Genomic DNA, 115343 nt, shown 5'->3' on the forward strand with positions numbered 1-115343 from the left:
CCAAGGACGGAGACCGCGACGGCATCCCCAACGTGGTGGCAGAGGCCATGGCCACCGGCGTGCCCGTGGCCGCCACCCATGTCTCGGGCCTGCCCGAGCTGGTCACCCACGGCCAGACCGGCCTGCTTTGCCAGCCCGACGATCCCGACGCCCTGGCTGACATCATCCACCGCCTGCTCACCGACCAGCCCACCCGCGACCACGTCATCCCCGCCGCCCGCGACACCGTGCGCCGGGTCTTTGACAACAAAAAGCTCATCCGCGACCTCGGAAATATCTACATCTCCCACAACGTCCCCTGTCCTGGCCGATAGGGGGAGGAGGGGGCATGCCTCCGGCGGCCAGGGGGGAAACCTCTTGGCAGAGGCTTCCCCCCTGGCTCTCCCTTCCAGAACTTTTTATGCCTCCGCCGCAAGGCGAGACTTTGGGAGCAAAAAAACAGAGAGCGGCGGGGAGGGCGTGGATTTCGCGTGTCGGCAGGCGATCCTCGCTGTGGCTTGACACCGTGTCATGTGTCCGGCTATAGTGCTCTGCTCGTAGACTACGGGCCAGTAGCTCAGTTGGCAGAGCCACCGGCTCATAACCGGTCGGTCCCAGGTTCGAATCCTGGCTGGCCCACCATCTTTTCCTGGCCGGGAGAACGTATTGCGATCATTGACCACGGCGCTCCGGGTACACGCACATATCCTGAAATCTCCCGCACAGGCCTTTGGCCGGGTTACAGAAGAGGAAATTCATGCTCCCGAGGGGGATACCCTACGGGAGCATCTTGTTTTCGCTTCCGAGGCGTAAGCTTATGAAACTCATGGACATTATTTCGATATTTCAGGATCTGGCCCCGGAGGGCAACCAGAGTTCGTGGGACAATTCCGGGGTGCAGGTGGCCGGTACCCTTGAGCAGACGGGCAAGGTGGCCGTGTGCTTGGAGCCCACGCCGACCATGATCGGGGCGTGCCTCGACTGGGGCGCGGGGGCGGTGGTCACCCATCATCCCTTATATATGAAACCCGTGTCGCTGGGCGCTCCGGGCCGGGTGCTCGATGTGGTCCGCAGGGTGATGGCGGGCGGCGCGTGGCTCTATGCGGCTCATACCTCGCTCGACACCAGGCCGGGCGGTCCGGCCTTCTGGCTGGGGCGCGAGCTGGGGCTTTGCGCGCCGAGGCTGCTTGATGCCGACAGGCGGGTCTGTCCGGTGGAGGCGTCCTTTTATCTCGACGAGCCCATTGCCAGGGCCACGGCGGATATCTGGGCCAATCGCAAGTCCATCCATTCCGTGTCCCAGAGCCGTAGCGGCGAGGTCCGGGTGGTCTGCGACGAGAACGACTGGCCCGCCGTGGCCGACGGGATCGTCTTTGCGCTGGGCCGCAGGCCGGTTTTCTATTTGCGCCAGCTCTGCTCGCCGTGCAGCGAGATCGGATTCGGCGAGGTGGGCCAGCTGCCGGAGTCCATGGATTTCGAGATTTTTGCGGGCGTGCTGGACAGCCTGCTCCCGGCCCATGCGCGGGGCTACTGGACCGTGTCCGGCCCGCAGCCGGAGCGGGTTGCCACCGTGGCCTATTGCGGCGGTTCTGGCGCGTCGCTTGTGGGCAGCGCGGCCAGGGCCGGGGCGGACGTGTTCGTCACTGGCGACATGAAGTATCATTCCGCCGTGGAGGCCGCCGTGGAGGCGGAGATATGTGTGGTGGATGTCGGGCATTTTGCGCTCGAAGAGGAAATGATGCGACGGTTCGCCCTGGAGTTGGGCGAGCGGCTGCATGGCGTCGAGGTCCGGTTCTTTGCTGGCGCGGACCCGTTCCGGGTGCGCGTCAGGCAGTAACGACGGAACCACGCATGCGCGTGATTTCAAATAGATAGCGAGGTCGAACAGATGTACGAGAAACAGATCGAACAGTTGATCATCCTGCAGCAGGTGGACGACGAGATCCTTGTCCTTGAGGATGATATCAAGAAGGCCCCCCTGGAGCTTTCCGGCCTTGAGGTCCAGATGACCGAATTTGCCGAGAGGCGCCTCCAGATCGATGAGCGCATTGATCTGCTCAAGAGCCAGCAGAAGAAACTGGCCGTGGAGATTGAGGACGACGCGAGCAGGATCAAGAAGAGCAAGAACAAGCTCATGCTCGTGAGCAACACCAGGGAGCATCAGGCCATGATGCGCGAGATGGACAGCCTTGAGAAGCTCAACCGCATGCGCGAGGAAGAGCAGGTTGCCGTCACCGAGGAACTGGCCCGCCAGAACGAGGCGACCGAGTCCCTGACCGAGGAGATGAGCGGCGTCAAGGGACAGTACGACACCCTCAAGACCACCCTGGATCAGCGCCTGGACGAGGCCCACAAGCGCCTTGAGGCCCTGGTGCGCAAGCGCAAGAAGGCGTGCAAGGTCGTGCCTCCGCCCATCCTTGGCCGCTACGAGTTCATCCGCGAGCGCATGGAGAATCCGGTCATCGTGCCGGTCACCGAGGGCGTGTGCCACGGGTGTCACATCATGATTCCCCCGCAGATCTTCAATGACCTGCAAAAGGGCCAGCAGATCCTGAGCTGCCCCAACTGCCAGCGGCTCATCCACTGGCAGCAGGGCGAGGTCGTCTACGGCGAGATAACGGATTAGCATATATCAAGTTTGGAGCCGGACAGGCTGTCGCTGCGATCATTGATCGGAGAGGAAAGTCCGGGCTCCGCAGGGCAGAACGCTGGGTAACTCCCAGGGGGAGCGATCCCCGTCAAGTGCAACAGAAAGCAGACCGCCTCCGGGGAAACCCGGCGGTAAGGGTGAAACGGTGGGGTAAGAGCCCACCGGCTGTCGTGGTGACACGGCAGGCCAGGTGAACTCCGTTCGGAGCAAGACCAAATAGGGTAGCGTTATGAGGCCGGCCCGGCCCAGGCTACCGGGTAGGTTGCTTGAGGCGGCTGGTAACAGCCGTCCTAGATGAATGACAGCCGCCCCTTCGGGGGCACAGAACCCGGCTTACAGGCCGACTCCAAACTTGATATGACCGCAGCGGGAGGGGCGACCCTCCCGCGTGCGGCAACGCGGGATGCACATGGACCGACCGCTGAAAAACATCTGGGGCATCATCCTGGCCGCCGGTTCGGGCTCGCGCCTGGGCCAGGCCGCCGGGGGCGTGCGCAAGCAGTATCTCGAATACAGGGGCGCACCGCTCTTCTGGCACTCGGCCCGGACATTCTCGCGCGTGGCCGGGTTGCGCGGGCTGGTCTTCGTGTTTCCGCCAGACGACGCGCAGGCCATGGAAAAGCGTGTCGACCAGTATTTCAGGAGCGAGGATCTTGGCCTGGCCCGGACCGTGTGCGCCGGGGGCGAGCGGCGGCAGGACTCGGTGGCCTGCGGCCTGCGCGCCCTGCCTTCGGGCTGCGACGCGGTCCTGGTCCACGACTCGGCCCGGCCCTTTGTCTCGGCCCGGACCATCGCCCTGCTCATCGACGCCCTGAACCAGGGCGAGCGCGCCGTGATCCCGGCCATCGAGGTGGCTGACACCATTAAACGTGTGGCTGGGCGCGTGGCCGGTAACGAGATTGGGTGCGGGCTGGAGAGCGTGGTCGTGGACACCCCGAACCGCAGCGGGCTGCGCGCGGTCCAGACTCCCCAGGCATTCGAGACCGGCCTGCTCCGCGAGGCCCACGCCCTGGCCGGGGAGCATGGCTGGGAAGTGACCGACGACGCCAGCATGGTCGAGCAGATGGCCGCCCACGCGCCCGAGGCGCAGATACGGGTCGGCATCATTCCCGGCGAGCCCGGCAACATCAAGATCACCACGCCCGACGACCTGAAGCGGCTGGGCGAGACCCGGACCACCATCCCCTGCGTGGGCTGGGGCTATGATGTCCACCGCTTCGGCGACGAGGGCGACAGGCCGCTGGTGCTCGGCGGGGTGCCCATCCCCGGCGGCCCCACCGTGGTCGCCCACTCGGACGGCGACGTGCTGCTGCACGCCCTGGCCGACGGTGTGCTCGGCACCTTTGGCGGGGGCGACATCGGCACCCATTTCCCGGACACGGACGCGCGCTATGCCGGGGCCGACAGCGGCGTGCTCCTGCGCGAGGTGGTGGCCATGGCCGAAGAGGCCGGGGCGCGCATCGTCCACGCCGACCTGACGATCATCACCCAGATCCCCCGGATCGCGCCCCACGCGGGCCGCATCGCCACCAACGTGGCCCGGTTGCTCGGCCTTGCGCCCGGTCAGGTCAACGTCAAGGCCACCACCGAGGAGAAGCTCGGATTCACCGGACAGAAAAAGGGCATCAAGGCCGTGGCCACGGTCACTGCCCTGAGGGAGGTCTAGCCGCTCGTGTCCAACATCTCGAAATTCTTCATTTCCCTGGCCGTGTTCATCGTCCTGTGCGTGAGCGGGCTGTACTGGTTCGTCAACCACGAGGTGGAGCGCGCTCTCAATCAGGCCGTGGAAGATGTGCCCGGCCTGTCCCTGACCTATGCGGACCTTTCCGTGGGGCTCTCGGATCACAGCGTGCTGCTTGAAAAGGTCGAGGCCACCCTGCCTGGCGGTCAGCAGGTGGCTGCCGACAGTCTGCGCATCACCGCCTTTGACCAGAGAAATCCGGTGCCCCATTTTGCGACTGTCCAGGCGCGCGGGGTGTCGGTGCAGGCCATCCAGGCCAATGTGGGCGACTGGGCCGGGCCGCTGGTCACCCTCGGCGTCAGCGAGATCAGGGGCGACCTCGATCTGGACTACCGCTATGAACCGCAAACTCAGACCCTGACCGTCAACACCCTGGTTTTGTCCGTCCCGGACCTGGGAGACGTCCGCCTCAAGGCGGCCATCGACCGGCTTGACCTGACGCAGTTGCGTGTGGAAAAACTGCTGGGGCTGCGCATGGTCTACGCGGACCTGGTCTACGCGGACCGCGCCCTTGTCGGCCTGCTGCTGGGCAACACGGCCCGGCTCCTGAACGTCTCCGAGGCCGAGGCCCGGACGCGTGTCCGCGCCGAGATCACGGCCATGGCCGACTACGCCGCGCGCGACAGCAACCCCGTGGCTGCCGCTGCCCTGGCCGGGCTGGCCGATTTCGTGGCCGATCCGGGACAGGTGGCCATCGCCTCACGGCCCGGCGAGCCGGTGCCTGTGCTCTACTTTTTCATGGGCCGCGATTTTTACGAGAATTTGCATCTGCTCAATGTCACCGTGATCACGGACGCCGAGCACGAAATTTAATCAATAGCATGAAAAATCAGACGATTAAGATCGGAGTATTTGAATGAGACTCTATAATACCCTGGCCCGGAAAAAGCAGGAGTTCGTCCCTGAGAACGGCAACGCGGTCAACATGTACGTGTGCGGAATCACTGCCTACGACCTCTGTCATATCGGTCACGCCCGCTCCAGCGTGGTCTTCGACGTGCTCTACCGCTACCTGCGCCACAAGGGGTATGATGTCACCTTCATCCGCAATTTTACCGACATAGACGACAAGATCATCAACCGGGCCAATGAGGTGGGCAAGGAGGCCGCGGCCATCGCCGAGCAGTTCATCGGCGAGTTCTATGTGGACATGGACCGGCTCGGCGTGCTCCGGGCCGATGTGGAGCCCAAGTGCACCGAGCACATCCCGGAGATGATCGCCCTGACCGCCCGGCTCATCGGGCAGGACCATGCCTATGCCACGCCGTCGGGCGATGTCTATTTCCGGGTCCGCTCCTTTGCGGGCTACGGCAAGCTCTCGGGCCGCAACATCGACGAGCTGGAGTCGGGCGCGCGCATCGATCCGGGCGAGGAGAAGCAGGACCCGCTTGATTTCGCCCTGTGGAAGGCGGCCAAGCCCGGCGAGCCGTCCTGGGAGTCGCCCTGGGGGCCGGGCCGCCCCGGCTGGCATCTGGAATGCTCGGCCATGAGCGAGAAATACGCCCCCCTGCCGCTGGACATCCACGGCGGCGGCCAGGACCTCTCCTTTCCCCACCACGAGAACGAGATCGCCCAGTCCGAGGCGGCCACGGGCAAGCCCTTTGCCAATTTCTGGGTCCACAACGGGTTTGTCCAGATCAATTCAGAAAAGATGTCGAAGTCGCTGGGCAATTTCTTTACCATCCGCGACATCCTGGACAAGTTCCTGCCCGAGACCCTGCGCTATTTTCTGCTGACCATGCACTATCGCAGCCCGCTTGATTTCTCCTTTGACGCCCTTGAGGAGGCGGAGAAGGGCATCCGGCGCATCTATGCCGCCCTGGCCCAGGCGGATGCCGAGCTGGCCAAGACCAGCTGGAAGAAGTCGCCCTTTCCCGAAGAGATGACCGCGGAGCTGGACGCCATCGAGCGCCACTGGGCCGAGGCCATGGAAGACGACATGAACACCGCCGGTGCGCTCGGCCATGTCTTTTCGGCCATCCGGCTGGCCGGGCGCGTGACCGAGGACAAGACCCTGCGCAAGGCCGAGGGGGGCCGCGATTTTCTGCTGCGGATCAAGGCCGACATGGCCGCCTGGAGCGAGGTGCTGGGCATCTTTGGCCGCGATCCCGCCGGGTTCCTGGCCGAGCTGCGCGACAACCGCGCCGCCCGCGCGGGCATTGACCCGACACGGGTCCAGGCCCTGCTCGACGCCCGCCAGCAGGCCCGCCAGGACAAGGATTTCGCCAAATCCGACGCCATCCGCGACGAGCTGGCCGCCATGCACGTGGAGGTCAAGGACACCCCCCAGGGAGCGACCTGGGACGTGGCCTAGTCGGCTGTTGAAAAAAGGCGATCTGCGTCGTTGCTTCAAAAAGTTCAAACCCTCGCGTACAGGAAGTACGCTTCGGCCTTGAACTTTTATCGCGCCTAGCAGCTCACCATTTTTGAACAGCCTGTTGGTTCTGACTTTATTTAACAGTCAGCTAGGCATTTCAAGTTCAATCCGTTAGTCAGCCACTTTCTGCACGGTCTGGCCCCATTGGCGCCGCGCGGCAACCACTCCAGAATTCTGCGGATTCGCATACGCAAGACCGGGACGCATCCTCTGCGACCCGGTCTTATTTTTCCGGGGAACAGCGTATACTCACTATCTTGTTTAATTGTATGCTTTACTATCGGGAAAGGGGGCTCTTGTGGGTGATATTCTCAATGGAATTGCAACGCTCGTCGTTGGTTTTTTCGCTCTGTATCTTGGCTACACTCAGAATAGGATCAGTAAGGACAAGCTCAAGCAGGATCTTTTTGAGAAACGTTTTGTCGTTTTCAAGGCCGCTCAGGAGCTGCTGTCTCAAGCCTGGAGGCAGGGGGACTTGCAAGAGTCCGATGTTTTTCTATTTCGAGCGGAAAGGACTCAAGGAATCTTTCTTTTTGACAAAGACATCACAGACTATCTGGATGAAATTGGCAACAAAGCTTTGACGGTTTGTCAATGTAATACGGAACTATGTGCTCTATCGAGCGGCGAAAAACGTGAAGTTCTGTTGGGTAAAAAAATGGCTGAACTGAAGTGGCTGTTCGATCAGCATCCTGTTCTGGCCGACCGCTTTTCGCGTTACCTGAAGATTTCTGAGAAATAGGTAAGGGAGAAAGCAGGGGGATGAGGATTTTGTTCATGGTGTGCGCTCACCGCCCGGCGTGGCGGGGTGTTCCGTATGCGTTTCACGTCGTTCCTCACTCAAGAATCGCACATAGGCCCAGCCCAGCACGACGAAGGTGAGAGCGATGATGGCGGACGAGGCGGTCATGATGATTCCGAAGAGTCCGTGTGTGGCTAAATCCGTTGTCGGGATGCCGTAGTGCGCGCCGATGTACAGGGTGAGGAGCAGTTGGAGCGGGGTGCCCCATTTTCGCACCCTGTCCATGCTCATGGTGCAGAGAAAGGCGAGGAAGGCGAGGGTGGCGAATTTGATGGAAATCGCGTTGTAGGCGGCCTCTGCCCAGGCAAATGCGGGAAAGGACATGGCAAAGAGCGCCAGCAGCCACATGGCGAGGCTCAGGCGAAGCAGGCCGCTGTCTGGGAACGGCTGTGAAGGCCTGCGGAACAGGGCGAAGAGTATGGCCGCAACCAGCGCGATCAGCCCCGCCAACGCCAGGACATACAACGCACCCTGCAGGATCATGCCCAGGGAGTGCGCCAGCATGTACGCGATGGAGGTATACAGAACCGCCAGCACGAGTTTTGCCCGCCCTGTCTCAAAGAATGAAGCCGCGTAGATGACGACGCTGGCCATGAAACCAAACGTCAGGAGCATTGACTGGGGACCGTCGATTCGGGTCGTCAACAGCGGGCTGGTCGCGATCAGGAAGTGAACGACAAGCAGCAGAGGGATGAGAATTTTGTTCATAGTGTGTGCGGGGGGGGGAGGGCAAGCCTCCCCCTTTGTTCGTTGGTTATGGAAGCCATGGGGATATGGTCTGTTTGATAGCCTTGTTAACATCCTTGGCTGTGGCATTGCTGTCGCCAGCCAATTTGATCCATTCGGCATACCAGGGCGTGGCTTGAAGCATGGTTCTTCCCATGGTTTCTGTCTTGTGTTTGATCACATCAACGGCCCACTCTCTTCCTGGATGCCCTTTGGGCTTAAGCAAAGAGGGAGTCAAAACTTCGCGTATTGGCGAGAGCTGTGTGCTGCGTTCCTTGTCGGAGCCCGACCCCTGCCCCTTTTCCCATTGTTTCAGGGTTTCAGCGTCCTGGGTCGAATTGCGCGGGGCGGTGGCCGGAGCGGGGGCCGTGGCCTCGAATGCCTTCAGGCCCTGGGAGCCCTGGGCGAGGAGGGAGCCGAGGGAGCGCGCCGGGGCCGCGGTGCTGCTCCGGGTTTCGCCCGTGGGGCCGATGCCGGATGCGGCGTTGTCGTCCTGTACCGGGACCGTGGTCATGGCGCCTTCAGGCATCTTGGGTTGGTTCGGGTTTTTGCCCATGAGGGAGGTTCCGTGGTTGAGGGTGGCTTCGAATCCATGGTCCCGGGGGTCCCAGTCGCGCGGCCTGTCTGTCACCCACCAGTCCTCTGCCGGGTCGCTGGTGCGGCGCTTTGCCGCCAGGTCGCCCTCTTTGCGCACCGGCTCGAACATGCCGTCAGGCTGTCCAAAAACGCCCGATTGCTGCGTTGCTTCAAAAAGGCCAAACCCTTGCGTACCTGGAGTACGCTTCGGCCTTGCCCTTTTTTCGCGCCTTGCACTCGAACGTTTTTGTACAACCTGCACGAAGGTGAATCTTCAGAAAGCGAACGAATCCATTGGCGATTTCGCTGTCCTTTGGAGTTGTCGTAGCGCAGTCGGGTGTATTTGTCAGCATTGAATGCGTCGGACATATAGATTTCCTTCTTTGGTCCGGGGGGTGTGGCTCCCCCCGGACCGTTTGTGGGGCGGCGCGGCTAGAGCTGGCCGCCGGGGATGTAGTTGCCGGGGTAGAGGGTTTCAAATCCCTTGCGGATCTTGGCCACGTAGGAGTCGTCCCGCTTGGCCGGGTCGTGGTAGCGCGGGTCCTGCATCATCTCGCGCAGTTTTTCGCGGGTCAGCTCCTCGCCCCAGCCAGCGGGAGCGCCGCGCAGGCCGCTTTCGAGCACCAGGGGGGCGATCTTGGCAAAGGCGCTGATGACCGCGGCCCGGTCGCCCGCGCCGGTGCGGGTCAGGGCGTCGAGCAGGTCGTCGCCGCCGATGGCCTCTGCGGCGCGCAGGGCGTTGTCGAGCAGGCGCGGGGTCTCGCCCCGGTGCACGGCGCGCAGGGTGTCCAGCTCGCTGTCGCGCAGCCGGGCGGCCTCGTGGTTCATGGCGTGGTGGGCGTCCATGACCAGGGGCAGGAACCACTGGTAGAGTCCGGCCACCTGGCCGGGGGTGAGGCCCAGCTCGTGGGCCTTGGCCTTGAGGCCCAGGGTCAGGTCCTCGCGGATCTCGAACCCTTCGGGCAGCTCCAGCTCGGGCAGGGCGTAGCCGTCCGGGCTTTCGGGTCGGCCCAGGGCGGCGTGGAAGGCGTTCAGCTGGTCAACCGGGGCGTCCTGGCCGGGCATGCGGATATAGCCCTCAGGCGTCTTGCCCAGCAGTTTCTGGGCGTGGACCAGGGCCTTGACCGCCTCGTCCTTGCTCTCGTAGCGGGCCAGGGCCGGGTGGTCGCGCAGGGGAATCTCCTGCTCGGCGCCGTCCGGGCCGGTCACGCGCACGGTCCATTCCTCGGGCAGGGTCGCCCGCCAGTCGTTGGTGTTCTTGGTCGTGGTCATTGGGTGATCTCCTTGTGGTTGATGAAGTTGGTTTCGTCGAGCATGTGCTTGACATGCAGCACCAGGGACCGGCGTCCTTCGTTCAACGCAGTCCGTCCGGGGTCGGTGGAGAAGGTGGAGCGCAGGAACGAGCCGCGTTGCTCCAGGTCCTCCATGACCGTCTGGCCGTCGGTAGACTCGAAGAGCCGCCGGTAGGCGCGATGCAGTTCCAGCGGGCTAGGCGACATGGCTGCCCTCCTGATCCGCCGGGGCCGGGTTTGCGGGCGCGGGTTGGCCGGGAGTCATGACCTGGGCAAGGCCCGATGCCATGCTCTCCGCCATGCCCGATCCCGTGTTGGCCGACGCGGCCCCGGCGCGGGACGCGGCCCGGCCTGCCAGCGCGGCCCACAGGTCGGTCAGCACGCTGGGCCGGTCGGTGTGCGCCTCGGCCAGGGTCCGGGCGATCTCAGCAGCCTGGGCCGCGGCCTGGACCGCTGTCTGCGTTGCCTGCGCCCCGCTCGTGGCGCGGCCCTTGGCGGCGCGGGTTTCGGCTACGTCCTTTTCGGGCCTGAGGTAGTCCGAGGGGGTGCCGAACAGCTCGGCCACGTGCCGGGCGGCCCGGTCGGTGTCGAAGTTGTCCATGATCCCGAAGGGGTCGGACGCGCCCACCAGCGGGGCCAGGTATTCCATGGTCCTGGACAGCCCCCTGGCCTCGAACTCCTTCTGGGCGCGGGCCACGGGCGAGGTGTAGCGCACCTCGATATCGTCCGGGCCGAACCCCTGGGGGAACGGGGGCAGCGCGCCCGCCCGCAGCATGATGCGGAACACGCGGCGGATGAGCGGGCTTAAGAACTCGGCCTGGAGCCTGCCCAGCACCGGGCCGAGGACGCGCATCTTCTCGCTCTGCCTGATGAGCGCCTCGGTGGCCGTGACTGCCGGGCCTTCGGGGGTCAGCTGGTCGCCCAGGAAGATGCGGCGGATGGACTCGCGCCGCTGCTGCATCATGGTCTCGGTGGCCGCCAGGTCCACGTTCACGGGCAAGGGCTCGATGCGGTCCGGGCTGCCCGCCCGGTAGTAGGACAGTCCCCCCGGCCCGGAGTGGACCGGCCCGAGAAACCCGTCGTCCGGGACCATGAGCGGCGGGTCGGACATCTTTTCGGCGGCCATGAGCGCGGTGCGGGCCATGGCGTTGAGCACGCGGGTGTCCGACAGGGCGGTCTGGCCCGGCCCGCGCCCGTAGGTTTCGCCCGCTGCCTTGGCCCAGCGGGGCACGAGGTAGGGCATCTCCAGGTAGCCGGACTCCTCCAGCACATGCTCGGCTCCGGTCTCCACATAGACGCTGGCAAAGGGGAAGTGGGCCGCGCCTACGCCATAGGGGTCGCGGTCCGTGCGCGGGAACACGGCGTGCAGGATCTCCACCGTGTCGTCGGGCCGCTCCTCGGCCTTGCGCCGGGTCTCGCCCGAGCAGGCCGCGCCCCATTCGCGGGCCGTCTGCCGGGCCGAGAGGGTGTAGCGGCGGTAGACCGAGTCCACCGCGCCGCGCGCCGACTCGGCGGCATAGACCTCGCCCAGGGGCCGGGTGCAGAAGCGGACCACGGTGTCCGGGTCCGCCTCCACGTACATGACTGCGGTGCCGAGCAGGGCCACATCCAGGTACAGCTCGTGGACATTGGTCTGGAAGCCGGTGTCCTCGGTGTTGAAGAGCGCGATCATGCGCTCGCGGGCCTGTTGCAGGAAGGTGCGCACCCCGGCCCCGTCGCCCTGGTCCGGGTCGCGGGCGCGGATGTCGAACCAGGGCATGGCCGGGTTGGTCAGCAGCCCGCCCAGGGACGAGGCGAGCAGCTCCAGGGCGTGGCTGGGCGTGGAGTCGAAGATGCGCTCGTCGCCGCTGCGGCCCCGCGTGGAGCCGGGGTCGATTCCAGTGAAGCTGTTCTTGCGCGGCAGCATGTAGTCGGACAGCTCGCGCCAGGCGGCAAGCCAGGGCTGGCGGGCCTCCTCAAGGCCCTTGAACCGGGTTTGCAGGGAGCGGGCGAGTTCCTTGGCGTCCATGTCATTCCCCCAGCCGGGTCTTGAGCGCACCCGCGGCCACGGTGGCCTCGTCCGATGTCAGTGCTGCGGCGGACGACTCGCCCGTTGCCCTGGCCAGCCGTTTCTGCTCCACGGTCCTGGCCTCGGTGAGCTTTTCGCGCTCGCGCTTGCGCTCCTGGGCCTCCTTTTGCCGCTGTTCCTCTTCCTGGCGCGCACGTTCGGCTGCCAGCTCGGCGGTCCGGTCCGTGCCGGACGCCTGCTTCTGGCTTGAGCCGATCACGCCCATTACGCCGCTGAAGACCGAGGTGATGAGTGCCGGGTTTCCTCCCATGATGGAATCCTCCTGTTAAAGGGTTTTCCGGAGGATAGCCCCACACTTGGGGCCAGGACGGGATCGGGCGCGCCAGGGATGCAATCGGGCGCGGCAGGGGCGACATTGCCTGTTGACAGGGTACGCGGCGGGGCGGCGCAGGGAGGATATCGTTCACTCGGGAGAGCGAACGATGCCACCAGGGCAACCGCATCTAATTTCCAGTCAGCACCTTGATAAGAAACGAGTTGTCCCAGCCAGCCATTTTGCGCTTTCTCTTCATGCTGGTTTTCGTAGACTCTTGTTTCACACAATTGAGCGCTATTTTCCTCAACATTGAGAGGTTTTCCGGCGAATTATCCTTTCGTATACGACTTTGGTCCTCGCCGAAACTGACATCAAGCACCCAATGGACTGTGTTTTCTATCCCCCAGTGCTCACGGACGGCATCGCCGAAACGTTGAGCGTGCCCGTTGATACTCATGATGAAATATCTTTTTTCATTCGATATGGTGTTGCCAACTTCGCGTTTTGATTCAACCATGCCGATGGCATTGAGATTGTCCCACCCTGTTATTCCTGCCAGAAGATCGTCACCCACAATGGTGCTGTATTCACGGGTTTCGATTCGGCCATGGCCGGAATCGATTGTCCGGCGCGTCTGATGTAGCAAAGATGTATTGACCTTGGACTCGTTAAACAAAAGATCAATATATTCATAAAGTTCTGGCTGGTTCTGTTTTACGGCAAGCACATAGTCGGCTTTTTTTGATCCGATCTGCTTGGCTATGGCTTTTTTGGCACCCCATGGCATCAATGGTGACAATTGCACCTTCAAGATGCAGCATTTCAAGCAGCTTGGGGATTGCAGTAATTTCATTCGACTTGTCATCCACTTTCACTTGGCCAAGGATAAGGTTGTCCTGTGAAAGCCATGCGTTGACCAAATGAAGAGAGTTTTTTTGCGTTGCCCTATCGAACGATCGCCGCACCGTCTTTCCATCAAACGCCACAACTTTGCCGCGCATTTCGATCTGTAGGGCCGAAAGCCAACTCGACAGCGCTTGTTGCAATTCGATGGGCTCCAGTCTGGCAAAGACGCGCGCAAACGTGTCGTGGGATGGAATGCCATTTGGAAGCTCAAGAAATGTTTTCAGCCATTTTTCCCTCGTTATTCCAAAGCATTCTATATCCTCCCACCCCTCAGCATTGGCAATAACTGCGCAAACGGCAATGACCAGTATGTCAATAAGGTTATGTTTTTTTGTCCTGTCAATTCGCGGGTCTTTGACAATGGACAGATGGGTGATCAACGACTTGTCGCAATTTGGCATCTGCACTCCCTTTTGGAGTGCACCATACACTATATCAGACTAAAATCATTATGAATGCTTTGACACATGGCATTTGAGTCAAACGAATAAATGAAGTCAGGAGGCACTTAACCGACAAAAACGCGTCAGACGCGATCCTGAGATGCGTCAGCCCTGACGATGCCACCCCTTGACGGGACGAATCCGGGGCGTATAGTGTATGTATGCCGAAAAGCCCGTTTCGGGCCTTTTCGCGGACCAGGGATGGTGCGCTTCGGCAGGGAGAGAGACAGTGTCCACCAGCGTAACCGACTTCATCGTGGCCGGGCCTCCCGGACAGGTGACAGCGGGCCCGGCTGGGTCCTTCATGGCCGGTGACCCTGGCCGCGTCGTGACCGGCGAGCCTGGACATGTGCCCATCGACACCACCCCGGCCCATGTCCCCATCGACACTAGCGCAGCCAGAATCCCCTATGCGGCCCCGTCGGGCGGCATGATGAGCTCCTTTGCCGGAGCCGGTCCCGGTGCGGGCGGCGGATTCTTTGGCGGCGGATTTTTTGGTGGCGGCGGTGGCGGTGATACCGGCGGCGGCTCAAGCGCGGCCCATATTGGCGGCGGCGGTGGCGGTGGTGGTGGCGGCGGTGGATCAGGCCTTGGCGGCGGCGCGAGCGCGGGCCACATCGGCGGCAGCAGCGGCGCGGACTCGCCCCGCGACAACACGGGCGGCCATGCCGTGGGTCAGTCTATGGGCGGCTGCAGCGTGAGCCAGGGCGGCGGCGCGGGTGCCATCGGCCCCGGCTCCTCTGGCGGCGGCAGCGTCTCCGGCGGTGCCAACGTGCCCATCTCCACCGAGTCGGGCAAGACGCCCATTGCCCCGTCCACGGGCGGGGGATCGACCGGCGGCGGCGGAGGCGGCGGCCCGAGCCAGGACCGGCCCGCGGCTCCAGGCTCGGCGACAGGACATGTGCCCATTGCCCCCGCTCTGGGCATCCAGCCCATATCGCCAGCCGGGTCCGTACCCATTGTGCCGCAGATCGGCTTTTCCATGCCGAGCATGGTCGGGGTGGTGCCCATTCCCCCTGCCGGACATGTCCAGGCGTTTCGGATGACCAACCCCCACGGAATGTATTTCGGCCACACCCAGCAGTGGCCGAGCGACGTGTTCCAGCACACGACCCATTCCTACGGCTTCCAGCCCAAGCAGACCCTCCAGGCCCCCTGGATACCCACGGCAGACGGCTACGCCGAGCCCCTGAACACGCCCAAGACCAATTTCGACGATCAGGCGGGCCGCCCCACAGCCGTGGACATGTCCTCGTCCTATGTCATGAACGTGGACCAGACCCAGGACATCGAGCGCTCCCATCTGGTGACCAACAACGAGACCGTGGACGCGGTGTTCGACATGTCCATGAACGCGGTCGTCAACCGCTCGGACACCACACTCAACCAGAATTCCTACGACACCAGCACGTCCAACAGCCAGGATTTCAGCTCGGACAGGAGTGTGGAGAATTCGACGAGCGTCGAGCAGGTGACCAACCAGTCCACGGTGATCCAGGAGAACCGGGCCGTGGACAACCGGCAGGAGAACGAGACCACCACCAATATGGCCGAGAACACGGAGGTGAACAACGACAACCGCACCACCGAGATCAGCAACGTGGACGCCGGGCAGACATTGGTGCGGGAGCAGTTCACGGACAACAGCGTCACCGAGCGCGATTCGGTCAGCTACAACACCAGCCAGGAGACGAGCGTTCACAACGACAACTCGGTCCGGATCGAGGCGGACAACTCCCAGACCACCCGGCAGGTGAACCAGACCACTGTCACCGAGGCGGACAACTCGGTACACAGCCAGGTGACCAACAACCGCACCAGCTTCACCGAGAACCGCGAGTCGGATCTTTCCTACGCCTTCACCTCGCAGACCGACATCGACCAGTCGCGGGCAGTGGACCAGAGTACGCAGTACAACTTTGTGGACCAGAGCCGGACCGAGGCCGTCCATGTGAACGACAACGACATAGAGTTCGTGGAGAACCGGAACACGACCCTGGCCTTTCCCGAAACCCGGCTGGTGGAGGTGGACAACTCCCACGACTATGTGAGCAACGTGGAGCACCGCTTCGTGGACCAGGACAACTCGGTGGTCAACCTGGTGGACGACCGCAGCTTGAGCCTGTCCACCACGCAGGAGCCGGTCTACAACTTCGACAACTCCACCACCATCCATCTGACCCAGGTCATCCAGGCCCCGGAGCGCAGCGGCGGGACCATTTTCATGGGCAACGCCTGATCCGGCCCGCGAGACAAAAAGAGGCGCGCCCGTCCATGATGGACGGGCGCGCTGTTTGGCTTGTCTGGGAGCAGCGGGATCACATGGTGACCTCGACAAAGGACTCGGCGGTCACGTTGTTGTCCTCCTCCGGGATCATGCCCATTTCGCTGACCATGGCCAGGCAGAATTCACCGCCCGTCGTTGCGGAGTCGGGATCGTAGTAGAGCATGCCGGTGGCGCTGTCCGCGACGCTGGCGTATACCAGTCCGGAGGTTTCGCCGTTGCCGAAGGTCACGCCCGTTCCTTCGTAGCTGGCCGCATTGAGGTAGGCGAAGTTGTCGGCGTTGAAGACGCCGCCCGAGAAGAAGTTGAAATACTCCACATACAGGCCGATCTTGTCCATGGTTGGATCGAAGTCCATGATTTCGGCCGGGCTGGCGCTGGATCCGTAGAAGGCGAAGGTGTCGTCGCCCCCGGCGCCGATCAGGGTGTCCATGCCGCCCATCCCGGCCAGGAGGTCGTTGCCTTCGCCGCCGAAGAGGACGTTCTGGCCGCTGTCGCCACGCAGGATGTCGTCATGGGCCGAGCCGAAGGCGTTCTGGATGTTGCTGAAGGTCTCGGCATTGCCCCATCCGTCCGTGGCTTGGCCCGTGTCGATGTCCACATGCACGCCAGAGGGGTCGTAGTTGAAGCTGATGGTGTTGTTGCCCGTGCCGCCGTCAAAGGTGTCCTGCCCCTTGCCGCCGATGAGGGTGTCGTCGCCCTGGCCGCCGTGGAGCGAGTCGTTGCCGTTGTCGCCGAAGATGCGCTCGTCGTACTCGGTGCCGAGCATGGTGTTGGCGGTCTCGTCCCCGGCCCAGTTGATCTGGCCGCCGGGGTTGGTGATGGTCTGGTTGCGGGCGAAGATGTCGTTGAAGCTGAACCCGCCGCCCATGCCGCTGAAGGTGGCGACCTTTCCCTGGTAGGCGTCATCGTCGATCTGCGGCTTGTCGTCGTACCAGAGGATGTTGTTCTGGGGGTCGAAGACGAGCACGGGCTGGTCGTCGGCCTCGCCGACGATGACGCCGTCGTAGTTGGTTGCCGGATGCCAGTTGAGCGGGGTGTCGGCCAGGTCGCCGGTGAGCAGGATCATGTCCTGGCTGGCCGTGAAATCCGTGATGCGGTCGCCGTCGATGGACTGGTTGATGGCCGCGCCAAAGGCATAGACAAAGCGGTCCGCGCCTTCGCCGCCGGTCAGGGTGTCGTCCCCGCCCAGCCCCTGGAGGGTGTCGTCGCCCGCGCCGCCGTCCACGGCGTCGTCGCCGGTGCTGCCGATGAAGAAGTCGTCGCCTCCCAACAGTGAGACGTTGATGTCACCGTCCATGGCGTCCACGTTCAGGCCGCTCAGGTCCATGGTGTCGTTGCCCCCGGAACCCTTGAACAGGATGGTGCTGTCCGCGGAGCCCAGGATGCTGTAGTCCGCCCCGTTCACCTGATGGTGGCCGAAGGTGAAGGTGACGTAGTCCGTGGCCTGGATGACCTCGATGTTGCTGATGGTCATTTGCGAGAAATCGATCCCGCCACTGTCGGTCAGGGTGTCCGTGCCCGCGCCGCCGTCGATGGTGTCGAAACCGGCGCCGGGGTTGGAGTCCACGCCGTAAGGCGTGATCAGGTCGTCGCCGTCGCCGCCGTACAGGGCGTCGTCGCCCAGGCCGCCCTGGAGGGTGTCGTTGCCGCCAAAGCCGTAGAGGGTGTCGTTGCCCTCGTCGCCATCGACCCGGTCCGCCTTGGAGGAGCCCTGGACAGACTCGTTGCCCTCGTCCCCTGTCACGGTGATGACGCTTTGCTCTCCCCATTGGTCAAAGGTCAGGCCGGTCAGGTTCAGCACGTCGCCAGGGGCCAGGAGCACTGCCAGGGTGGCCCAACCCTCCTCGGCCCGCATTTGCCATGTCCTGTTGTTGATGAGGCCGCTATGGACCGTGGCCGTGCTTTCCACGCCAAAGTCCATGACCTCGATGTCCACGATCTCGCTGATGCCCCTCAGGTCCACGGTGCCGTTGACGGCCAGGGTGTCCGTGCCGTCCTCGCCGTCCACCAGGGTGCCTTCGGACGGATCCGTGGTGAAGAAGAAGGTGTCGTCGCCGTCGCCGCCGATGAGGGTGTCGGTCCCGCCCATGCCGTTGATCTTGTCGTCGCCGTCGTTGCCTCCCAGCCAGTTGTCGCCCGAGCTGCCGAGGATTTCGTCGTCAAAGTCCGAGCCCTCGATGGCCTCGATGCTGATGAGGGACTCCGTGTTGCCCCAGCCGTCGGTGGCTGTGTTGTTCGAGAGGTCGACGTATACCCCGGTCACACCGTCCTCACCGGCAGGGTCCTCCTCGTAGGACACGGTGTCCATGCCGTTGCCGCCGTCAAAGGCGTCCGCACCGGCCCAGCCGCTGAAGTGGTCGTTGTTGTTGCTGCCCGTGAAGCTGTCGTCTCCGGCGGAGCCTTCGATGGCCTCGATGTTTGTAAGGGTGTCGGTCCAGTTCACGTCGGGGTCGGTCACTTGCCAATGGTCAGTGACCCAGGTCACGTTGACGCCGCTGTCGAGCGCCCAGTAGGTGACGCTGTCCCAATCCTCGGAGCCGCCGCCGTCCACCACGTCGTCGCCCTCGCCGGGCATGAATTCCTCATCGCCCTCGCCGCCGGTGAGGAGGTCGTCATAGGGCGTGGCCCAGATCATGTCGATGTCGGTCAGGGTATCCACGTTGCCGCCCAGGGTGACCGAGCCGCTGGTGCCGTTCATGATGGCGGTGATGCCTGCTGTGGCGTAGTGGTAGGAGACGATGTCGAATCCGGTATCCTCGTCCGGGTCATGCTCGGAGTTGCCGTCGTAGGAGTCCGAGCCGCCGCCGTCGAAGAACAGGTTGACCCAGCCCGAGTCGCCGACGAAGGTGTCGCCCAGGGTCGTGCCCCGGATGCCCTCGATGCCGGAGATGGTGTCGGTGTATCCGCCGCCAGTGACCCTGCCCGTGAAGAGGTTGGCATTGATGGCGTACTCTTCGTTCTCATAGGAGGCGATGTCCAGTTCGCGCTGGAGTTCGTCGTTGCCGCCGCCATCCAGGGAGTCGCAGCCCGCGCCGCCCTCGAGCCAGTCCTTGCCCGCGCCGCCGAGCAGGGTGTCATGGCTTGAACCGCCCACGATGGTGTCGCTCGCGGCGGAGCCGATGACGTGTTGCCTGAAGTTGGCGATGAAGGTGCCGTCCCAGTCGAGGTTGTTGCCCCCGCTCAGGGCCGTGGCGTCCAGGGTGAAGGTGGAGAGATAGTCGGCCAGGGTGTCGTGGCCGACAAGGGTGGTCGCCGCATCGCCGAGGGTGATGTGCTCGATGCCGGTGACGTTGGTCAGCACATCCCCGCCGTTGTAGGTGAAGGTCAGGGTGTCGGTGCCATCGCCGCCGCTGACGGTGTCTTCCGCTTCCAGGTAGGTGGACATGATGAAGCTGTCGTTGCCGCCGCCGCCATAGAGGGCGTTGGTCGAGTCGTCCGACCCGGCCAGGGTGTCGGCAAAGTCCGACCCGATGACCGCCGCGATGCCGGAGATGGAGTCGTTGTTTGCATAGCCGCCCGCAACCGAGGCGGTCTGGAGGTTGACGGACACGCCAGCCGTGGAGCCGCTGTAATCAAGCGTGTCAAATCCCTCGCCGCCCGCAATGTATTCCGCCGAGGCCGAGGCCCGGATCAGGTCGTCGCCCAGGCCTGCCTGGATGGCGATGACATTGCCCGACAGGCCCCAATTGGTGCCGAGGGTCAGGGTGGTCAGGTCGATCACGTCGTTTCCGGCGGTACCCGTGATGCCCAAGGTCGAGGCAGACCCCGGGTCAAAGGTGGACAGGGTCCATGCGCCCATCTGGGCCACGCCGAAGGTGGCCGTTTTTCCGGCCGAGGCGAAATAGATCACCTCGATGCCGGACACGGAGGCTGCGGTGAAAATAGCGGTGGTCTGGAGTTCAAGGGTGTCGGTTCCCGCTTCGCCGTTGTAGATGCTGCCCGCCCCCACCGGGGTGGAGATGACGATGGTGTCGTTGCCCGCGCCGCCCATGATGGTGTCGACCCCGATGCCCGCCCCGGTGTCTGCCCCGCCGCTGCCGTCGATGCGGTCGTTGCCCGCGCCGCCCTCGAAACGTTCGTTATGGCGTGTGCCGATGAGGGTGTCGTTGCCCGACCCGCCGATGACGCCGTGGAAGCTGCCCGATGTCAGGACATCGCCGTCGGCGTGGCCGCCGGAGGCCATGTTGGTGGACAGATTGACATTCACGCCCGCCGTGCTTGAGGCGTAGGAGAGCATGTTGACGCCGGAGCCGCCGTTCAGGGTGTCCGCGCCCGCGCCGCCCTCGAGGGTGTCGTTGCCGCTGCCGCCGGTGATGGAGTCGCTGCCCGCACCGCCGATGATGTGCTGGTACTGGGTTGCGTCCGCCCCGTTGTAGTTCAGGGTGTTGGCCGCGGTGATGGCCGAGCCGTTGATGGTGATGGTGCCTGTTTCCGACGGACTGTAGACGATGTGCGTGTTGGCGTTGCCAAGGATGATGTGTTCGATGCCGGTGACGTTGGTCAGTTCGTCCGAGCCGGTGCCGTTGTCCGTGAAATAGAGGGAGTCCGCGCCGTCGCCGCCGTTGATCTCGTCGCTGCCGGTCAGGTCGGTTCCCAGGGAGAAGCGGTCATTGCCGTCGCCGCCGAGCAGGGTGTCGTTGCCGCCGCCGGTGCCGAAGATGGTGTCGTCCCCGCCAAGGCCGCTCAGGCAGTCGTTGCCCGCGCCGCCGAACAGGGTGTCGGCCAGACCGGACCCCTTGAGATAGTCGTCGCCGCTGCCGCCGATGAGGTAGAAGTGGCTGTTGGTGTCGTTGTTGGCCCAGAAGGTGACCTGCGAGGACAGGGAGCCGTCCAGGGTCAGGGTCGCGCCCGCGTCCACCAGGGCGTCCGGCGTGGTCTGGATGTTCACGGCAGAGGAGCCGAGCTGGATGTATTCGATGGAGGTGACGTTATCCAGAGGCGTGGAGCCGCTGGCGCCGTCAAAGGCCAGGGTGTCGGTGCCGTTGCCGCCGGAAACGATGTCGTCGAGACTGATGGCCCCGAGATGGTAGGAGTTGGACTCGCTCTCGTAGTGGCCCACGGTCATGAAGTCGTTGCCGCACATGCCGTTTATGGCGTTGGCTCCGGCGCCGCCGTAGAGGCTGTCGCCCTGGGCCGAGCCGATGATGGCGTTGTCGTGGGAGGCATCGCCGTAGACCGTCCGGATGGCGTAGGTGGTGCTGGCGGTGCTGACCAGCTCCTCGCGCGAGGACTGGTCGCCGGTGGTTTCGTAGTAGGGTGGTGAGGCCTGCAAATCCACGGTCAGATTGTCGCCCCACTCGGAAAGATCAAGGGTGGTGACCACTGCCGCTTGCGCCGGCTCGTCTTCGATGGGCGGCGGCGGTGGCGGCGGAGGCGGCGGAGGCGGCGGCGGAGGTGGCGGAGGTGGCGGCGGTGGTGGCGGAGGTGCGGCTATCTTGGGCGGGGGCGGGGTGCCGAGGCCTTGTCCCTGTCCTTGTCCCTGGCCCTGGCCGACGCCAGTGCCGGTATCGAAAACGCCGCCCTGGTTCTGGCCGACGCCCTGTCCTTGCCCCTGTCCCTGGGTGATTGGATCACCCGGTCCTTCGCCGCCTTCCCCTTCGCCTTCGCCTGTCCCTTCGCCTTCCCCAGCCTCGTCGCCTGCGCCGTCACCGTCGCCTGCGCCGTCGCCTGCCTGATCCCCGTCCCCGTCCTGGGAATCGGGCTGGTCCTGATCGCCGTCATCGCCTTCATCATTGTCGTCGTTGGCGTTGCCCGGATCAGGGGCGGACTGCTGCAGGGACTGGGAGGAGAGCTGCTCGAACTGGGCCAGCTCGGCCTGGGAGGCCATGAAGACCGGGCTCAGGCCGCCGGGGGAGGCGGAGACCATGCCGCCGTCCTGGGTGATGATGGCTACCGGGCCGCCGGAGATGGGGCGGATGACCACGGGCTTGTCCACGAAATCGACGACCACATGGCTCTCGGGCTGTCCCGGAGTGATCCTGTGGCCGGTGGTGGTGCCGCGAATGCCTATGGTGGCCAGCGGGGTTTCGAGGCTGAACCCCTCGGGGTTCATGTCCACGATCTCGCCCGTGACCGAGCGGAAGGTGCCCTGGAGGAGCTTGACCGTCATCTCGCCCGCGCTCTGGTCGGGATTGAAGACATAGGTGTCGAGCACCACGGCGGAATTCGGCCCCTGGGACAGGATCGCGCCATCCGAGAACTTGATCTCAACAGCCGAGGCCCCGCCCTTGGTGGTGATCACGTCATCCGCGAACACCGGGCTGTTGGGCGTCAACTCCCTGATCCCGTCCGGACCTTCCGCGGTGGCGGTTCCATAGGCTATGGTCACCACGCCGATTTGAGTGGCTTCTGGCATGCGACATCCCCTTCGCTGGCTCAACCTATATTAATCTATATTAAGGACGTACCACCTTCGCAGGCGTGGCGCAAGGATTTTTGCATCGCGAGCCGCTTTGTTTGCCACAGGATAATAATCTGGTATTGTTTTATTATTTGTTTTTTTAAGAGCATAATGGCTGCTTTTCAGGCTCCACATCCATGGCCGCAGCCTGGATGACCCACGCCCCGCCGAACCCGTAGAGCCGGGCAAAGCGGAAGAGCTTGGGGTCGAACGCCTCTGCGGTGCAGGCGCGCAGGCCCAGAATGCGCGATTTGCCCAGCCGGGCTGCCTCGCCGCGCAGCCAGGCCGCATCACCGATCAGCCGCCGCCGGGTCTGCGGCCCCCAGCGGGTCAGGGTCAGGTGCAGCTCCAGGTCGCTCCCGCGCTCGGCCAGGGCGGCGTGTCCGTAGACCTCGCCCTGGTGGTGCAGCTCCAGCCAGCGGTAGGGGCCGTCCGGGAAATGGGCCATGGTCGGCGGTTTGCGGTCAAGGTCACGGACGCTCATGGCTCCTCCCGAAGGGGTCGTATTGGTTGACGGTCCTGGGCGGTCTGGGGCCTGTGCCGGGCTGGCGGAAGCCCACGGCAAAGTAGCGGAAGGCGTCCACCGCGTGGCTGGTCCAGTCGTGGACAGGCCGGGCGGCAAAATCGCCCATGCGCTCGTTGAAGGAGCGGCGGTAGTGGCGCAGCGCCTCCAGGCCCGGCGCGCACCGGGCGGCGTCGAACCAGCACAGGGGGAGCATGGCCCGGACCGCGTTGATGCCGTCCTGGATCGGGATGTTGGGCGCGATGTCGAAGCGGATGCCCAGTGCGCGTGCGATCTCAAGGCGCGACTTGCCCGTGCCCAGCTCGCGCACCCGGATGTCGTGGGGCGCGATGTGGCTGCCGTAGGCGTAGCGGCGCTCGTCGAGCACGCGGGCATAGTGGTCCAGCCCCTCGCCGCTGGCCTCGTAGTAGTCGACGATGGCAAAGGCGTTGCCCGGCCTGGCCTGGACAAACCAGATGGCCGTGGAGTCGCTCATGCCCAGATCCCAGGCCGTGTGCACGGGCAGGGACGGGTCATGGGGCACCTTGGTGATGCGCCCGCCCTTGTCCGCCTCGCCAATGAGCGCGCTGAAGTACGCGCCCCGGATGGCTGCGGTGAACGAGCACTCGAACTCCTGCTCGTACTCCTCGGGCGACATCTCGCGGGCAGCGGCGGCCAGCTCGCCCGGCTCGATGATGCCGGTCTGGGAGGCGCGGTACATGGCCGCGAACCAGTCCGGGTCGCGCCGGGCGTCCTGCCACAGCCGGTAGAGGGCGTTCTTGCCGCGCGGGGTGCCGATGAACATGGCCCAGCCCATGCGGTCGGACAGGGCCGGGCGGATGACCTCGGTCCAGACGCGGTGCGGCATCTGGGCCACCTCGTCAAAGACCGCGCCGTCCAGGTACATGCCGCGCAGGGAGTCCGGGTTCTCGGCCCCGAAGAGGCGGATGCGCGCGCCGTTGTCAAAGTCGGCCCGCAGCTCGGTCTCGTTGAATTTCACGGTGCAGCCGTCAAGCCCCAGGCCGCAGTAGCGCTTGAGCTCGTCCCAGACCACGGTCTTGGCCTGCTTGTACAGGGGCGCGATGTACGCCCCGCGCCAGTCGGTGCGGCTTGTGGTCCGGGCGGCCCGGATGAGCCGGTTGACCGAGAGCACGGTCTTGCCGAAACGGCGGTGGCAGACCAGGACCGAGAAGCGGGCCAACCCGGTCTCGATTTTGGCCTGATGGGCCCTTGGCACATAGAGTTCGCTTGTCACATCTGGTTCCTCATATTGACGGGCGGGGCGTGCGCGCGTATCGCATGATCATGCGCCAGACCCTCCCGGTTGTTCTATTTTTCTTCCGTCTGCTCGCCCTTTCGGGCGGGCTGCTCGTCTTTTCGGGGTGCCTGGCGTCGTCGGCCCAGCCCCGGTCCGCCCTGACCGATCAGCAGGCCGAGCTGCAGCGGCGCGAGGCCACGGCCGCCGATGCCCTGGACAAGGCCGTGCAGCTCTTTCACAATGGCGAGTACCTGGACGAGGACGCCGCGCTGGACTATCTCGACCAGGCCGTCGAGCTGGACCCGAACCAACTGACCGCCCGCTACCGCCGGGCGCTCATCCTCATGGAGCGGGGCCGGATGGAGGCAGCCGAGGCGGATGTCAGGAAAATCCTCGAACTGCGGCCCGACCATATCCAGGCGCGCTTCACCCTGGGCTACATCCTCTCCCAGCGGCAGGAGTATCTCCAGGCGGTGCGCGAGTTCTCCCAGGTGCTGGACCTGGACGACTCGGTGGCCGAGGCCTTTGCCCTGCGCGGCGCGGCCTATGCCAAATCCGGGCGCACCGAGGACGCCATCCACGACTTTGACCGGGCCATCGCCCTGAGTCCGGCCCACTTCGAGGCCTATTACAACCGGGGTCTGGCCCACATGACCCTGGGCGACGACGAGCGCGCTCTCTACGACCTGACCCAGGCCCTGTCCCTGGATTCCCTGGCCCTGCCCGTACTCATGGCCCGCGCCACCGTCTCCATGCGGCTGGCCGACTTTGACCGGGCCGAAGACGACTACCGGCGCGCCCTGCTCCTGACCCCCACGGACAGCGGCCTGTATGCGCTGCTGGCCGAGGCGTGCGCCGGGAGCGGGGACTATCCCGCCGCTGCGGACGCGGCCCGCAGGGCGCTCGGACTGGCCCGGGCCGAGGGCGATGCCCGCGCCGCAGCAGCCTACGAGGAGCAGGTCAGGGCCTATGCGGGCAAACCCAAGGTCGAGCCCAAGCCCAAGCCCGCGCCGTTGCCCGAACCCGAGCCCGACGCGGTGCCGCAAGCATCCACGGATGCCGAGAAGCCCCCGGCACAGCCCGAAGGCGGGAAACCCCCGGCGCCGCCTGCGCCGCCCGCGCCATAGCCCTCAGCGCAGGGTCTCCACCAGCATCCTCGCGCCCAGTCCGGCCAGCCCGGCCAGACAGCCCCAGACCATGCGCTCCAGGGTCCGTATCTTGACGTGGTGGCCCGCGCAGCGGCGGGACAGGTTGATCTCGCGGATGTCCTCCTGAATGGCCTTGACCCGCTCGTCGATGCGGGCCAGCAGGTCGCGCACCTCGGCGCGTTCCAGGGCGGTCATTGCGGCCTCTTGACCGCGTCGCGCAGCCCCTTGACCGCGCCGGGCAGGTAGTCGCCGATCTTCTTGACCCCGAGCACTGCGGCCACGATCCAGAAGGTGATCTGCAAAAACCACTCGGGCAGCCGCTCCCAGGCCTCAAGCACCTCGCCAGCGCGGTCCGGGTCGAACCCGCTCCAGACAAAGAAGCCGATCCAGGCGAAGAAGAGCACGTCGTCCTTCCAGCCTGCGTTTTCCAGCTGTTTCATCTCCCACTCGTGGTTGAACTCCCGGTCGCTCCCGGCCAGGCGCATGCGGTTCTCCATGACCGCTTTCTTCAGTTCCTGCCTGCTCTTCATGTGCGTTGATACGCCGTCCACCACTGTGGTCAGCAGTCCGGCCAGCGCGCCGATAATGGGTATGGGCATCGTCTTGTCTCCTCTGATTGTTCCGGTTCACCTCCAGGCATGGGGCCAGCCTAGCCCCGGTTTTCCGGGCTGGAGGCGAACGGGCGTCGCAGGGGCGCAAAAGGGTGAAAGGGGGGTGGGAAAGCCTCTTGACAGGGATCGGTCCCAAGGCGACTCTGCGCCCCATGCACACCGGCAACGAACCCGTGAAATCCGCCCTGGCCGAACGGCTCAACCGGCCCCTGGCCATCCGCTCGCGTCCCGTGGCCAACCGGCTCTGGCTCGCGCCCATGGCCGGGCTGGGGCATGTGGCCTTTCGTGAGGTGCTCGGTCATTACGGCGGCTGCGGCCTGGCCTTTACCGAGATGTGCTCGGCCAGGGCCGTGCCCACCGAGAACCGGCGCGTGTCCGCCGTGTTCCGCTGGCGCGACCCGGAGCTGGACCGGCTCGTCTGCCAGATCGCCGGGGCCGACCCGGCGGAGCTGGCCGTGGCCGCCAGACGCGTGGAGGACGAGGGATTTTTCGGCGTGGACATCAACATGGGCTGCTCAGTGTCGGGCATCGTCAAGAAGGGCGCGGGCGCGGCCCTGTTGCGCGATCACGACGCGGCCCTGGCCGCGCTCGATGCGGTGCGCTCCGCAGTCGCCATCCCGGTCTTCGTCAAGTTCCGCACCGGCTGGTCAGCGGACATCGCCCCGGCCATCTCCCTGGCCCGGCGGCTCGAATCGGCAGGGGCGGACTGTCTGGTCTTCCACCCGCGCGTGGCCCCGGACAAGCGCACCCGCCCCCCCATGCGCGACCACATCCGGGTGCTGGCCGAGGCGGTCTCAATCCCGGTCTTTGGCAACGGCGACGTGGTCACGCCCGAAGACTGCCTGGACATGCTCCAAGGCACGGGCTGTGCAGGCGTGTCCGTGGGCCGCATGGCCATAGCCCGGCCCTGGATATTTGCCGAGTGGACCGGCGGCGACCTGCCCGCCGAGGTCCTGGAAGGGGACGGGTTCAAGGACTATGCCCTGCGGCTGGCCGATGCCCTGGACCGCCACTTCGACCCCATCCGCGCGCTCAAGCGGTTCAAGCTCTTCACCATCTATTTTGCGGCCAACTTCACCTACGGCCATTCCCTGCAATCGCCCTTTCTGGCGGCCAAGACCATGGACGACGTGCGCGAGGCGGCCCGCAGGCTGCTGGTGCCGGAACTGCGCCTGACCCGGCGGCCCAACATGAACATGTACAACATCTGACCTGCCGTCCGGGGAGACAGCCATGCGCGCCATAGACCTCTCGCACATCGTGGACACGGCCATGCCCGTGTACCCCGGAGACGAATCCACGGTGATCCGCCGCACCGCCTTCATCCACCGCGACGGCTATGCCCAGACCTCCATCGCCATGACCAGCCACGCGGGCACCCATGTGGATGTGGCTGCCCACGGCTTTGCCGACGCGCCCGGCCTGGACAGGCTCGGCCCGGACAACTTCACGGGCTGGGGCGCGGTGGCGGACCTGACTATCCCCTGCGCCGCCACGCCCGGACTGCGCATCGACCAGACGCATCTGGCCCGGCTGGCCGACATGGACGGCCTTGATTTCGTGCTCATCCGCACCGGCTGGGACGCGCACTGGGGCACCGACGCCTATTTCCGCGACTTCCCGACCCTGACCGCCCCGGCCAGCCGATTCCTGGGCGGGCTCCAGCTCAAGGGCGTGGGGCTGGACACCCCCTCGCCCGACCCCGTGGGCTCGGCCATGGAGGCCCACACCATCCTCTTCGACCACGGGCTGGTCATCGTCGAAAACCTCTGCAACCTCGGCGAGCTGCCGCCCGAGGGGTTTCTTTTCTGCTGCCTGCCCCTGCGCATCCGCGACGGCGAAGGGTCGCCCGTGCGCGCCATCGCCCTGACAGGCTGTTGAAACGGGCACGATTGCTTCGTTGCTTCGGGCAGGCCCGACCCTCGCGTAGGAAGACTACGCTTCGGTCCGGTCCCACCCTCGCGCCTCGCACTCGCACCCGTTTGAACAGCCTGTCCAAGGTTGAAACGGGCATGATTGCATCAACGCTTCGGGCAGGCCCGACCCTCGCGTAGGAAGACTGCGCTTCGGTCCGGTCCCACTCTCGCGCCGCATACCGTTCGCGCGGGCAGAACCCAGCCTTCGGCAAAATCCATGTCATGGCGCTGGATTAATCGGCCCGGCAGGAATATATCAACTGCCGGAGAGCGATCATGAAGCAGCAGTCACTGACCTATGTCTACGCCGTGCTCATCATCAGCATGGCCCTGTGGGGCGGCACCTGGGTGGCCGGGCGCGTCCTGGCCCAGTCCATCCACCCCATGTCCGCAGCTTTTCTGCGCTTCGTGCTCGCCTCGGCCATGCTCGTGGCCATGTGCTGCCGGGCCGACGGCCATCTGCCGCGCCTGAGGCGCGACCAGATCCTGCCGGTCCTCTTCCTCGGCGCCACCGGGGTCTTCATCTACAGCTATTTCTTCTTCACCGGCCTCCAGACCATCCCGGCGGGCAGGGCCGCCCTCATCGTGGCCTGCATCCCGGTCTGCATCTCCATCATCTCCGCCCTGTTCTACAAGGAGCGGTTCGGGCCGGTGCGCATCGTCGGCGCGCTCCTGTCCCTGGTGGGCGTGTCCGTGGTCATCGCGGACGGCAATCCCCTGGCCCTGCTCTCGGGCGGGGTCAGCCGGGGCGACTTCATGATCCTCGGCTGCGTGGCCAGCTGGACCGCCTATTCACTGGGAGGCCGCGTGGCCATGAAGAGTCTCTCGCCGCTCACCGCCGTGACCTGGTCGTGCCTGTTCGGCACCCTGATGCTGCTGGTCCCCGCCGTGGCGGGCGGGCTGGTCGGGGACGTGATCAAGGCCAGGGCCGTGGATTGGGTCTGCCTCGGTTTCCTCGGTATCCTGGCCACCGGGCTGGCCTATTTCTGGTACTATCAGGCCATAGCGGTCATCGGCGCGTCGCGCGCGGGCATCTTCATCAACACCGTGCCCGTGTTCGCCGTGATCATGGGCGCGCTCATCCTGGGCGAGCCTATCCACCTCTCCCTGCTCGTGGGCGGCTGCATGGTGGTCTCCGGCGTCTACCTGACCAACAGGCGGTGATCCCGCTTTGGCGGCCAGCCCGCTTCGAGCTGTCGCTCTGTGGTGGCAACGTTCACTCTTGGGTTGAAGTTGTGGTCGCAGTCTGGCAGGCGCGGCCTTTTCTTGACCACTTCGACTGGTTGACGCACAATGGGCATGCTCGGCGGCCCAGCCATGACTTGGTGGGCGGCCCAAACGCAGGAACGGCCAGGAGGCAAGACATGGAGACACGCGTCGAACGGCTGGAAAGCCTGGTGGCGTTGCAGGACCAGACCATCGAGAAGCTGAGCGACATGGTCTACGAGCAGCAGCGGCAGTTGTCGGACCTCACCAAGCAGGTGGAGCGGCTGGCTGGCAAGCTGCGCGATATGGGCGATGTCCTGGACCAGTCCGGCGGCCATGACGCGCCGCCGCCCCATTACAAAGAGTAGCTTGTCGGTATCAACTCAACTTATCGAAATGAAATCACAAATAACTGCACGGCAAATTATCAATATCCTCGGCCTTGAGCCGCATCCAGAAGAGGGCGGCTTCTACTGCGAGACGCACAGGTCCATTGAGTTTCACGGCGCGCACGCCCTGCCCGGACGGTACGCGGGCGAGCGGTGCCACTCCACGGCCATCTATTATCTGCTCACCCCGCAGACCTTCTCGCACATGCACCGGCTGGTCACGGACGAGGTGTTCCACTTCTACATGGGCGATCCCTGCGAGATGCTCCAGCTCCACCCGGACGGGCGCGGCGAGGTGGTGGCGCTTGGCCACGACCTGCTGGCCGGGCAGCGGCCCCAGGTGGTGGTTCCCCAGGGCAGTTGGCAGGGCATGCGCCTTGTGCCCGGCGGCGCGTTCGGCCTCATGGGCTGCACTGTGGCTCCGGGGTTCGAGTTCGCGGACTATGCCCACGGGGTGCGTGACGAACTGGTGGCCGCGTATCCCGCCTTTGCGGATCGGATCATCCGGCTCACCTCCGGATAGCGCCGACAGGTTTTTGCGCGTGACCAAACGCAGCAGAGCGGCATCCGGAGATGCCGCCCTGGCAGGGAAGACTTGCCTGAGCGCTGAGCGGCGACCCCCAGCGGCCCAAGTCCCGGAAAAGACCGGGAACGACTCTCAGGTCAAGTCTTCTGAACAAAGACTATGTCAGGCTGGCGATGTGCGCAAGGTCTTGGCGCAGATCCAGGGAAAAGCTGCAAGCGTGCGACCCGCCCCCCTTGCCTGGGGAGCGGGCCGCGTGGTTTTCGGGTGGTCGTGTCAGGCCGTCGTGTCAGGCCGTAGTGTCCGGCTCCAGCGGCCACTCCGCAACCCCCGGAAAGCCAGCCTGCTGCGGCACGTCGCGCAGTTCCTGGCGGTAGCCCGTCCACGCCTCGCGCCCGTCCTCGTCAAGCGGCGCATCCGCCAGTTGCGTCCAGTCGCACTCGGCCAGCAGCCGGTCGCGCTCGGCGCGGATGGTGGTGGCCAGGGCCGCGTCCCGCGCCGCTTCGTCCACTACGGCAGTGACGACCGTCTCCAGGTAGACCAGCCCATCTTTGACCCACTGCGTTTCGTAGGTGGTGTACGGTTCCCGCACCACGGGGATGGCCTCGTTGTAGCCGAGGGTATCGAGTTGTTCGCGTGTCAGGTCTTTGGCTGCGTGAATCGCACCAGCCATTGCTACCTTGAGCGCCAGCCTCCGCTTGAACGTTCCGTCAGGATATCTCCACATGGCATACTCCTAATTTGTTTGAGCGTTTGAGGTGTTGAACGGGTACTTCAGCGTCCCGGTCCAGGTGTACGGGACCGCATTGGCGTTGTCGGTCCCGCTGACCAGCTTGAAGCCGTTGGCAAAGAACAGCAAAACCGCATTGTCAGTCCCGTCATTGTTGTAGGCATTGACCCCGATGGTCAGTGTTTCCAGGGCGCAATTGGTGTTGACAAATGGGCCGTCCGCAGACCCGTTGCCCGTGTATGAACCTGCCAGAACCACGGTGCCTCCGGGCACGGCAGATGCGGACAGCGGAAGAAACCCCTCCGGCGGGGTGTAGGCGAAGCCGGTTGCGCCGAAGTTCATTGTTGTCCCACCGGGGAAGGAGGCAGATGCAGAGTAGTTACTGACAATGGGTATCCAAGTATCTTCGGGAATCGCGGAAAATCCGCCAGACCCACCAGTGATCTTCACCCCATTCTTATAGAACACGAGCGTGGCGTCATCGGCGTCGTAGGCAACACCGAGAATATCCCCCTCTGCGAGGGTCACTCCACTGCTAGTGGTAAAGCCAGGGTGGTAAAATAGTCCATCCTGACCCGAATACCCATAACTATGGACCTCCGCCCCAACATAGTTGACTAAAGAGGCCCGCCCTGTGCCAATGCCCGCTATGAAGGTTTTACCGGGGAGCCGCGCGCACTCCCAATACCATTTTCCGGCTGTCGGGAGACTCCTCGTACCCCGGCAAGCGTGATGTGCCCCTGTCGGGTACTCTGCCATCAAGTTTCCACGCGTCAACAGAGTACCCGATGACTTGTCCAGCGCGTTGAGGGTGCAGTAGTTGTTCGTCGGCGTGTCCAGCGTCTGCACAGGAGCACCATTGACAGTCCAGTTGTTCCCGTTGCCAGATACATCATCACCAAGGGCCGCAGCGTTGGAGAAGTCCAGCTTGCAGCCGTTGGTCCCATATGTGCCGGTGTAGGCTTTGGGTGTCCACAGCCCCGTCACCTTGTCGGACCATTCACCGAAGGCATCCGGGGTCAGGGCTTGACCATCGATGAAGTGGAACTCTGACGCATACATCTGTGTAAAGAGGTACCTACCCCCTACTGCTGGAAGAAAGCCACACCCAAAGTAATGCCCAACGGTCGCATTTACAAATGTGTCGTGGTTCTGTGGGATGTTTTGATTCGTAGAGAATTGAATTCTGCGGGTGCCATTGATATACACTTTTACCCTGTCCTCTGCGACAGCGTTTGCTGTGTCCACTGACACCACAATATGGTAAAGACCGGTGTAATCAACGGCCCCATCCAGTACCTTTGACAACGGCGCGTTGTTATTTCCTTCTTCTTGCCCGACGGAGATAGCCCCATTAATGTGACGTACTTCAAAACGGTAGTAACCGACCGTACTGGCCGCAAATACTGTTTGGTTTGCCGTGCGGCACAGTTTGGGCCACAGAGAGAACGTCCACTTCCGCCTGTCCCCCGCGCTGACCGGGGTGCGCGAAAGGCAGTCGTCAACGCCGTCGAACAGGGCCGAGTGTTCAATGAGGTAGGGCCAGACCGGCGGTCTGCGGGTCGGCAGTATGAGGTCTTGCACCAGTCCCATACTATGCCTCCGTTTTGGCGAAGAGGAGCCACTGGTTTGTGCCGTCATTCACCGCTTGCACGGCGCAGCCCGCCTTGCTGGCATCGTACTCGCCGATCACCATGGTGTACCCGGCGTCGTAAGCCACGGCCCCGCCGCCGGTGGCGAGCAGGGTGACCCGGCCCACGCCGGTGATCATGCCGATGGTCACGCCGCCCGTGGTGTCCACGGTGCGCAGTGATCCGGCGGAAACGGCGATGTCGCCCCCTGCATAGGGTTTGGGCGTCTCGGCATAGCCCGCAGTGAGGGTGGCCGGGGTGTCGGATGTGAGGATGGCGGGATCAGCGGGCTGGGCGTCCAGGGCGGCCCTGGCCTGGGCCGGGTCTGCGCTGGCGGCCAGGGCCATGCCCAGGCTGCCGAAGCCGAGGTTGGCCAGGGCCTCGTGCGCGGACTGGCCGCCCGTGCCGCCCTGGGCCACGGCCAGGGGCAGGAGCACGCCGTTCAGGGCGACCACCTCCTTGTTGGTGAGGTTGCTCCCGGCCTCATTCCAGGCCAGGGAGCGGCCCGGTTCCGGCTCGGGCAGGGTCACCCCGGTCACGGCAGAGGAGACGCGGAAGGTGATGGTCCGGTCCAGCCGCTCGGCCAGGGCCTGGCAGATCATGGTCAGCTTGTCCAGAGCCGCCTCGTGGGTGGCTGCCGGGAAGGCGTCGTTCTCCACGTAGTCCACCTCCTGGACCATGGCCGGGTTGCGCCGGATGACCAGCACCTCGTCCTGGGCAGGGGGCGCGGCCAGGGTGCACAGGCCGCCGGTCTGCTCGCCCGCGCCGCTCAGGCTGTAGTCCGTGCTCCGGGCCAGGGGCCGCTCGCCCTGGCCGGTGGAGAGCACCAGCTCGATGTCCTCGTCGCGCAGGAACATGAAGGGGATGGCAAAGCTCGCGGTGGAGCCGTTGCCCGCGTACAGGGTCTTTGATTCGACGGATGAAAGGGTCATGGTCATCTCCCGTATTTGTAGATTTTCGAGCCCAGGGACAGGGTCGAGCCGATGGGGGTGGCCGAGCCGTTGATGCGGGTCATGTTGCCCGTTGCCCGGCCCTGGTCCAGGGCGTCCTGGGCCGTCCGTTCTCCCTTGGCGCGGATATCCTCCTCGTCCAGATCGTCGCTGATCCTGGCGGTCTCGCGCAGCAGTTCCTTGGAGCCGCTCATCTCCAGGCCGGACGCGCCCCAGGCCGCGTTCTTCGTAGCCCTGGCCGCCTCGCGCTCGGCGCGCAGGGTGTCGGCGGTGTCGTCGGCGTTGGCCAGGAGGTCGGCGGCCTGTTTCCCGGCCTCGAATTCCTGCATCCGGGCGGTCTCCTCGGCCACGGACGGGTTCTGGCCCCGCGTGGTCCCGGCCAGCAGGTCATAGACGTTGTCCGCCAGTTGGGTTCCCTGCCGGAGCATGCCGGCTGCCTCTTGATCCATTCCCATGTTCTTGTCTCCTTTGGTGGTTGGGGTTGATGAGTGGCCGCAGTCGGGCGCACCGGGTCATTCGTTGACGATGGCCGAGGGCACGATGAGCAGCACGGTCATGGGCAGGGGCTGCTCCTGGACCACGGTCAGAATCCCCTCGCGGGTCCAGCCGCCGGGGAAGTTGACGGACTTGTCGCCGCTCCATGCCTGCGCAGCCTGGCCCATAGGCACCGAGGGCGAGCGGAAATAGACCGGTTCGAGCCGCTCCGGGGTGGGGCCGATCCTGCCGCCCAGGGTGTCGTGAAAGCGCACGGCCACCTTGGTGATGCGTTTCCTCTTGGTCTGGGCCGTGCCCCGGCTGCTGCCCGCCTCAAGGCGCATGGGCTGGAGCCGTGAGACATAAGGCAGCCCCGCATGGACCCTGGCGGCTGGGCGGCTCAAGGTCAGGGAGCCGTCCGGGGCCACCATGCCGCCCGGCTGCACAGCGCCGTCGGCCAGGATGTCCACGGTCCGGCCCGCCAGATGGTCGAGGCCAGTGACCACGTCCGTGGGCGGGCCGTCGTAGGTCAGGCCGCTGTCCACGAAAAAGGCGTCCTCCATGGTCCCGTTGAACTCGGCTTCGAGAAACTCCACATAGCGCCGCTCCAAACCGTTGACCGTCCGGCGGATCACGGCCCAGAGCACGTCGCGTTTGCCCGCCTGGTTGTAGACGGCGGCCACGCACTCCACGGCCCCGTCGGTGAGCATGCGCGACCAGGCGGCCACCTCCTGGTCCGGCTCGTAGGTCAGGGCGATGAGCGCGCCGTCGCCACGCACGCAGTAGAGGATGGAGTCAGGCTCCTGGACATAGGCCATCTGGGTCAGGCCTGGCTTGGTGATGTGTTCGGACAGGATGGTCAGGTCGCGCGAGACATAGGCGTCGGACTCGTAGCGATAGGCCATCTCGCGGATCTTGCGGCCCGCGCGCTGGATGTAGAGGGTGGCGAAGCCCACGGCCTCGGGCCGGGTGGCCGATGCGCCGCAGCTTCCCTCCTGGCTGGCCTTGATGGATTCCGGGGTGACCGGGTCGCCCAGCGAACCGCCAAGGGTCCACTCGCCGCCCGCCGTGCCCACCCAGAGCTTGCCGCGCGCCACCAGGAACTCGATGGCGTTGGCCTGCCTGCCAGACAGGGTGACCTCAATGGCGTCGTCGTCCAGGGGCGCTTCGCCCGCCGGGGCCTCGGTCCGGTCGCCCGGCTCGAAGCATTCCCAGAACCCGTTGTTGAGTTCGCCCTCGGCGTCGCGGATCGGCTCGATCTGCGCGCCTTCGGGTTCATGGCGGAAGGTGACGGTCTTGTCCGCGCCCGAGGCCGTGAGGTTGGCCGCGCCCTTGTAGCGGTAGTAACGGGTGGTCCTGTCCGGGTGCTGCCCCTTGAGGCCGTCGAGCTTCTCGAATCCGTCGCCGTCGAGCAGGAGAAAGGTGTCGCCCGCCTTGCCGTCGCGCAGGCCGTCGCTGTTGGAGTCCGTGATCTCGCGGTCGCGCCAGCCGTCAAGCGGCACCTCGCGGGTGCGCAGGCGGAAATCCCCGATCCCGCCCGTGCGCGAGAACCACAGGGTGCCGGGCTTGTCCGGGGTGGCGGCCAGCACCAGCCGCTGCTCGAAAAAGGCGACCACGGACGGGTGGTTGCCCTCGGTCCATGTCTCTGGGCAGCCGATGAACTCCATGTCCTCCAGCTGCCACTGGTCGTGGGCCAGCCGGGTCAGTCGGCGCACCGGATGGGCCGGGTGGGCCAGGATCAGCTCGTCGCCGGACTGGGCGTAGCGCAGGGTGTCGAGCTGGTCCGCCCGATAGGGCACATCAAGGGCATAGGGCGCATCGCCCGCCATGACCACGCCGTGGCCGCTGAAGACGCGCATCCGGCCCTGGCCTGCGGCGTCCTCGCCGAATTCCAGGACATAGGCGGTGTCCGCATTGCTCTCGAACGGAACGAGCAGCCCGGCCCGGTCCGGGTTGAGGGCCTGGGTCACGAAGCGGAACCCGCACCGTCTGGTGGCCCCGCCATGGGGGTGGACATGGAAATTCTCCAGGGTGCGGCAGCCGTTGAAGTAGCGCGACAGGTCGATCCTGCCCGCCAGCCGGGGGCTGATCTCGCCCGCCGTGAAATTGGTCAGCGAGGGGGTGGTGATGCTCATGGGCCGTGTCTCCTTGCGGTTTGGGCGGCCCTGCGGGCAGGGCAGGGGCGCGCCTGGGTTGTGAGCCACAGGCTAGCCCCGGTTTCCCGGCGAAATGGAGAACGGGTGTCAGAGGGATGAAAAAGGGCGTGAACAGGGCGACATTCCCTGTTGACAGGGAACGGCGGCCCGGCAGGGCGGGGGTGGACAGCTCGGGAAGGATGTGGACGGATCGGGAAGAATGCGGGCGGATCGGGAAGAATGCGGGCGGATCGGGAAGAATGCGGGAAAAGATCGCGGAGGTCAGAGCGGGAGAGCCCGCCCATGGGGAGGGGCCTTGTCCGGCCTTGCGCCGGAAATCGCGCCGGGGCTAGTTGGCCGCGGCGGAGTGGCTCATGCGGTCGCCCTTTTCGCGGCCCAGGCGGACGACCTGGGTGGTGAAGGAGGTTTCGCCGGGTTGGCAGGCGGGGCATCCCTCGGACACGATGACACACCGCTCGTCAAGGGTGGCCGTTTCAATGCCCGCCATCCTGAGCAGCTTGGAGGTCGTGCCGTGTCCCCAGAGGATCGGCTGACCGCACTGGCTGCACTCCACATACAGCAGTTCCGGATCGAATTGTCTGGTCATGGAAGGAATGTAAGCATCCTTGTTCCGAATGACAAGGGGACTCGGCTACGTGCTTTCGGCTCCGCGGTGGTCCGGTTCCTGGTCGTCGCCCTCCAGGGCGTCCGTCCGGTTCTGCTCCGCCTGATCAAGGCAGCCCTGCTGCGCGTCAGTCATCCGCTGCCGGGGCGAGGTGTGATCCTGGGCGGCGCGCTTGTGGAGCAGGTCCTCGGCATCTGTCGGGCTCAGGGGCCGGTGAAAGTAGAAACCCTGCACGCTTTCGCACTTGAGCTCCATGAGCGAGCAGAGCTGGCCCGCGTCCTCGACGCCTTCGGCCACCACGTCGAGGCCCAGCGAGTGGGCCAGGGCGATGACCGCGCGCACGATCTCCATGTTTTCCGGGTCGCTCTTCATGCGCGAGATGAAGGAGCGGTCCACCTTGAGGGTGTCCACGGGCAGCTGCTGGAGCTGGGACAGGGACGAGTAGCCGGTGCCGAAATCGTCGATGGAGAAGCGCACGCCGATCTTGCGCAGCCGCTTGAGCACGTTGATGGCCGCGTCCGGGTGCTCCATGAGGGCGGTCTCGGTGATCTCCAGCTTGAGGACTTCGGGCGGTAGGTCGGCGGCGCGCAGGGCGTCGATGACGAGCTTGTCGAGCTCCATGCGCGCGAACTGCTTGCTTGAGAGGTTGACGGACATGAAGATGTCCTGTGCTCCCGGAGTGGCGGCGCGCCAGCGGGCCAGGGTCAGGAGCGATTCGCGCAGCACCCACTCGCCGAGTTTGATGATGGTGCCCGACTCCTCGGCCATGGGGATGAACTCGGCGGGCGGGATGGGTCCGCGCTCAGGGTGGTCCCAGCGGGCCAGGGCCTCGAAGCCCATGATGTCCGAGCCGTCCAGGTCCATGATCGGCTGGTACTGCACATGGAATTCGCCCGACTCCAGGCCGCGGCGCATGTCGTTTTCCATGGTCAGCTGGTCCACGGCGCTTTCGAGCATGCGGGTGGTAAAGACCTTGAACCGGTTGCGGCCCGCCTCCTTGGCCTGATGCATGGCGATGTTGGCGCGCTGGAGCACGTCGGACGCCCGGATGTCGGGGATGGGGCTGAGGACGATGCCGAAGCTGGCCGTGGTCTGCACCTCGTGGCCGGTGAAGATAAAGGGCTTGGCCAGGGCGTCTCGGATGCGCTTGACGATGCGGATGGCCTCGCCAGGGCTGGCCAGTTCGTCCAGGAGCAGGACGAACTCGTCGCCGCCGAAGCGCGAGACCGTGTCCAGGGTGCGCACGTGCTGGGCAAGGCGGTTGGCCGTCTCCATGAGTACCAGATCGCCGAAGCGGTGGCCCAGGGAGTCGTTGATGACCTTGAAGCGGTCAAGGTCGAGAAAGACCAAGGCAAAGTAGTAGTTTTCCCGGCGTCCGGCCCGGCGCATGGCCTGGCCGACGCGGTCCAGGCACAGGGTCCGGTTGGCCAGCTCGGTCAGGGGATCGTGCAGGGCCTGGTGCCTGAGCTGCTCCTCCATCTCCTTGCGGTCCGTGATGTCGCGGAAGCTGCACCGGATGCCCAGTGGCTTCATGCCGATGCCCGACACGGCCCGTCCAGCCACGCAAAGCCAGCGGGTCTGGCCGCTCCTGGTGACGATGCGGAAATCGAGCGACCCGCCCACCTCGTTGTTGATGAACAGGAGGTACTTGTCCCAGGCGTCGCGGTCCTCGGACACGATGATCTCGCGCAGCAGCTCGGGTTGTTCGAAATACCGTTCGGGCGGATGGCCGGAGATGCGCTCGCAGGCGGGCGAGCAATAGAGCACGCCGCCTTCGGTGCCCAGCCATATCTCCCAGTCGTAGGCGAAGTCGGCAATGGTCCGGTAGCGTTCCTCGCCCGTGCGCAGGGCTTCGAGCAGCCGCTCGCGTTGCTGGCGGATCTTGGCCTTTTCCCTGGCGCTGCGCGATATCTGCCGCAGGACGTAAAATTCGAGCCCGGCCACGATGAGGAGGATGGACACGAAGAGGATGGTCAGCCGGTTGCGATACCCGGCCAGTTCCTGCATCACGTCGTCGATGTAGATGCCGGTGCCCACGATCCAGCCCCACGGCTGGAACTCGCGGACATAGGAGACCTTGCGGGCGATGATGTCCGGCTGGTCCTTCCACTGCCAGGAGTAGTCCACGAACCCGCCCTCTGGATCGCCCGCGGCCCTGATGAATTCGAGAAAGATGGGCTTGCCCTGCGGGTCTTTGTAGTCGGAGAGATCCTGCCCCTCCATCTCGGGCCGGTAGGGGTGCATGATCATGCGCGGGGTGTCGTCGTTGATCCAGAAGTAATCCTTGCCCTCCGGGCCGTAGCGCATGGCCCGCAGCAGCTCCTTGCCCATGCGCCGGGCATCGTCCGGGGCGATCTCGCCGTTTTCGGCCCGTTGGTGGAGGTGGCTCAAGGTGTTGATGACCGCGCCGGTCAGCTCGCGGATGCTGGCGCGCCGGTCATCCATGAACGCCTGCTGGAGCGAGGGGAGCAGGTAGAGGAAGATGGACCCGCCGAACAGGGCGAGGGTCAGTACGGCAGGCAGGAGCATGCCAAGGGTGGTGAACTCGAATATGTCGGACAGGCGGCGTGAGCGCATCAGGGTTTCCTGTTCAAAGGGTCATGGGTCGGATGTCCAAGCATGTAGAAGCATACGCTGGAGCGCCGGAAAAGTGAAGCAAATGGGCACATTTCTGTGGTCATCCGGCGACCACTTTGTTGCGGCCCGACTGCTTGGCCTCGTACAGGGCCACGTCGGCCCTCTTGAGCAGCGTTTCCACGGTTTCGGCGTCGTTATTCGAGGTCGCCGCCCCGATGCTCACGGTGATGCGCAGCGTGCCCGCATCGGTGGCCATGGATGCCTTCTCGATGGCCCGGCGCAGCCGCTGGGCCACCTCCATGGCCGGTCCGGCGTCGGTCTCGGGCAGCAGCACGCCGAACTCCTCGCCGCCCAGCCTGCCCAGGATGTCAAGCTCGCGCAGGGCCGTGCGCGATATCCTGGCCAGCTCGCGCAGCACCTCGTCGCCCACGCCGTGGCCATGGGTGTCGTTGACCCGCTTGAAGTGGTCTATGTCCATCATGAGCATGGTCAGCGCGCCCTGATAGCGTTTGGTGCGCATGAATTCCCGCTCGGCCAGCTCCATGAACCGGCGGCGGTTGAAGAGGCCGGTCAGGCTGTCGGTGGTGGCCAGCTCGTGCAGCCGGGCCTCGGTGGCCTTGCGCTCGGTGATGTCACGGATGGTGGCCACGGCGTACCACCTGCCGCCGAGCTGAAAGCTGGAGACGGACCGCTCCACAGACACGCGGGTGCCGTCCTTGCGCAGGGCTTCGGTCTCCTGGATGGCCCCGACCGCGTCCCCGTCGCCAGAGCCGGCGAACTGGCGCATGCCCGCCATGGCCTCGTCGCGCAGCTCCGGCGGGGTGATCAGTTCGTGGATGGGGCGGCCCATGACCTCCTCCTCGGTGTAGCCGAACAGCCGTTCGGCGGCTCGGTTCCAGAAGGAGGCGTTGCCGTGCATGTCGATCATGACGATGGCGTCGTAGGCGGACTCGGCCAGGGCGCGCAGTTTGCGCTCGCTGGCCTTGATGGCGTTTTCGGCGTCCTTGCGGTCCGTGATGTCCATGTCCGCCCCGCGATAGCCGCGGAACCCGCCCTCGTCGTCGAAATGGGGCACGCCGCTCGATTGCAGCCAGATGGCGCGCCCGTCCCTGGTCAGGCAGCGCAATTCGACCTTGGAAAAGGGCGATTGCAGTCGATATAGGTCGGCCCGCCAGCGCAGGAAATCCTCGGTGTGCTCCCTGGCGACGAACAGGGCCGGGGTCTGGCCCAGCATCTCCTCCTGAGTGTAGCCCAGGATGGAGAAGACATCCTCGGTGACAAAGGTGAAGGTGTCGCGCCCGTCCGTTTCCCAGATGTATTCGCCGACCGCCGCGCTCACGTCGCGAAAACGCTGCTCCGACCGTTTGAGCGCGGCCTGGGCCTTGCGCTGCTCGGTCACATCGCGGGCAAAGACGGCCATCTGCTCCACCGCGCCGTCCGGCCCGGTAACAGGGTAGGCGCTGGCGTGAAACCTGCGTCCATCGTGCTCGCCTTCGAACCGGACAGGCCCGGCCTGCTCCATGACCTGCGACAGGATGGTGCGCAGGGCCTCGCGGCGTTTGTCCGACAGGAAGTCGAAAAGGGATCGCCCGATCATGTCCTCCGGCGTGCGCTCGTAGATGCGCGCGCCGGTCTCGTTGATGGCCGCGATTCTGCCGTTTGGCTCAATGAGCATGGCCAGGTCTTCGGGCGCGTTGAGCAGGGTCCGGCTTGTCTGCTCGCTACGCCGCAGGGCGGCTTCGTATCGCTTGCGGCGGGTCATGTCGCGCAGGGTGCCCACCGCGTACCAGCGGCCTTTGAGTTTGACCGAGGAGACCGCCAGCTCCACTGGCACGATGGAGCTGTCCTTGCGCACCGCCTCAAGCTCGATCACCTGGCCCACCACCGCTCCTCGGCCCGATGCGGCGAACCCGGCCAGCCCGGACTCGGCCTTGTCCTGCTGTGGTTCGGGCACAAGCAGGGGGTGCAGCCGTCTGCCCATGATCTCCTGCGCCGTGTAGCCCAGCAGCCGCTCTGCCGCAGGGTTCCAGTAGGTGACCCGGTCCTGGTCGTCGATCATGACGATGCCGTCCTGGGCCGACTGGCTGATGGCCAGGGTCCGCTCCTCGCTCTCGCGCAGGCGGGCCTCCACCTCGGCCTGGCGCACGCGGTAGCTGGCCAGGAACCAGCAGCCCGGAACCAGGACGAGCAGGAAGAGCACGACCAGGGCGGTGAAGGGCGTGGACCAGCCAAGGAGCAGGGTGGCCGGGGGAGTCCAGATCATGATGGTCCAGCGCGCTTTGTCCGGCGCGGGCTGGCCGTTGGGGCCGGTCGTGGCCGGGCCGGGGGAATCCTCGGCAAGAGTCTCCGTGGTCACGGCCAGGGTGGCAAAGGTGAACAGTCCCTCGGAGGTCAGCGCCTGCCCGGTCCCTGTGGCGGCAACGGCCTGCCACGCCTCTGGGAAGCGGACGGCCATGGTCGCCTCCGGCCTGCCGAGCTGGCGGCCCCACTCCTCGTCAGTGGATGGGCCGAGCATCCAGAATCCCTCGCCGTCGCAGAGCAGGGTCAGGCTTTCAAGCGCGGCGGCGGCGTTCCTGATCTGGTCGAAGAGGTGCTGGCCATCGTAGTTGAGGACCATCACGCCCAGTGTTGTCCCGGCACTGTCCACGACCGGGCTGGCAAAACGCAGGGTGGGCCTGTGGGGGGTCTCGATGCGGCCATGTTCCATGTTCAGGTCGAACCTGGAGATGGAAACGGTGTCGGGGCCGCCTTCGAGTGCGTCCTTGAAGTAGTAGCGGTTTTTCTTGTCCTGGAGTTGGTGCGCTGGTACCGGGGCCGGGCTGGACCAGAGCTGGTCCACCCGCACGCGCTCCATGCCCGAGTGGTCGAGGAATCGGATTTGGAGGAAGTGCGAGCGGCTGCGGGCGAAATCGACAAAGATGCGCTCAAGGGTCTGGAGGGCCGGATCGGGCAGGGATTCTGTCGGTTCTTGCGGCGTGGTATCCGCCGGGCGGGGCGTGGGAATGTCCGGGCCAACGTTTTGGGGATCGGTCAGGGTGCGGGCCGCGATCCGGGCCAGGAAACGGGCGTCCGAAGCGTGGGAGGCCACCGCGCGGTTGAGGGTCACCGATTCGCGGTCCAGAGCCAGTTGCTGGCGCTGGCGCGCAAGGTCGAGATGGTCCTGGTTGCGGGAATGCAGGAACCATATGGCGGCCAGAATGATGCCGAGCGCCAGCGGCCCATAGAGCTTGAGAAATTCGCGTATTGTTCGAGCCATGCGCCCCTCCCCAGAGACTCAGCCCGTGCTGCCTGTCCGGGGTGTTTCCCGGCAGGTCCGCCGCCCTGACGCCAGGGCGGGATGCCTCACCCCCGGCTGACCACGACCCGGTTCCTGCCCTGGTTCTTGGCCCCGGTCAGGGCGGACTGGACCCGGTGCAGGAAGGTCTCCATGGTGTCGTCGGCCCGGCCCTGCACCACGCCCAGCGAGAGCGCCATCCGTATCTTGCCCCCGAAGAGCTTGTGGCCTACGATCTGCCGGAGTTTTTCAGCCACCATGGCCGCCTTGTCTATGTCCGTGTGCGGGGCGAGGATGATGAACTTGCCCCCGCGCCAGCGGAAGACGTAGTCGGTCTTGCGCAGCCGGGCACTGACGAACTGGGCCAGGTTGGCCAGCAGCATGTCGCCGGTCTTGTAGCCGTGGGTCTCGTTGATGCCCTTGAAATCGTCGATGTCGAACATGATGCCCGAGAGCGGGTTGGCGTAGCGGCGCACGTTGTCAAGCTCGCGCTCGGCCACGGACTCGAACTTGTAGCGGTTGTAGACCTTGGTCAGGTCGTCGTAGACCGAGAGCTTATCCACCTGCTCGCGCAGCTGGCTCATGGCCTTGGCTTCGCGTCCGAGCAGGGAGAGCACCCGCGTGTACACGAGCAGGGCCTGGGCCGCCAGGACGAAAAACCCGGCCACCATGACGATGTAGACGAACTTCATCATCAGTTCCGGGTCTTCTGGCGGCAGGATGATCAGGGTGTAGATGACGCCGAAGTTGGTGCACAGCAAGGCGGCCAGGGCGGCGACGCTCAAGGTGTAGAAGAGCTTGTACCGTGTCTTGAGCCTGTCTGCGGGCGGCGTGTCCTGTGCCATGGTCGTTGGTCCCTGTTCCGAGTGTCGATAAGGCCGGTCAGTCGGCCTCGCCCTCAAAGGTGTAGTACAGGGCTCCGCTCTTGGCGTCGTCGTCGTAGGTCAGCTCCACCGAGAAGTCGGGCCACATCCAGCCGTAACGCTGGCCCACGCCGCGCCCCTGGCCGTAGAGGCCCAGCAGCCGCTCCTTGATCAGGAAGTGGTTGGCCCTCCCCTCAAAGGCCACGCCCACCCGGTAGAGCCTGTCCTTGCGAAAGTAGTAGGCCACGGAGAGGATCTGGGCGTCGCCAAAGGTCAGCCGCTCATCCTCCCGGTAGTAGGTGTTCTTGTAATTGGTCTTGGGGATGGGCTTGAGGTCCGGGATGTCGGCCAGCGGGGTGCCCCACTTGAAGCCGCGGAAGCTGTCCGGGGGATCGACCACGGCGTAGTCTCCGGCCAGGGAAGCCCCGGCGAGGCAGAGCAGCGCAAGAGCCGTGATCAATATGCGCGTGGGGAGCATGGATAGTCGCCTTTTGTCTTGTGGCTCGCAGCCTGTTCTCTTCTCAACCGTTGGCATTGTACTGGATTTCACGACAAAATCAAGGAGCGATGCCCTGGCTGGCGCGAACGCATTGTCAGGGCGCGGGCCGGTGTGGTAACAGGCAGGGCATGCGAGGGACAAAGATGCGTATATGGACGACAATGCTCGTGGTGTTGCTCCTGGCCGGGCTTGCCGGATGCGGGCCCGACCCGGACGAACGGGACGGCGACAGGGTCGTTGCCCTGGAGACCGAGGTGGCCGCGCTCAGGCAGGAAATGCGGGCGCGCGACGAGGCGTTGCGCGGTGAGCTGGCCGTGATCCGCCAGAACCTCGACGGGGTCCGCGAGGCGCTCCGGGCCGGGGCAGGCGAGCCGGAAGCCGGTAGGGCCAAGGCCGGGCCGGGCGCGGACGCGCCACAGGCCACGGAGAAAGAGCGGGACGCGCTGGACGACGAACTGGATACCAAGGCCAAGACATTCGTCAGGGACAGCCTGGACAGACTGCTGGAAATAACCAGGAAGCTTCTGGACAGGATGGACAGCGAACTGGAAAATCGAAATGACCCGTCCGACAAAAGGAGCCCGGCTCCGGACGGCACCCAAGGAGACAGGATATGATGAAAACGTGCACTGGGGCGGGCATGATCGTGCTGCTGTTGGCCCTGGCTCTGATCGGCGGATGCGCCAAGGGCGACGCGGTCAAGCTGACCTATGCCCTGGGCAAGACCACCGTCCCCTGCGTGGGCGAGGTGATTGTCTTCAAATTTGAGGACAAGCGACCCGTGACCCGGCTGGGCACCGACAAGAACGGCGCGCCTGTCGAGACCGTGTCCGACGTGGCCGACTGGATGGGCTGGGCTCTGTTCGACGAGTTCAAGGCTGCCGGGTGCGATCCCAAGTATCGCACTTCCACCGTGAGCCCTGGCTCCACGCCGCTGGTCACGGGCGAGATTCTGGAGGTGACGCTGAACCAGACCGGCACCACCACCTGGGCGGGCAAGGTCTCGGTGCGCATCGTGCTCCAGCGCGACGGGGAGATCATCCACTCCGAGAAATTCTCCAGCGAGGTCGAGGACGCGGCTGTGCCGGGCTACACCACGCCGTCGGGCATCATGGCCGATGCCCTGCGCGGACTCATGGGCGAAATCGTCCCGGCTGTGGCCGGCAGGCTCGGCGCGCGCGACTAGCGGATAGACGCCCCTGTTCCGGGGCGGACAGGGGCTTTTCATGTTTTGCGATACCGGCATCTGCAAGCGGTGCGGTGCGTGCGCCGCAGAGTGTCCCTACTCCCTGATCGTGGAGGACGGGGAGGGCTTCCCCTGGCTCAGGCCAGCAGCCAGGAAGACCTGTATCGGCTGCGGTCACTGCGTGGCCGTCTGCCCGGTGGGGGCCCTGACCCTGCCGGATCTGCCGGTGACGCCCGGCCTGGCCCCGGATCAGTGTCCGCCCATCGAGGGCGCGTTCAAGGTGAGCCGTGAGCAGGCGGACCAGTTCCTGCGCAGCCGCCGCTCGGTACGGACCTATCGCGACAAGCCCATTTCTGAGGCCATGGTGGTCGAGCTGCTCGACTTGGCCCGGTTCGCGCCCAGCGCCAAGAACGGCCAGCCCGCCCGCTGGATCGTCACCCGCACCCGAGAGGCTACGCAGCGGTTGGCCGGGCTGACCGTGGAATTCATGGCCATCAACAACGTCTTTCCCGGCGTCATCAGGAACTGGGAGCGGGGCGTGGACAAGGTGCTGCACGGCGCGCCCCATGTGGCCGTGGCCCACGCGCCCGAGGACGGCTTCAACCCGGCTGAGGACTGCTCCCTGGCCGCCGCCTACCTGGAGCTGGCCGCCCATGCCCGCGGGCTTGGCGCCTGCTGGGCCGGGTTTTTGATGGAGGCTGCCGAGGGATACGGACCCATCCGCGACGCGCTGGGTCTGCCAGAGGGGCATGGCGTCTATGCCGCACTCATGCTCGGCTATCCAAAATACCGCTACGCGCGCATCCCGCGTCGGCGCGAGGTGGAACTGCGCTGGCTCGACTGAAGAGGCGGCGAAGGGCCATGAAAAAGGCGCGATCCCAACCGGGATCGCGCCTTTTTCATGGCCCCTTCGGCCCTGGCTTGGCGGGTCGGATCAGATTTCGAGCAGCGCGGCCTTGATGTTGCGCTTGCCGAACTGTTTGGCCTGGCCCTCGTCCCACATGAAGATGTCGATGCGTTGGGTGAAACGCTTGTTCATGAGGTCGTTGATCTCGAAGATGCCCAGCCCCTCGATGCGGACCTTGCGGCCAAACACCCATCCCTGGTCGAAGAGGTCGCGGGACACGGCGATGGTTCCGGCCCGGACCTTGCGCATGCTGGCCGTAATGAGCGGGTCGGAGTCGCACTGCTCGGTGGTGGGGTTGTAGGCGGTGACAGTGACGGTGCGCACGGGACGGGTCAGCATGGCCCTCTGGATGATGCGCGCCTCCTCGACCATGCCCTTGCGGGCCGTGGCGGTCTGCTCGGCCAGGGCGAGCTTGTGCTGGAGGGTGTCGATCTCCTGCTGTTTGGCAAAGGCAACTACAGCGAGGATGACCATGGCTGCGCACAGCACGGGCGTAAGCGCGTAGTTGATGAATGTCTTCATTGTCTCGTTTGTCTCCTGTGACGGTTTCTTTTTGAGTTGTTGGCATATAATGGTCGAATTTGGGCTTGTCAACGTTTTAGATTTCATCTATGAATTTCGGTTCTTCTCCCGCAAAGTCTTGATTCTTCAGGCTCATTTCCAAAAAGTGTACCACAATGGGCAAAATGGGCGTGCCCCCACCTCCTTGAATTCCCGGATGTTTTTCCGGGCCGAAAAAAGTGCATGGTTTTGTTCCGTGATTAAATATAGATTGACAATAGTATATAGTTTTGACTACCAAAGATATTGTTTTCATGAATTCCATTGGTGGGTAAATGACGCAATTCCGGGTACTTCCCATGCGGACCGGCGACGCATGCCTGCTGTGCGGCGCGCGGGGCAACTATCTGGTGGATGGCGGCGGCCCGGAGAGCGGGCTGCCCTCCATGCTGGCCGACAGGCGGGTGCGCAAGCTGCGCGCGGCGGTGTGCAGTCTGGCCTGTCCGGAGCGGCTGGGCGGGGTGCTTGAACTCATGGAGGCCGGGGCTTGCGTGGCCGAGTACTGGCTGCCGGAAGGGCTTGAGTCCCTGCCCGGCGCTGCGTGCCGGTTCAACGGCGACTGGACTGGCTGGCAACGGCTGGTCCTGGGGAGTGACGCAGTGCCTGGTGTGACGCCTGGCGTGCCCCTGCCCCCGCCTTGCGCGCAGTCCGGCCAGGCAGCCTTGCGGCTGCACGGTTCGGCCATGCTCATCGCCCTGGCTCTGTCTTGTCTTGACGGCGACTCTGGCAAGGCGGAGCTGTCGCTTGCCCTGGCGGCCCAGGCTGGTACCGTGGCTGCCGGGCAACCCCCCTGCGGGGGCGAGAGCAGTTTGCGCCGGTTCCTTGGGCGCGCCCTGGTTGCGCTGGCAGTCAGGGCGGCTCGTCGTGGCGGGGTCGTGGGCGGGCCGACGGCGCGGTCTCTGTGCGTGGCGGGGTGCCGCCAGATGACCGGAAGCGGGCTGGCCGGGCTGGCCCTGCTCTGCGGGCGGCTGCTCCTGGACGAGGCGCCCGGGAATTCGGCGCGGGCGGCCATCGTCCGGGGGCTGGGTCTGGCCGCCATGGCAGCGGCGCTGCTCTCGGTTCAGCGGGCGCGGCTGCGCTTTTTCGCCCTCAGCCCGCAGTTGCAATCCGGGCTGGTGGCGCGCCATCCGATCAAGTGCCTCAACGGGGTGGAGGCGGACCCCCTGGCCGGGCTGCCGGAGCAAGTCGGGCCTGAGCTGCTTCGGCAACAGGTCAGGCGTCTGGCCGATCCGGACAACGGGCTGGTCTTTGTGTATGGCGATGCCGGATGCGGCGCGCTGTTCTGCGGGGACACGCGGCTCAAGTTTCTGGGCCGTGGCGAGGCCGTGCGCCTGGACCGGCCCACGGTGGTGGCCGCGCCGCGCCAGGGCTCGGTCACCGCGGACCGGGCCTACGGGGCCATCGTGTCCGATGACTCAAGCCGCGATGTCTGGGTGCGGGGGTTCCTGCCTGCCTCGCGCAAGGTCGCGCCCGGTTTCAAGGCCCAGGGCGTCAAGGTCTGCCTGAACAACTGCCGGACCCTGGCCATGCAGGAGATCCTGCTGGAGTTCGCGGGCGGGCGGTGGAACCGCGAGGCGGGCGACGAGTGCGTGTTTGGCTGATCCGCCCCTGAAGCCTCAGCGCTCGGATTCCGCGATGTCGCGGGCCGTGTCGCGTTCGAACCCGGAGGTCAGGAAATCCAGGGTCATGGGCAGCCCCATGACCAGCCTTGGCACATGCTGGACGCCTACGGTGACGCGGCCCGGCAGGCAGGTAAGCACATGGCCGCCGCAGGTTTTGTCGGCAGAGAGAAAGTGCAGGTGCAGGCCGGGCACGGCCACCCCGCCCAGAAAACCGGGGGTGTGGAAGCCGACCATGGTGCCGTCCATGTCGCGGTAATCGAATTCTGGCTGCTCGCGCGCCACCTCGACCAGGGGACGGTAGGTGTCCTGGGGCGGCACCGAGCGCGCCCGGACATGGCTGAACCGGCCATCCACGCGCACCGCGTAGAGCATGTTGGGCGAGGGCAGGAGGCGTGTCGCCAGGGCGAAGAGATCCTCGTCGGGCGGCTCCGGGAATTCGTCCAGGGTGTCGGGCCGGTAGCGGGTGACGCAGGCAAAGGGCGTCTGCTCGGCATCGTCCACGCTATTGGCCCGGCCTGTGGCGTCCATGCGGAAGACCTGGCCGTCGAGCATGACCATCTCGCCGTCCAGGCGGTTGAAGGTGCCCAGGCCGAAGTCGCCGTGTTCGCGCAACTCGCCGATGGTGGTTCGCGCCCGGTAGATGCCCTCGATCAGCCCGTTGATGGGGGCCGAGAGATAGACGGCGTTGGGTGTTTTCGTGTGCATGATCGTGCTCCCTGCCCAGTGTACCGTGTAAACGCGCCCCTGTCACCAGACCTTCCGCTCCAAAGAGGGCGTGGTCCGGTATGGTTTTTTGCCCCGGATGGTGCTAGTCCATGACGGGCGGCCAGGGTGCCGCCAAGCCATCATCATGAAAATACTGCACGTCATCACCGGCCTCGATGTAGGGGGCGCGGAGACCACGCTCCATCGGCTCGTCACGACCATGGACCCGGTCCGGTTCCTGCCCCGCGTGGTCAGCCTGATCGAGCCGGGCGAGGTCGGACGCGGGCTGGCGCGCGACGGGGTGCGCGTGGACAGCCTGGGCATGCGGCGCGGCGTGCCGTCCCCTGCCGGGTTGGTCCGGCTGGCGGGGATGATCCGCTCCTGGCGGCCCGACCTGATCCAGACCTGGCTCTACCACGCCGACCTGCTCGGCCTGACCGCGCGCGCACTGGCCTTCCCCCTTGGCAACGGCCCCAGGCTGGTCTGGAACATCCGCTGCTCGTACATGGACCTTGCGCAATACCGGCGCACCACCGGGCTGACGCTTCGGGCCTGCGCCGCGCTCTCGCGTCTGCCGGACGCGGTGGTGACCAACTCCGGGGCGGCCCGTGATTTTCACCTCGGCCTGGGCTACGCGCCCAAGCGGTTCGAGGTCATCCCCAACGGGTTCGATCCCGCCCGGTTCCGGCCCGATGCACAGGCCCGGCGCGCGGTGCGCGCGAGTCTGGGGCTGGACGACTCGGCCCTGGTCTACGGCCTCGCGGCCCGGCTTGATCCCATGAAGGACCACCTGACCTTTCTGCGCGGCGCGTCCCTGGTGGCCGACGCCGTGCCAGAGGCGGTCTTTGTGCTGGCCGGGCGCGGGGCGGACCACGGCAACGCGGCCCTGGCCGGATGGCTGGCCGAGGCCGGGCTCGCGCCGGAGCGCGTCCGGCTCCTGGGCGAGCGGGCGGACATGGAGCGGCTCATGGCGGCCATGGATGTCCTGGTCTCGTCGTCCGTGGGGGAGAGTTTTCCCAACGTGGTGGGCGAGGCCATGGCCTGCGGCGTGCCTTGTGTGGTCACGGACGTGGGCGACAGCGCGTCCTTGGTGGCCTCCACCGGGCTGGTGGTGCCGCCTGCCGACGCGCCCGCCCTGGGCCGGGCCATGCTCGACATGGCCGGGCTGGGTCCGACTGGCCGGGCGGCCCTTGGCCAGGCGGCGCGCAGTCGGGTGATGGCCGGATTCTCGCTGGCTTCGGCCTCGCAGCGCTACGAGGCCCTGTATTCCTCCCTGTGCCGGGGGAATAATACTTCCATTGAGTGACGGGCAATGGTACTTGGGATTAGAACAGGTGTTTGCCGATCGTGACGAGTATGGAGATTGCCGGAGCGCGGGGGCTGGACATGAGCGAACCATTATTTGACAAGAACAGGTTCTTGCAGAGCCTTGCCGGGGATATGGAACTGGCCAGGGAGTTGCTGTCAGCCTTTCTCGAAGACAGCCCGGAGCGGTCCGACTCCCTGGGCGAGGCCCTGGCGCAGGGGGATGCGGATCAGGCCTCGAAGCTGGCCCATTCCCTCAAGGGCATGTGCGGCGTGGTCCGCTCCACTGAGATCGCGAACCTCGCCCTGGGCATGGAAGAATCGGCCAAGGCCGGAGACCTGGAGAAGACCAGGGCGTTGCACGCCCTGTTCCTGGACAAACTCAAGGCTGCCCACAGCGCGATGCGCCTCTTCCTGGCGCGCGTCTAGGCATCAACAAGACAAGAGAAAAGGCCTGCCCGCATGATGCGGGCAGGCCTTGTTTCGTGTTCGGGGGGGGGCTACTGGGCCTGACCTTCAGCCGGGGCCGGGGCAGCTTCGCCCTGGGCGGGTGCCGCTTCAGCCGGAGTTTCGGTGGCCGGAGCTTCTGTGGCCGGGGCTTCCTCGGGCTTGGTCTCTTCGGCAGGCGTCTCGGCCTGGGCGGCGGGTGCCGCTTCAGCCGGGGCCTCCGGCTTGGCGGGCGGGGTCAGGTCGAGCTCGACCTTGTCCATGGCGGCAGTGATGTCGGCGGTGATGTCCACAGTGTCGTCAGAGGCGATGACCGACTGCTTGCTCAGGATCAGGGTCAGCCCTTTTTCCTTGCGGTAGGTGTCGAGCACTTCGTTGAACTTGGCGTCGATCAGGGCGACCACGCGCTGCTGCTCCTCGTTCATGATGCTCTGCAGGTCGCCCATGGCGGCCTTGTATGCGTTCACGGTCGTTTCGTTCTGTTCTTCCTGCATGGCCTTGTAAGCTTCCTCGGCCTTCTTTTGCAGGGGCACGCCCAGCTCCTGGAGGTAGGCCATGGCGGCGGCAGCGGCCTTGTTGTCCTTGAAGGCGGCGGCTTCGTCCACCACGCCGATGGCGACTCCGGCCTGCTGCTGGTTGCACCCGGTCAGAATGGTGAAGCCGAGCAGGGCGACACACAGCAGGAGGATAACGCGTTTCATATTCAGGTCTCCGTTCGTTTGTTGGTTTCGGTCATTCTCGTCCGTCGAGGCCGACACAGTACGCAGGGTGCGCTGGCATTGCAAGGGGGGATTGCGAAGGGACAGCGGCTCGATACGAGCCGCCGTCCCAGGCTGTTGAGAAAGGCCCGATTGCGTCGTTGCTTCAAAAAAGGCAAACCCTCGCGTATTGCACATACGCGTCGGCCTTGCCTTTTTTTCGCGCCTAGCACTCGAACCTTTCTCAACAGCCTGCCAGAGTGGGCTTTGTCAATATTCTGGGACAGCGGCTCGATACGAGCCGCCGTCCCTTTTTGGTGGGGTGTCGGACCAGCGGGTTGTCAGGCCTGCTGGTGTCAGAACCGTTCGAAGTCGCCGTCGTCCCCTGCCTTGCCTGCGGCGGGCAGCGCAGCCGGGGCGGTGCGGGCAACGCGCGGCCCGCTCGCGGCCTGCCTGCGGGGCGCACTCCGGTCCTTGAGCCGGAAGAAGCCGATGGTTTGCTGCAGTTGCACGGACTGGCCTGCAAGCTCCTCGGAGGTGGAGGCCACCTCTTCGGACGTGGCTGCGTTGCGCTGAACCACGGTGTCCAGATCCTGGATGGCGGCGTTGATCTCTTCCGCGCCCACGTTTTGCTCCATGGTGGCGGCGGAGATCTCGTGGATCAGCTCGGCGGTCTTGCGGATGTCGGGCACGAGCTTCTCCAGCATCTTGCCCGCCTTGTTGGCCACCTGATTGCTCGATGCCGAGAGCTGGCCTATCTCGGCTGCCGCCGCGCCGCTGCGCTCGGCCAGCTTGCGCACCTCGGCGGCGACTACGGCGAAACCCTTGCCGTGTTCGCCTGCGCGGGCCGCCTCGATGGCCGCGTTGAGCGCCAGCAGGTTGGTCTGGCGCGCGATATCCTCGATGATGGTGATCTTGTCGGCGATCTCGGTCATGGCGCTGACGGCCTGGGCCACGGCTTCGCCGCCTTCCTGCGCCCCATCGGCGGCCTGGCTGGCCAGGGTCTCGGTCTCGCGGGCGTTCTCCGCGTTCTGGCCGATGCTCGCCGTCATCTCCTCCATGGCCGAGGAGAGTTTGTCCACGGCCTGGGCCTGGTTGTTGGCGCCGATGGAGAGATCCTGCGCCGTGGCGCTCAGCTCCTCGCCGCCAGCCGAGACCTGCTCGGCAGCCGCGTGCACGTCGCCCACGATGCTCTGGAGCTGGGCGGCCATGCGCTCGAAGGCCTCCTTGAGCAGCAGCATCTCGCCGCTGAAGCTGCCCTCGAACCGGACATCCAGATTGCCTTCGCTGATGGACCCGGCCTGGGCCGCGATCACGGTCAGGGGGCGGGTGATCAGTCTGCGGGAGATGAAGAAGAGGACGAGCACGGCCAGCACCAGGCCCGCCGCGCCGGTGAGCAGCAGCCGGGTCTGCAACTGGCTGGCGTCGGCCATGAGGTCGCTCTGGTCGGCGGCCAGGGCCACGATCCAGCCGGTTTCAGGCACCTGGCTGAAGGCCATGAACTTGGTCAGTCCCTGCCACTGGTATTCGATGAAGCCGCTCTTGCGGGCCATCATGGTCTGGATGAAGTCGCGGTCGCTCAGATCCTGGAAGATGAGATCCTTGTTGGGGTGGGCCAGGATGCGGCCTTCGGGATCGAGGATGAAACAGTAGCCCTCGGAACCCACCTTGACCGGATCAATGTACTCGGCGGTGAAGGCCGAGGCCATGACCGACATGCCCACATAGCCCACGGTCCGGCCCTGGTCGCGGATCTGCACGGCGATGGCCACGCGCGGCTGCTTGCTCACCGGGGAGAGGACGATGTTGGAGATGTAGGAGGGCTTGCCCTGCTTGATGATGGTGGTGAAGTATTCCTGGGTGACATAGGACTTGCCCCGCCCGCCGGGGTTGGTGGTGACCACGGAGATGCCCTGGGCGTCGTGGACAAAGAGCGATTCTAGAGACGGGTCCGCCTCCCTGGCCTTGGTCAGCCACGCGGTGGCTGCCTCAAAGTCGCCGCCAAGGGCCGCCTCGATGACCGACTGGTTCTCGGCGGCCAGGGTCAGGTAGCGCAGCCGGTCGTTGAGCCAGCCGCTCAGGGTCGAGGCCACAGTCCTGCTGTTTTGCGAGAGGATTTTGTCGGATATGGACAGGGTCAGGCTTTTGGTGCTCAGGTTCACGTCGGTGACGACAGAGCCGAGCAGCACGAGAATGACCACCGAGATGACAAGGATCAGTCGCTGCCCGACTCCGAGGTTGTGTATTGCGCGCATAAAGGTCTCCTGCCTGATGTTACAGTTTCCCCAACCCTATGACAAAAATGTTGCACGAGGCAATTATAAAAAGAAAACCCGGCAATTGCCGAAGCCGATGCCCCTGGCAGGGCCGGGTTTGCCCCTGGCATGCTCCTTGCTCAAGCCACGGCGGAGAAGCAATGGGGAATTATCTGCCGGGGATCGGGTCTCCCGGCTTTTCCCGACCGGATCCGGGCCTTCCCGGATTGGAGGAAAGCATGAGTTTCAGCAGTCTGTACGTGGGTGCCACGGGCGTTGTTGCCCATGGCGAACGGATGCAGGTCGTTGCCAACAACCTTGCCAACGTCAGCACTATAGGTTTCAAGAAGGCGGACGCCCTGTTTGGCGATCTGATGAGCAGTCAGCTCGGATACGGCGGCGGGCAGTTCGAATCGGGCAGCAGCTACGCCAGCCAGATGGGCCAGGGCGTAAGCATGTCCGCCATCCGCACCGTGTTTGCCGAGGGGGGGCTGGAGAACACGACCACCACCACCGACCTTGCCATCACGGGCAACGGGTTTTTCGGCGTCCGCGACACGACCGCAGGCGGGACCATGGGCGCGAGCCACTACACCAGGGCCGGATCGTTCCGTTTCAACAACGACGCCTATCTGGTCGATCCCCATGATTTCAGGCTCCAGGGCTATGCCGTGGACCGCGAGACCGGCGTTGTGGCGACCCAGGTGTCGGATGTCCAGCTTCCCTACGAGGACGTGGTCATCGATGGCCAGCCTGTCCGTCTCGTGCGCTCGCAGCCCCGGGCGACCACGGACGTGGAGATGGTCACCAACCTCGACGCCGTGGCCACGGAGCAGTATAGCAGCGCCACCAATCCGTTCTTCGCCATGCTCGAAGCGTACAACGGCAGCTCGGGATCAAAGCCCTTTGGCGAGAACCTGCCTGCCTATTCCTCGGCCCTGACCATCTATGACGCGGACGGCAACGAGCACGAGATGACGGTCTATTTCGACCCGGTCAACGCCTCGTCCCTGTCAAACGCGGCGCCCGGCTACAGCTATTGGGAATACCTGGTGGCCCTGCCCGGCTCGTCCGACGGTTCGGGCGCCTACGGTACCTCGGCGGCGGGGCTGGCTGGAATGGGCGTCCTGACCTTCAACGGCTCGGGCCAGTTGGTGGGCCAGTCCGCCTATTCCCTGACCGGCGGGGCCGACGGCAAGAACCTGAGCAACTGGGCGCCCGCCACCTTCAACCTCGATGGCGAGCCCCAGGTCTCCTTTACCTTTGGCAGCAACGGGGCGGCCATCGGAACCGAGCAGTTGGTGAGCTATGATTTCGGCCTGACTTCCACCACGTCCACATGGCTCTCCGGCGCGGCCACCGCCGCAGGGGTCGGCCTGAATGTGGGCAACCTGGTGCAGATGGCCAACGAGGCGCGCGATGCCCGCATCACCACCAGCTACGACCAGAGTTCGTTCACCGCCTACCAGATCCAGGACGGCTTCACCTGGGGCTATCTGCTCAACACCAGCGTGGACGGCGACGGGTTCCTGAGCGGCTATTTCTCCAACGGACAGACCGAGGAGTTCTATCAGGTCGCCAACTACCGCTTTGCCAGCGAGTGGGGGCTGCGCCGCGACGGGGGCAACAACTTCGTGGCCACCGATGCCTCTGGCGCGGCCATGGATGGCAAGGCCTTGGTCGGGGGGCGCGGCTCTTTCGTGCAGAACACCCTGGAGATGAGCAACGTGGACATGGCCGAGGAATTCGCCAGCATGATCATCACCCAGCGCGGGTATCAGGCCAACACCAAGGTCATCACCACCTCGGATTCGCTGCTCAACACCCTGATCAGCGTCAAGCGGTAAGACCCGATTGAATGGTTTCAGGCACGGGCCGCCGCCGGAATCCTCCGGAGGCGGCCCGCGGCGTTTTCGGCCAGTGATTCGGCCAGTGGTTCACCCATGGGTTAGCAGGCCCCTTCCTTGAATTCCCCACCCAAACCGGATAGGGACAAGGCAACCAAGGAGTAAGCCGTGACCCGGAAAGCCGCGCAGCCGTCATCCCAGGATATTCTGGCCTCGATCAGGGAGGTCGAACGCGAGGCGTCCGGCGGACTTGAGGCGCTGTTCATGGCGGCCATGCTCGCCCCGGCCCCGCTGCCCTACGCTTTTGCCCTGTCTGTGGAGGGCGCGCCGCACAATCCGTCGCTGATCAACCCTGCGGCCTCGTTCTTCGCGGCCACGGCCATGCTCGATCCGCTCGTGGTCCGGGGATTGATCGACATCGATCCCGACCAGCAGACCTACGGCGTGCCGCCCCTGGTGCGCGAGACCCTGCTCGCCTCGCTGGACGACGAGACCCGGCTCGAGTGGGCCGGGCGCGCGGTCTACGGTCTCAACCTCACACTGCCCGATGCCGAGGCAGAGCACTGGCCCACAGTGGAGTGGCTCATGCCCCATGTCCTGGCCTGCCGCGATTTGGTGGTCACTCTGGGGCTGCATACCCCGGCGGCCAACCGTGTCCTGCATCAGGCCGGGTTCTCCCTGCACCTGCAGGGGCGGCACCGCCAGGGGGCCGACCTGCTCGATATCGCCCTGGCCGTGGACGTGGCGCTCAAGGGCAAACACCATCCCGACATCGCCGCCGACCTCGAGGGGCTGGGCGTGGTGCTCTGGGCCGCAGGCGATCTGGGCCGGGCCGAGACCGCCTTTGCCGGGTGCCTGGAGTTGCAGCAGGCGATTTTCACCAAAGACAATCTCGTCACCGCGCCCATCCTCAACGGGCTGGGCGTGGTCCGTCAGGCCCAGGGCAAGTTCGATCAGGCCGAGGCCGCGTTCCTGGAGTGCCTGCGGGTGCTGACCAGGGCCCACGGCGAGGGGCACCCCTCCATCGCCTCCTGCCTGGGCAACCTGGCCCTGCTCCACGAGGCCATGGGGTGCCCGGCGGACGCCCTGCGACTGGCCGAGCGCTCCCTGACCATCAACCGGGCCGCGTTCGGCGACGCCCACCCCGAGGTGGCCTCGGACCTGAACACCGTGGCCCTGCTCTGCGACGCCCTGGGCGACCTTGCGGCGGCGGAAGCCAACTTTCGCGAGAGTCTGGCCGTGCGCCAGCGCGCCTTTGGCCCGGACCATCCGGAGACCGCCCAATCCCTGTGCAATCTGGCCCTGTTTCTGGACAAGGCGGGCCGCCCGGACGAGGCGGTCGGCTTCTACGAGCAGGGACTTGCCGCCTACGAGGCGGCCCTGGGTCCGGGCCATCCGCTCATGGAGTCGGCCCTGGACCACTACCTGGTCCTGCTCGAAAAAACCGGTGGCCGCCCCGGCACCGACCGGCTGCGCGCCCTGGCCGAGGCCACCCTGCGCCGGATCGTGGATCGCGCCCGGTAGCAGGCTGTTGAAAAACGTCCGATTGCTGCGTTGCTTCAAAAAAGTCAAATCCTCACGTACTGGAAGTGCGCTTCGGCCTTGACCTTTTTTCGCGCCTTGCACTCGAACATTTTTGAACAGCCTGCGGGAATGATTTTTTCAACGGTCTGATTGCCGACCCCAAAAGCTGATCCCAATCCCCGATTCAAACAGGAACAGGCCGCTTCGGTGTGGAGCGGCCTGTGGTTTTTGTCTTGGCGGATCAGGAGGCGGAGGGCAGGGTGAAGATGAAGGTGGACCCCTTGCCCGGCTCGGATTCGACCCAGATCCTGCCGCTGTAGTGCTCGACGATCTCGCGGCAGATGGTCAGGCCCAGGCCGGTGCCCTTGGGTTTGTCGCCCATGGTGGCCGTCTTGGTCTGGTGAAATTTCTCGAAAATCCTGTTCTGGTCTTCGGGGTGGATGCCCACGCCCGTGTCCGCGATCTCCACGCGCACCTGCCCGAAGCGGGGAAAGGCGCGGACCGTGACGCTGCCGTCGTCAGTGAACTTGGCCGCGTTGTTGAGCAGGTTGATGAGCACCTGCTGCATGCGGTCCGGATCGGCGATGACCACGGGCAGGGCCGGATCGATCTCCGAGACCAGCCCCACCTGGGGGTTCTGGGAGAAAAGCCCGGTGACCGACTGCACGGCGGTCTCCACGATGTCGCTCATGTTCAGCCGCTCGTCGCGCCAGCCCATGCTGCCGGACTCGATCTTGTTGAGGTCGAGCACGTCGTTGATGAGCCGGGTCAGCCGCTCGCCCTCGTGACTGATGATCAGAAGGTTGTTCTGGATGCGCTGGCCCTTCTTGACCAGCAGCGGCTCGTTCTGGGCCAGGGGCAGGTAGTTGCGGGTGAACTCCTTGTGCAGCAGCTTGGCAAAGCCAAGGATGGACGTGAGCGGCGTGCGCAGCTCGTGGGAGACCGAGGAGAGGAAGGCGGATTTCATCTCGTCGAGTTCGCGCAGTCGCTGGTTGGCCTCCTCAAGCTCGCGGGCCTTGTTGACCAGGTCCTCGGTGCGTTCGCGCACCAATTGCTCCAGGTGGCGGTTGAGATCGGCCAGATCCTGCTCGGCCTTCTTGCGGTCGGTGATGTCTTCGAGGATGCCCTCGATGAAGATGATTTCTCCGCTGTCGCTGTAGATGGCGCGGGCGTTGAGCGAGCCCCAGATGGTCTTGCCGTCGCGGCGGTAGTACTCGGCCTCGAACCGCTTGATCTCGCCGCGCTCACGAACCTGCTTGTAGAAATCCTGCATCCGGTCCGGGTTGACCATGATTCGCGAGCCTAGGGAGCGGACGTTGGAGAGGAACTCGTCCAGGGAATCGTAGCCGAAGATGCGGGCCATGGCCGGGTTGGCCCGGCGCAGGACACCGTCGGGCGTGGCCTGGAGGATGCCCTCGATGGCGTTCTCGAAGATGCCCCGGTATTTTTCCTCGGCTTCCTGGAGGGTCTTGTTCATGGCCTGGAGCTTCTTCTCCCTGGCCTCGATCTCGGCGGACATGCGCCGGAACCGGGTGGCGATCTCGATCAGCTCCGTGTGGCGCACCTCGCCGAACTCGTAGGAGAAATCGCCCTTGGCCACGCGGGCGATGCCCTGCTGGAGCACATGGAGCGGCTTGTTCAGGAAGATGCGCAGCAAGAGGCCGGTGATGGCCAGGATGACCGAGATGGCCACCACGATGATCAGGGTGGAGACGAGCATCTGCTCGTCGAGCTGCTGTTTTTCGCGGGTCAGGGTGAAGTCGATCTCGGCCCGGCCAATGGTGCGGCCCTCGAAGACGATGGAGCGGACCTTGCTGAAGTCCGCCAGTACGCCGGAGAATTTTTCGTGGGCAAAGACCACCTCGTTGCGCGAGCCGTAGATGCGGATTCCCTGGACCATGTCGTCGTGGGTGTAGACCGATCCGATGAGCCGGGCGTTGTCATAGTCGAGGTTCCAGATGGGTACGGCCAGGATCTCGGCCACGCTGGCAATGGTGTCCTCGCCCTTTTCCTCGGCCTTGCGCCACATCTCTTCGGACTGCTGCCAGTAGACATAGCCCGCCATGGCCGTGGCCACCAGCAGGACGATGCCCACAAGGCTTGCCGTCAGGTCACGGGAAATGGACCTGCTGGACAGGAGTGGCCGCTTGGGGGTGGGTGTGTCGTGGCTCATGTACGCTTCCGGCTGACAGGAGGGGATGCGGTGATGATATTACTCCTCATTCCAGCCCTCTTCCCTACACAACTCGGCACGCCGTGTCATCCTCATTGTCGATCCAACGCAGGGAAATCGTTGTTGCGGCGCGTTCCGGCTGACAGGCGTTGTGTCCGCCAACATACTGGAAATAAATGATGTCTTTGCGATGCTGGCGGTGCGCTTGCCCGGCATGTTCCGGTGTAAAAACGTCACAGCCCATATCGGGCCGCGATGGCCCTGAACGATTCGCGGGCTTCAAGCCGTTCCAGGGCCTGGGCAAGTCGGGCAGCGCTCTCCTGGTCGAGGGAGGCGGGAACCAGCAAGTCCACGCTGACTGGCGAGAGCAGCAGCGGGCTGCCAAAAATCCTGGCCGGGAGGTGCATGGCGTCCACGGCGTGGAGCAGGGACAGCCACTCCCCCGCGACAAATTCAACCTGTCCGGCCACCAGCAGTTTGAGGCCCCTGGTCGCGTTGGGCACGGGCAGGAGTGCCACTCCATGGCGTGTCGAGAGCAGCGGATCGCGCGGGTCGCCGCGCACCACGGCCACGGTCTTGCCGCGCAGATCGTCGCGGGAGCGCAGCGGCGTCCCGGCCCGTCCGATGGCCGCAAAGCGCGAGTGGAGCAGGGGGCCGAGGCTGACCACCGCCTTGTCAGACCCAGGTCCGCCGGGCATGACGGCCATGTCCGCCTTGCCCGCCGCCAGGGCGCGCAGGGCATCGGCGCGGGAGAGCAGGGTGGCCGTCGATTCGCAGCCCGCCCCGGCGGCCAGGGCCAGCCCGAGCTCGCTGGACAGCCCGGCGGGCTGGCCGCCCTGGGCAAAGCCGTAGGGCGCGGAGTCCACCACTGCGATGCGCAGCGTCCTGGTCTGGGCGTGACCGTCCCAGGCGAACAGGACGCACGCCAGCAGGGCACAGGCGGTCATGGGGGCGTGCTGACGCAGCATGGGCGGTCTCCTTGTCCGGGTGGTGAAAAGTCCATAATAATCGCAAACGGCACCCTTGACAACCGGACGCCGCCAAATTCTCTGCCCCTTTCCTCTGCGTCCCCTTTTCCCGGCATCCGGGCACCCGCTTCATCGCTTGCCTTCGGCCATGGAGTGCAATAGAAAGCATCATTCATGCGGCACAAGATTTCCCTGCTCCTCATCCTCTGGGCATTGGCGGCCCTGCTGCTGCCCGCCAGCCAGGGGGCGGCCCATCCGCACGTCTATGTGGACGCCTCCCTGACCTTTGTGGTGGACGAGTCCGGGCTGGTCGCCATGCGTCAGCAGTGGCTTTTCGACGACATGTTCAGCCAGGCCATCATGGCCGACCTGGAACTCGACGCCGCATCCCTGGCCACGCCAGCCGGACAGGCGGCCATCAGGGACGGGGCCTTTGCCTATCTCGCCAACTACGATTACTTCACCCTGATCGAGTCCGGCGGCAGGCGCATCCGCCCCGCGGCCATCGAGGATTTCCATGCCTCCCTGTCCGACGGGCGGCTGGTCTACCGCTTCACCATGCCCCTTGGCCTCGGCTTTGACCAGATCAGGAATTTCCGGGTCGCCATCTTTGACAAGGACTACTACACCGACATCCTGCTGGTGGCCGATGCTATAAGCTTCGAGGTGGGCGGCATGGCCCAGGTCAGCCACGACATTCGCCCGGCCAGGGACCACACCTACTGGCAGTTTATCGTGCCTGAGGCCGTGCACCTCTCCATCTCGGGTGCGCCCGGCAGCGCGCCCGACCTGCCCGCAGCCACGGTTGCCCAGGACGCGCCCGGCCCCATCGAGCGGCTCATGGCCCTGGTCCGCTCCGTGCAAAAGGAGCTGAACCTGCGCCTCAACGGGTTTGCCGCAGACATCAAGACCGATCCGTTCGGCCCGGCCCTGTGGACCTTCCTCGGCCTCGCCTTTCTCTACGGTGTGGTCCACGCCGTGGGCCCTGGCCACGGCAAGACCGTGGTCTGTTCCTACTTCCTGAGCAATCCAGGTTCGTTCTTCTCCGGCGCGCTCATGGGCAACGCCATCACCTTTGTCCACATGGCCTCAGCCGCCGTGGCCGTGGGTGTGGCCTACATGGTCTTCTCCACCGGCATGGGCGGGTTTCAGGCCGCCAGCCGCGCCCTGCAACCGGCCAGCTACGCCCTGCTCGCCCTTATGGGTCTCTTCCTGACCGGCAAGGCCCTGCTCGACGTGTCGCGCGGCGGACTCATCGCCGAAACCTCCTGCTCCATAGACCACGAGGCTCTGGGCAACGCGGTCAACATCCGGCGCGTGCTCATGGTCTCTTTTGTCACCGGGCTGGTGCCGTGTCCCGGCGCAGCCGTCATCCTCGCCTTCTCCATCGGCTTGAACATCTTCTGGGCCGGGGTGGCCGCCATCGTGCTCATGGCCGCGGGCATGGGCCTGACCACCACCCTGTTCGCCTGGGCCGCCGTGGCCGCCCGAGGCCTCACCCTGCGCATGTCGGGAACCAACGCCAAAGTCTTCAACATCGCCTACGCCGGACTCTCCATCTGCGGCGCAGCCTCCATCGCCCTGTTCGGCGCGGCCTTGTTCATGAGCAGTATTTGATCGGGAATGCCGGGGGGAAAACTGTTGGAAAAAGTTTTCCCCCCGGACCCCCCTTTCCAAACTTTTTGGGTCTACGCCGCCTGGAAGGGCGGGCGGGATAGGCAGGGTTTGATGGCGGCGCAGGGGGCTGCCGTCAGCACGAGGTGGGCTTCTTTTTGTCCATACTTTCTGTAAAAGCTCTGCCTTTCCGCGCATCCACGCCCTCTCCGCCGCTCTGCTTCCCCAACCTCGCCTTGCGGCGGAGCGTATGCGGTTTCCCCCTCTGGTCGCCGGAGGCAAAAAACAAAACCGGACCGGAACACTGGTTCCGGTCCGGCGTCTCGGTTGCGGGCGCGGCCCTCAGAGGGTCGGGTCCATGGCCGAGGTCAGGAGCCTAGCGATGTCCTTGACATCGGGCCTGTATTGGCCCGAGAGGATTTCGGACTTAAGCTTGGCGATCCTGCGGGCGCGTTCGTCCTCTTCCTCCTTGCGGAGGCGTTCGGACCTGCTGGCGTCGAAACCTTCAAAGACGCGCTCGGTCTCCACGCTGGCCGCGCATTCGTCGCGGCGCTCGTCGTGCCTCTTCATCAACCCCTCCCTGGGTCTATGAAGCCCTGGGGGAAGGACCTCCCAATCCTTCCTCCGAGTCTCCCCGTGTCCCGTTGCGGCAGCCTCTGTCCGCATCCATGCGGCCAGCTTCTCCCGCACCCGGCATTGCGCCGTCCCTGCCTGGGGCAGGGCTACCTACTGGCGGTTGCCCTTCTTATCGGTCATGGCAGGCGGAAGGGTTAGGGGGCGCAAATTCTTTTACGCTCCTGTAAATATGCTGCAATATCTGCTGGTTGTCTGGCATGGGAATTGTGTCGCGCTGTGCCGGGTGCGCAGCCATGGGGAGAGAAAACACAGCGGGACAGAGGGGTTATCCCATGACAACCGAAGGCAAACCAGGCTATGGTCCGGGCATGCGGGACATGAAGAAAATCTGCCTCATCGACAGCCCGGTGACGCTCAAGGCGGCCTTTGAGGAGCTGGGATGCGAGGTTCTGGCCCTGAATGGATCGCCCGAGCCGTTTCTCGCCCTGGACGAGACGCTGGCCGAGCGCGGTTTTGCGCCCGATCTTGTCATGCAGGTGGAATCGCTCGGCCCGCGCTGCCTGGTGACCGGGCTTGACGGGCTGGACTGTCCGGCGCTGCTCTGGTGTATCGATCCGCATCTCAACGGCTACTGGCATGGCGCGTACGCCCGGCTTTTCGACCTGACCTGTTCCACCCAGCTGGCGTCTGTGCCGGTCCTGCGCCAGCGCGGGGCGCGGGATGTGCGCTGGCTGCCCACCTTCGGCCACGGCTCGGCCTCTCCGGATCATGCTGCGCGGGCCTGGGACGCGGCCTTTGTGGGCCGCCTGACCGCAGAGCGTCCGGCGCGGACATGGATGGTCCGGCTCCTGGAGGAGCGGTGCGCCGGGTATGCCCTGGCCGTTCGCCAGGGGCTGACCTTTGGCGCGATGATGGATCTGTATCGTGATGCGCGCATCATTCCCAACCAGTCGATCCTGGGCGAGGTCAACTTCCGGCTTTTTGAGGGGGCGTCGTGCGGCTGTCTTGTCCTGAGCGAGGCTCTGGGCGAGGAGCAGGAAACGCTGTTTGCGCCGGGGCGCGAGTTCGATACCTACGGCGACGCCGTGGAACTGGACGAGAAACTGACCATGTACCTGAAGAATCCCCGGCTGACCCAGGCCATGGGTCGGGCGGCCCGAGAGCGGGTGCTGGCCGAGCATACCGCCCTGCATCGGGCGCGCCGCATCCTCGAATGGGCGCGCGATGCCGTGGATGGCAGGGCGCGGGGGCGCGACGCCGACCTGTGGACCGCCCTGACGGCGGCGGCCATGCAGGAGGGCGGGGTGATCGGAATTTCCGCCGGGGAGGCGCTCGCCCGGCTGGCCGGGTGTGGCTGCGACCCGGCCACGGCAGACATCTTTGCGGATGTGGCCTGTGCGATCCTGCGTGTCCAGGCTGTGGACGGCAAGACCGGCCCGATGGCGTCCACCATGGACGCACTGCTGGCCGTCGGTATGTGTGCGGATTCGCCCGGAGTCAACCTGACAGGGTCCATGGCCGCGTTGCGCCTGGGCCGATTCGATGCGGCCAGGGCATTCTGGTACCGCCATGTCAAGGCCATGGGTATCAGCAATCCCGGTCAGCCCGACACGCCCGCCGCCCTGCTGACCCTGTGGGCCAGGGATCTGTCGCGCCGGGGCCGGGTGGTCAGGGCCGGATTCGCCTTTGACCCGGCTGTCCACCTGCCGGATTCCGCTGTGGAGTGTCTGCTGGCCTTGCTGGCCGACCAGCCCGAACATCTGCCCACCCTGCGTCTGCTCGACGCCATGCTCAGGCCGCTACCGGGTCTGTCCCAGCTCCGGGTGGGCTTTCTCTCAGTCCTCACCCTGCACGAGCGCAAGGAGTGGCGGCTGGCCCTGGAGCTGGCCCTGGCCAGCCTGCGGGCCTGTCGGCTCGCATCGGGTCTCGATGAACTGGCCCTGGCCCGAACTCTGGCCCGGTCGCAGGGGCAGGACAGCGCCTTTGCCCGCGCCCTGGCCGTGGGTGATCGCTCCGGCCTGCTGGCCGCCCGGCTCGGGGCGTGATAAAGGGGAGCGGTTCCGGCTCCCCTCAGGCTGCTGACAAAGGCCCGATTGCGTCGTTGCTTCAAAAAAGGCAAGCCCTCGCGTATTGCATATACGCGTCGGCCTTGCCTTTTTTTCGCGCCTAGCACTCGAACCTTTCTCAACAGCCTGCCAGAGTGGGTTTTGTCAATACTCTGAGGGGAGCGGTTCCGGCTCCCCTGTTCTCGCTCCGGGTCCGTCCGTCCTGCCTGTCAGTCCGCAACCGTGTCTTGCATCTGCGCGATTTCCTGCGCCTGATCCTTGGCAATGTCGATGAACATGATGCCCAGGCCCGGCTTCTTTGCATCCGAGCTGCACCAGCGGATGCTCGAATAGATGGGCCGCCGGTTGGCGAGGCCGGGGATTCTGACCTGGGCAAAGGTCTCGCCCTTGAAGGTCTTGTCGGCCTTGATGAAACATCCGCCCGGCGAGATGTCCAGGATCAGCCCCTCCAGGGTCTCCGCCATGCTGGGGTCGTCCTCGCGCGCAAAGAGGCAGGGGAGCAGCGCCCCAACGCGATTGTGGCCGCGCTGGCGTTTGCCTGACGTGTCGTTCAGGTTGTCCAGAAACCGGTCCATGGGATCAAGGTAGGCCACGGAGCCGACCCTGGGGTTGGGCTTGGTGCGCAGGACCGGAAAACAGCCCGCATAGCTGAACAGGCGGTCGCGCTCGGCCCGGCTGGCCCGCATGACCTTGCCGATCTCCAGCACGAGCCCGGCGGCCTCGGCATCCTTGAGCCGGGTCAGGAGGGTGGGCACGTCCCTGATGAACACCGGCGGATTGCCATGGCCGGTCAGGTCATTGCCATACAGGGCCGGGGTGTCCGTGAGGACGAATATGGTGCTCTCTGCTGTCACGGCAACCTCCCTTTAGGCCTGTCTCAAGGGGACTTGGAGCCTCCCCTATAGCCTCTGGGACGCATTTATGTAAAGTGGTCGGCAGCCTGGGCCACCAGGGGTGTCGGCTGCCCGCCGCTGCCGATCAGATCGCCGCAAGCCTTGTGACGAATCGTCACCTGGCCGTCATGCACCGGAGCGCGGCTTGCTGCATCTTGCATCTAGACATTTTCACGAAAACTGGTCACTGTCTCAGTCATGAGTGAAGAACGTTCAGCGGAGGTGCCAATGAAGACAATTCGGTGACTTTCGGTCCAGGCCGGCCCAGGCCGGTCGATGACGGTGGAAGCTGCGTGTGATGCCGAAAGAGTCAACACCTAACCATCGGACGGGGGATTATGGCCCAGAAGCACTTTGTCCTCGACACCAACGTCCTCATTGAAAATCCCAAATGCATCGCTGCCCTGCGAAACGGGCAGGAAAACGAGATATACATTCCCTATACCGTCCTCACCGAGCTGGACGGGCTGAAGAAAGACCCGCGCATCGGGCACATCGTCTCCCAGGCCGTCCGGGCCATTCTCCATGACGAACTTGTCACCATCTTCCCGCCGGATTTCGCGCTGACCCTCACCGACGACGTGATGGACGACCGTATCCTCAAGGAAATCCTGCACATGGCCCCGGTCGAGGCCACGCTGATCACCAATGACCGCATCCTCCAGATCAAGGCCAAGTGTTTTGGCATCCCCAGCGAGGAGTATCGCGACTCCGACCCCTTCCGTTCGGAATCGCAACGCTACACCGGGTTTGTGGAGGACGACGAAGAGATCGTGCACAACTGCTTTCGGTGGGAGAACGGCACACCCGTGTTCCACGGCCCGGAAGGGCCCAAGCCCATCGGCTATACCCACGAGATATGGGGGGTGAAACCGCGCAGCGTCTACCAGAACCTCGCCCTGGAACTGATGCTCCAGGAGGGTATCGACCTCGTCTCCATCCAGTCCGAGGCCGGGTACGGCAAGACCTTTCTCTCCCTGGCCGCCGCCCTCTACCTGACCCTGGAGCGCAAGGACAACCCCTACCGCAAGATCTATCTGGTCAAGCCCGTGGTCGAGATCGGGGCCAAGATGGGCTACCTGCCTGGCGACATAGAGGAGAAAATGCTCCCCTATATCAAGTATATCCAGGATCTGCTCATCAAGCTCCACGACATCCGCCCGGCCAACCGCATCTTTGCCAACCCCGAAGGCGACTCGTTCAAGCTCAATGCCAAGAAGTTCGAGATCCAGCCCGTGGCCTTTATCCGGGGCATGAACATCGAAAACGCCGTGGTCATCATCGACGAGATGCAGAACCTCTCGCGCGGCGAAACACGCGCCCTGCTCACCCGCATGGGCGAAGGCGTCAAATGCATCTGCCTGGGCGATACCCGGCAGGTGGACAACCCCTACCTCAACGAATCCAACAACGGCCTCAACTGGACCGTGAAAAAACTCAAGGGCTACAAGAACTACGCCCACATGGTCCTCAAAGGCGACCGCTCGCGCGGCCCCATCACGGACATCGTCCTCAAATCGAAATTGTAAGGGGCGGGTGTGGGGTGAGGTGAGAGATTCCGGGGGGAAAACTTTTGAAAAAGTTTTCCCCCCGGCCCCCCCTTTCAAAACTTTTTGGGTCTATGCCGCCTGGAAAGGCAAACGGGAGAGGAAGGGCTTGATGGCGACGGAGGGGGCCGCGCGTCCGCACTGGGCGCGCTTCTTTTTTGTCAAAACAAGAAGAGGGTTGACGAGCCGCGTATCCACGCCCTCTCCGCCGCTCTCAAGGCCTTGGTTCTCATCAGCCCTTCCTTGCGGCGGAGTCACAAAAAGTTCTGGAAGGGGGAGTCCAGAGGGGGAAACCTCTTCCAAGAGGTTTCCCCTCTGGCCGCCGGAGGCGTGCTTCTGCGGCTATTTGCCGAACGGGCATTTGGGGAAGGAGCAGGTCTTGCAGTTCATGCAGAAGCCGCCCTCGCCCAGGCGGGCGAGCATGCGCCGGGTCAGGGTTTGCCCGGCCAGGAGCCGGGGCAGGATGACATCAAGCGAGGTGGTCTTGTAGAACAGGGCGCAGGCGGGCACGCCGATGATCTGGGCGCTGCCCAGTCGGCCCACCAGGGTCATGGTGCCGGGCAGCATTGGCACGCCGTAGAGCGCGTCGCGCAGTCCGGCGTCCACCAGGGCGGTGCGGGTGACATCGTCCGGGTCCACGGACATGCCCGCCGTGGTCACGATCAGGTCGCATCCGGCGTCGAGCATGGCCCTGGCGCTGGCGGTGATGGTTTCGCGGTCGTCGGGCACGATGTCGGTTTTGGTCACCTCGCAGCCGAGGTTGATGACCTTGGCCGAGATGATGGGGATGAACTTGTCATCGATGAGGCCCTTGAAGACCTCGGTGCCGGTGACCAGGATGCCGACCTTTGCCCGGCGCAGGGGCAGGATTTCAAAGACCGGGCTGTCGCCCAGGGCGGCCAGGGCGCGGCTGAACTTGTCGCGCGCGATGTAGAGCGGAATGGCGCGGGTTCCGGCCACGCCCTTGCCCTGGGGCATGAGCGAGCCGTCGTGCCGGGTGGCCAGCATGACATCGGGCGAGAGGTTGAAGCGGTCCAGGGCGTCGAGGTCGATGGAGAGCAGTCCGGCATGCTCGGCAAAGAAGTTGATCTTGCCCTCGCGCGGGTCGGGGTCGTAGGAGATGCCCGGTCCGGCCATGCGTTTGGCAAAGGCCTTGACCGCGTCGTTTTCATGGACCCACTCGTCGCCGGGCAGGTCTTCCTGGACAAAGACGTTGTGCTTGCCGATGCGTTGCAGGCGGCAGACATCGCCCGCCTCCAGGGTGTCGCCCGCGCTGGTGACCGGGCCTTTGGATTCGCCGGGCACGATGCCGGTCATGTCGTGCAGGGCCTTCTTGCCCACGGCCTGCTCCACGGGCACGGCCCGCAGCAGCGGTGCGTCATCGAGGCAGCTGGCGTCGTCCGTGGTCACGTAGGGGGCCTCGCCCTGGCAGCCGCGACAGATGGGGCCGTCGCTGGTGGGGTAGGCCTCGGCGCAGACCGGGCAGACGTCGATGGCTGACATGTGGCCGTGGCCGAGATATTTTTTGTCTATGGTGATGGGCCGGACAGAGCAGATGGTGTCCCCGGCTGCCTCGATCTCGGCAAAGAGCTTGTCCGTGTCCTGCTCGGCCTTGGGCGTAAGCTTCATGAACCAGCCCTTGATCTCGGGCCAGGCCTCGAGCTTGTCCTGGTCGATGGCCACGCGGAAGCCCTGGCCGGTGTATTTGTCGTAGAGGGAGACGGCGTAGCGGCCCAGCAGTTTGATCTTCATCCAGTTGTTGCCGATGCTGCACACGGTCAGGAGCTGGACCGCATCGGGCAGACATTTGCCGGACTCGACCATGGCCTCGAACAGGGTGCCCTTGGGCAGCCGCCCCTTGGCCGCCTCGACCATGTAGCCGCCGATGAGCAGGCCCGGAGCCGGATAGCCGTGAAAGTCCTTGGCCCTCTGCTTGAATTCCTCAAAAGTGTATTGGCCGATATTCATCTGATCTCCCCTTGGTGGTTGTTTTCCTTTATGCCCGCTGCATGGTGCATGGCTCAATGCGCCTCCGCAGGCAAGCCACTATGCCATGCGCGGGCCTTGGGCGCAATTGCTTGCCCGCTTGTGCTGTTTCATCACAAAGTCACATGCCGTTTGCAAAGAGGAGGGCCCCGCTCCATGAGGAGCGGGGCCCGTGTTCTCTGTAGCCCGGCGAGGTGACGTTACGTGGCAGGGCTTTGGAGGCTGCTAGGCCTCGGTGCAGCCGCACTCAGGGGTGCAGCCGCATTCGTCCTCGGAGGAGCAGCCGCAGGGCAGCGCCTGGGACTGGCCCATCTCTTCCTTCACGCCGGTGGCGATCTTGAAGAGGATGGTCACCACCAGCGCGCCGATGGCGTACACCATCATGGAAACCAGCAGCTCCTTACCCGTGGGCCAGTAGGGGGTGATGGTGTGGAACGGGGTCGGGTTGAAGCCGCCGATGAGCAGGCCCAGGCCCTTGTCGATCCAGGTGGCGATCACGAGGATGCAAAGCGTCCAGGGGAGCAGCTTCAGGTTGTTGCGCAGCTTTGGCGTCACCAGCAGGGTGATGGCCACCGCAGCCAGGGCGATGAAGGTCCACATCAGGCCGACCAGTTCGGTGTGGCCGTGATAGCCTGCGAACAGGTAGACCAGCGGGTGCATGTGGCCCGGCATGTTGGAGTAGAAGGCGGTGAAGACCTCAAGCATGAAGAAGAACATGTTCACGCACATGGCGTACATGATGATCTTGACCAGGGTCGTCAGTGCCTTTCTGGGCATCTTGAAGGTGGTGAACCGCTCGGTGACCATCATCACCAACAGGAGGATGGCGGGACCGGAGCAGAACGCGCTGGCCAGGAAGCGGGCTGCCAGGATGGCGGTGAGCCAGTAATGGCGGCCAGGCAGGCCCTGGTACAGGAACGCTGTCACCGTGTGGATGGAGAAGGCCCATATGATGGAGGTGTAGATGAAGGGCTTGAGCCACTTGGGGTGCGGCAGCCGCGCCCGGTCGGCCTGCAGGCAGGTCCAGCCCACCAGCAGGTTGAGGCCCAGGTAGCCGTTGAGCACGATCATGTCCCAGAACAGGATGGAGTTGGGCGTGGCGTGCAGGATGACGTTGAGCATGCGGGTGGGCTGGCCGATGTCCACCACGATGAAGAGCAGGCACATGATGCAGGCGGCGATGGCCATGAATTCGCCGAAGATGACCATGTGCTTGTTGGCTTTGTAGTTGTGGAAGTAGTTGGGCAGCACGATCATGACGCCGGAGGCCGCCAGACCGACCAGGTAGGTGAACTGGGAGATGTAGAATCCCCAGGACACGTCCCGGCTCATGCCCGTGATCTTCAGGCCGTTGACGATCTGGTCGATCCAAGCCATGGACCCGATGGTTATCAGGACCAGGAGGAACGCGATCCAGCCGTAGTATCTCTTGGAACCTTTCAAGGCTATTTCGAGCATTCTGATTCCTCCTAGATGATATAGAAGACGCTGGGTTCGGTGCCAGCGCCAGGGCTGCGGCGGATGGTGAACCGCTCACGCAGAACCTGACGCACCTCGGAGTTGGGGTCGCTGAGGTCGCCGAAGAACATGGCGCCTTCGCTCGCTTCCACACAGGCCGGAAGCTTGCCCACTGCCAGCCGTTCGACGCAGAAGTTGCACTTCTCGACGACGCCGCGCATGCGGGTGGGGTACTCCTTGTTGAGGTTGTTCAGGTCCAGGTGGTCGCGGGGCTCGCCCCAGTTGAAGGACCGGGAACCGTAGGGACAGCCGGCCATGCAGTAGCGGCAGCCGATGCAGCGGTGGTAGTCCATGTCCACGATGCCGTCGGGCCGCTTGTAGGTCGCCTTGGTGGGGCAGACGCGCACGCACGGCGGGTTTTTGCAGTGGTTGCACAGCAGCGCGTACTGGCGGATGTGGACATCCTCGCTCAGGTACGGGTTTTCCTGGTCGATGAAGGTCTGGTCGTAGGGGGCGGGCCACAGCCACTTCACTTCCTGCTTGCCCGCAATGGTGGGCACGTTGTGGATGGCGTGGCAAACCTTGCCCAGGGCCTCGATGGCTTCCTTGGTGTTGAGCTTGGTCGTGTCAATGACCATGCCCCAGTGCTTGGCGGTGAGGGCCGTCCGGTCCGCCTTGACCGGGGAGCCGCCAACGCTGGAAGCCATGGCCTTGGGGGCCAGGGCCAGTCCTGCCGCGGCGATGCCGGCAAGTTTGATGAAGGATCTTCTGTTGTTCTTCATTACTTCAAACCCTCCGGCTGAATGTGGCAATCCCAGCAGTAGGGGGAGACGCCCGCATCCGTGTGACACTTGTCGCAGAAGTCCGCCTTGGAGACGTGGCACTTCATGCAGGTGTTCTGCAGGCTGATGGTGAACTCCTTGCCAGCGTGGTTGGTGTAGACGCGTTTGCCGTCGCGCAGCGCCCAGTCGCGCCAGTCGTTGAGCAGCTGCATGTGCTGCTCGCGCATGAACGCCTTGGACTCGACGCACTCCTTTTCATTGGCGGGCATCTTGAGCTCTGGCTGCTTGTAGGTCTTGGTCACGGCCATGCCCACCACAAACGGGGCGCACAGCGCACCGATGAAGATAATCAGGCCGACTATGATCGGGAATCCGTAGTGCATTTTCATTTATGCCTCCTCGTCCTCGAAGCCGGGGAGCGGCTCCTGGCGCAGATCCATGGTCCGTGTCTCGCCTTCCTCGAAGACAAGGGCGTTGGCCACCAGCTCGTGCGTGCCCGTGATCTGAACGCCGGGTGCCCAGTAGTCGGCCAGGGGGATCAGGGTGGCGCGGTCGATGGCGCAGATGCAGGCCATGGTGTTCACGCCGTGCTTGTCCTGGACGTACTTGAGGGCGTTGCCGCGGGGCAGGCCGCCGCGCAGGCGGATCTCAAGGATTTCCTCGGTGTTGAGGCCCGAGCCGCCAGCGCAGCAGAAGGTCTGCTCACGGGTGGTGCCTTCGGGCATCTCGAAGAAGTTGTTGCATACGGCCTTGAGCACGTAGCGCGGCTCGTCCAGCAGGCCCATGCCCCGGGCGGGGTTGCAGGAATCGTGGAAGGTGACGCGCAGGTGGTCGTTGCGGCTGGGGTCAAGCCTGAGTTTGCCGTGCTTGATGAGGTCCGCGGTGAACTCGGCGATGTGCAGCATCTTGGTGGCCGCCGCGGTGTCGAACACGGTGCCGGTGATGGGCGACCTGGGCGTGGTCATCTGTGCGCCCTGGGTGTCGCCGTTCATGGTGTCCATATACTGGTGCACCACGCGCCACATGTGGCCGCACTCGCCGCCGAGTATCCATTTGCAGCCGAGGCGGTTGGCCTCGTGGTACATCTTGGCGTTGAGCTTCTTCATGACCTCGTTGTTGGTGAACGAGCCGAAGTTGCCGCCCTCGGAGGCGTAGGTGGACAGGGTGTAGTCAAGGTCAAGGTAGTCGAACAGCATCAGGTAGCCCATGAAGGTGTAGATGCCGGGGTCGGCGAACACGTCGCCGGACGGGGTGATGAACAGGATTTCGTGGCCGTGCTCGTTGAGCGGGGCCTTGACCCTGCGGCCCGTGATCTCCTCGATGTCATCCACCATGAAGTCCACGATGTCCTTGAAGGCGTGGGGCTGGATGCCGAGATGGTTGCCGGTGATGTTGCAGTTGGTGACCGGCTCCATGATCCAGTTGGTGTTCAGGCCGACCAGGTGCATCAGCTCGCGGGCCATCATGGTCATCTCCGCGGTGTCGATGCCGTAGGGGCAGTACAGGGAGCAGCGGCGGCACTGGGTACACTGGTAGAAGTAGATGAACCACTCCTTGAGCACATCCTCTTCCATGACCCGCGAGCCCGTGAGCTTGGACAGGATCTTGCCCGCCAGGGTGAACTCGCCCCGGTAGACGGAGCGCATCAGCTCGGCGCGCAGCACCGGCATGTTCTTGGGATCGCCGGAACCGATGAAGAAGTGACACTTGTCAGCGCAGGCGCCGCAGCGCACACAGATGTCCATGAACAGCTTGAGGGTGCGGAACTTCCCAAGGCGTTCGCGGAATCCGTTGACCACGGTCTCCTTCCAGTTGGCGGGCAGTTTCCAGTCTGCGTCGCCCGGGGACCATTGCCGGGGGGTGCCCCACAGGCCGGGGAGCTTCTCGTTGATGTACTCGATCTTCTCGGGCTTTGCGGGGTAGCACCAGTTGCCCGGCGAGAAGTCCACCGGGGTCTCCATCCATCCAGTGAGGGGTGGAGTGTAGTCTATGCTCTTGAAGAGCTCTTCTGCTTTGGGCATTTTGGACATATTTCTTCTCTCCTAATAAGAAGTCTCACCTGATGGGCGAACCCTAGGCCTTTTCCTGAGCCTCGGCATTCTCCGGATTGTCCAGAGGCAGGCCGGCCTCGGCCATGGCCGGTCCGAAGTGCTTCTCGTAGTCGGCGTAGGAGTGGGCCTTGATGTTGGGGTCGTTCCAGGGGTTCACATGGTGCTTCGCGCGCGTGTCATTGGGCATGTTCCTGGTCGGCGACAGGAAGACGCCGGGCAGGTGCATCAGCTTGCTGAAGGGGAAGTAGGCCATGAGCACGCTGACCAGGAAGACGTGGATGAAGAAGGAGACATCGACGGCTTCCGGGATGTGGTAGTTGAAGGTCACAAGGCCCATGGTCAGCTCCTTGATGGCCATGACATCGACTTTGGCGAAGTAGCGCATGTAGACGCCCGACAGGGCGACTGCCAGAATCAGGAAGAGCGGGAAGTAATCGGAAGCGTAGGAGATGTAGTTGATCCTGGGGCTGGCGAGCCTTCTTCCGAGCAGCAGGAGCACGCCGGCCACCAGGCCGAGGTCGGCCAGATACATGGTGGGCGCGCCGATCTGCAGGATGCCGTCCACGAACTCAAGCCCGTTGACAAAGAACGGGACCGGTTCGAGGAACAGGCGCAGGTGCCTCAGCGCGACAATGAAAAAGGAGTAGTGGAAGGTGATGGCGAAAAGCCAGAGCCATTTGCTCGACTTGTAGGCCACCACAGGGCCGCCCTTGGTCTCGTGGAGAGATGCCGAGGTGTTGCGGAACAGGGAGCGGAAGGCGAAGACTTCGAGGACCATGCGCACAAAGGTCTGGGCGCCGGTCTGGGGACAGTCGTACTTGTTCTGTTTGAACAGTACGGGGTCGAAGGATTTGAACTGCCCGCCGGTTGTGGGGATGCGGAACGGCACTGCGCTCCGGCCCCAGTTGACGACTTTATAGATAAAGCCGAGAAGGAAGATGATGAAAGCCGTTGTCGGGATGCAGACACCGAAGAATATCTTCATGTGCGCCGCATCAACCCCGAACAGCGGGATCAGCACCAGGAGAAAGACGAAAAGAAGTGAGTAAAGAGCATTCATCTACCGTCACCTCGCTTGAAGGTTGGACCAGCCGGGACTTTCCCGGTTGGTCTGCCACTTTCGGTTCGCGCCTGCGGCGTCGCGGTGATGGAGAGAGATGTCCTGCCCTGTGCGGATGAGCGGCAAGGCCGCGTGCGCGGACCAGACCTGCCCCTACGCAGTGAACCACAACTCCCCCTGAAACCTACCACAACCCCGTGACCCGCCCTGATCGACCGATTACTCGGTCGTAACGTCCACAATCATCCCGGCCTTTCTGAGCAGGCTGCTCTGGGCGCGTTTCACTTCATCCACGCGCAGCCGGTAAATGGTCTCGCGACCCTTTGCATAGATGTCAAAAGACATCATGGCCAGGTTGTCCACCTTGGCCTCGAACCTGAGCAGCTCGTCGAGAGTGCCGCTCGCCTGCATGGTCTTGAAGAACTCGTCGCGCAGGAGCTTCTTCAGCAGAAAGACAAAACTGATGGCCTGGGAGGGCGAAAAATCCTGCACCGACCGGATGCGGATGAGAGTATCCAGGCTGGCCGCTATCTTTTCCGCGTCCTTCCAGTCGAGCATGTGGTCGAACAGTTCCCGGGTCGCCTCGACGATGGCGGCCCCCACCGGGTTCTGGAATCGATCCTTCTGCCGGCCCCAGATCTTCTGGGTTTCCTTGGGATAGGACTGGAGAACCAGATCCGCCCATTTCTCCGACAGTTCGGCCCTGCGCGCGGCCAGCTCGTTTTCAAAGTTCATCTATGATCTCTTCAAAGCCAATGAAATCAGGAGCATCCCTGGACGCGGCCATCCGGGGAGCACTCATTTTCACAAGCCGGGCTTGAGTACGTTGTGAAAAAGGTCACTTAAAGCTCAGAATCATATTCCAAACCCCTTGGCAAACGTCAAGGTTTTTTCCAGGAAAACCCGGCTTGTGAGGTTTGGAGACGGCTCCGGGGCCGGGGGAGGCGCTGGCGTCGTAACCAGCTGTCGCAGCTGGCGTTTCTCTCGTCTGACTGTGGGTTAGTTGGATTCAACCCGGTTGCGGCCCATGCGCTTGGCCTTGTACATGGCTTCGTCGGCCCGGTTGATGGCGTCATCAATGAGGCGTTCGCTCTTTCTGGTTTCGGTCAGGCCGATGCTGACCGTGAACATGACTTCGATATCACGCAGCCGGACCTTGAGCGCGCCGAGTTCGCGTCTCAGCCTGTCGGCCACGAGCACGCCGCCGGCCAGGTCGGTTTCGGGCAGCACGGCGGCGAACTCCTCGCCGCCCAGGCGGCCAAAGATGTCGGTGTCGCGCAGGGTGGTCCGGACCAGGGCCGAGAGCGCCTTGAGCACCGCATCGCCGGTCTGGTGGCCATGGGTGTCGTTGATGGACTTGAAGTAGTCTATGTCGAGCATGAGCACTGCCAGGCTGTGGCCGTAACGCATGGCTCGCCGCAGTTCCAGCTCGGCCAGCCTGAAGAATTCGTGGCGGTTGGCCGCTCCGGTCAGGCTGTCGGTGGTGGCCAGCCGCTTCATCTCGCGCTCAAGCCGCACCCGCTCGGTGATGTCGTGGATGACCGAGTAGAGCAGCTGGTTGCCCTGGACCATGATCGGGCCGGAGTAGACCTCCACATCGCGGATGTCGCCGTCGGCCAGCCGGTGCCGGTGGATGAAATAGGATCGTTTTTCGCGCCTGGAGTCCACCATTTCCTTGAAGATGGCGGTTTCGTCCTGGGCGTTGATGTCCGAGAAAGGCATGGAGCGCAGCGTGTCCGCCGGGTAGCCGTAGAAATGGACTGCCGCCGGGTTGGCGTCCACGATGCGCCCTGTCCTGGGGTCCATCAGCAGCATGATGGAGTGGTTGTTCTCGAACAGGGCGCGGTACTGCTTTTCGCGCTCGCGCAGCAGCCTGTCGGCCTCGATGCGCTGGGTGATGTCGCGGAAGGTGCCCTCCTTGGCCACGGCCCGGCCCGTTTCGTCGCGCACCAGATGGGCGCTGGCTTCGACGGTTATTCTGGATCCGTCCTTGTGTTTGGCCGTTAGCTGGTGCCCCCTGGCCGCTCCCGTGGCGTCCAGGGCCATGACGAACCGGGCGCGCTCGTTGTCGTCGGCATAGAGCGAGGCCATGCTCTGGCCCACCAGCTCGGATTCGGCATAGCCCAGGTGGGCGCAGGTGGCCGGGTTGACCATCTGGATGACGCCGTTCATGTCGGTGACGATGTAGCCGTCCTCAATGGTTTCGAAAATGCGCCGGAATTTTTCCTCGCTCTGCCTGAGCTTTTGCTCGGCCCATTTGCGGCTGCTGATGTCGCGCACCACGCTGACTGTCCCGAGCAGCGTGCCGTCGTCGCAGGTGATGCGCGACACCGAGTGCTCGGTGGGGAAGATGTCGCCATCCTTGCGGCGCATGGTGAACTCGAAGTTGGCCTGCACGCCCGCTTCGAAGGCCGCTTTCTTGCGCTGTTCGAATTCCAGGAAGTTCTCGTGGCTGGCGTGCAGGAGCTCCACGGATGCGCCGGCCAGCTCCTCGTCGGTCATCTGGAACATGGCCCTGGCCGCCGGGTTGGCGTCGAGGATGCGGGCGTCGGGCGTGAGGATGAAGACCGCCTCGCCCAGGGCCACGAAGGTGTTGCGCAGCCACAGTTCCTTTTGGCTCAGTGCCTGCTCGGCGGCGCGCTGCTCGGTGATGTCCGTGCCCGAGGAGAGAACTCCGGCTGGCGCGCCTGACTCGTCGGTCAGCAGTTGGTTCTTCCAGGTAATGAGCCTGTGATCGCCCGATCTGGTGGTGACGTAATTGGTGTGTTCGGCGTCTGTGTCGGCGTCGCCGGAGAACATGCAGTAGAGATAGTCCCTGCTCTCGTCGCGTTGCTCGTCCGGGATGATCAGGTCGATCCAATCCTGTCCGAGCAGTTCCGACTCCTTGTAGCCCAGGGTGGTGCATCCCGCGCGGTTGATGAGGGATATGCGCCCGGCGGTGTCCAGGGCCACGACGATGGAGCCGACGATGTCCAGGTAGTGGGTGGCCCGTTCATGCTCCCTGGCCAGTTGTCGCTCCATGTCCATGCGTCCGGTGATGTCCTCCAGACTGACGATGGAATGGCTGAATTTGCCGGACACGTCGTCCATGTGCGAGACGGCCACGCTGAAGTGGCGCATCCCGTCTGCGGTCTCGCCCGAGGCGTCGAATCGGCATGCCCGCTGGCCCGGCTCAAGCGGGCAGAGCCGCCCCAGCTCGCTGGCCAGCCAGGGCAGCCGGTCGCGCAGCGAGATGCCGGTTCCGACAAAGTCAGGCGTGCCGTGGGCGCGGGCCTGGCCGTAGTAGACCTGCCCCGGTTCCTGAGCCAAGCCGATGAGCCGGGCGGCGGCAAGGTTCATGATGCTGGCGTTGAGGTCGTGGTCGAGCAGAAAAACCGGGGTGTCCAGGCTCTCGAACAGGGTCAGGAACATGTTCTTTTCGGTGGTCAGGTCGCGGTTGCGCGTCTGAAGCTCGGCCAGATGCTCAGCCTCATCGCCCGCCTCGACCCAGTCCACGGACAGGGCGATGGCGACCCTGTCGAAGAACAGCTCGGTGAAGGCCCGGCAGGGGGATATCCATTCCGGATCGATCGCGCCTTGGGCCTTCTCGTCGATCAGGGCGAGGTAGGCGCGGCGGTAGTACTTGAACAGGCCGAGGAACATGGCCAGGGTGATGCCGCGCGCCCGGTGCTTGCGCGACTGCTCCACGGCAAAGGCCGAGGCCGGGTCGTCGCGGAAGGTGTCGTCGGGCGTGAACTCCGGCCCGTCCAGGCCGTGACGCTCCACGGCCCGGACCAGGGCCTCGGTCAGCCCGGCCACGGAAATCCGCCACGCCTCAAGGAGCGTGCTGGTATACGCGGTGTATCCCTGCCGCTTGGCGTGGTCGAGGATGCGCTGCATGAGCCAGTCCTCGTGGGAGGTGAAGAATCGCGTGATCTGTTCCATTGCGTCCCTGCGGGCATGGGCCTGATTGTCTCTGGATTATACAGGAAAAACAGGCTGAGGTGAACTGCAAAGATGAGATTCTTCGCTGTCTCGGCCAGCCTGGGCTTTGCAATGCACATATTGTGGGCCGAAGTGTGCAAGAATTTGCCATTTTTGCACAGGTGTTGCCGGGTACTGCCAGCCAGCCAGCGGGAATGACTGGCAATCCGCCGTGGCACGCCCGGTGCATGACAGAGACGGCCCAGGTGGATGGGCCTGGCGTATTTTCATACCATGGTGGTATGGAATCAATGTGATTCAGGGGATCTGCATGCTCAGGAAAACACTGTTTGGCGTGGCCGCAACCGCCTGTCTCCTGGCCGTTTTGGCGTCCGCCCCGGCCCACGCCCTGTTCGGCTTTGGCGGGAAGTTTCAAAGGGTGGAGCCGAGGGACGGGGTGGTGACCATTCCCGTGTCCGAGGTGGTCGACGGCGATGCCCATTATTACATCCTCAAGCGCGACGGGTTCGAGGTGAAGTTCTTTCTCCTCAAAAGCCCGGACGGGGTGATTAGGGCCGCCTTTGACGCCTGCGATGTCTGTTTTCGCGAGAAAAAGGGCTATGTGCAGGACGGAGAGTTCATGGTCTGCGTCAACTGCAGCCAGCGGTTTCACGCCTCGCGCATCAACGAGGTCAAAGGCGGGTGCAACCCCTCGCCACTGGAGCGCGAGGCCGGGCCTGACGTGGTCACCATCCGCGAACGCGACATCATGGCCGGGCGCGGGTATTTCTAGATGAATATCCTCGTCATCCCCCTGCGCAACCTGCGCATGAAGTGGGTCCGGACCCTGCTCCTGATCCTTGTCTTCACCCTGGGCGTGACCTCCATCGTGGCCCTCAACCTCGTCTCGGGCGTGGTGGGCGAGTCACTGGAGAAAAAGCTGGTGGCCTACGGGGCCAACATCCTGGTCATGCCCCACACCGAGAAACTGACGGTCAGCTACGGCGGCTTTTCCATGGGCGACATGATGCTCGGCGTCAGTGACATGGACGAGTCGGACGTTGTGGCGCGCATCGAAAGCATCGGCCACCGGGACCGCCTCTCGGTCGTCGCACCCAAGCTGGTGTCCATGACCAGGGTGGACGGCACGGCTGTGGGCGTCGTCGGCGTGCGCTGGGACCGCGAACTGGTCCTCAAGGGTTACTGGGCCGTGGACGGCGCGTTCCCCGTTCAGGACAACGGCGTGGTGGTGGGCGCGCGGGCCGCAACGCGCCTTGGTCTGGCTCCGGGCGACTCTGTCCGGGTTGGAACCGGGGCGGCGGTGGTCTCCGGCGTGCTGCGGCCCACGGGCGGGGACGACGACTCGGTCATCTTCGCGGGCATGGATTTTGCCCAGGCCGTTCTGGCCCGTCCGGGCCGGGCGGATTATGTCGAGGTGGCGGCCCTGTGCGCCGGGTGTCCCATCGAGGATATCGTCCTCCAGCTCCGCGAGACCCTGCCCGACACCGATGTCCAGGCCCTGCAATCCGTGGTCAGGCAGCGCATGTATTCCGTGGAGTTCGTGCAGCGGCTCATCCTCACGGTCAGTCTGGTCATCCTGCTCATCGCCTGCGCCATGGTGGGGGCCACCATGCTCTCCAGCGTCAACGAGCGCATCCGCGAGATCGGCCTGCTGCGTTCCCTGGGATTCTCCCGGCCCGGCATCTTCTCCATCTTCTGCTTCGAGGCCGTGGCCCTGGGCGCGGCAGCCGGATGCCTCGGCTACCTGGGCGGTTACGCCCTGAGCCTGCGCGTCATCGGCGTGCTGGACATCACCGAGGGGGCCACCCTGGCCTTCAGCGCGGCGGGTCTGGCCCTGACCTGCCTGCTCATCGTGGCCGTGTCGGTCCTGTCCGCATTCTTTCCGGCCTGGAAGGCGTCGTCCGTGGAGCCGTCCGAGGCCCTCATCTCGCTGTAGGAGGCGCGCATGCTCGAAGCCAGAAACATCGTCAAGACCTTTCACTCCCAGGGCGTGGAGAGTCGGGCCCTGGACCGGGCGCACCTCTCGGTCGAACCCGGTGAGTTCGTGTCCATCGTGGGCCGCTCCGGGTCGGGCAAGACCACCTTTCTCAACGTCCTGTCCACGCTGTTGACCCCGGACGCGGGCCAGCTGCTCTACCGGGGCGAGGATGTCACCGGGTTTTCAGCCGCGCGGCTCAACCGGCTGCGTCGGCAGGACTTTGCGGTGGTCTTTCAGTTCCACTACCTGCTGCCCTGCCTCTCGGCCCGCGAGAACGTGCTCCTGCCCTATCTCAACTCCCTGAAGCCGGTGCCTGCCGAGGTCCGCAAGCGGGCCGACGCCTGTCTCGACCGGGTGGGACTGGGCGGCAAGGAAGCCAAGCTGCCCGGCCATCTTTCGGGCGGCGAGCAACAGCGCGTGGCCATTGCCCGCGCCCTGGTCAAGCAATCCGCCGTGCTCTTTGCCGACGAGCCCACGGGCAACCTGGACCGGGCCACGGGCGAGTCGGTCATGGACCTCCTGGCCGACCTCAGGCGCGACGGCCTGTCCATCGTCATGGTCACCCACGACCCGGAATACGCCGCCCGCGCCGACCGCATGGTCCACATGGCCGACGGGACCGTGGTCTGATCAGCGGCTCGGCGTTGCCGGGTCAATCGGCCCGCACCTTGGGCAGCTCCTCCCAGACTGTGGTGTAGCGGGGCGAGCGCATCTCGCGGCGCATGCGCCAGGGCGCGTCTTTTGAGCCGGAAGCGGCAAAGGTGACGGTGTCGCGGCCCCAGCGGGCGTTGAGGGCGTCCACGGCGCGCATGAGCGGGGCGTGGCGCGGGGTGTCGTCGGGCGGCAGGTCGAGCAAGCTGAGCCAGCGGCCATTGGCCGGCTCCAGGCCGGAGAGCATGACCCCGCATTTTTTGTAGTCGAACCCTTCTTTGTAGATGCGCGTCAGCCCGGCCTGGGCCGCCCGGATCAGGGCAGGGGTGTGGGCCGTGGCCACGGGCAGGGGCACGGCCTGGCTGGCCGAATACTGGGGCAGGCCGGGCCGGAAGGGATTGGTCTGGAGGAAGACGAGCACATGGGAGGCCACCGCCCCCTGGCTGCGCAGCCGCTCCGCCGCCCGGACCGTGTACTGGGCCGAGGCCTCCAGCAGTTCGTCCAGACTCGACACCGGGTGGCCGAAGGAGCGCGAGGAAACAATGGTCTTGCGGTCCGCCGGGCCTTCGGAAAACCCCAGGCAGGGCTGGCCGCGCAGTTCGAGCAGGGTGTGCAGCCCGGTCACGGTCATCTTCTTGCGCACCCAGCTCTGGTCCAGGTCGCGGAAGGCGAGGGCGTCGTTCACGCCGAGCTTCCTGAGCCGGGCGGCGTGGCGCGGGCCAATGCCCCAGACATCGCCTATGTCGGTATGGCGGAGCACCCGGTCCGGGTCCGGGCTTGCGGCGTGGTCAAAGACCCCTTGCAGCCGGGCGTGGCGCTTGGCCAGGCGGTTGGCCAGCTTGGCCAGGGTCTTGGTCGGCCCGATGCCGATGGAGACCGGGATGGAGGTCCAGCGCTCCACCGTGGCCTTGAACCGCCTGGCAAAGGCGGACGCGCCGCCGGGCACGCCGGTCAGGTCGGCAAAGGCCTCGTCGATGGAGTAGACGGCCACCTCGGGACAGAACCGGGCGATTACGCGCATGACCCGGGCCGACATGTCGCCATAGAGGGCGTAGTTGGACGAGAAGACCGCCACCCCGTGGCGGCGCAGCAGGGCCCGCCATTTGAAAAAGGGCGCGCCCATGGGGATGCCCAGCCCCTTGGCCTCTGCCGAGCGGGCGATGACGCAGCCGTCGTTGTTGGAGAGCACGACCACGGGGTGTCCGCGCAGCCCAGGCCTGAAGACCCGCTCGCAGGAGGCGTAGAAATTGTTGCAGTCGATGAGCGCGTAGCTTCGCGGCATGGGTTCCCTTGGCGGTGCGTGCGGACCCGGTCCGCAGCCTCACAGCTTGTGCAGGACGTGGCGGACCACGCCCCAGATCTCGAAATCCGTGTCCGGGGTGATGGGCGTCGGGGCGTAGTCCGGGTTTTCCGGGGCCAGCTCCAGCCCGCCGGCGGTGCGTTGCAGCCGCTTGACCGTGAACCCGCCGTCGATGCAGGCGATGACCACGTTGCCGGGGTTTGGCGTGACCGACCTGTCCACCACCAGGATGTCGCCGTGGTGGATGGACGCGCCGGTCATGGAATCCCCGGCCACGCGCACGAAGAACGTGGCCTCGGGCCGTGGCGCGAGATACTCGTTCAGGTCCAGGGTCTTCTCGATGTAATCCTCGGCAGGCGAGGGAAACCCGGCAGGCACGGCCTCCCCGGCCAGGGGGAGCGGACGCGCCGCGCTGCGCCGGATGCGGAAAAAGGATGTTACCGCATTCGAGTCCGGAACGCTCAGCTTCTTGATCTGTGAACAATGGACCATGAAACACCTCTCCTTTGTCAATTTATACAAAACACAACTGCCGCAAAAGCAGATTTATGTCAATATTCATAAAACACTTTGTGCCAGATCGAGGGAATGGTTGGCAGCTATTGCGGAGTCGGATAAAGTGACGCATCATAGAGAGAGGGGAAGGTATTCATGTCGGCGAAGGCGGTTTCGCATAGTTGTTTTGATTCCTTGTGCCGGGCGGCGGACGCCGTTCCGGGCTTGAGGGTGGATTTTGCCCAGCTTGAAGGGGGTCCGTGCGGGATCGAGGTGTTCTCGGTCCGGCACGCCCCCTTTCGTTTTACCCAATGGCGCGTGGAAAAGAGCGCTCACCATCTGGGGGTGGCCCCGCTTGGCCGGGTCGGCCTGGCCCTGCACGCCGAGCCGAACCTGACCTTGAATTCCCACGGCGAGTTGTTCGGCGACGATGTTATTTTCCTGACCCCCGGCGGCAGCACCATCGACAGCGTTTCCTTTGCGCAGACCAATCTTTTCGGCCTGTCCGTCGAGGAGGGGGCCTTTGCCGCCATGCTCGGCGCAACGGGCTGTCCGCTGGCGGTTCCGAGCCAGGGCCAGGTCCGGCTGCTGACCCCGTCGCGCGAGGCTCTGGTCCGGCTGCGCGACACCCTGTGGCGTACGCGCGAGGCGGCCCTGACCGGGCGTTGCAGCCAAGCCGAATGGGACTCGGTGGGCGCGAGCCTTGCCGCCTGTCTGACCACCCTCGGCGATGCGGGCCGGATGCCCCGGGAGTCGGCGCGTCGGCGCATTGTCCGGCAGAGCCTTGGCTACATCAACGACAACCTGGCCTCGCCGGTGAAACTTGGCGACATCTGCCGCAAGGTGGGCGTCAGCGAGCGGACCCTGATCTACGCCTTCAAGCAGCACCTGGGCCTCACGCCCAAGGCCTATGTGAACATCTGCCGCCTGAACATGGTCCGCAGGGAGATGGAGTGTGGCCGGGTGGCCTCCATCACCGATGCCGCCACCCGCTGGGGGTTCTGGCACATGGGCCAGTTTTCGGCGGACTACAAGCGGTTCTTCGGCGAGCTCCCCTCGCAGACCCTGTCCCGGTCCCGCGGCAGAGGGGCTCGGCCAGACAGCGCCCTGCGGGACTGACCACTTTTCGCATCCTGTCCCCCAACACGTTCAGCCCGTTGCCCTGGCCGTTCACGCCAGCTGTGTGCGGCCACAGGCCGACAGCGGAATGGTGCCGATCACGCCCACCAGCCCGCGTCCGGCTTGTGGCCGCGCACCGTACCCCCTTGACGCAGGCGGGCAAAGAGAGGATATGGTATCCTGAGAAACCCGCAAAATCTGCACCACAGGAGTGAACCCATGAAACGCATTGCGCTGCTTTCGGCCCTGCTCATCACCTTTGTCCTGACCGCGACCATTGCCGCCGCCCAGACCCCGGAACTCCGCGGCACCTGGCGCGGCGCCTCGTTCATCATCGACGCCTCGGGTTTTCGCGAGGCCAAGTGCACCTACGTCATCAACGCCCAGGAGGGCCAGCTCTTCTCCGGCTACAAGCTCTGGTTCGACGCCAAGAAGGTGGTGCAAAAGGAGACCTTCACCGGCATCTTCGGCGACGACGGCAACCTCTACTTTGCCGAGCACGATGACGGCTACACCTTTGGCCAGCGCACCAGCAAGCAGACCATGAGCCTCTACTATCTGGAGCACGGCGCCCTGAACAAGTCGATCCTCTACAAGCTTGAGCGCGTCCACTACGTCACCGGTTTCGTGGAGATCGACAGGGACGGCGACAGGCTGCTGGTCCACGCCGAAATCTCCACCCACTATCCCCTGGACGCCGAGCGGATCATGGCCGAGGCCGACGCCGACAAGGACGGCAAGCTGACCGAGGCGGAATGGGAAGCCTGGAAAAAGGCCAACAACTTCAACTAACCGCGTCCGCATGACCCGCGTCCCGGCGTCATGCGCCCTGGATGAAAAAAACGCCCGGCCAATCATGGCCGGGCGTTTCCCGTGTGGTGGTGTGTTGTCGGTTAGTAGTGGATGTCTTCCTTGGCCATGGGGGTTGCGAAGGTCTTGTAGGCCCAGAACTGGTAGCCGATGATCACCGGCAGGAAGACCAGGACCACGCCGAGCATGATGCCCAGGGTGAGCGGGCTGGAGGCCGAGTTCATGATGGTCAGGCTGTTGCCCGGATTGGGATTGGACGGGATGATGGCCGGGAAGATGCCGGCCACGCCGAACAGGGCCGTGCCGCCGATGTAGAGGCAGGACGAGCCCCAGGCCATCCACCACTTGCCCGCGCCCATGTAGGCGCGCATCAGCACCAGGCCGGCCACGGGCAGGGCCAGGATCACGAAGAGCACGGGGTAGAGGAAGTAGTTGCTGAAGAGCTGGGTCTCCACGGCGGAGTAGGCCAGGAAGAGCACGGTCAGGACCACCTGGATCGGCCACAGCTTGACGGCCAGCCCTTCGGCCCGCGCGCGCAGGTCGCCCGTGGCCCGGATGCACAGCCACAGCGCGCCGTGCATCACGAAGATGATCACGAAGAGGACGCCTCCGGCCAGGCCGTAGGGGTTAAGCAGGCCGAACAGCCCGGCCTGGCTGAACCCGGTCTCGTCCAGGGGCAGCCCCCGGAAGATGTTGGCAAAGGCCACGCCCAGCAGCAGGGCGGGCAGGAAGCTGCCCACCGCGTGGCAGGTGTCCCACAGCTTGCGCCAGGAGGCGCTCTCGACCTTGGAGCGGAATTCGAAGGACACCCCGCGCACGATGAGCGCGAAGAGCAGCAGCATGAGCGCGGTATACAGCCCGCTGAACATCTGGGCATAGGCATACGGGAAGGCGGCAAAGGTCACGCCGCCTGCGGTGATGAGCCAGACCTCGTTGCCGTCCCAGAAGGGGCCGGTGGAGTTGAGCATGGCCCGTTTCTCGTCTTCGTTTTTGGCCATGAAGGGGAGCAGGGTGCCCACTCCCAGGTCAAATCCGTCCAGGATGAAGTAGACGGCCCACAGCACTCCCCACAGGACGAACCAGATGACCGCCAGATAGTAGTGCATTGTCCCGGTTTCCATGAATGTATCCATCATTGCAGCATCTCCTTGCAGTCTTGTGCGTTACCCGGCCTGAATCTGGATGGGCGTGTGGTCTTCCGGTCCCTTCTTGGCCAGACGGATCATCAGCCAGATGCCTGCCGCGCCGAGCAGCGTGTACAGGATGCTCATCAGGATGAGCGAGAAGGCGACCGTGCCGGTGGTGACCGGCGAGACTGCATCGGAGGTGCGCATCAGTCCGTAGACGATCCATGGCTGGCGACCGACCTCGGCCAGCACCCAGCCCGCCTGGATGGCGATATAGGGCATGGGGATGAACCAGGGGAGTATCTTCAGGTAGAGCGGGAAGTCGTTGAGCCTGTTGCGCATGATCCATCCGAACAGGGCCAGGATGGGCATGATGGTGCCGATGCCGACCATGATCCGGAAGCCGAGGAAGGTCAGGACGACGGGCGGGCGGTCTTCCTTGGGAAAGTCGTTGAGCCCTTTCACCTCGGCGTTGACGTCATTGTAGGCCAGGAAGCTCAGGGCGCCGGGGATGGGCAGGGCCTCCACCAGATTGCCGTCCTCGCCCGGGATGACCAGCAGGTTGAGCGGCGCGTTGCGCTGCGTTTCCCAGTGGGATTCCATGGCCGCCAGCTTGGCGGGTTGGACCTGGGACATGTGGTTGCCGTGGAAGTGGCCCTCCACCGCGGTGACCACGGAGAAGATCAGGGCCACGGCTGCGCCTATGGCGAATGACTTCTGGAAGAACTCCACATGGCTCTCGCGAATGAGGTGCCACGCGGCAACGCCCATGATGAAGAAGCCGCCCAGACACAGGGCTGCCGGGATGACGTGGAAGAACTCATACCAGCCGAAGGGGTTGGTTATCACTGCGAAGAAATCGGTCAGCTCGGCCCGGCCATTGCGGATGACGTAGCCGGTCGGGGCCTGCATGAAGCCGTTGGCGAGGAGAATCCAGATGGCCGAGAGATTGGAGGCTCCGGCGATGAGCCAGGCCACGATGGCGTGGGCTTTGGGCGAGAGCTTGTCCCAGCCGAAGTGCCACACGCCGACAAAGGTGGATTCGAGGAAGAAGGCCGCCGTGGCCTCGATGGCCAGCAGCGAGCCGAAAATGTCGCCAACATAGGCCGAGTAGCGCGACCAGTTGGTGCCGAACTGAAACTCCAGGGTGATACCGGTGACCACGCCGAGCGCGAAGTTGACCAGAAAGATCTTGCCCCAGAATTTGGCCATCTTCTGGTACGTCTTGTTGCCCGTGCGCACATAGGCGGTCTCCATGCAGGCGATGAGCACCGAGAGCCCGAGCGTCAGCGGAACAAAAAGAAAATGAAACATGGTTGCCGCCGCGAATTGCAGCCGCGAAAGCATCAGCACATCCATACAAACCCCCTTGTGGATACTGCCAGCAAAAACCGAACTATTCTAACTATCCAACATGAGCGGGACGGTATACCTGTCATGGCCGCAAATCAAGAATAATAACTAACATTATCACAAAAAAACTCACTCCTTGCGCATGGCGGCAGGCTGGCCCGTGGATTCAAGCACTGCGCGCCAGTAGTTGGAGTCGGTGATGATCCGTTTCTTGCCCCTGGTCACGAGGTCGATGGGGATGTGGACGTAGCGCCCGTTCCAGCGCGAGATGACCACATTGGTGCGGCCTGACATGGCGGCATGGACCGCATTGATGCCCAGGAACGAGCAGTAGATGCGGTCATTGGCGTTGGCAGGGACCGAGCGGATGATGTAGCTCGGATCGATGTATTTGAGGGTGACGTCGATGTTCTGGGCTGCGAAGTGGGCGGTGATCTCGCGCTTGAGCAGCACGGCTATGTCCCCCAGTGCGGTGTTGTCCGAGGCGTCGGTCCTGCTGGTCGCGTCGAGCAGATCCTGGCCCGCGCCCTCGGCCACCACGATGACCGCGTTGTTGCGCCGTTTCATGCGGGTTTCAAGGGCGGCCAGGAATCCGTGTTCGCCATGCAGGTCAAAGGGGGCTTCCGGGACGAGCACGAAGTTGACCTCCTGGCAGGCCAGGGCGCACTGGGCCGCGATGAAGCCCGCGTGGCGGCCCATGACCTTGACCATGCCGATGCCCCAGGGCGCGCCCGTGGCCTCCACATGCGCGCCCTTGATGGCGATGGTGGCGGTCTGCACCGCGGTGTCGAAGCCAAAGGAGGGCGAGGCGAAATTGATGTCGTTGTCGATGGTCTTGGGCAGGCCGACCACGGCGATGGAGAGGCGGCGCTTGGTGATCTCCCGGATCACGGCGCTGGCCGCGCGCATGGTGCCGTCCCCGCCGATCATGAACAGGATGGAGACGTTCATGCGCTCAAGCGCGTCCACAATGGCCTCCGGGTCCTGCGGCCCGCGCGAGCTGCCCAGGGCGGTGCCGCCGAATTCGTGGATGCGGCTGACATAGGCCGGGGTCAGTTCCACCACATCATACCCCTGCTCCGGGATGAACCCGGCCAGTCCGTAGCGGATGCCGAGCACCGAGGGCACGCGGTACTCGTGGCAGGCGGTCATGACAATGGCCCGGATGACATCATTGAGGCCGGGGCACAGGCCGCCGCAGGTGACCACCGCGCACTTGGTCTTGCTGGTGTCGTAATAGACCTTGCTCCGCGGCCCGGCAGGCTCGAAATAGGCGCGCCCGCACTTCTTGCCCTTGCCGGGCTTTTCCACTTTGCCGCGCGAGATGTGGACGAGCACGGCCTCGTCTTCGTCCACGAACCGGCCAAGGCTGATTGGGTTGCGGATCTTGGCCTCGCCCACGGTGTCTACGACGGTTTCAGCGGGGTTGACGATTTCTTCCGGGCAGGTTTTCATCTGGTGCGACCTCGGGCTTGATGTGTTGAGCTATGACTCGCATTGTTATATGGATTTTCAGCGAGGGGCAAATTTTAATTGATGACCGTGCATCCCTTGGGGAGAGGATATGGGCAAACTGAATGCGCCGCCCTGGGCGGGCATGGCGGACATGGAGGTCCGGACCACCGGCGGCCACGGGGTTGCGGCCCGCTGCTGGTCGCCCGTGGCGGACGTGATGGAGCGCGCCGACGGGTTCGTCATCACGGTCGAGCTGCCGGGAATGACCCTTGACGACGTGGCCGTGGAGCTTCGCGGGAGCGACTTGTGGGTCTACGGGACCACGCCGGCGGACGGCTGCGGCGCGGTGGTCCGACATCACGCGGTGGAGCGGCCCAGAGGGCCTTTCGCCCGGCGGTTCGCCCTGGCCGGCCTTCTGGTCTGTTCCGAGGTCGGTCCGGGTTCCGGCCAGGCCACCGGGCAGAACGTCAGCGCCGTGCTCAAGGATGGCCTGCTCACCGTGACCCTGAAAAAGGTCCGGCCCGTGCGCCGGTCCATCCGCATCGACTGACCCGTGCCCGGCGCGAGCAGCCAGACAGAGGCCGGTCCGGCGAATCCCGTGGCCCATCCAGCATCTTGCCTCCCGGTCTTCCGGCGGGTAAGGTCCGGGCGGGGGATCACGATGATGAAACCGTTTTTGCTCGGCGCGCTGCTCTGCGTCATCCTGGGGTTTTCCCCGGCGCTGGCCGGGGCGGACCCGCTTCCCATCGCCTTCGAGGATTATCCTCCCTACGAATATGAGGAAAACGGACAGGCCAGGGGGATCAACATCGAGCTCATCCGCGAGGCATTCCGGCGCATGGGCATGACGCCCGTCTTCGAGCTGCGGCCCTGGAAGCGCGCCCTGCTGGAGCTTCGGACCGGCGACATCCTGGCCCTGTCCTCGGGCTTCAAGACCCCGGAGCGCGAGGCGTTCGCCTGTTTTCCGCCCGAGCCGCTGGCCGAGGAGGTCAATGTCATCGCCGTTCCGCAGGAGAGCGCGCTTCGGATCACCTCCCTGGACGACCTGCGCGGACTGTCCGTGGGCGTGGTGCGCGACTACACCTACGGGCCGGAGTTCGACTCCCTGCGCTCCTTCCGCCGGATCGAGGCCAACACCAGCCAGCAGCTGCTCGACATGCTTCTCAACGGGCGCATGGATGCGGCCCTGGGCAACCGGGCCGTGTTCGAGCATCAGATCCGCAAGATGGGCCAGGTCGGCCAGCTCCGATATGTATATGAAATAGGCCGGGGGCCGCTCTATCTCTTTTTTTCCCGAGCCAGAGGAAACAGGGAGGCCGAGGCCCTGGCCCGCGATTTCGGCCAAGCGGTCCGGGCCATGCGCGACGACGGCACCTTTGACGCCATCCAGGGGAAATATTGAGGTTCATCCGGCTCAAGAGTACTTTTGACAAAATGAAAGGACATGGCGTCCAACCGATGGAAGTACCACCAACCATCGGGAGGAAGAACCACCATGTCCACGAGTTTGATGTATCACGCCTTCGGTCTGACCGGCTTCGACTATGTTCGGCAGTCGTTTGTGGCCGGGAACATTATCTTTGATGTCCGGCCCAAGCCGAAACTGGTCAGATGTCCGGAATGTAAAAGCCAAGAGGTCGTTCGACGTGGGTCATTTGAGAGGTGGCTCAGGACCGTTCCCATCGGCTTCAAACCTGTTTGGCTGTGTGTGGAGGCTCCGCGAGTAGAATGTCGGAAGTGTGGCTGTGTTCGACGAATCGACCTGAAGATTGCCGAGCCGAGGCGTTGGTACACAAGGGCTTTTGAGCGATTCGCATTGGCACTCACCAAGATGATGACCATGCTTGATGCATCTGCCTTACTCGGTATCGGGTGGGACGGAATCAAGTCCATCTTTAAACGTCACCTCCAGCGTCGTTTCGGCAATCCGTCTCTGTCCGGCCTCAAGTATATCGCCATCGATGAAATCAGCGTCCGCAAAGGGCACAAATATTTGACCCTAGTTATGGACCTTGAAAGTGGCGCAATCGTATTTGTGGGAGACGGCAAGGGCGCGGAGGCACTGGATCCATTCTGGAAGCGGCTGAAGCGTTCAAGCGCAATGGTTCAAGCGGTCGCTACAGATCTGAGTATAGCATACATCAGCGCAGTTATGACCCACCTTCCAGGTGTCCCACTGGTGTTCGATCATTTCCACGTGGTGAAGCTCATGAACGACAAACTGACAGAGATTCGACGCAAGATTTTCCAGGAGTTGGAAAACATGCCAGGGCGGGAAGTTCTCAAAGGAAGTCGCTGGATTCTATTGAAAAATCCAGAAAATCTGAATAAGAAACGCAATGAACCGGAACGATTGAAAGAAGCTCTGCGATTCAATGAGCCATTGGCCACGGCCTATTATATGAAGGAAGATCTGCGGCAAATTTGGAGTCAATCGGACAAAGCAAAAGCCTTTGTTTTCCTGGACGACTGGATTGCCCGTGCAACTACGTCAGGGATCGGCCCACTGGTGAAGATGGGCAATACCATGGTAAAATTCAGGTTCGGCATTCTGGCTTGGTATGATCATCCCATTTCGTCAAGCCCGATGGAAGGCTCCAATAACAAGATCAAAACCATGAAACGGCAGGCCTACGGCTACCGGGACAAGGAGTTCTTTAAACTCAGAATCATGGGCATCCATGAGTCCCGGTTTATCCTGACGGGGTGATTTATGATGTTTGTTTCTTTTTGTGGAGTTTTTTATCCCCTAGAGGTATGGTATTCAAAATACTATCCTCAGCGCTAAGTGTTTGAATAAAATCAGTATGTTGCTTGATGAAAAAAAAGGGGAAACCATGTGTAAGTCAAAGCTCTTGGTGGGACTCATAATGATTACTTGTTTTCTATCGAGTATTGTTGCCTTGGCAGATGACCATAATGATCGTCGTAAACACCGTAAAGACCACCACGATCGAGAGGAGGTAGAAGATGCCGTGCCCAGCCCTAAAAATGAGCTCTACCTATCGGTTTGCGGTTCATGCCACATGGCCTATCCGCCGGGGTTGCTAAATTCGGCCTCGTGGGCTGCTTTGATTCAGGGGGCGAGTGAGCATTTCGGCGAAGATCTTAGTTTAGACACCAAGGATGCCGAAGAGCTCGAAACCTATCTTACATCAGGGGCATCTGAAAACGTTCAAGGAGAATTAGCTAGGGATATTTCCCGGGATTTGGGGAATCGGATTGTAAAGCGCATCACCGAAATTCCTGAAATAAGAAAAGAACATCATGAGTTGAGTGCCTCAGTGTTTTCAAGAACATCTATTGGTGGTCTTTCAAACTGTATTGCATGTCACAAGCGTGCTGATGTCGGAGTGTTTGACGACGACGAGGTAAGTATACCACGAGAATGATCCAAAGAATTTGAGGTTAAAGGGCGAGAGTTTTTTTGCTTATCTTTTGGTGATGTTATTTCGACCGTAAGGTGACCCGCAGGATTTCGCTTGGCCTCCACAGACGCATGCGCGGCCCCCAAATGCCGGTTCCCCGGCAGATGATGACTGTCATCGAGTCGACCTCGTGACGTCCTTCCAGCAGTGGGTAGCGCAGCCGCACCAGATAACCGAAAGGCCAAACTTGCCCTGCGTGGGTATGGCCGCTTAGCATCAGTCCGACGCCTTGTGCAGCCGCCTCTGCGGTGCGTAGTGGGGTGTGCGACAGCAGAACGGTGGACCCGGCAGGACGGTCTGACAATGTTTCGGTTATGGGGTCTGCGGTTGCTGCCATGCGTGAGTGGATGGTTAGATCCTCCACTCCGGCTATGATCAGCCCCGATGCCGGGGACTCCCACTTGTTGAGCAGCACATTGAATCCGGCATCAGCCATGAGCTGCATGGGATTCCCCTCACGGCCATATTGCTCGTGGTTGCCCTGAACCGCAAAGACACCAAACGGTGCGCGAAGGGTGCGTAGCACGGGCAGCAATCCGTCATAGTTTAGGCTGTGTCCCTCGAAGATGTCCCCGAGCAGCACGATCATGTCCGGCTGCATGGACATGGTTTGCTCTATGCGAGCTTTGAGCCAGTCCGTGTCCTGTTGGGAGCCGATATGAAGGTCCGACAGTCCGGCAATGACCATACCGTCGATGTCGAGCGGTAATTCGGGCAGGGCTACCTCGTACTCCGTGATTACAGGCGAACGTAGCCCTTGCACCATGGCCAATCCCGACAGGAGCAGTCCGGCCAAGAACGCCGCCCCCCGCAGCTTGGGTGTCATGCGTGGCATGAAAAAACCGAATCCGGTGATGATGTCTACGAACAGCAGCAGGACGAACGTGAGAAAAATGACGACTAACAGGTTCATTCCAGCAAGTTCAATGACCGAAGCCCATTGTTCATCGCGGCCATGACAAAACGCTCTGCCCAACCAGACGGAGACCCAGGACAGGACACAGAGGCCCAAGCGTATCGGCCAGGAAATGCGGTCGAACAGGGGGAGGCCCCCCATGCGCCAGAAGATGTACCCAACCATTAGGGCAGCCGCAGTCAGAAGGATAGTTCCGAACATGTGACCTGATTACCACAGTAAGGGAATAATGCCACCGCCTAGTTGTTTCTAAATTTTTATGATCATCCAGCTAAAGCGTACTTCGACTCATGAATGTCCTTTCATTTTGCCAAAAGTACTCTTGAGCCGGATGAACCAATATTGAGAGGGTGTCCGGCGTTCCCCGTCTTGACGCGGTCCGCCCAGTGCCTATTTCAGGGGAGCATGTTTATCCCGGAGGAGTATTCAGCATGACAAGCCAGATCAAGACCGTACTGCTTCTGGGCCTGTTGACGGGCCTGCTCATGATTCTCGGCGGCCTCATGGGGGGCCGGGGAGGTCTGGTGCTCGCCTTTGGCCTGGCCATGGTCATGAATGTGGCCAGCTACTGGTACTCGGACAAGATCGTCCTGAAGATGTACAAGGCGCGCGATCTCTCACGGGGCGACGCGCCCCACATCCACGCCGTGGTCGAGGAGATGGCCGCCAGGGCGGGCATCCCCAAGCCGCGCATCGTGCTCATCCCCCAGGACGCGCCCAACGCCTTTGCCACGGGCCGCAACCCGGACAACGCCGTGGTGGCCGTGACGCGCGGCATCGTGCGCATCCTCAACCCCGACGAGCTCAAGGGCGTGCTCGGTCACGAGCTGGGCCACATCGCCAACCGCGACATCCTCATCCAGACCATTGCCGCAGTCCTGGCCGGGGCCATTGTCTTCATCGCCACCATGCTCCAGTGGACAGCCATTTTCGGCATTGGGCGCGACAACGAGGAACGCGGCAACCCCATCGCGGCCCTGGCCATGGCCTTTCTCGCGCCCGTGGCCGCAGGCCTGATCCAGATGGCCATCTCGCGCTCGCGCGAGTATCTGGCCGACGACACCGGGGCGCGGCTGTGCGGCAATCCCCTGCACCTGGCCGGGGCGCTGGGCAAGCTCGACGCCGCAGCAGGGACCATCCCCCTTGAGGGCAACCCGGCCACCGAGAACATGTTCATCGTCAGTCCTTTCAGGGGGCGGGGCGCGTCCTCGCTCTTTTCCACCCATCCGCCCACGGCAGAGCGCATCGCCCGGCTGCGGGCCATGGTCGGGCAAGGGCGCTAGCATGGGCCGTTTCGCCAGCTGTTTCCTCTTTGCGGCCCTGCTCGCCTGTCTGGCCGCTGCCCCGGCTGCGGGCCAGTCGCCTGCTCAGGCACCCGACGGTCTCGACGAGCGGCGCACCCCGGTGGTCAGGGCCGTGCAGGCCACCAGCCCGTCGGTGGTCAACATCACCGTGGTCCGGCAGGCCCAGGTCGGGGCGCGCTCGCCCTTTGGCGATCCCTTTCTTGACCGCTTCTTCAACGAGTTCTACGGGCAACAACCCCGCGAGTCGCAGAGCCTCGGCTCCGGCGTGATCATCGACGGGCCCAGGAGGCTGGTGCTGACCAACGCCCATGTCATTGCCAGCGGCGGCGAGATCACCGTGCGCCTGCTCGACGGGCGCGAGTTCCTGGCCGACCTCGTGGGCTCGGACCCGGATTTTGATCTGGCCGTGCTTGCGCTGCGCGACGGAGCCGGGCTGCCACAGGTGGTCATGGGCGATTCCGACGACATCTTCATCGGCGAGACCGTCATCGCCATCGGCAACCCGTTCGGCTACTCCCACACCGTGACCACGGGCGTGGTCTCGGCCCTGAACCGGCCCATGGCCACCGAGCAAGGCGCGTTTGGCAGCTTCATCCAGACCGACGCGGCCATCAACCCCGGCAACTCGGGCGGGCCGCTGCTCAACATTCACGGCCAGCTCATCGGCATCACCACCGCCATCCGGGCCGGGGCTGAGGGCATCGGCTTTGCCATCCCAGTGAACAAGGCCAAGTTCGTGGTCCGCGAGCTGCTTGATACGGGCCACGTGGCCCCCATCTGGCTCGGTATCTTTGGCCAGGATGTGGATCAGGCCACGGCGCGCTATTTCAAGCTCAAGAATCTCAAGGGCATGCTCGTGGCCGAGGTCCACGCCGGAACCCCGGCGGACACGGCGGGCATCAGGCCGGGCGACATCATCCTGGCCTTCAATGGCCGCGAGGTGGCGGGCAAGGACGACTACCTGACCCGGCTCTTTGGCATCACCCGCAGCGAGACAGTGGTCCTGGCCGTCCAGCGTGACGGCGCGCGGCGCGAGCTGACCTTCAAGCCCCAACCACTGGACAAGGCCAAGGCCCTGGAGCTGGTGCGCACGCGCTGGGGATTCGAGCTGGCCGACCGCCAGGGCGGCGGGGCCGAGGTGACCGTGGTCCGGCCCGGCAGCGCGGCGGCGCAGCTGGGGTTGCAGCCCGGCGATGTCATCCACCAGATCGGCAGCCGGCGGCTGGCCTCGGGCATCGACCTGCTCAACGCCTTTTTGCGCAACAGGATGCAAAAGACCGTGCTCATGCGCGTCCAGCGCGGTCGCGGTCTGTACTACGTCCGGCTGACTCTTTAGTCGGCTGTAAATAGCTATTTTCGCAGGCTGTTCAGCCACCTGCGAGGGCGGCTCGGAGAGCAGGAACTGGGGAACGCTACACCCGGAGGAGGGATATGCAGGACCACCGAAGATACTGGACGGAGCGGGGAGGGCGCAAGACCTTCACCACGCCGTTCAGGATGGACGTTTTCAAGGAACATGTGGCCAGGGACGCGCGCGTGCTCGACTTTGGCTGCGGCTACGGACGGACCCTGGCCGAGCTGGCCGGGGAGGGCTACGCCGACCTGACGGGCATCGATTTTTCCGACACGCTCATTGAGCGTGGCCGGGCCGAGAATCCCGGCCTCAACCTCCTCGCCTATCCGGGCGGGCCGCTCCCCTTCGCAGACAACGCCTTTGACGCGGCCCTGATGCTCGGCGTGTTCACCTGCATCATCGAGACCCGTGCGCAGGTCGAAGCCCTGCTGGAACTCAAGCGGGTGCTCAGACCCGGCGGGCTGCTCTATGTCAACGACTTCCTGCTCAACCGCGACAGGCGCAACCTCGACCGCTACATGAGCGGCCAGGAGAAGTACGGCGTGTACGGCGTGTTTGACGTGGACGACGGCGGGGTCATGCGCCACCACGACCGCAGCCACATGGAGGCCCTGTTCTTTGACTTCGAGCCCCTGCTCTTCGAGGAGACGGTCTTCGAGACCATGCACGGCCATATCTCCCAGGGGTTCTGCGCCCTCATGCTCCTGCCCGCCTGACCTGCGGGTTGGGGGGACGGGGGTGTCGGCTAGTCCCGATCGCGCAGGCGGCGCCACAGGGTGGTGGTGCTGATGCCGAGCCGCCGGGCGGTCTCGGCCCGGTTGCCGCCGCATTCGTCGAGGGTGCGCCGGATCAGGCGCATCGTCTCCTCCTGGAGGGGCGAGTGCGACCCGGGCGAGCGTTCCATGGGCGGGATGCATACAACCGGGTGCTCCAGGTTGTTGCGGATGTCCGTCCCGGTCACTTCCCTGCCCCGGCACTCCACCATGATCCGCTCCAGAATGGATTTCATCTCGCGCACGTTGCCGGGGTAGGCATAGCCGTGCATGGCCTCAAGTCCGTCCGGGTTCAGCTCCGGCGGCGGCCCGCCTAGGCGGTAGCCTATCTCGCGGCTGTAGTGGCGGATCAGGGCGTCGAGGCAGCGGCCCCGCTCGCGCAGCGGCGGCAGAGTCAGGCGCAGGACATTGATGCGGAAATAGAGATCCTGACGAAATAGCCCGTCTTCGGCCATCTTGGGTAGGTTGCGGTTGGTGGCGCAGATGACGCGCACGTCTACCGGGGTCAGCCTCTCGCTGCCCAGGCGCATGACCTGCCGCTCTTCGAGCACGCGCAGGAGCTTGACCTGCATGGGCATGGGCATCTCGCCGATCTCGTCCAGAAAGATGGTGCCCGTGTTGGCCATCTCGAAAAGGCCCTTCCGGCCGCCCTTGGTGGCCCCGGTAAAGGCGCCCTCCTCATGGCCGAACAGCTCGCTCTCGATGAGGTTTTCGGGCAGGGCCGAGCAGTTCACGGCCACGAACGGCCCCTGCCTGCGGCGGCTGGCGTTGTGCAGGCTCTGGGCGATGAGCTCCTTGCCCGTGCCGCATTCGCCCATGATCAACACGGTGGAGTCGACTGCCGCGTATTGCCGCGCCCTGGCTATGAGCGCGCGCATGGCCTCGCCTCCGTGAACGATGTCCTCGAAATGGTGCTGGGCCACCAGCCCTTTTTCCGAGATGCTGCGCCGCTGTTGCCTGTCCTGGTGCCGGGCGGGTTCAAGCAGGACCACGGCCCCGAAATTCACGCCGCCCCGGGCCACGGGATGGGACCGGCACAGATACTCGCTGCCGGCGTTGTGGGTGTGGATCACCCCGCACCACTGCTCGCTGCGCCGCAGGGCGTCGAGCAGCTCGCCGGGCTTGAGCCGCCGCGTCGCGCCGTCGGCCACGAACAACTCGCTCTCCACAGCCGGATCCAGGTGGACCAGCTGGTTGGACTGCAACAGCCGTCCCTGGTCGTCCAGCACCAGTACGCCCTCGCCGGTGGAGTCTATGAAGACCTGCTGCCTGAGTTGCCACTCGTTCTCTCGCCGGGCCATGTCCACCAGCTTGGCGGCCTCGTCCAGGGTCGTCAGCAGCACGGATTTTGGCGTGCGCAGGGGGAACCCCTTGATGCCGAAGGATTCGGCCAGCGACACGGAGTAGGGATTGCCCACGACCACGGTGAACCCCTGTCGGCATATCTCGTCCACCACCATGGGGATTTCCTTGGCCGAATGGAGTTGAAAGAGGCTCAGTTCGACCGAGAGGATGGGCGCGGCCACCCGGGCCGCGTTGACGATTTCGCCAAAGCCGATGACCGCAATGTGGTCGCTGTGGGCGCGGGCCTGGTCGATGAGGGGGATGATGTCGTGCACCGTGATGGGGATGTCCACCACTGGGACGGAAACAGCCGAGCGGATGCGCAGGGTGGTCTCGCCCCGGCTGATGAGGATCTGGGCGCCGCGGGCCACCAGATCCCGTGCCTCGTTGACGGCCTCCTCGAAGAGGCCTTTGCGCAGCTCGAATTCAAGGGCAGTCTCCTTGCGTAGCTGCTGGAACATCTCCATCAGCTTCAGGTCCGGGGCGATGACGCCGATGTCGCAGGTCATGGTCTCTCCGTTGCGCTTGGCTCTCACGGGTTCGCGGGGCGCCTTCCCTGTCTGGAAAAGTAGCCCCCGTCGCCCGGAAGTGTCCAGTCCTTTGGCTGAGGGCGGCAGCGGGGAAATGAGCGGAGAGCCGACGGACTGTCCGTCGGCTCCCCGAGGTTGGGAGAAGCGCCCAGGGGGGTGGGTGTGTGGTTGCGTGCGGTCAGGAGCCGGTGTTGTCTTGTGGCGGCAAGGAGCAGGGGGGCCGCCCAGGTGTCTCCATCGTGCGAACGGGCGCTTCTCTTGCCGTTTGCATGGGTTGGGGTCATCGCCCGCCATCGGGTCGGGCCATGGGTTCGCGTGCCAGCAGTGCGCCGAACACGCCGATCAGGGCCACGCCGATATAGAGGACGCAGGACATGGAATATCCCTGGAATGTGAATCCGCCGTCAGGGTTTCGGCCATGGATTTCAAGAATCCAGCCCGTGACCGGCTGGAAGAGTGCCACGCCGAACGAGGGCAGGGTGTTGAGCAGGCCGCCGCCCGTGCCCGTGGCCTCGACCCCGAAGAGATCGCGCACCGAGGCAAAGCCCACGGACAGGGAGCCCATGCCAAAGGCGGCCAGGCAGAAGAACCAGACATACATCGACCAGCCGGGTAGGGTGTCTCCCGCCAGGGCGAGCAGGGCGAACAGGCCGACCATGCCCAGGGCGTTGAGCAGCATCACGGGCTTGCGCGCCCTGAAGACCGAGTCGGACAGCCAGCCCGCCAGCGGTCCGCCCGCCAGCATGCCTATTCCCATCATGATCAGCACCCCGCCCGTCTCGGACTTGGTCATGTGGTGGACATCCATCAGGAACGGGCCGCCCCACAGGCCGCCAAAGCTCATGTGCAGGCTGAACTGGCAGAAGAACCAGACGGCGATGAACCAGAAGTCTCGGCTGGCGCAGATGCGGCGCACCGAGGCCCACAGCGCTGCCGCGCTCATCCCCTCCGGGGCGGGTTCGTGGCCCGGATAGGGGGCGGCCAGGCCTGCCTGCTCCGGGGTATCGCGCACCCACAGCCACAGGGCCACGGCCACGGCCAGTCCCACGCCGCCGCAGAGGATCAGGGCCGTGCGCCAGCCCACCAGGGAGCAGAGCACGGCCATGGGGCCAGAGCCGAGGATCAGGCCCACGCCGCCCATGCCGAGGTAGATGCCGCTCATGCGGGCAAAGGCCTCGGGCGGGAACCAGCGACTGATGAGTTTGATGCCGCAGATGAAGACCACGGACAGGCCGAATCCCATCAGGGCGCGACCGGCCAGCAGGCCGGCCACCGAGCCGGACAGGCCGAAGAGGATAGCGCCCAGCCCGGCCAGGCCAAAGAAGAGCGGCAAGGTGCGCCGGGGGCCGAACGAGTCGGCCAGCAGGCCGCTTGGCAGTTGCATGGCCCCGAAGATGAAGAAGAAGGTGGAGGCCAGCACGCCCATGGCGGGCGCGCCAAGGTGCATGTCGGCCATGATGTCCACAGCCATGATGGCCGGGCTGACCCGGTGGAACGGGACAAAGAGATAGGCCAGGCAGAGCAGGAGGAAGATGAGCAACCCCTGGCGGGTGCGTCTGTCACGGGGCATGGATGGTTCCTTGTGACCCGGCGCGCGCCGCGCCGGGGTGTTTGTGTGGTCGGGCCAGGAGACCGGCTACAGCCCGCTTTGGAGAACGCCCTGGTCCGAGAAGGCCAGGGGGGCTTCCGGACGCCAGATTTCGAGCAGCGCGCTGCGCTCCCGCAGTTCGTCGAGCAGGGGCCGGGTGACCAGCATCCGGTCCAGGGCCGAGGTGGACTGGATGATGCAGCAGCGCGCTCGGTCCATCTCCGGCTGCCAGCACACGCGCAGGCCCGCCTGGATGGACAGTTTTTCGGTGGGGAGCACGGGCGGGATGCGTACCCGCGTCATGCAGGCCGAGGTCAGGGCGTTGAAGTACATGGACATGAGGTCGAGGTTCTGCGCGGTCTCAAGGGGGATGAAGTCCGCGTTGCCCACACCGATGCCGTTGCCCGACGAGGCCTCGGTCACGCGCAGGGCCACGATGCTGTTGATGTGCGGTGGCCGCAGAGGATCGCCCCTGAACCCCTCGCGCCCGATGGTCTTGATGTCCATGCCCGTGCCCGAGATGTCCTTGCCCAGCCGCTCCACCACCAGGGTGTCGAGCCGCTCGAAGGGGATGGACGGGGCATGGACCTTGTAGAGGGTCAGCAGCCGCCGGTCGGCCTCGAAGAAGTCGTCGGGCCGCACGCCCGAGACCACGGCCAGCTCGTGGTGGCTGTTCTCCACCAGGGCCACGCCCAGGACGAAGCGCGCGCCCTCAAGGCATCTGGCCGCGATGCGCGGCATGAGCTCGACCAGCCCCTGGCGGCCATAGACATGGACGTTTCTCGCGCCCATGGCCTTGCCAAGGCCCACCGAGACCATTTTGCACAGGCCGCTCTCGATGTCGGCCTCGAAGTTGGTGTGGGCCTTGACCCGGGCCACCACCACGATGCCGTCCGCCTCAAAGGCGTTGCGGTCGATGTGCGCCTCGACGCGCGGCTCCACCTCGCCGAGGTTGATGGTCTCCATGCTTGAGAGCACGGGCGCGCCCATGGCCTCGGCGGTCACGCCGAGCTTGGCCAGCACCTGGATCTGTCCTTCCGCAGTCCCCCCGCCGTGGCTGCCCATGGACGGGACGATAAAGGGGACGAGCCCCATGGCCTTGAGGCGGCGGATGACGCCGCCCACCACGTCGGCCAGTTGGGCTATGCCCCGGCTGCCCACGGCCACGGCGACCCTGGCCCCCTCGTGGAGGGCGGCCAGGGATTCGCCAGAGCCCGCATGGCGGTCCATGGCGCGGTCAAGAGCGGCTTCAAGGTCTGTCAGGGCCGGAAGTTCCGGCTGCCTGACGGTCACCCCGACAAAGGGGGGGATGGGCTGGTCGCCCAGGCCGGGGATGTCCAGCACGGGGAAGCTCGGGGTCTGGTATTTGGATGCCATTGTCTGGTCCGCCTTGCGTGGTTTCCGTCGCAGATTGTATCCGACTCAGATGGTTTCTGGGGCGCTCTCGTCCACCGGGATGCAGGCCAGGCGCTTCTTTGCCCGGTGCTTGGAGTAGAGGGAGTAGACCACGGACAAGGCCGCGGCGGCCAGGAAGCACAGGGCGATGGGGCGGCCAAGATAGCCGGAGAGGTTGCCGCCGCCCATGACGATGCTGACGCGCAGTTCGTTCTCGGCCATGCGGCCGAGGATCAGGCCCAGCACCAGCGGCAGCAGAGGGTATCCGCGTTTGGTGAAGAGGTAGCCGAGGATGCCGGTGGACATGAAGACCCAGACATCGGTCATGCTGCTGTTCAGGGCGTAGCTGCCGATGACGCACAGGCCGAGGATGACCGGGTAGAGCACGTAGCGAGGGATGGTCAGGGCGCGGATGAGCACCCGGATGAAGTACACCTGGAGCAGCATCATGAGGATGTTGCTGATGAAGTAAGCCCCCAGGATGACCAGGACGAGGTCGCCGTGGTCACGCATGAGCAGCGGGCCGGGCTGGATGCCGTGGATCATGAACGCGCCGAGCATCATCATGGTGGTGGCGTCGCCGGGAATGCCCAAGGTCAGGAGCGGGATCATGGCCCCGCCGGTGGACGCGTTGTTGGCTGTCTCGGAGGCTATGATACCTTCGGGGTTGCCCTTGCCGAAGCTGTCCGGGTCGGGGTCCGCGGCCTTGGCCTGGGTGTAGGCCACGATGTTGGCCAGCCCCGGGCCGACGCCGGGCAGGATGCCTATGCCCACGCCGATGAGCGAGGAGCGGACAACATTCCGGATGGAGCGGGTGAAGGTCCGCGCCACAGAGAAGAACTCGCGGGCCGTGAAATTGACGTTGACGAGCTTGAACGGCTTCTTGATCTCATCAACGTCCTTGAGGATCTGCGAGATGGCGTACATGCCGATGAGCACGGGCATCAGGGAGAGGCCCGATTGGAGTTCGGGAATGCCGAAGGTCAGTCGGGAGACGCTGTCGGTCTCGCTCAGGCCCACCATGGCCATGAGCATGCCCACCGTGGCGGATGCGAGCCCCTTGGTCAGGGATTTGTCCGAGATGGAGATGATGCAGCTCAAGGTGAAGACGGCCAGGGCGAAGTATTCATAGGGGCCAAAGCGCAGGGCAAAGGCACCGAGCAGCGGCGCGAGCAGGGCCAGGGCGAAGAAGGAGATCAGCCCGCCCAGGAAGGAGGCGAACACGCCGTAGCTTAAGGCCTTGCCAGCCTCGCCCCGCTTGGCCATGGGGTAGGCGTCGAAGGTGGTGGCCACCGACGAGGGCGTGCCCGGAATGTTGAGCAGGGCCGCCGAGACAAGGCCGCCGGAGATGGAGCCGATGTATACGGCCACGAGCATGACCAGCCCCTGGTTGACATCCATGCCAAAGGTGATGGGCACCAGCAGGGCCACGGCCATGGTGCTGGTCAGCCCTGGCATGGAGCCGACGATGAGGCCGCCGAACACGCCCAGGACCATGAGCATGATGTTGAACGGCGACACGACCGTTAACAGGTGGGTGAAATCGAACATGGCTCCTCCCTAGGGCAGGAAAAGTTTGAGCAGGGTGCCGAAAATGAACTGGAGCCCGAAGGTGACGAACAGCGAGGTGACGCCGTATATCGCCAGATTCTTTGGCTTCAGCGGGCCAAGCAGGCACATGCCCGCAAAGAGGAAGGGAATGGTCGCGAGCAGGTATCCGGCCAGGGGCAGCGCGACGAGATAGAGGGTCACCAGCCCGACCAGGGACCAGCGCAGGATCGTGGCATGGGCCGAGCCTGTGCGCGCCGAGGCGCACCATCCCTTGTTGCCTTTGATGTCCACGCTCTGCCAGAGCAGGACCAGGGAAAGGACCGCCAGGATGCCGATGAGCAATTCCGGGAAAAACACCGGGCCAAGGGCATAGATCATGGTGGTGTCGATTTCGCCGCTCTGGTGGTAGAGGGCCGCGCTCAGGGCCAGCAGGCCCAGCGCCATGAAGAAGTCGCCAGTCTTGATTCGCATAAAACCACTCCTCAACCGTATCCGCGTGTTGGTGCGCTCTCTTCCGGACATCCCCGCTGGGACCGGCCTCCTGGGCATGGCCGGTCCCGTTGGAGGAGGTTGGAGAGGCTACTTGATCAGTCCGTTTTCCAGGGCCAGCTTTTTGTAGAGGTCGGCCTCGGCCTGCCACAGGGCGCGCATTTCCTCGGGGTTCTTGTAGAAGGGGATCAGGTTCTGCTGGCGCAGCGCCTCGATGGTGGTCGGGTCGGTCAGAGCCTTCTTGAAGGCGTCGGTCAGGATGGCAATGGACTCCTTGGGCGTGCCCTTGGGCGCGAACACGGAGTAGAGGAAGTCATAGGAGGCGTCCACGCCCTGCTCCTTGAGGGTGGGCACGTTGGGCGCAAAGGGCGAGCGCTGGCTGTTGGCCATGGCCAGGATGCGCAGGTCGCCGGACTCCAGGTAGGGCACGACCGAGGCATAGCCCACGGTGGTGATGTCGCTATTTTTGCCGAGCAGGCTGACGATGCGGCCCTTGTCGCCGCTGGCCGGGATGAACATGGGCTTGAGGCCGCCCACGGCGTGGCTGATGTTCAGGAAGGTGAAGTGGGACACGGCGTTGAGCGCCAAGGTCCAGCGGTATTTGCCGGGATTGGCCTTGATGGCGTCAAAGGCCTCGGCAGCGGTCTTGAAGGGGCTGTCTCCGGGCACGATGAGGGCGGTGTCGCCCATGGCCGTGATGGCGACCGGCTCGAAGTCCTGCCACGAGAAGCGGGCCTTGGTGACCATGGGGGCCACGGCCAGGTTGCCGGGGTGTTCCCAGAGAACGGTGTAGCCATCCGGGCGGGCCTTGTAGACCTGGAGTGCGCCGTTGAGGCCGGCTGCGCCGTCGATGTTGGAGACCACCAGCGGCTGGGGCAGCAGGTTCTTCATGTGGTCGCCGATGATGCGGGCCGAGATGTCGCTGCCTCCGCCCGGTTTCCAAGGGACCACGACCTGGATGGCCTTTTCGGGATACCCGGCGGCGAAGGCCGGAACCACAGTCGCGCACAGCAGCGCCAGAATGATGAGCATTAACCCTTTGCGCATAACCTATCTCCTTTTCCGTGTTTCAGGATGTGTCGCAGTCTCCTAGAGGCCCGGCCCCCGGAGATACACTTCCACATTGTCGTTCACGTCAAGCGTCTCGCCCTTGGTCAGGCGGCCGGTCGCAAAGCCGAGCACCTCGGCCACAAGCCGCTCCCCGGCCTGGGCAATGGGCTCGCGCTCGCTGATGACCGTGCCCGAGTTGAAGTCCATCTCGCGATGGGCCTTTTCCCATGTGCGCGGATTTCCGGTCATGTACAGGGTGGGAGTTACCAGCCCCGTGTTGACCGTAGGCATCATGGTGTCATCCGTAAACCAGCCGCCGCCCACCTGGAAGATATTCAGCACCGATCCTGCCGCGGCAAAGCCGAGGAAGAGTGCGGTGGAGGACATCCACGAATCCATGTAGTAGAGGCCGCGCCCGGCAGGGATCTCGGCGTACTGGACGCATCCCTGGATGGGCCGCGTGCCGGATTTGGCGATGGCGCCCAGGGATTTTTCCTCAAGGGTGGTCAGCCCTGCCTGGATGTTGGCCGGGATGGGGTTGATGGTGCGGATGTCCTCGCCCGTTGAGCGCGCCTCTTCCTCGACCCGCTCCACGGCGGCCAGGAACTTGCCGCGCTCGACCGCATCGGTGAACCGCTTGGCCACGATGTGCTCGGCACCGATGACCTCGGTGGTCTCGGCAAAGAGGGCGGTGCCGCCCGCGTCCACCAACTGGTCAAAGAGGTGGCCCACCACCGGGTTGCCCGACATGCCCGAGGTGGCGTCGGAATAGCCGCACTTGACGGCCATGTTCAGTGCCCCCAGGCCCACCTCGGTGCGCACGCACTCGCTGGCCTTCTGGACCAGCATGCGCGCCTTGCGCACGGCCAGGCCCAGAGCCTGCTGAAAGCCGCCGCAGGAATCCATGAACACGGTGTCCATGGGCTTGCCGCACTTGGCGATCTCGCCCACGATGGCGTCGTAGGAAAACTCTGGATATCCGCCGTTCTGCTTGTTGCCCACAATGAGCACCGCGCCGACGTTGGCATTCTTGGCCAGCCCGACAAGGGTCCGGGCGATGGTCTTGCGGTCCTCGCCGTCGCGGCCATTCTCGTTGGGCTGCACAAAGCACCTGGTCCCGCGCACGAGCTTGGCCACCATGGCCGCCAGGGTGGCGGCGCCGCGTCCGTTGGCCATGATCAGGGTGTCGTTGCGGATGCCGGTGGAGCCGTCCGGCCTGACGTAGCCTAAAAACTTCATGCCTTTTCTCCCATGATGTCGCCGCGGCCTCGCTTGCCCTCGACGTTGTGGATGTGGACGCACTCGCCGGCACGGATGTCGCGCCCGGCCTGGCCGACCACTTCCTTGTACTTGATGATGTCCCCGCTGGCCGGGATATCCTTGACCGCGGCCTTGAAGCCGAACGGAATCTCATCCACGGCGGTAAAGGTGTGCACCTTTCCGCCCACCGTGTAGGAGACCTCGTCGCCGCCCACGATGTCCTCGATGGCGTTGCCGACGTTGTCTTCCGCACTCATGACGATTAACGATTTCATTGCATCCTCCGAGATGTCAGTGTTGCTCCTCCTGGTAGCAAGACCCTTGCCAAAGCAAATCTGTCTGTCCAACACCCAGAAATCCATTATTTAATTTTCAGAATTTTCAAGTACACAGCCATCCAGCCCCATGCCGCAAGCCCGGGTTTATTTCATTCTGCAATGCAAAATGAAACCGGCGTTGCAGAAAGGTCCATTTCTGCCCCGCCGGTCCTTCGGCCCCATCGTCGCCACCAGTCCGCCTGCACCGACGCCTGTTCCGCCTCCCCTTGCCCTGTTTTCCCTTGACCTCGCCGCACCCCCTGGCTTAATTATTCCTTCCCATTTCGCCAGAATAGCTCAGATGGTAGAGCAACTGATTCGTAATCAGTAGGTCCGGGGTTCAATTCCCCGTTCTGGCTCCAAGGAAATCAAGAGGTTAGGCCGATGCGCCTAACCTCTTTTTTGTTCAACTGAGTTTTTTGTACAACTCGTGTACAACTTTTCCCGATGAAGGTTTGTGAATTTTTTAAAAGCCTGTGCAGAGGAATGGGCAGGGGGGATTATTCCAACTATGAGGGATTTGACCACGGCTTCATAGCTCGGAGCCTTCTTGGCATTCTCAACTATGAGAGACTTGACCACAAATTCATAGTTGGGATTTTCTTTTAATATTGATCGGTTGAATGCGTATTCATAGTTGTGGGTTTTTTCAACTATGAGGGATTTGACCACCGATTCATAGTTCACCCTTGGTTCTCAACTATGAGGGATTTTACGACCCACCGCCTCGCTCCCTCCAGTGCTGCGGCACGGCGGTCCATGGTTCACGAGCAACGCACGACCACGGTTCGCAAGCCGCAGAGCAACGACTTTGTGGAACCCTGCACCGGACGTTGCTCAACGATCATTTCAGGATCAAGGGCCGGGACTTTACAGACGAAAGACAGACGGATCTGGACGCCTACAGAGGGATGCGGGGACGGACGCCGTACAAGGTCATCTAGGACGGCATCGTACAAGACAAGGAATCGGAAACCAAAGCAGCAGCGTGACTCACCTCGCCAGGGGCGGCGGTGTCAGGTGAATATTATCTCTGTACACATAATTGCCCGCTAGCGCCGCTAAAGCTGGAAGTTCTCAACCTCAACCATCACTTCATCAAGATATTTTCTTTTTTCTGGGCGTTTAGAAAGATATTCCTCAATTTTTGAATAACAATCACCCATGTCTTTCAACTGATCATCTGCAAATGTGACTGTCGTGATCCCAAAAGTTTCAAAATAGTCATTTCTTTTCTTCACCTCTTTAGCCCACTGCTTTGATAGCTCCTCGTTCATTTCTATAAGAGTCTTGTCACCTTTTTTCTTAATTGAAGCGTGAGTTGAGGCAGGGCTAATTTCAAACCCGATCATTTCCATCGTATATGGATTGAGGATGGTGTAATCTAACCGGTACTGATGCTCCCTGTCTTTACCTGCGTACCTTAATTCAGGAATCAAAAAAGGCTCATCAAGAGGAGCACTAGATTGTTCGATATAATTACAATAAAAATCAGCCACTTGTCTTTCGTAGGCTGAATTTGAGACCCTTTTCAAAACACTTCGATAAAATTCAAGCAGTTGTTCAAGATCATTAAATGACAGTGGTTTAGCGGAGCCTGGATCAATTAACCCTGTTTCCAGAACATGTCTTACTGTCCAATATGAATAACCAGCCCTTCGCATCTCACTTTTATCATTCGTCCATGTGCTATCACGATATACAGGCGAAATTATTAAACCCCACACCAAGTCGCCGCCACCAAACCATAACTGCCACAGAGTCTCTGCGGGCTTCTCGCGAGTTCTGGCTAAAAAGTTGCGATAAAAATTTCTCGTTAGAAATGTAGTAATATAGTGCTGCGTTACTTCGTTTTGCAACAGCCCAAGAATTTTGTGGCTTGAAGTTGTCTTATAAACCCTTCCAGCATACTTTTGCCGCTGTTTCGCTTCCTCTTCTCGAGCCTTATCAAGCACTCCTGATATCCAACGGGTAATGAACTCTTTTGGATCAAGAAACTGATTGTTAACACTGTCAACATAAGTATTGTTTTTACCGCCTATAGTCCCGTGAAAAGAGCCAACATCTTCTTTTTTATCATAAAGTCTGGCATACACGCTTAACGCTTCAGGGCGCAGGGCTTGCAATTCATTAGTTAGCTCCTTCTCTCGCTCAACTAATTCAATTTTAATATCCATACTGCCTCCATCAATGCTAATTACAACGTGCTGAAATTTTGATGTATTTCTTTGACCAACCTTGCAATTGGCATAATATGTTCTCCAATACTGTCAACTCCCAACGAGTTTATAAGGCAACTACAACCCAAACGTACCTAAATATCCAACTCCGGCAATCCGTTCACGATCTTCATTGTCTCCAGGCTTACGGTTATCACGCGCATGAAGAGTTCCAGCGGGTAGCGCGGGTTGTTCATGGTTTCAATGGCCCAGTCGTTTGCATCGTTGACGATGCCGCTTGCCTTGTCGGTCTTGACGCATTGGCGTTCCACTATCCAGTCGAGGGCGGGTTTGCCGTTCACTACGTAGTCATAGGCTTCCAGCGGGATGCCTTTCAGGGTGATATGGGCGTTGTAGATGAGCGTGGTTTTGTCCTTGCCCTTGCCGTATTTCATCTTGACCACGCGGTATTGTTCGGCGGCCAGTTCCTTGCCGCCCGTATCCACGGTGACGGGGTACATATCCACGGTTTCATAATTCAAATGCAGGTCTGCCAAGTCCCGGCCCGCTTTGCTGAAGGCCCAGAAATCGGCAGCGGTTTTCACGCATGGGATACGGGGCAGCTCTTTGCTCAGGTTGTCCTTGAACCGCTCCCGGTAATCCGGGGAATGGAGCAGGCCGTACACGTAATAAAAGATATCTTCCTTGCTGATGGCTTCGCCGGGGTAGGCCGCGTGGAAGTGCGCAAGGCCTTCGTCGGTTATGGCATCGCGTTTGGTTCGCTTGGCTTCTTTGGGCTTGGGTTCATCAAAGAGGCTGGCTTGTTTTTGATTTTTGGCGGGCTTTTCCTCTTCATAATAATAGAGCGGAAAGCACTGGACTCCTCCATCGGTTTGGACATCCACAACCCTGTCAACCAATAAGGCAAACTGACCATTCCCAGTCCATCTCTGTTTGAGCATGATTGCTTTATTATCTACTGACGACTCTGGAAAGATGCTTGGCATCATGTAGCGATTTTCATTGTAGAAGCCATCATAATAATGCCAACACTTGCCAAAAGGGCGATACATTGATCGCTGCACATGCTCTGGAACATAATCGCACTTAATGCCTTTTTTATGGCGTCCGCGCAAAATCCATGACCATCCGATTTTAGTCGGGTCGTTCATGCTTCGGTGTTCCGTGTATTCAATGCATTGATTGTAGAAAGAAATCATACTCTGAATATTGCTTTCAAGCTGGTTGCAAGAAGCATTATAAGCCCAGCTGTCACGATTAGTTTTAACACCTGAAGAATATACTGAAAACAGCGTTGCTGAAGATTTGTTCTTCTTGTCACCAACAGGTATAAAAGCATCGAAGGTTGCATCACGTTGATCAAGCCAATCAGCATGTTTGTTTGGAATAATAATATTCCAATCATTTGCCGTGGCAATGCCGTTGATACTTGTGTAGTTGGACACTATATCAAGCTTTTCTTCACGGCTTAAATATTCTCCTACATCGCAATAGTTAATCTGCCCTTGCTTTTCAGCATTTGGATTCTTGATCAGCAAAGTGATGGCAATGGGGGAGCGACTTCCGCTCCCAAATATCTTGCCACCTTCTTTCCTTGATTGCTCTCCAGAGGTCCGCTGATTTCCTCGCAAGTTAAACACATAAGTACTTGAAAATTCACTAACTAAGCACTTCCGCATTCCATCCGCTGCTTTTCCGTTCAGAAAGCCAGCATTAGACACGAAGCCGATGATTCCACTGTCTTTTATACGACTAGAGGCCCATCGAAATGCTCTGATATAGCTGTCGTATAAACTTCTCGGATTTCCAGTAGACGCTTTTACATATGTGTTTTGTATTTCTTCATCTAACCCAGCGTATTTTACGTTTGCGGCGTCATCGTTATCGCTCTTCTGCCCAGAAGAATACGGCGGATTGCCTATAATCACTCGAATATCCAATTTTTTCTGTCGCATCCTTCGCTCGCTGTTGTCTTCTAACAACTCGCTAATCATGTCCTTCCTTTCATACATTTGGAAGGTGTCAGTCAGGCAAATACCCTCGAACGGTTCATACTTCCCCTTGCCGCCCATGAGGGTGTGGTAGACCGCCTCGATATTGATTGCGGCGATGTAGTAGGCCAGCAAAACAATTTCATTGGCGTGAATCTCATGCTTGTACTTGTGGGGGAGCTGTTCCGGCGAAATCAGGCCACTTTGCAGGAGACGGGTGATAAACGTGCCGGTGCCGGTGAAGGGGTCGATGATATGAACCCCCTCGCTGCCCAGCGTCTGGCCGAATTCGCTTTTCAGCACGTCATTGACGCTATGGATGATGAAATCCACCACCTCGACGGGCGTGTACACGATGCCCAGGCGTTCGGTCATTCTCGGAAAGGCGTTGCGGAAGAACTTGTCATAGAGTTCAACCACGATTTTCTGTTTGCCTTCGGCGTTGTCGATGCCTTCGGCCCGCAGCTTCACGCTGTCATAGAACTTTTCCAGCGTATCGGCTTCCTTGTGCAAATGATGCCCTTCCAAGGTGTCCAACACCTTTTGCATTGCCTGCGAGATCGGGTTTTGCTGGGCAAAGCTGTAGCCCTCGAACAAGGCTTCAAATACGGGCTTGGTCACAAGGTGCTGGGCCAGCATTTCAATGATTTCTTCGTCCGTAATGGAGTCATTGAGATCGTCCCGCAATTCGTCGGCAAACTCGGCAAACGCCTTGCGCTCCTGCTGGTTGCCTTCATTGTCAAGGATCGCATGAATCCGGCTGATATGAGTCTGGGCTATCTTGGCAATGTCATTGGCCCAGTCTTCCCAGTGGTGGCGGTTGCCGCATTTCTGCACCAGCTTGGCATAAATGGCGCGTTCAAAGTCGCCAATCTCAAAGGTAAGCTGTTTCGCTATCGGGTCGCGCCGGGGCGTTTCGGCCTCACCTATGCCGTATTCGCCCTTGCCGGTGTGGGTTTTCTTTGCGGCTGTCTTGGCATTGATCTTGTCGGTTATGGAAATGACTTCGATTTTGCTGATGTCAGGGCCGACGAACTCGGTTTTGTTCACCATGGCGTCAAAGCGGTCGTCATGCGAACGCAGGGCCTGCAACACCTGCCAGACGACCTTGTAGGTCACGTTGTCATTCAGGGCTTCATGGGGTTCCTTGCCTGCCGGGATAACCACGGGGAGAATGACATAGCCGCGCTTTTTGCCCGGAGCGTTTCGCATGACCCGGCCCACGGACTGAACCACGTCAACCTGAGAATTGCGGGGAGTGAGAAACAGGACGGCATCCAGCGCAGGAACGTCCACGCCCTCGGAAAGACAACGGACGTTGCTCAGGATACGGCAGGTGTTTTCCGGCACCTCGGCCCGGAGCCAGTCGAGTTTCTCTTCCTTCGCGCTGGCGTTCATGGAGCCGTCTACATGCTCGGCCTTGCAAATGAGCGTGGAAGCAAGTTCGTCCTGTTCGGTCTTTTGGTATTCCTGGACAACCTCTTCAAACATGGCCGCTATGTTTTTAGAGCTGACCTTGTGTTTGCGCGCGTTCCTCGCAATCTCAATGACCTGGCAAAAGGCAACGGCCCGTTTCATGGGGTTGGTATCGTCCACAAGATCAGTGGTCACGTCCTGCTTTGAAAGAGCCTTCCAGCAACCAATGATCTTGGCGGCATCGTCAACCTTGAGTTGATTGTCGCCGGATTTTAGCAGGTCTTGAATACGGCGGCTGACATGGCCTTCGTCAACGGACAGCACCAGCACCTTGTAATCGCACAACAGGCCACGTTTGACGGCTTCGGAAAAGTTGATGACGTACAGGTCTTTGCCGTACCGCTCTTCATCGTCCATGGAGCAAAGCACAATGTCATCGCGCTCGGCAGTGGCTTTTGCCGTGTCCCCGTAAATGCGCGGGGTCGCGGTCATGTAAATGCGCTTCGCGGCCTGGATGAAGCGGTTCTCATGGACCTTGACAAAGTTGCTCTCATCATCCCCGGCAAATGTCGCGCCCGTGGTCCTATGCGCTTCGTCGCAAATAATCAGGTCGAATTGGGGCAAGTCGTGGTCGTATTGGGCTTGGCTGAGAACATCGATGGAGTGATAGGTGGAAAAGACCACGCTCATGTGCTGGCTGTCGTGGCGTTTCACCATTTCCTTTGCCAGCTTGTCCGGTTGCGTGGTGGCCGGGTAGCGCAATTCGTGGGTGAAGACCTGTACGCTGTCATCGTCCGTTTGGCGTTTCTTGCCCACGTCGCTATCGGAACACACGGCAAAGCTATGCAAGGGCGTTGCGCTCTCTTGCGTCCATTCCGTGAGGGTCTGGGAAAGCAGGGCAAGGCTCGGCACCATGAACAGAACACGCTTCCCCTTGCCTGCCAGTCCTTCGGCAATCTTCAGGCTGGTCAAAGTCTTGCCGGTTCCACAGGCCATAATGAGCTTGCCACGGTCTGCCGTTTTCAATCCCTTTTCAACGGCAGTGTATGCGTCCTGCTGGTGGGGGCGTAAGACCTTTTTCGGCTTCAAGACCGGCTCGGCCTTGGGTTGGTATTGCGCCCAGTCGATTTGACTGTTTTCAAGGTCGTGCAGGTCGATTTTGTTGACCGGAGGGAATTGGTCGCTGAGGGAGTCTTCGGCGGGCTTGCTCCACTTGTTCGTGGTGCAGACGATGATGCGGTTTGTGAAATACTTCTTGCCCGAGGCCGTGAAAAAGCTGTCTATGTCACTCTTTTGAATCGTGTGGTCCTCGCCATAGAGCTTACACTGGATAGCGTGGAATTCGTCCGTGCCTCGCGTCTTCGCCACAAGATCAATGCCGGTGTCCCGCTTCGCCAGCCCTTGAAGCTCGGCCCATTCCGCATACCTCCATACATCGCTGTACAGGTCTTTGTAGGTGGCCTCATTCCTGAGATAGCAGATAGTCAGTTCTTCAAAGTAGGTACCTTTTTCGCGCTCAGAGACAGCGGCGTTGCGGTAGGCGTCGAGGATATTTTGAAGGGCGGTCATTGGAGGCTCCTGAAGATGATGCTAGCGGCTTTGCTTCAAACGAAACGGAGGTTAGTATCCATAATTAATGCTGATTCCGCATCAATCCATAAAATCACCCATGCGGTATTTGAACAAAAAGGCAAAAAGCATTCACCGTGAGTAAATACTTATTGCCTTAAAAAGCAAGCAAAACGGACCCGTTCTGAAAACAGCAAAGTTGACCGGAAGGTTTCACCCGCGCCCTGAAAAGTCCGGGTGTAAAGACGGCTAGAATTTCGATTTTGGCCGCTTTTTTAGAGGGAGGTTTCATCCGCGCCTTTTGTCGAAATGGGCTTTTGGGCCGTCCTTTAGTGGGAGGTTTCACCCGCGCTTTGTTGTTTTGGATATTTAGCAGGAGGTTTCACCCGCGCCTTTTGGGAGGTTTCGCCCGCGTCTTTTGGGAGGTTTCGCCCGCACCCTTTGGAAGGTTTCGCCCGCGCTTCCGGTGTCTTTCTTCATATAAATTTGATAGTTGAAGCATCTCTCCCTTTTTCCCATAATCCCTTAATCCCTCCCAAGAAACTAAGAAAAAGTAAGGGACTCGAAAAGTTAAGCTTCCAGGAAGTGGGATGGCCGCCCAGCATTCGCCCCCCCTTCCATGACGGCCGCAAAGCGGCCTAAATGAGCCATAAGCACATGGAAAAGGAACCGTCGAAGGCGCGATGTGAAAACTGCCCACGGCGCAGCCTGTGGGCGAAACGCGGCAAAGCCGCGCAAGGCAACCTTGAGGGCGCGAGCGTGAACTCGTGGCGAGCTTGTCACCGCGAGTCACGCGACCGAACTGCGGAGCAGATCCGAAGGATGCTGTAAGAGCTTTAGGGCAACTAAATATAGCTGCTAGCCGGAATAATCCTAAGGATGTCGCCCCTGCTTCCCCCGGGGAGGGCGGGGTCTGGAAGAAGTTGCGCAACCGTCACATCACCCCCTTCTACCTCCATCGCTTGAAATCCTGCATGCTCAGCCTCCAATCAAGGGGGTGCGGGTATGCCGCCGAATCGCAGACGAAGGTCGAGGAAAGAGTCATATTGGCAAGAGCAGGTAGCCAGGTGGAGTAGGAGCGGGTTGAGCCAAGCCGAGTTCAGCAGGCAGGCCGGCAGCCCTGGCTGAAGTACGGCGCCCTGAAGGGATGAGAGCGACCAACCCCTTCGGTAATGAGCTGTTACTCGTAACTCAATTGGTAATAGGTGGGAAAGCTCTCTTCCTTTGCAAGAAGGTGGAGAATGTTATAATGTATTGGTATATAACATTATGACTAAATATTATTAGCGCAGCAGCGTTCATAGCTGGCCTCATTGGCGCGGGCACAGGATCGCGACGATTGCCGGTTTCTTCCAAGGACAAAGGGGGAGGCGATGAAAGTTAACGCAGCAACATCTTGGTTCGGTCTCGGACTGGTTGTCATCGTGTTTATTTGCGGCTTTCTGTATGATCGTTACGGCAGAAGAAAAAAGCCATCCAATAATCTTCATAAAGATTGAGTTTGAATACCTCCGCAAGCCCCAATACACGAGAGGCAGTGGCTGCGTTGATGGAAAGGCCTGAAACCGACCTCAAGCAACATGGCATAAAAACAGACTGCGTCATAAAGAAACACCTAAAAAGGCCCGGCAGATGAATTCGCCGGGTCTTTTTGTTGTTTGAGAGGGGGGGAATCTGAAGTGTTTTCGATGTGTCACTCTCATCCTGGATATGTTTTGTATTAACCTCAATTTTGCCTACTGCAATAGGCAAAGTATGGGCATACTCAAGAGTACGATTTGGAGTTGACGAAATATTCGCTGCAAGCTATATTCATTGCATCAAACATCCTCTTTAGGATTCTGGCTCTTCTGCCAGCCTTATCAGGCCACTCAGTGAAGTCTGATGAGGGAAGAAAAGGTTATGTAAGCTCCTTGAATGTGCGGTTTTCGAGAACGGTCTGTTCTTGTTGATTTGCCATTCGAATAACTTGCCAAACGGAAGTGAAAAGCTTCGAAGTAGGGCGGCCCGTATAGCTGCATCAGTTGAAAAACGTTAACCTGCATAAGTAGAACCAGTGTTTTCCAGCCTCACACGAAACTCGTGGTGGTACGCCAAGGCGGTCCTTTAGAGGGGGCGGCTCCGTAAGGAGCATGGTCCCGTTGGAATTTGAAGCGGACGAGGTATACGGCCTTTACGCTTTTTTCGAGCAAGACAACAGTCTTGTACGCGTTCGGATGAACCCTCCACTCATCCAAACCCGGCATCAGTCGGGGATGAACGTTATCAAACCAAACTATCGGAGAGGGCTGGACTATTGCGTCCGGACTTCTAGCTCTTTTGATCCTTTCTGGCGCACGAGATCCTTTGTCTCGTGCACTCTGGGACGTATTCTTGCGTCCAACACAATCCCATACCTGGGAGAGCATCGCCCCCAAGTATGGGGGAGTGCGTTCCCCTCAATCATTGAGGAGAGCAACATAAAAAAGCATATCTAAAATCGCTTCGTTGGCTTGTTTGGGTATGAGCTTCGGCGCATCAGTTACGAGCCATTGAGCCTCGCAGAAGCCTTCAAGGACAAAGCGTTTCGTAGTGAATTCTACGCGCTTGAAGACACCATCCGCGAGAACGCCATCATCCAATAGAGAGCTG

93 protein-coding genes, 2 tRNA genes, 1 other RNA gene and 2 pseudogenes (1 of these 98 running past the window's edge) are annotated in these 115343 nt (G+C 63.1%); 42 read left to right on the forward strand and 56 right to left on the reverse strand.

Annotated features, from left to right (window positions below; genetic code table 11):
- The 9 genes from DAES_RS01530 to DAES_RS01565 all read left to right on the forward strand — a co-directional run.
- Positions 1–314, forward strand: the 3' end of a protein-coding gene (locus DAES_RS01530; RefSeq protein WP_049776432.1) for a glycosyltransferase. It extends 928 nt beyond the left edge of the window; 314 of the gene's 1242 nt are visible here — the last part of the coding sequence; the start codon falls outside the window, past its left edge; the stop codon is at positions 312–314.
- Positions 315–545: 231 nt separating this feature from the next.
- Positions 546–621 (forward strand) — tRNA-Ile (locus DAES_RS01535).
- Positions 622–796: 175 nt separating this feature from the next.
- Positions 797–1816, forward strand: coding sequence for a Nif3-like dinuclear metal center hexameric protein (locus DAES_RS01540; protein ID WP_013513275.1), 1020 nt, complete (start codon positions 797–799; stop codon positions 1814–1816).
- Between the two features lie 51 nt (positions 1817–1867).
- The gene (locus tag DAES_RS01545; RefSeq protein WP_013513276.1) at positions 1868–2605 is read left to right on the forward strand and encodes a zinc ribbon domain-containing protein; all 738 of its coding nucleotides are present in this window, start codon (positions 1868–1870) and stop codon (positions 2603–2605) included.
- Between the two features lie 14 nt (positions 2606–2619).
- Positions 2620–2981, forward strand: an RNA gene (rnpB, locus tag DAES_RS17120) — RNase P RNA component class A.
- A gap of 57 nt (positions 2982–3038) precedes the next feature.
- Positions 3039–4295 carry a 2-C-methyl-D-erythritol 4-phosphate cytidylyltransferase gene (ispD, locus tag DAES_RS01550; RefSeq protein WP_013513277.1) on the forward strand — a complete coding sequence of 419 codons (1257 nt, stop codon included), beginning with the start codon at positions 3039–3041 and terminating at the stop codon, positions 4293–4295.
- Positions 4296–4301: 6 nt separating this feature from the next.
- A complete protein-coding gene (locus tag DAES_RS01555; RefSeq protein ID WP_013513278.1) occupies positions 4302–5183 on the forward strand; it encodes a hypothetical protein in 882 nt (293 codons plus the stop codon).
- A gap of 43 nt (positions 5184–5226) precedes the next feature.
- On the forward strand, positions 5227–6684 hold the full coding sequence (gene cysS / locus DAES_RS01560) for a cysteine--tRNA ligase (RefSeq protein WP_013513279.1): 1458 nt from the start codon (positions 5227–5229) through the stop codon (positions 6682–6684).
- A 361-nt stretch (positions 6685–7045) separates the two neighbouring features.
- On the forward strand, positions 7046–7489 hold the full coding sequence (locus DAES_RS01565) for a hypothetical protein (protein WP_041271305.1): 444 nt from the start codon (positions 7046–7048) through the stop codon (positions 7487–7489).
- 33 nt (positions 7490–7522) lie between these two features.
- Here the strand turns inward: DAES_RS01565 and DAES_RS01570 are convergent, their stop codons facing one another.
- The 7 genes and pseudogenes from DAES_RS01570 to DAES_RS01600 all read right to left on the reverse strand — a co-directional run bounded on the left by DAES_RS01570 (position 7523) and on the right by DAES_RS01600 (position 13774).
- The gene (locus DAES_RS01570) at positions 7523–8257 is read right to left on the reverse strand and encodes a hypothetical protein (RefSeq protein ID WP_013513280.1); all 735 of its coding nucleotides are present in this window, start codon (positions 8255–8257) and stop codon (positions 7523–7525) included.
- A gap of 46 nt (positions 8258–8303) precedes the next feature.
- The gene (locus DAES_RS01575) at positions 8304–9113 is read right to left on the reverse strand and encodes a hypothetical protein (RefSeq protein WP_157864778.1); all 810 of its coding nucleotides are present in this window, start codon (positions 9111–9113) and stop codon (positions 8304–8306) included.
- A 170-nt stretch (positions 9114–9283) separates the two neighbouring features.
- Positions 9284–10123: a hypothetical protein gene (locus DAES_RS01580; protein ID WP_013513282.1), complete on the reverse strand. Its 840-nt coding sequence runs from the start codon at positions 10121–10123 to the stop codon at positions 9284–9286.
- Entirely contained in the window at positions 10120–10350 is a 231-nt protein-coding gene (locus DAES_RS01585) for a Bbp19 family protein (RefSeq protein WP_013513283.1), read from the reverse strand. Before DAES_RS01585 ends, DAES_RS01580 begins: the two co-directional genes overlap by 4 nt.
- Entirely contained in the window at positions 10340–12151 is a 1812-nt protein-coding gene (locus tag DAES_RS01590) for a portal protein (protein WP_013513284.1), read from the reverse strand. The genes DAES_RS01585 and DAES_RS01590 overlap by 11 nt, the downstream gene beginning before the upstream one ends.
- A 1-nt stretch (position 12152) precedes the next feature.
- On the reverse strand, positions 12153–12461 hold the full coding sequence (locus DAES_RS01595) for a hypothetical protein (RefSeq protein ID WP_013513285.1): 309 nt from the start codon (positions 12459–12461) through the stop codon (positions 12153–12155).
- A gap of 193 nt (positions 12462–12654) precedes the next feature.
- Positions 12655–13774 (reverse strand): annotated as a pseudogene (locus DAES_RS01600) (ISAs1 family transposase).
- A 271-nt stretch (positions 13775–14045) separates the two neighbouring features.
- Between DAES_RS01600 and DAES_RS17150 the strand changes: the two are divergent.
- Positions 14046–16055 (forward strand): hypothetical protein, encoded by a 2010-nt coding sequence (locus tag DAES_RS17150; protein WP_013513287.1) that lies wholly within the window; start codon positions 14046–14048, stop codon positions 16053–16055.
- A gap of 79 nt (positions 16056–16134) precedes the next feature.
- On the opposite strand, the gene DAES_RS01615 is transcribed toward DAES_RS17150, so the two are convergent.
- The 3 genes from DAES_RS01615 to DAES_RS01625 all read right to left on the reverse strand — a co-directional run bounded on the left by DAES_RS01615 (position 16135) and on the right by DAES_RS01625 (position 24260).
- Positions 16135–22458 carry a FecR domain-containing protein gene (locus DAES_RS01615; RefSeq protein WP_013513288.1) on the reverse strand — a complete coding sequence of 2108 codons (6324 nt, stop codon included), beginning with the start codon at positions 22456–22458 and terminating at the stop codon, positions 16135–16137.
- Positions 22459–22603: 145 nt separating this feature from the next.
- Positions 22604–22987 (reverse strand): hypothetical protein, encoded by a 384-nt coding sequence (locus DAES_RS01620; RefSeq protein WP_013513289.1) that lies wholly within the window; start codon positions 22985–22987, stop codon positions 22604–22606.
- Positions 22974–24260, reverse strand: coding sequence for a terminase large subunit domain-containing protein (locus tag DAES_RS01625; protein ID WP_013513290.1), 1287 nt, complete (start codon positions 24258–24260; stop codon positions 22974–22976). The genes DAES_RS01620 and DAES_RS01625 overlap by 14 nt, the downstream gene beginning before the upstream one ends.
- A gap of 29 nt (positions 24261–24289) precedes the next feature.
- On the opposite strand from DAES_RS01625, the gene DAES_RS01630 reads away from it, so the two are divergent.
- Positions 24290–25390 carry a tetratricopeptide repeat protein gene (locus tag DAES_RS01630; RefSeq protein ID WP_157864779.1) on the forward strand — a complete coding sequence of 367 codons (1101 nt, stop codon included), beginning with the start codon at positions 24290–24292 and terminating at the stop codon, positions 25388–25390.
- Between the two features lie 3 nt (positions 25391–25393).
- Here DAES_RS01630 and DAES_RS01635 read toward each other — a convergent pair whose 3' ends face one another.
- Together DAES_RS01635 and DAES_RS01640 are read right to left on the reverse strand one after the other, a co-directional pair.
- Positions 25394–25606 (reverse strand): hypothetical protein, encoded by a 213-nt coding sequence (locus DAES_RS01635; RefSeq protein ID WP_013513292.1) that lies wholly within the window; start codon positions 25604–25606, stop codon positions 25394–25396.
- On the reverse strand, positions 25603–26010 hold the full coding sequence (locus tag DAES_RS01640; RefSeq protein ID WP_013513293.1) for a hypothetical protein: 408 nt from the start codon (positions 26008–26010) through the stop codon (positions 25603–25605). Before DAES_RS01640 ends, DAES_RS01635 begins: the two co-directional genes overlap by 4 nt.
- A 128-nt stretch (positions 26011–26138) precedes the next feature.
- On the opposite strand from DAES_RS01640, the gene DAES_RS01645 reads away from it, so the two are divergent.
- The 5 genes from DAES_RS01645 (at position 26139) to DAES_RS01665 (ending at position 30056) form a co-directional block, all read left to right on the forward strand.
- Positions 26139–27233, forward strand: a complete 1095-nt coding sequence (locus DAES_RS01645; RefSeq protein WP_407635885.1) for a tRNA dihydrouridine synthase — start codon at positions 26139–26141, stop codon at positions 27231–27233.
- A gap of 22 nt (positions 27234–27255) precedes the next feature.
- Positions 27256–27903 (forward strand): cyclase family protein, encoded by a 648-nt coding sequence (locus DAES_RS01650; protein WP_013513295.1) that lies wholly within the window; start codon positions 27256–27258, stop codon positions 27901–27903.
- Positions 27904–28214: 311 nt separating this feature from the next.
- Positions 28215–29102: a DMT family transporter gene (locus DAES_RS01655; protein ID WP_013513296.1), complete on the forward strand. Its 888-nt coding sequence runs from the start codon at positions 28215–28217 to the stop codon at positions 29100–29102.
- Between the two features lie 200 nt (positions 29103–29302).
- Entirely contained in the window at positions 29303–29512 is a 210-nt protein-coding gene (locus DAES_RS01660; RefSeq protein ID WP_013513297.1) for a SlyX family protein, read from the forward strand.
- Between the two features lie 28 nt (positions 29513–29540).
- Positions 29541–30056 carry a cupin domain-containing protein gene (locus tag DAES_RS01665; protein WP_013513298.1) on the forward strand — a complete coding sequence of 172 codons (516 nt, stop codon included), beginning with the start codon at positions 29541–29543 and terminating at the stop codon, positions 30054–30056.
- 289 nt (positions 30057–30345) lie between these two features.
- On the opposite strand, the gene DAES_RS01670 is transcribed toward DAES_RS01665, so the two are convergent.
- From DAES_RS01670 to DAES_RS01715, 10 genes are all read right to left on the reverse strand, one after another.
- A complete protein-coding gene (locus DAES_RS01670) occupies positions 30346–30783 on the reverse strand; it encodes a tail fiber assembly protein (protein WP_013513299.1) in 438 nt (145 codons plus the stop codon).
- Positions 30784–30792: 9 nt separating this feature from the next.
- Entirely contained in the window at positions 30793–32379 is a 1587-nt protein-coding gene (locus DAES_RS01675; RefSeq protein WP_013513300.1) for an SPRY domain-containing protein, read from the reverse strand.
- A gap of 1 nt (position 32380) precedes the next feature.
- Complete coding sequence (locus DAES_RS01680; RefSeq protein WP_013513301.1) at positions 32381–33349, reverse strand: hypothetical protein; 969 nt, start codon at positions 33347–33349, stop codon at positions 32381–32383.
- Positions 33350–33351: 2 nt separating this feature from the next.
- Positions 33352–33822, reverse strand: coding sequence for a hypothetical protein (locus DAES_RS17480; RefSeq protein WP_013513302.1), 471 nt, complete (start codon positions 33820–33822; stop codon positions 33352–33354).
- A gap of 57 nt (positions 33823–33879) precedes the next feature.
- On the reverse strand, positions 33880–35976 hold the full coding sequence (locus DAES_RS01690) for a hypothetical protein (protein WP_013513303.1): 2097 nt from the start codon (positions 35974–35976) through the stop codon (positions 33880–33882).
- Between the two features lie 349 nt (positions 35977–36325).
- Positions 36326–36583 carry a hypothetical protein gene (locus tag DAES_RS01695; protein ID WP_013513304.1) on the reverse strand — a complete coding sequence of 86 codons (258 nt, stop codon included), beginning with the start codon at positions 36581–36583 and terminating at the stop codon, positions 36326–36328.
- 45 nt (positions 36584–36628) lie between these two features.
- On the reverse strand, positions 36629–39178 hold the full coding sequence (locus DAES_RS01700; RefSeq protein ID WP_013513305.1) for an EAL domain-containing protein: 2550 nt from the start codon (positions 39176–39178) through the stop codon (positions 36629–36631).
- A 100-nt stretch (positions 39179–39278) separates the two neighbouring features.
- Positions 39279–42434, reverse strand: coding sequence for a sensor domain-containing diguanylate cyclase (locus DAES_RS01705; protein ID WP_013513306.1), 3156 nt, complete (start codon positions 42432–42434; stop codon positions 39279–39281).
- A gap of 86 nt (positions 42435–42520) precedes the next feature.
- The gene (locus DAES_RS01710; protein ID WP_013513307.1) at positions 42521–43297 is read right to left on the reverse strand and encodes a GGDEF domain-containing protein; all 777 of its coding nucleotides are present in this window, start codon (positions 43295–43297) and stop codon (positions 42521–42523) included.
- A 37-nt stretch (positions 43298–43334) separates the two neighbouring features.
- On the reverse strand, positions 43335–43793 hold the full coding sequence (locus DAES_RS01715) for a hypothetical protein (protein ID WP_013513308.1): 459 nt from the start codon (positions 43791–43793) through the stop codon (positions 43335–43337).
- A 164-nt stretch (positions 43794–43957) separates the two neighbouring features.
- Here DAES_RS01715 and DAES_RS01720 point away from each other — a divergent pair, with 164 nt between their 5' ends.
- From DAES_RS01720 to DAES_RS01730, 3 genes are read left to right on the forward strand one after another with little or no spacing between them, the layout of a single operon-like run.
- Positions 43958–44431, forward strand: a complete 474-nt coding sequence (locus DAES_RS01720) for a hypothetical protein (protein WP_013513309.1) — start codon at positions 43958–43960, stop codon at positions 44429–44431.
- On the forward strand, positions 44428–45000 hold the full coding sequence (locus DAES_RS01725) for a hypothetical protein (protein ID WP_013513310.1): 573 nt from the start codon (positions 44428–44430) through the stop codon (positions 44998–45000). The genes DAES_RS01720 and DAES_RS01725 overlap by 4 nt, the downstream gene beginning before the upstream one ends.
- A 40-nt stretch (positions 45001–45040) precedes the next feature.
- Positions 45041–45844: a nitroreductase family protein gene (locus tag DAES_RS01730; protein WP_013513311.1), complete on the forward strand. Its 804-nt coding sequence runs from the start codon at positions 45041–45043 to the stop codon at positions 45842–45844.
- Between the two features lie 90 nt (positions 45845–45934).
- Here the strand turns inward: DAES_RS01730 and DAES_RS01735 are convergent, their stop codons facing one another.
- Positions 45935–46429 carry a 3D domain-containing protein gene (locus DAES_RS01735; RefSeq protein ID WP_013513312.1) on the reverse strand — a complete coding sequence of 165 codons (495 nt, stop codon included), beginning with the start codon at positions 46427–46429 and terminating at the stop codon, positions 45935–45937.
- Positions 46430–46767: 338 nt separating this feature from the next.
- On the opposite strand from DAES_RS01735, the gene DAES_RS01740 reads away from it, so the two are divergent.
- Positions 46768–48069: a hypothetical protein gene (locus DAES_RS01740; protein ID WP_041271308.1), complete on the forward strand. Its 1302-nt coding sequence runs from the start codon at positions 46768–46770 to the stop codon at positions 48067–48069.
- 15 nt (positions 48070–48084) lie between these two features.
- Here the strand turns inward: DAES_RS01740 and budA are convergent, their stop codons facing one another.
- Positions 48085–48795, reverse strand: coding sequence for an acetolactate decarboxylase (budA, locus tag DAES_RS01745; protein ID WP_013513314.1), 711 nt, complete (start codon positions 48793–48795; stop codon positions 48085–48087).
- A gap of 145 nt (positions 48796–48940) precedes the next feature.
- Here budA and DAES_RS01750 point away from each other — a divergent pair, with 145 nt between their 5' ends.
- A complete protein-coding gene (locus DAES_RS01750; RefSeq protein WP_013513315.1) occupies positions 48941–50101 on the forward strand; it encodes a glycosyltransferase family 4 protein in 1161 nt (386 codons plus the stop codon).
- 80 nt (positions 50102–50181) lie between these two features.
- A complete protein-coding gene (locus DAES_RS01755) occupies positions 50182–50529 on the forward strand; it encodes an Hpt domain-containing protein (protein WP_041271309.1) in 348 nt (115 codons plus the stop codon).
- Between the two features lie 71 nt (positions 50530–50600).
- On the opposite strand, the gene DAES_RS01760 is transcribed toward DAES_RS01755, so the two are convergent.
- Complete coding sequence (locus DAES_RS01760) at positions 50601–51248, reverse strand: OmpH family outer membrane protein (protein WP_013513317.1); 648 nt, start codon at positions 51246–51248, stop codon at positions 50601–50603.
- Positions 51249–51601: 353 nt separating this feature from the next.
- Positions 51602–53500, reverse strand: a complete 1899-nt coding sequence (locus DAES_RS01765; RefSeq protein ID WP_013513318.1) for a methyl-accepting chemotaxis protein — start codon at positions 53498–53500, stop codon at positions 51602–51604.
- Positions 53501–53739: 239 nt separating this feature from the next.
- On the opposite strand from DAES_RS01765, the gene DAES_RS01770 reads away from it, so the two are divergent.
- Positions 53740–55347, forward strand: coding sequence for a flagellar hook protein FlgE (locus DAES_RS01770; protein WP_013513319.1), 1608 nt, complete (start codon positions 53740–53742; stop codon positions 55345–55347).
- A gap of 168 nt (positions 55348–55515) precedes the next feature.
- On the forward strand, positions 55516–56871 hold the full coding sequence (locus DAES_RS01775) for a tetratricopeptide repeat protein (RefSeq protein WP_013513320.1): 1356 nt from the start codon (positions 55516–55518) through the stop codon (positions 56869–56871).
- Positions 56872–57112: 241 nt separating this feature from the next.
- Here the strand turns inward: DAES_RS01775 and DAES_RS01780 are convergent, their stop codons facing one another.
- The gene (locus tag DAES_RS01780) at positions 57113–59044 is read right to left on the reverse strand and encodes a sensor histidine kinase (protein ID WP_013513321.1); all 1932 of its coding nucleotides are present in this window, start codon (positions 59042–59044) and stop codon (positions 57113–57115) included.
- Positions 59045–59277: 233 nt separating this feature from the next.
- Positions 59278–60012, reverse strand: coding sequence for a substrate-binding periplasmic protein (locus tag DAES_RS01785; RefSeq protein WP_013513322.1), 735 nt, complete (start codon positions 60010–60012; stop codon positions 59278–59280).
- A 174-nt stretch (positions 60013–60186) separates the two neighbouring features.
- On the opposite strand from DAES_RS01785, the gene DAES_RS01790 reads away from it, so the two are divergent.
- Complete coding sequence (locus tag DAES_RS01790; RefSeq protein WP_013513323.1) at positions 60187–61629, forward strand: HoxN/HupN/NixA family nickel/cobalt transporter; 1443 nt, start codon at positions 60187–60189, stop codon at positions 61627–61629.
- A gap of 339 nt (positions 61630–61968) precedes the next feature.
- On the opposite strand, the gene DAES_RS01795 is transcribed toward DAES_RS01790, so the two are convergent.
- Entirely contained in the window at positions 61969–62196 is a 228-nt protein-coding gene (locus tag DAES_RS01795; RefSeq protein ID WP_013513324.1) for a flagellar biosynthesis anti-sigma factor FlgM, read from the reverse strand.
- Positions 62197–62534: 338 nt separating this feature from the next.
- Here DAES_RS01795 and DAES_RS01800 point away from each other — a divergent pair, with 338 nt between their 5' ends.
- Positions 62535–64247 carry a glycosyltransferase family protein gene (locus DAES_RS01800; RefSeq protein ID WP_013513325.1) on the forward strand — a complete coding sequence of 571 codons (1713 nt, stop codon included), beginning with the start codon at positions 62535–62537 and terminating at the stop codon, positions 64245–64247.
- 230 nt (positions 64248–64477) lie between these two features.
- Here DAES_RS01800 and DAES_RS01805 read toward each other — a convergent pair whose 3' ends face one another.
- Positions 64478–65122, reverse strand: a complete 645-nt coding sequence (locus DAES_RS01805) for a PilZ domain-containing protein (protein ID WP_013513326.1) — start codon at positions 65120–65122, stop codon at positions 64478–64480.
- 65 nt (positions 65123–65187) lie between these two features.
- Positions 65188–65322 carry a hypothetical protein gene (locus DAES_RS18020; RefSeq protein WP_269077521.1) on the reverse strand — a complete coding sequence of 45 codons (135 nt, stop codon included), beginning with the start codon at positions 65320–65322 and terminating at the stop codon, positions 65188–65190.
- Between the two features lie 177 nt (positions 65323–65499).
- Between DAES_RS18020 and DAES_RS01810 the strand changes: the two genes are divergently transcribed.
- Positions 65500–66690: a PhoH family protein gene (locus DAES_RS01810; protein WP_013513327.1), complete on the forward strand. Its 1191-nt coding sequence runs from the start codon at positions 65500–65502 to the stop codon at positions 66688–66690.
- A 360-nt stretch (positions 66691–67050) separates the two neighbouring features.
- On the opposite strand, the gene DAES_RS01815 is transcribed toward DAES_RS01810, so the two are convergent.
- From DAES_RS01815 to DAES_RS01850, 8 genes are all read right to left on the reverse strand, one after another.
- On the reverse strand, positions 67051–68676 hold the full coding sequence (locus DAES_RS01815) for an FmdE family protein (protein ID WP_013513328.1): 1626 nt from the start codon (positions 68674–68676) through the stop codon (positions 67051–67053).
- A 243-nt stretch (positions 68677–68919) separates the two neighbouring features.
- Positions 68920–70152: a sulfate reduction electron transfer complex DsrMKJOP subunit DsrP gene (gene dsrP / locus DAES_RS01820; protein WP_013513329.1), complete on the reverse strand. Its 1233-nt coding sequence runs from the start codon at positions 70150–70152 to the stop codon at positions 68920–68922.
- A gap of 11 nt (positions 70153–70163) precedes the next feature.
- Positions 70164–70934: a sulfate reduction electron transfer complex DsrMKJOP subunit DsrO gene (dsrO, locus tag DAES_RS01825; protein ID WP_013513330.1), complete on the reverse strand. Its 771-nt coding sequence runs from the start codon at positions 70932–70934 to the stop codon at positions 70164–70166.
- Positions 70934–71323 (reverse strand): sulfate reduction electron transfer complex DsrMKJOP subunit DsrJ, encoded by a 390-nt coding sequence (dsrJ, locus tag DAES_RS01830; RefSeq protein WP_013513331.1) that lies wholly within the window; start codon positions 71321–71323, stop codon positions 70934–70936. The genes dsrO and dsrJ overlap by 1 nt, the downstream gene beginning before the upstream one ends.
- Positions 71324–72964 (reverse strand): sulfate reduction electron transfer complex DsrMKJOP subunit DsrK, encoded by a 1641-nt coding sequence (dsrK, locus tag DAES_RS01835; RefSeq protein WP_013513332.1) that lies wholly within the window; start codon positions 72962–72964, stop codon positions 71324–71326.
- Positions 72965–73007: 43 nt separating this feature from the next.
- On the reverse strand, positions 73008–74045 hold the full coding sequence (gene dsrM / locus DAES_RS01840; protein ID WP_013513333.1) for a sulfate reduction electron transfer complex DsrMKJOP subunit DsrM: 1038 nt from the start codon (positions 74043–74045) through the stop codon (positions 73008–73010).
- A 219-nt stretch (positions 74046–74264) separates the two neighbouring features.
- Entirely contained in the window at positions 74265–74780 is a 516-nt protein-coding gene (locus DAES_RS01845) for an RsbRD N-terminal domain-containing protein (RefSeq protein WP_013513334.1), read from the reverse strand.
- A gap of 264 nt (positions 74781–75044) precedes the next feature.
- Positions 75045–77969: a sensor domain-containing diguanylate cyclase gene (locus DAES_RS01850; protein WP_013513335.1), complete on the reverse strand. Its 2925-nt coding sequence runs from the start codon at positions 77967–77969 to the stop codon at positions 75045–75047.
- Positions 77970–78279: 310 nt separating this feature from the next.
- Here DAES_RS01850 and DAES_RS01855 point away from each other — a divergent pair, with 310 nt between their 5' ends.
- The 3 genes from DAES_RS01855 to DAES_RS01865 are packed head-to-tail and all read left to right on the forward strand — an operon-like array spanning position 78280 to position 80577.
- Positions 78280–78741 carry a DUF2318 domain-containing protein gene (locus DAES_RS01855; RefSeq protein WP_013513336.1) on the forward strand — a complete coding sequence of 154 codons (462 nt, stop codon included), beginning with the start codon at positions 78280–78282 and terminating at the stop codon, positions 78739–78741.
- Positions 78742–79905, forward strand: a complete 1164-nt coding sequence (locus DAES_RS01860) for an ABC transporter permease (protein WP_013513337.1) — start codon at positions 78742–78744, stop codon at positions 79903–79905. It begins immediately after the preceding gene.
- Between the two features lie 9 nt (positions 79906–79914).
- Positions 79915–80577 (forward strand): ABC transporter ATP-binding protein, encoded by a 663-nt coding sequence (locus tag DAES_RS01865; RefSeq protein WP_013513338.1) that lies wholly within the window; start codon positions 79915–79917, stop codon positions 80575–80577.
- 22 nt (positions 80578–80599) lie between these two features.
- Here DAES_RS01865 and DAES_RS01870 read toward each other — a convergent pair whose 3' ends face one another.
- The gene (locus DAES_RS01870) at positions 80600–81880 is read right to left on the reverse strand and encodes a Y-family DNA polymerase (protein WP_013513339.1); all 1281 of its coding nucleotides are present in this window, start codon (positions 81878–81880) and stop codon (positions 80600–80602) included.
- Positions 81881–81919: 39 nt separating this feature from the next.
- The gene (locus tag DAES_RS01875; protein WP_013513340.1) at positions 81920–82390 is read right to left on the reverse strand and encodes a LexA family protein; all 471 of its coding nucleotides are present in this window, start codon (positions 82388–82390) and stop codon (positions 81920–81922) included.
- A gap of 321 nt (positions 82391–82711) precedes the next feature.
- Here DAES_RS01875 and DAES_RS16795 point away from each other — a divergent pair, with 321 nt between their 5' ends.
- Both DAES_RS16795 and DAES_RS01885 read left to right on the forward strand, forming a co-directional pair.
- Entirely contained in the window at positions 82712–83512 is an 801-nt protein-coding gene (locus tag DAES_RS16795; RefSeq protein WP_157864780.1) for a helix-turn-helix domain-containing protein, read from the forward strand.
- A 219-nt stretch (positions 83513–83731) separates the two neighbouring features.
- On the forward strand, positions 83732–84304 hold the full coding sequence (locus DAES_RS01885) for an EF-hand domain-containing protein (RefSeq protein ID WP_013513342.1): 573 nt from the start codon (positions 83732–83734) through the stop codon (positions 84302–84304).
- Positions 84305–84405: 101 nt separating this feature from the next.
- Here DAES_RS01885 and cydB read toward each other — a convergent pair whose 3' ends face one another.
- The 3 genes from cydB to DAES_RS01900 all read right to left on the reverse strand — a co-directional run bounded on the left by cydB (position 84406) and on the right by DAES_RS01900 (position 88257).
- The gene (gene cydB, locus DAES_RS01890) at positions 84406–85455 is read right to left on the reverse strand and encodes a cytochrome d ubiquinol oxidase subunit II (protein WP_083808684.1); all 1050 of its coding nucleotides are present in this window, start codon (positions 85453–85455) and stop codon (positions 84406–84408) included.
- 30 nt (positions 85456–85485) lie between these two features.
- On the reverse strand, positions 85486–86808 hold the full coding sequence (locus tag DAES_RS01895) for a cytochrome ubiquinol oxidase subunit I (protein WP_013513344.1): 1323 nt from the start codon (positions 86806–86808) through the stop codon (positions 85486–85488).
- 123 nt (positions 86809–86931) lie between these two features.
- A complete protein-coding gene (locus DAES_RS01900; protein WP_013513345.1) occupies positions 86932–88257 on the reverse strand; it encodes an ATP-dependent 6-phosphofructokinase in 1326 nt (441 codons plus the stop codon).
- A 109-nt stretch (positions 88258–88366) separates the two neighbouring features.
- Between DAES_RS01900 and DAES_RS01905 the strand changes: the two genes are divergently transcribed.
- The 4 genes from DAES_RS01905 to DAES_RS17165 all read left to right on the forward strand — a co-directional run bounded on the left by DAES_RS01905 (position 88367) and on the right by DAES_RS17165 (position 91649).
- Complete coding sequence (locus tag DAES_RS01905) at positions 88367–88807, forward strand: Hsp20/alpha crystallin family protein (RefSeq protein WP_013513346.1); 441 nt, start codon at positions 88367–88369, stop codon at positions 88805–88807.
- A 111-nt stretch (positions 88808–88918) separates the two neighbouring features.
- Positions 88919–89659 (forward strand): substrate-binding periplasmic protein, encoded by a 741-nt coding sequence (locus tag DAES_RS01910; RefSeq protein ID WP_013513347.1) that lies wholly within the window; start codon positions 88919–88921, stop codon positions 89657–89659.
- 93 nt (positions 89660–89752) lie between these two features.
- Positions 89753–90967, forward strand: a complete 1215-nt coding sequence (locus DAES_RS01915) for an ISL3 family transposase (RefSeq protein WP_013513348.1) — start codon at positions 89753–89755, stop codon at positions 90965–90967.
- An 82-nt stretch (positions 90968–91049) separates the two neighbouring features.
- The gene (locus DAES_RS17165) at positions 91050–91649 is read left to right on the forward strand and encodes a diheme cytochrome c (RefSeq protein WP_157864781.1); all 600 of its coding nucleotides are present in this window, start codon (positions 91050–91052) and stop codon (positions 91647–91649) included.
- Between the two features lie 55 nt (positions 91650–91704).
- Here DAES_RS17165 and DAES_RS01920 read toward each other — a convergent pair whose 3' ends face one another.
- Positions 91705–92802, reverse strand: coding sequence for a metallophosphoesterase (locus DAES_RS01920; RefSeq protein WP_013513350.1), 1098 nt, complete (start codon positions 92800–92802; stop codon positions 91705–91707).
- 230 nt (positions 92803–93032) lie between these two features.
- Between DAES_RS01920 and DAES_RS01925 the strand changes: the two genes are divergently transcribed.
- The 3 genes from DAES_RS01925 (at position 93033) to DAES_RS01935 (ending at position 95975) form a co-directional block, all read left to right on the forward strand.
- Positions 93033–93884: a zinc metalloprotease HtpX gene (locus DAES_RS01925; RefSeq protein WP_013513351.1), complete on the forward strand. Its 852-nt coding sequence runs from the start codon at positions 93033–93035 to the stop codon at positions 93882–93884.
- Between the two features lies 1 nt (position 93885).
- The gene (locus DAES_RS01930; RefSeq protein WP_013513352.1) at positions 93886–95241 is read left to right on the forward strand and encodes a trypsin-like peptidase domain-containing protein; all 1356 of its coding nucleotides are present in this window, start codon (positions 93886–93888) and stop codon (positions 95239–95241) included.
- A 95-nt stretch (positions 95242–95336) separates the two neighbouring features.
- Positions 95337–95975: a class I SAM-dependent methyltransferase gene (locus tag DAES_RS01935; protein WP_013513353.1), complete on the forward strand. Its 639-nt coding sequence runs from the start codon at positions 95337–95339 to the stop codon at positions 95973–95975.
- A 29-nt stretch (positions 95976–96004) separates the two neighbouring features.
- Here DAES_RS01935 and DAES_RS01940 read toward each other — a convergent pair whose 3' ends face one another.
- The 8 genes from DAES_RS01940 to DAES_RS01975 all read right to left on the reverse strand — a co-directional run bounded on the left by DAES_RS01940 (position 96005) and on the right by DAES_RS01975 (position 105514).
- Positions 96005–97885 carry a sigma-54-dependent Fis family transcriptional regulator gene (locus DAES_RS01940; protein WP_013513354.1) on the reverse strand — a complete coding sequence of 627 codons (1881 nt, stop codon included), beginning with the start codon at positions 97883–97885 and terminating at the stop codon, positions 96005–96007.
- A gap of 301 nt (positions 97886–98186) precedes the next feature.
- Entirely contained in the window at positions 98187–99476 is a 1290-nt protein-coding gene (locus tag DAES_RS01945; protein ID WP_013513355.1) for an MFS transporter, read from the reverse strand.
- A 66-nt stretch (positions 99477–99542) separates the two neighbouring features.
- The gene (locus tag DAES_RS01950; protein ID WP_013513356.1) at positions 99543–100871 is read right to left on the reverse strand and encodes a nickel pincer cofactor-dependent isomerase, group 22; all 1329 of its coding nucleotides are present in this window, start codon (positions 100869–100871) and stop codon (positions 99543–99545) included.
- A gap of 45 nt (positions 100872–100916) precedes the next feature.
- Entirely contained in the window at positions 100917–102440 is a 1524-nt protein-coding gene (locus DAES_RS01955; RefSeq protein ID WP_013513357.1) for a tripartite tricarboxylate transporter permease, read from the reverse strand.
- A 9-nt stretch (positions 102441–102449) separates the two neighbouring features.
- Positions 102450–102911, reverse strand: a complete 462-nt coding sequence (locus DAES_RS01960; RefSeq protein ID WP_013513358.1) for a tripartite tricarboxylate transporter TctB family protein — start codon at positions 102909–102911, stop codon at positions 102450–102452.
- Between the two features lie 108 nt (positions 102912–103019).
- On the reverse strand, positions 103020–103976 hold the full coding sequence (locus DAES_RS01965; protein ID WP_013513359.1) for a Bug family tripartite tricarboxylate transporter substrate binding protein: 957 nt from the start codon (positions 103974–103976) through the stop codon (positions 103020–103022).
- A gap of 42 nt (positions 103977–104018) precedes the next feature.
- Positions 104019–105218, reverse strand: coding sequence for a UxaA family hydrolase (locus DAES_RS01970; RefSeq protein ID WP_013513360.1), 1200 nt, complete (start codon positions 105216–105218; stop codon positions 104019–104021).
- A complete protein-coding gene (locus DAES_RS01975; protein WP_013513361.1) occupies positions 105215–105514 on the reverse strand; it encodes a UxaA family hydrolase in 300 nt (99 codons plus the stop codon). The genes DAES_RS01970 and DAES_RS01975 overlap by 4 nt, the downstream gene beginning before the upstream one ends.
- 328 nt (positions 105515–105842) lie before the next feature.
- Between DAES_RS01975 and DAES_RS01980 the strand changes: the two genes are divergently transcribed.
- Positions 105843–105918: transfer RNA gene (locus DAES_RS01980), tRNA-Thr, on the forward strand.
- Positions 105919–105946: 28 nt separating this feature from the next.
- On the opposite strand, the gene DAES_RS17485 is transcribed toward DAES_RS01980, so the two are convergent.
- The gene (locus DAES_RS17485; RefSeq protein ID WP_157864782.1) at positions 105947–106228 is read right to left on the reverse strand and encodes a hypothetical protein; all 282 of its coding nucleotides are present in this window, start codon (positions 106226–106228) and stop codon (positions 105947–105949) included.
- A gap of 96 nt (positions 106229–106324) precedes the next feature.
- Here DAES_RS17485 and DAES_RS17765 point away from each other — a divergent pair.
- Positions 106325–106500: pseudogene (locus DAES_RS17765) on the forward strand (IS481 family transposase); the annotation flags it as partial.
- A 117-nt stretch (positions 106501–106617) separates the two neighbouring features.
- Here the strand turns inward: DAES_RS17765 and DAES_RS01985 are convergent.
- Positions 106618–107733 carry a hypothetical protein gene (locus DAES_RS01985; RefSeq protein ID WP_013513362.1) on the reverse strand — a complete coding sequence of 372 codons (1116 nt, stop codon included), beginning with the start codon at positions 107731–107733 and terminating at the stop codon, positions 106618–106620.
- 137 nt (positions 107734–107870) lie between these two features.
- Positions 107871–112712, reverse strand: a complete 4842-nt coding sequence (locus DAES_RS01990; RefSeq protein ID WP_013513363.1) for a DEAD/DEAH box helicase — start codon at positions 112710–112712, stop codon at positions 107871–107873.
- Between the two features lie 1005 nt (positions 112713–113717).
- Here DAES_RS01990 and tnpA point away from each other — a divergent pair.
- On the forward strand, positions 113718–113840 hold the full coding sequence (tnpA, locus tag DAES_RS18085; protein ID WP_407635886.1) for an IS66 family insertion sequence element accessory protein TnpA: 123 nt from the start codon (positions 113718–113720) through the stop codon (positions 113838–113840).
- The last annotated feature ends 1503 nt before the right edge of the window (positions 113841–115343 follow it).

The sequence above is a fragment of the Pseudodesulfovibrio aespoeensis Aspo-2 genome (assembly GCF_000176915.2).
GTDB lineage: Bacteria > Desulfobacterota > Desulfovibrionia > Desulfovibrionales > Desulfovibrionaceae > Pseudodesulfovibrio > Pseudodesulfovibrio aespoeensis.

What these genes read in the sequence shown, in the direction of transcription:
- DAES_RS01540 (WP_013513275.1), top strand. Translation starts at nt 797, where the DNA reads ATGAAACTCATGGACATTATTTCGATATTTCAGGATCTGGCCCCGGAG.
- DAES_RS01545 (WP_013513276.1), top strand. Translation starts at nt 1,868, where the DNA reads ATGTACGAGAAACAGATCGAACAGTTGATCATCCTGCAGCAGGTGGAC.
- ispD (WP_013513277.1), top strand. Translation starts at nt 3,039, where the DNA reads ATGGACCGACCGCTGAAAAACATCTGGGGCATCATCCTGGCCGCCGGT.
- cysS (WP_013513279.1), top strand. Translation starts at nt 5,227, where the DNA reads ATGAGACTCTATAATACCCTGGCCCGGAAAAAGCAGGAGTTCGTCCCT.
- DAES_RS01570 (WP_013513280.1), bottom strand. Translation starts at nt 8,257, where the DNA reads ATGAACAAAATTCTCATCCCTCTGCTGCTTGTCGTTCACTTCCTGATC.
- DAES_RS01580 (WP_013513282.1), bottom strand. Translation starts at nt 10,123, where the DNA reads ATGACCACGACCAAGAACACCAACGACTGGCGGGCGACCCTGCCCGAG.
- DAES_RS01585 (WP_013513283.1), bottom strand. Translation starts at nt 10,350, where the DNA reads ATGTCGCCTAGCCCGCTGGAACTGCATCGCGCCTACCGGCGGCTCTTC.
- DAES_RS01590 (WP_013513284.1), bottom strand. Translation starts at nt 12,151, where the DNA reads ATGGACGCCAAGGAACTCGCCCGCTCCCTGCAAACCCGGTTCAAGGGC.
- DAES_RS01595 (WP_013513285.1), bottom strand. Translation starts at nt 12,461, where the DNA reads ATGGGAGGAAACCCGGCACTCATCACCTCGGTCTTCAGCGGCGTAATG.
- DAES_RS01615 (WP_013513288.1), bottom strand. Translation starts at nt 22,458, where the DNA reads ATGCCAGAAGCCACTCAAATCGGCGTGGTGACCATAGCCTATGGAACC.
- DAES_RS01620 (WP_013513289.1), bottom strand. Translation starts at nt 22,987, where the DNA reads ATGAGCGTCCGTGACCTTGACCGCAAACCGCCGACCATGGCCCATTTC.
- DAES_RS01635 (WP_013513292.1), bottom strand. Translation starts at nt 25,606, where the DNA reads ATGACCGCCCTGGAACGCGCCGAGGTGCGCGACCTGCTGGCCCGCATC.
- DAES_RS01640 (WP_013513293.1), bottom strand. Translation starts at nt 26,010, where the DNA reads ATGCCCATACCCATTATCGGCGCGCTGGCCGGACTGCTGACCACAGTG.
- DAES_RS01650 (WP_013513295.1), top strand. Translation starts at nt 27,256, where the DNA reads ATGCGCGCCATAGACCTCTCGCACATCGTGGACACGGCCATGCCCGTG.
- DAES_RS01655 (WP_013513296.1), top strand. Translation starts at nt 28,215, where the DNA reads ATGAAGCAGCAGTCACTGACCTATGTCTACGCCGTGCTCATCATCAGC.
- DAES_RS01660 (WP_013513297.1), top strand. Translation starts at nt 29,303, where the DNA reads ATGGAGACACGCGTCGAACGGCTGGAAAGCCTGGTGGCGTTGCAGGAC.
- DAES_RS01665 (WP_013513298.1), top strand. Translation starts at nt 29,541, where the DNA reads ATGAAATCACAAATAACTGCACGGCAAATTATCAATATCCTCGGCCTT.
- DAES_RS01670 (WP_013513299.1), bottom strand. Translation starts at nt 30,783, where the DNA reads ATGTGGAGATATCCTGACGGAACGTTCAAGCGGAGGCTGGCGCTCAAG.
- DAES_RS01675 (WP_013513300.1), bottom strand. Translation starts at nt 32,379, where the DNA reads ATGGGACTGGTGCAAGACCTCATACTGCCGACCCGCAGACCGCCGGTC.
- DAES_RS01680 (WP_013513301.1), bottom strand. Translation starts at nt 33,349, where the DNA reads ATGACCCTTTCATCCGTCGAATCAAAGACCCTGTACGCGGGCAACGGC.
- DAES_RS17480 (WP_013513302.1), bottom strand. Translation starts at nt 33,822, where the DNA reads ATGGGAATGGATCAAGAGGCAGCCGGCATGCTCCGGCAGGGAACCCAA.
- DAES_RS01690 (WP_013513303.1), bottom strand. Translation starts at nt 35,976, where the DNA reads ATGAGCATCACCACCCCCTCGCTGACCAATTTCACGGCGGGCGAGATC.
- DAES_RS01695 (WP_013513304.1), bottom strand. Translation starts at nt 36,583, where the DNA reads ATGACCAGACAATTCGATCCGGAACTGCTGTATGTGGAGTGCAGCCAG.
- DAES_RS01700 (WP_013513305.1), bottom strand. Translation starts at nt 39,178, where the DNA reads ATGCGCTCACGCCGCCTGTCCGACATATTCGAGTTCACCACCCTTGGC.
- DAES_RS01705 (WP_013513306.1), bottom strand. Translation starts at nt 42,434, where the DNA reads ATGGCTCGAACAATACGCGAATTTCTCAAGCTCTATGGGCCGCTGGCG.
- DAES_RS01710 (WP_013513307.1), bottom strand. Translation starts at nt 43,297, where the DNA reads ATGGCACAGGACACGCCGCCCGCAGACAGGCTCAAGACACGGTACAAG.
- DAES_RS01715 (WP_013513308.1), bottom strand. Translation starts at nt 43,793, where the DNA reads ATGCTCCCCACGCGCATATTGATCACGGCTCTTGCGCTGCTCTGCCTC.
- DAES_RS01720 (WP_013513309.1), top strand. Translation starts at nt 43,958, where the DNA reads ATGCGTATATGGACGACAATGCTCGTGGTGTTGCTCCTGGCCGGGCTT.
- DAES_RS01725 (WP_013513310.1), top strand. Translation starts at nt 44,428, where the DNA reads ATGATGAAAACGTGCACTGGGGCGGGCATGATCGTGCTGCTGTTGGCC.
- DAES_RS01730 (WP_013513311.1), top strand. Translation starts at nt 45,041, where the DNA reads ATGTTTTGCGATACCGGCATCTGCAAGCGGTGCGGTGCGTGCGCCGCA.
- DAES_RS01735 (WP_013513312.1), bottom strand. Translation starts at nt 46,429, where the DNA reads ATGAAGACATTCATCAACTACGCGCTTACGCCCGTGCTGTGCGCAGCC.
- DAES_RS01740 (WP_041271308.1), top strand. Translation starts at nt 46,768, where the DNA reads ATGCGGACCGGCGACGCATGCCTGCTGTGCGGCGCGCGGGGCAACTAT.
- budA (WP_013513314.1), bottom strand. Translation starts at nt 48,795, where the DNA reads ATGCACACGAAAACACCCAACGCCGTCTATCTCTCGGCCCCCATCAAC.
- DAES_RS01750 (WP_013513315.1), top strand. Translation starts at nt 48,941, where the DNA reads ATGAAAATACTGCACGTCATCACCGGCCTCGATGTAGGGGGCGCGGAG.
- DAES_RS01755 (WP_041271309.1), top strand. Translation starts at nt 50,182, where the DNA reads ATGAGCGAACCATTATTTGACAAGAACAGGTTCTTGCAGAGCCTTGCC.
- DAES_RS01760 (WP_013513317.1), bottom strand. Translation starts at nt 51,248, where the DNA reads ATGAAACGCGTTATCCTCCTGCTGTGTGTCGCCCTGCTCGGCTTCACC.
- DAES_RS01765 (WP_013513318.1), bottom strand. Translation starts at nt 53,500, where the DNA reads ATGCGCGCAATACACAACCTCGGAGTCGGGCAGCGACTGATCCTTGTC.
- DAES_RS01770 (WP_013513319.1), top strand. Translation starts at nt 53,740, where the DNA reads ATGAGTTTCAGCAGTCTGTACGTGGGTGCCACGGGCGTTGTTGCCCAT.
- DAES_RS01780 (WP_013513321.1), bottom strand. Translation starts at nt 59,044, where the DNA reads ATGAGCCACGACACACCCACCCCCAAGCGGCCACTCCTGTCCAGCAGG.
- DAES_RS01785 (WP_013513322.1), bottom strand. Translation starts at nt 60,012, where the DNA reads ATGCTGCGTCAGCACGCCCCCATGACCGCCTGTGCCCTGCTGGCGTGC.
- DAES_RS01790 (WP_013513323.1), top strand. Translation starts at nt 60,187, where the DNA reads ATGCGGCACAAGATTTCCCTGCTCCTCATCCTCTGGGCATTGGCGGCC.
- DAES_RS01795 (WP_013513324.1), bottom strand. Translation starts at nt 62,196, where the DNA reads ATGAAGAGGCACGACGAGCGCCGCGACGAATGCGCGGCCAGCGTGGAG.
- DAES_RS01800 (WP_013513325.1), top strand. Translation starts at nt 62,535, where the DNA reads ATGACAACCGAAGGCAAACCAGGCTATGGTCCGGGCATGCGGGACATG.
- DAES_RS18020 (WP_269077521.1), bottom strand. Translation starts at nt 65,322, where the DNA reads ATGCAAGATGCAGCAAGCCGCGCTCCGGTGCATGACGGCCAGGTGACG.
- DAES_RS01810 (WP_013513327.1), top strand. Translation starts at nt 65,500, where the DNA reads ATGGCCCAGAAGCACTTTGTCCTCGACACCAACGTCCTCATTGAAAAT.
- DAES_RS01815 (WP_013513328.1), bottom strand. Translation starts at nt 68,676, where the DNA reads ATGAATATCGGCCAATACACTTTTGAGGAATTCAAGCAGAGGGCCAAG.
- dsrP (WP_013513329.1), bottom strand. Translation starts at nt 70,152, where the DNA reads ATGCTCGAAATAGCCTTGAAAGGTTCCAAGAGATACTACGGCTGGATC.
- dsrO (WP_013513330.1), bottom strand. Translation starts at nt 70,934, where the DNA reads ATGAAGAACAACAGAAGATCCTTCATCAAACTTGCCGGCATCGCCGCG.
- dsrJ (WP_013513331.1), bottom strand. Translation starts at nt 71,323, where the DNA reads ATGAAAATGCACTACGGATTCCCGATCATAGTCGGCCTGATTATCTTC.
- dsrK (WP_013513332.1), bottom strand. Translation starts at nt 72,964, where the DNA reads ATGTCCAAAATGCCCAAAGCAGAAGAGCTCTTCAAGAGCATAGACTAC.
- dsrM (WP_013513333.1), bottom strand. Translation starts at nt 74,045, where the DNA reads ATGAATGCTCTTTACTCACTTCTTTTCGTCTTTCTCCTGGTGCTGATC.
- DAES_RS01845 (WP_013513334.1), bottom strand. Translation starts at nt 74,780, where the DNA reads ATGAACTTTGAAAACGAGCTGGCCGCGCGCAGGGCCGAACTGTCGGAG.
- DAES_RS01850 (WP_013513335.1), bottom strand. Translation starts at nt 77,969, where the DNA reads ATGGAACAGATCACGCGATTCTTCACCTCCCACGAGGACTGGCTCATG.
- DAES_RS01855 (WP_013513336.1), top strand. Translation starts at nt 78,280, where the DNA reads ATGCTCAGGAAAACACTGTTTGGCGTGGCCGCAACCGCCTGTCTCCTG.
- DAES_RS01860 (WP_013513337.1), top strand. Translation starts at nt 78,742, where the DNA reads ATGAATATCCTCGTCATCCCCCTGCGCAACCTGCGCATGAAGTGGGTC.
- DAES_RS01865 (WP_013513338.1), top strand. Translation starts at nt 79,915, where the DNA reads ATGCTCGAAGCCAGAAACATCGTCAAGACCTTTCACTCCCAGGGCGTG.
- DAES_RS01870 (WP_013513339.1), bottom strand. Translation starts at nt 81,880, where the DNA reads ATGCCGCGAAGCTACGCGCTCATCGACTGCAACAATTTCTACGCCTCC.
- DAES_RS01875 (WP_013513340.1), bottom strand. Translation starts at nt 82,390, where the DNA reads ATGGTCCATTGTTCACAGATCAAGAAGCTGAGCGTTCCGGACTCGAAT.
- DAES_RS01885 (WP_013513342.1), top strand. Translation starts at nt 83,732, where the DNA reads ATGAAACGCATTGCGCTGCTTTCGGCCCTGCTCATCACCTTTGTCCTG.
- cydB (WP_083808684.1), bottom strand. Translation starts at nt 85,455, where the DNA reads ATGGATACATTCATGGAAACCGGGACAATGCACTACTATCTGGCGGTC.
- DAES_RS01895 (WP_013513344.1), bottom strand. Translation starts at nt 86,808, where the DNA reads ATGGATGTGCTGATGCTTTCGCGGCTGCAATTCGCGGCGGCAACCATG.
- DAES_RS01900 (WP_013513345.1), bottom strand. Translation starts at nt 88,257, where the DNA reads ATGAAAACCTGCCCGGAAGAAATCGTCAACCCCGCTGAAACCGTCGTA.
- DAES_RS01905 (WP_013513346.1), top strand. Translation starts at nt 88,367, where the DNA reads ATGGGCAAACTGAATGCGCCGCCCTGGGCGGGCATGGCGGACATGGAG.
- DAES_RS01910 (WP_013513347.1), top strand. Translation starts at nt 88,919, where the DNA reads ATGATGAAACCGTTTTTGCTCGGCGCGCTGCTCTGCGTCATCCTGGGG.
- DAES_RS01915 (WP_013513348.1), top strand. Translation starts at nt 89,753, where the DNA reads ATGTCCACGAGTTTGATGTATCACGCCTTCGGTCTGACCGGCTTCGAC.
- DAES_RS01920 (WP_013513350.1), bottom strand. Translation starts at nt 92,802, where the DNA reads ATGTTCGGAACTATCCTTCTGACTGCGGCTGCCCTAATGGTTGGGTAC.
- DAES_RS01925 (WP_013513351.1), top strand. Translation starts at nt 93,033, where the DNA reads ATGACAAGCCAGATCAAGACCGTACTGCTTCTGGGCCTGTTGACGGGC.
- DAES_RS01930 (WP_013513352.1), top strand. Translation starts at nt 93,886, where the DNA reads ATGGGCCGTTTCGCCAGCTGTTTCCTCTTTGCGGCCCTGCTCGCCTGT.
- DAES_RS01935 (WP_013513353.1), top strand. Translation starts at nt 95,337, where the DNA reads ATGCAGGACCACCGAAGATACTGGACGGAGCGGGGAGGGCGCAAGACC.
- DAES_RS01940 (WP_013513354.1), bottom strand. Translation starts at nt 97,885, where the DNA reads ATGACCTGCGACATCGGCGTCATCGCCCCGGACCTGAAGCTGATGGAG.
- DAES_RS01945 (WP_013513355.1), bottom strand. Translation starts at nt 99,476, where the DNA reads ATGCCCCGTGACAGACGCACCCGCCAGGGGTTGCTCATCTTCCTCCTG.
- DAES_RS01950 (WP_013513356.1), bottom strand. Translation starts at nt 100,871, where the DNA reads ATGGCATCCAAATACCAGACCCCGAGCTTCCCCGTGCTGGACATCCCC.
- DAES_RS01955 (WP_013513357.1), bottom strand. Translation starts at nt 102,440, where the DNA reads ATGTTCGATTTCACCCACCTGTTAACGGTCGTGTCGCCGTTCAACATC.
- DAES_RS01960 (WP_013513358.1), bottom strand. Translation starts at nt 102,911, where the DNA reads ATGCGAATCAAGACTGGCGACTTCTTCATGGCGCTGGGCCTGCTGGCC.
- DAES_RS01965 (WP_013513359.1), bottom strand. Translation starts at nt 103,976, where the DNA reads ATGCGCAAAGGGTTAATGCTCATCATTCTGGCGCTGCTGTGCGCGACT.
- DAES_RS01970 (WP_013513360.1), bottom strand. Translation starts at nt 105,218, where the DNA reads ATGAAGTTTTTAGGCTACGTCAGGCCGGACGGCTCCACCGGCATCCGC.
- DAES_RS01975 (WP_013513361.1), bottom strand. Translation starts at nt 105,514, where the DNA reads ATGAAATCGTTAATCGTCATGAGTGCGGAAGACAACGTCGGCAACGCC.
- DAES_RS01985 (WP_013513362.1), bottom strand. Translation starts at nt 107,733, where the DNA reads ATGGATATTAAAATTGAATTAGTTGAGCGAGAGAAGGAGCTAACTAAT.
- DAES_RS01990 (WP_013513363.1), bottom strand. Translation starts at nt 112,712, where the DNA reads ATGACCGCCCTTCAAAATATCCTCGACGCCTACCGCAACGCCGCTGTC.
- tnpA (WP_407635886.1), top strand. Translation starts at nt 113,718, where the DNA reads ATGCCGCCGAATCGCAGACGAAGGTCGAGGAAAGAGTCATATTGGCAA.